This is a genomic window from Lysinibacillus sp. NPDC093197, from assembly GCF_044754025.1.
GTDB lineage: Bacteria > Bacillota > Bacilli > Bacillales_A > Planococcaceae > Lysinibacillus.
Genome location: NZ_JBIVOH010000003.1, coordinates 57,672 through 173,014, shown reverse-complemented (window position 1 = coordinate 173,014; position 115,343 = coordinate 57,672). Strand labels below are relative to the sequence as shown.

The following is a 115,343-nucleotide window of genomic DNA, read 5'->3' as shown; positions in this document are numbered from 1 at the left end:
GATGTAGTACAGGAAGCATTGGAATTAGGGGCAATTCGTTACTTTACTAAGCCATTTGATATTTTTGAAGTACGTGATGCAGTAAATAAAACATTAAACACATAAAAAAACAGGCAGTGGCAAACACCGCCTGTTTTTTACATATGCTCGAATAGTTGATGCTGATGATAATTTTCACTGCGTTGCTCTCCGCTATCGGTGCAAAAATATAAGCACCTGAAATTTCTTTTATAATTAGAAGAGGCATCTGCCGCTGCGTTTGCACTACGCTTTCGATGCAGAAAATATAAGCACCTGAAATTTCTTTTCAGGTGCTTTTGAAAAAAGGGCACCTGTCGCTGCGTTGCTCTCCGCTATCGGTGCTAAAATATAAGCACCTGAAATTTCTTTTATATTAGAAGAGGCATCTGCCGCTGCGTTTGCACTACGCTTTCGATGCAGAAAATATAAGCACCTGAAATTTCTTTTCAGGTGCTTTTGATAAAAGGGCACCTGTCGCTGCGTGGCTCTCCGCTATCGGTGCTAAAATATAAGCACCTGAAATTTCTTTTCAGGTGCTTATATTTTTGCTATGATTAAATAGCACATTTATGTATAAAGAATAGTCCTAAAAGGAGGATTTTTAGTATGGCATTAGTATCTATGAAAGAGATGTTAATTAAAGCAAAGGCAGAAGGTTATGCAGTTGGTCAATTCAACATCAACAACCTTGAATGGACACAAGCAATTTTACAAGCAGCGGAAGAAGAGAAATCACCTGTAATCCTTGGCGTATCTGAAGGCGCAGGTAAATATATGGGTGGATTTATCTCAGTAGTACACATGGTAAAAGGATTAATGGAATCTTATGGTATTACAGTTCCAGTTGCTATTCATCTTGACCATGGTTCTAGCTTTGAAAAGTGTAAAGAAGCGATTGATGCAGGATTTACTTCTGTTATGATTGATGCTTCACACCATCCTTTCGAAGAAAATATCGCGACTACTTCAAAAGTAGTTGAATATGCACATGCCAAAGGTGTCTCTGTAGAAGCTGAGCTTGGAACAGTTGGTGGGGACGAGGATGGCGTAATTGGTGGTATTATGTACGCTGACCCAGAAGAATGCCGTAAAATGGTTGAATTAACAGATATTGATTGCCTAGCACCAGCACTTGGCTCTGTACATGGTCCTTACAAAGGAGAACCAAACTTAGGCTTTAAGGAAATGGAGGAAATCTCAAACTTAGCAGATCTTCCTTTAGTATTACATGGTGGTACAGGTATTCCAACAAAAGATATTCAACGCTCAATTTCATTAGGTACTGCTAAAATTAACGTTAATACTGAAAATCAAATCGCAGCTACAAAAGTGATTCGTGAAATTCTTGACAATGATAAAGATGTTTACGATCCTCGTAAATTCTTAGCGCCAGCTCGTGAAGCGATTAAAACAACAGTTGTCGGTAAAATCCGTGAATTTGGAAGTGCACAAAAAGCATAATTTAGCTTCTTATATTGTACAAAAGCAAAGATGAATACACATAATAAGAGAAGTGTTGATGCTAGCAATCGACCTTCTCTTGTTTTTGACATAATAACTTTTTTGAAAAAAATTAAAAATATAAACAAATACGGTTTAGGAGGAAATATTATGAAATTCTTTATTGATACAGCAAACTTTGACGAAATTAAAGAAGCACACGCATGGGGTATTTTATCGGGTGTTACGACAAATCCATCATTAGTTGCAAAAGAGGAAAACGTTTCTTTTCATGATCGACTACGTGAAATTGCAGAGCTTGTAGATGGCTCAGTAAGTGGAGAGGTAATTGCATTAGATGCTGAAGGAATGATTAAAGAAGGTCTAGAATTAGCTGCGATTGCACCGAATATCACAGTTAAATTACCGATGACACCAGCTGGCTTAGAGGCTTGCCGCTTCTTTGCAAACAAAGGCATTAAAACAAACGTAACACTAATTTTTAGTGCAAACCAAGCATTAATGGCTGCGCGTGCGGGTGCTACATATGTATCACCATTTATCGGACGTTTAGATGATATTGGTCTAAATGGTGTAGAGCTTATTGAAACAATTTCAGATATTTTTACAATCCATAACATTGAAACGCAAATTATTGCAGCATCAATTCGTCACCCTCAACACGTAACGGCGGCAGCACTTGCGGGCGCTCATATTTCAACAACTCCTTTTAAAGTGTTAAAACAACTTTTCCACCATCCATTAACGGAAAAAGGAATTGAAGGATTTTTAGCGGATTGGAATAAGCGAAAAGGTGAATAATAAGATTATAAAGTGAGTCAAATGCTAAAATTACTTTCCAATCATGAGGGAGAACGCAAAATGGATGTTTATAAAATTACAGGCGAAAATCGTCTAAAAGGTACAATTAAAGTTAGTGGTGCAAAAAATAGTGCAGTCGCCTTAATACCAGCATCAATTTTGGCGAACTCTCCAGTGACAATTGGAGGGATTCCAGAAATTTCAGATGCTTGGACTTTAAAAGCCTTGTTAGAAGAGATCGGTGGAGAAGTACAATTTGAGAATGGCAAAATGATTATTGATCCTTCCGAAATGCTTGCACTACCTTTGCCAAATGGTAATGTAAAAAAACTCCGTGCCTCTTATTATTTAATGGGGGCGATGCTTGGTCGCTTCAAAAAGGCTGTCATTGGCTTGCCAGGTGGTTGCTTCTTAGGACCGCGTCCGATTGATCAACACATTAAAGGCTTTGAGGCACTTGGTGCTAAAATTACAAACGAGCACGGTGCGATTTATTTACGTGCAGAAGAATTAATTGGTGCCAAAATTTATTTAGATGTCGCAAGTGTTGGCGCTACAATCAATATTATGTTGGCAGCAGTACGTGCAAAGGGTCGTACGGTTATTGAAAATGCAGCAAAAGAACCTGAAATAATCGACGTAGCAACACTTCTTACAAATATGGGTGCCAATATTAAAGGTGCTGGTACAAGTGTAATTCGTATCGAAGGTGTTGATGAGCTGCACGGTACGGAGCATACAATTATTCCTGACCGTATTGAAGCTGCAACTTTTATGATTATGGCAGCAGCAGTTGGCGATGGCATTACGATAGACAATGTAATTCCGCTACATTTAGAGGCAATTACTGCAAAACTTCGTGAAATGGGCGTCAAGATTGATATAGGTGAGGAAAGCATTTTTGTTCCAAAAACAGACCTATCTACATTGCAAGCAGTTGATGTTAAGACGATTGTGTATCCTGGATTCCCTACAGATATTCAGCAACCACTTTCTGTGTTAATGACACAGGCATTTGGCTCCTCAAAAATTACAGATACGATCTATTCGGCTCGGTTTAAACATATTGATGAGCTACGTCGTATGAATGCCAACGCACGTGTAGAAGGGAATACAGCGATAATTACCGGTCAAAGTAAATTACATGGCTCAAGCGTAACTGCAACAGACCTTCGCGCGGGTGCAGCATTAGTATTAGCTGGACTATTAGCAGAAGGTGAAACTGAAATTCACGATATCTATCATATTGAACGTGGCTATAGCTCACTTATTGAAAAATTACGTGACTTAGGCGCAGATATTCGACGTGAAACAATTATGGTCAGTGTTGCAGAGGCAAAGGAATAATGTGAGCTAAAAGTTTCGAGCCAATTATGTTACAATAAAAGTAATTTGAATGTTTCGGCACAATGAAACATGCCGATAACGGGAGGCAAAACAACAATGGAACGTAGTTTATCGATGGAAGTAGTACGAGTAACAGAGGCAGCAGCAATCGCATCCGGGAAATGGATGGGTCGCGGTTTGAAAATTGAGGCAGATGATGCAGCAACGACAGCAATGCGCTCAATGTTCGATACGATTCCAATGCATGCTACAGTAGTTATTGGGGAAGGTGAAATGGACGAAGCGCCAATGCTTTATATCGGTGAAGAACTTGGCCTTCGTAATGGCGGTCCTCAAGTAGACATAGCAGTCGATCCTTTAGAAGGTACAAATATAGTAGCAAAAGGTACAAACGGTGCAATGACTGTATTAGCAATTGCTGATAAGGGTAATCTGTTAAATGCACCAGATATGTATATGGAGAAAATCGCTGTAGGGCCAGAAGCTGCAGGAAAAGTTGATATTAATGCCTCTGTTACTTATAATTTATTACAAGTAGCAAAAGCAAAAAATAAAGATATTTCTGATGTAGTAGCTACTCTATTAGATCGCCCTCGCCATCAAGCAATAGTAGATGAGATTCGTGAAGCGGGAGCACGTATTAAATTTATTCAAGATGGAGATGTAGGTGCTGCTATTAACACAGCATTCGATGAAACAGGCATCGACATTATGTTTGGAATGGGCGGCGCACCAGAAGGTGTTATTTCAGCTGTTGCATTAAAATGCCTAGGCGGAGACTTCCAGGCCAAATTAGTGCCAGAAGACGAAGATCAGTTAGAACGCTGTAAAAAAATGGGCGTAGATGTAGAAAAAGTTCTTTACTTAGATGACTTAGTAAAAGGTGACGATGCAATTTTTGCAGCAACTGCAGTTACAGATTGTGAGCTTTTAAAAGGTGTTCAGTACAAAGGAGCTTACGCATTAACACATTCAGTTGTTATGCGAGCGAAAACAGGTACTGTACGATTTGTAGAAGGTCGTCACGCGCTTGATAAAAAACCTAGCTATTAATAATATTTTCTTCTAAAATATACCTAGTGCAACTTATTTGCACTAGGTACCTTCTTCTTCATTAAATCCATCCATAGTTTTACTTAAAACTTCTATGTTTACCCCAATACATGCATTATATTTTGAAAAAGACTGGAGTTGTGCATATGTCTGCATTGACAATCGCTCAATTAGAAAACATGACGTTAAAAGAGCTTTACGCCCTCGCACGCCAATACAAAATTTCGTATTATAGCAAACTAACGAAAAAGGAATTAATTTTTGCTATTTTGAAAACGCGTTCAGAGCAAGAGGGTTATTTCTTTATGGAAGGGGTACTTGAAATTGTTTCGCAAGAGGGCTTCGGCTTCCTTCGTCCAATAAATTACTCACCGAGTAAAGAAGATATTTATATTTCAGCTTCTCAAATTCGTCGTTTCGATCTTCGTAATGGGGATAAGGTGTCTGGCAAAGTACGCCCACCTAAAGAAAATGAACGTTACTATGGCTTACTACAGGTTGATGCTGTAAATGGTGAAGACCCTGAAGTAGCAAAAGAACGTGTTCACTTCCCAGCATTAACGCCGTTATATCCTGATCGTCAAATTAAGCTTGAAACAACACAGAGCAATCTATCAACACGAATTATGGATTTAGTAGCACCAGTAGGATTTGGTCAACGTGGTTTAATCGTCGCGCCTCCAAAAGCCGGTAAAACATCTTTACTTAAAGAAATTGCCAATGCCATTACAACGAATCACCCTGAGGCAGAGTTAATCGTCTTACTTATTGATGAGCGCCCTGAGGAAGTAACGGACATTGAGCGTTCTGTTAATGCGGATGTCGTGAGTTCTACGTTCGATGAAGTACCAGAAAATCATGTTAAGGTAGCGGAAATCGTGTTAGAACGAGCTCGCCGTTTAGTAGAACATAAACGTGACGTTATTATTTTAATGGACTCTATTACGCGTCTTGCACGTGCGTATAACTTAGTTATTCCACCGAGCGGTCGTACGCTTTCAGGTGGTATTGACCCTGCTGCCTTCCATAGACCAAAACGATTCTTCGGTTCTGCTCGTAATATCGAAGAAGGTGGTAGCTTAACAATTTTAGCTACAGCTTTAGTAGATACTGGATCACGTATGGATGAAGTAATCTATGAGGAATTTAAAGGGACTGGTAACTTAGAGTTGCACTTAGATCGACAACTAGCAGAGCGTCGTATTTTCCCTGCGCTTGATATTCGTCGTTCAGGTACACGTAAGGAAGAATTACTCCTTGAACCAGAACAACTTGAAAAACTATGGGCAATTCGCAAAACATTTTCAGATGCACCAGATTTTGCAGAGCGTTTCTTGAAAAAAATACGCACAACAAAATCAAACGAAGAATTTTTCGAAAAGTTAAATGAAGATATGAAAAAGGCCACTAAAGGTAAAGGGCTACTTTAAAAATGCAGACACCATTGACTAGTAATAGTTAATGGTGTTTTCGTTTTGATTACTGCCGTTAATTTCCCCCATGAGAGGTGCCAGGCACTCAAACAATTTTACTAGTTGATTGGAGCGGAGGCGGACGACTCTTGCGGGAACGCACAAAACGTAAGCCGCAACAGACCGCGCGTAGCGATTTTTGCGGCTTACGGTGTGCCCGCGGAAAGCGTCCGCCCGTAGCGGAAATTAACGAAGCAAGTTTATCCCTACTCTGACACCATTAACTAATAATAGTAATTGGTGTTTTTTTCTTGCGCTCTAAAAAGTATAATGAAATTGATAATCATTATCAACATAATGATGGTATGTCTTATTAGTTGAGGAGAACGCAATGAATTATGATGCCTACATGCTTCTATGGGAAAATGCACATATCAAGGTAAAACACATTGAATATGTATTTAACAACGAGGTGCAAAAAAAAGAAGTAATGAATTACAGTTCGTTATTAATCATCACAGTTGGTGAAGCAGAAATTATTATTGGAAATAATCCTTATCATGTGCAACAATTTAGCATTTTTCATATTGGAAAGTCCCAAACACTACATATAAAATCAAAAAAGCCTTTGAATTATTTTTTAATTCACTATAAAGGCGACGTCATTTATGTTGATGCATTTATGCAACATTTACAAATGCAATATCAACCTTTTCAAACAGAGTTCTCATGTGTACCTGCTAATCCTATTGTGATACAAAAGTTGTTGCACGACATGTTTAACAAGTGGCAGACAGGTTCTATTCATGAGCATGTATTTGTAAAAGCATCCTTTTATGAGCTCATTTATCGTGTGTTTCAAGAGCTTGCTGAAGGGCAAGGTAAACCACATGAAATGGATAAGGTAGAATTAGCACGTTTATTTTTAGAAGAACATATTCATGAGCCGTTATCAATACAAACGCTAGCAGATTCACTTCAAATTAGTACACGACATTTATTACGCATTTTTAAAGCTCGTTATGGAATAGGGCCACAAATTTATTTGCAGCAACTCAAAATTAAACGCGCAAAACAATATTTAATGGCCAATCAATATGACATTAAAGAAATTGCTATTTCTCTTGGATATGAGGATGAATACTATTTTAGTCGAGCCTTTAAAAAGGAGACAAGTATGGCGCCAACTATTTTTAGGCTGAAATATACAGCCGCTATGTCCGAAATTGCTATTACAAATGAGAATCATTTTCAATACAATAAGAATCAGCTCGAGCAAGCAAAACGATTTAAGATTGGGGAAAATGAAGTCATGATGAAAAAAATGCTTAAACATATAAAGACGCCCTTTTTGCTAAGTTTGTTAGTTTTACTAGCTGCATGTGGTGAGGATACAAAACAACCAGCTGAAAATAATGATAGTGTACCTAAAACAGAAGAAGCAGAGACTAAAACTATTACGGACGACAGTGGCCGAGAAGTAGAAATTCCAGTAAAAGCACAGCGAATTGTGACAGACTGGTATATGGGACAAATCCTTGCATTGGATGTTGTGCCAGTAGGAGCAATCACAGCCAATTTAAACTATGCAGCATTTTTAAAACCGTACTATAAAGACGGAGAAATTACGAATATCGGAACAGATGGTAATGCATCATTAGAAAAGATTTTAGAGTTAAAGCCAGATTTAATCATTACATGGAATCCAGAAGATGTTGAAAAATATGAAAAAATTGCACCGACAATCGTTTTTTCTGATACAGCCTATAATTCAGCTACTGATGAGGTCAAAGCAATGGGCGAATTTTTAGGAAGACAGGAAGAAGCAGACGCATTTGTCAAAGATTTTGAAAATCGTGTAACGCAAGCACAACAAAAAATAAATGCGGCTATTCCAGAAGGTGCTACTTTTACGATTTTTGATTTATTTGAAAAAAATGCAACTGTTGTTGGAAATTCCAGTGTGTCAGGAGGACGAGCACTCTATCAAATTCTTGGTGTAAAACCACAAGAAAAAATTCAGGAGCTACTTGATACAAAGGAATCAAATGGCGGTCGCTATGAAATCTCCTATGAAGTAGTCGGTGACTATGTTGGTGATTACGTCTTCGTTATTAATTTCTTTAATAAAGACGGGAAACTCCCTCCAACTTGGACAAATCTTGATGTTATCAAAAATAATAAAACAATTCCTTTAGAAGCGGAATACTATTTTGCTTCCGATCCTTTATCTGGACTACATCAAGCAGAAGATTTAGCTGACAAAATAGTAGAGTATACAAAGTCTCAGGAAAAATAAAAAGTAGAAATGTGGAGAACACATGAGGTGAGCTACCTGATTTGCAATTAGGTAGCTTTCATTTAATAGAGCATAAACAATGCATGTTTACTAGGAGGTACATCCATGTTACTACAACGTTTCTTTACTTATTACAGGCCATATAAAGGATTATTTATATTAGATTTCTCCTGTGCAATTTTAGTTGCCCTAATTGAGCTGGCATTTCCATTAGTTTTAAATAAAGTAATTGATGATATTCTTCCAGATGGTGAATTAAAGTGGATAATGATGGCAAGTGGTTTGCTGCTGTTGTTGTATGTTTTTAATTCAATTTTAGATTTTATTGTTTCATATTGGGGGCATATGCTTGGCATTAATATTGAAACGGATATGAGAAGGGAAGCGTTCAACCATATTCAAAAGCTCTCTTTCCGCTACTTTGATAACAATAAAACAGGCCATCTTGTCTCACGATTAACAAATGATCTAATGGACATCGGTGAGCTTGCACATCATGGTCCAGAAGATATGTTTATTGCAATGATGACGATAATCGGATCTTTTTGCGTCATGTTTTATATTGATCCTACATTTACGCTATTAATCTTTATTCTTGTACCAATTATTCTTTTGCTAACTATTGTTTTTGGCAAGCTTATGTCGAAAGCATTTCATCAAATGTTTAGCGATATTGCAGACTTTAATGCCCGTGTAGAAAATAACGTCAGTGGTATTCGAGTAGTACAAGCATTTACAAATGAAGATCATGAAAAGAACCGCTTCAAAAAGAATAATGAAAAATTCCGAGCAACAAAATTGTTTTCTTATAAGGTGATGGCATGGAATGAAGCACTTTATGGCATATTAACAAAGGTTTTATCATTATTTACGCTATTTGTCGGTGCATACTTTGTTTTAAAGGGCTATTTAACGAATGGTGAATTTATTGCTTTTATTCTTTTATCTGGCATTTTAATTGGACCAATTAACAAAATAAATATGTTTATTGAGAGTTATCCAAAGGGCATGGCTGGTTTTAAACGCTATATTGAATTTTTAGAAACAGCACCAGAAATTGCAGACCGCCCAAAAGCTAAGCTAATAGAGTCTATTGATGGCAATATTACATTTAACCAAGTTTCATTTGGTTATACCGATACAGAACGAACATTAAATAATATTAATCTTACAGTTCAGTCTGGAGAAACAGTAGCGCTTGTTGGTCCATCTGGAGCGGGGAAATCGACCATTTGTAGTTTACTCCCACGCTTTTATGAGGTGAGTGAAGGATCAATAAAAGTTGATGGAATAGATATACGAGATTTTAAGCTTCATTCATTACGCTCACATATCGGCATTGTGCAACAGGATGTTTTTTTATTTGATGGTACGATTCGAGAAAACATTGCATACGGAGATTTACAGGCGAGTGAGGAAGATATTTGGTATGCGGCAAAACGAGCGCAGCTTGAAGAGATGATACAAGCATTACCAGATGGTATGGATACGTTAATTGGTGAACGCGGCGTGAAATTATCAGGTGGACAGAAACAGCGATTATCTATAGCACGTATTTTCTTGAAAAATCCTAAAATTTTAATTTTGGATGAGGCAACATCCGCTTTAGATACAGAAACAGAACAGGCTATTCAGCAAGCTTTACATGAACTTTCCAAAGGACGCACAACGTTAGTCATTGCACACCGCTTGGCGACAATAAAAGATGCAGACCGCATTGTCGTCGTATCGAAAAAAGGAATTATAGAAGAAGGAACACATGAACAATTAATGGCTATAAAAAATGCCTATTACGGTTTGTACACAGCACAATTTGGTTTGCAAATCTAAAAATGAAAGGAAGTTTTGTATGTCAGTATTGGAGATCGAACATGTGGCGATTGGTTACTCCTCGACGCTTATTGTGGATGATTTAAGTGTTGCCATTCCTAAAGGTCAAATCTCAACAATTATTGGCCCAAATGGCTGTGGAAAATCTACTTTATTAAAGGCTGTTGCGCGAGTATTACGAACACAAGATGGTGCTGTTTATTTAGATGGTAAGGCCATTCATCAATTAAAGACAAAAGAAGTGGCAAAAAAGATGGCAATTTTACCTCAGACAGCAAGTGCTCCAGGAGGATTAACTGTTTTTGAATTAATATCATATGGCCGTTTCCCTCATCAAGGAGGGTTCGGTACATTGCGCAAGGAAGACTATGAATATATTCATTGGGCAATTGATGTGACAGGACTAAGAGAGTTTTGCGATCGTCCAATTGAGGCATTGTCAGGTGGTCAACGTCAAAGAGTATGGATTGCGATGGCATTAGCTCAAGGTACGGATATTTTAGTACTGGACGAACCAACAACATATTTAGATTTAGCACATCAGCTAGATATTTTATTATTGCTTGAAAAGCTCAATAGGGAAGAAGGACGAACGATTATTATGGTTTTGCATGATTTAAACCATGCGTCTCGGTTTTCTCACTTTATGATGGCTATGCGAGACGGAAAATTAATCGTAAGTGGCAGCCCTCATGAAGTAATGACAAAGGAGAATTTACAAACAGTATTCAATATCAACGCAGAAATGGCTGTCTGTCCATATAGTAAAAATCCAATTTGTCTATCTTATCAGCTATATAACATGAAAGATTAAGCGGAGGAATGGAAGTTAAGAGGAGGAAGTAGAATGACTGCGTCGACAGGAGTAGAAGGGCTCAGCGATATAGATGAGCTACAGAAACAATCTCACCCAATACGCGGAATAGTAGCTTTGATTTTAGGAGTAATTGCATTAATATTTGCCATTGGCTTTGCTATTTCTTTAGGAGCAGCAGATATTTCATTAAGTACTGTTTGGACGGCAATTACACAATTTTCACCAGAATTAACAACACATCAAATTATTCATGATATTCGTTTACCACGAGTACTTGGAGCAGCGTTAGTAGGTGCAAGCTTTGCAGTTGCTGGTGCGATAATGCAAGGTATGACGCGCAACCCTTTAGCAGACTCCGGGTTATTAGGATTGAATTCTGGAGCGGCATTTATGCTCGCTGTTTGCTTTGCCTTTTTTCCTGGCATGCCCTATATGTTTTTAATTTTATGGTCGTTTGTAGGTGCAGGCCTCGGTGTTGCGATTGTCTATGGTGTGGGCTCCTTGTCTAAAGGGGGCTTATCACCGATGCGTCTAGTTCTTGCTGGCGCTGCTGTTAGTGCTTTACTTGGTGCGCTCGGTGAAGGAATTGCACTTTATTACCGAATTGGACAGGACCTAGCATTTTGGTATGCTGGGGGTGTTTCGGGGACGATGTGGAGTCATCTTCAAATATTGTCGCCATGGATACTAATTGCGATGATAGGTGCGCTTATACTATCCCGCTCTATTACGTTGCTAAGCTTAGGTGAAGAAATTGCGATAGGACTTGGTCAACGAACTGCTGTTGTGCGAGTGTGGGGGATGGTAATTGTTTTAATTTTAGCAGGAGCAGCAGTTTCAGTTGTAGGTGCTGTTGGATTTGTAGGATTAATTGTTCCCCATTTTACGAGATACATAGTTGGACACGATTATCGATGGATTATCTCTTGTTCATTAGTATATGGAGCATTACTCGTAGTACTAGCTGATTTAGTTGCGCGTACTATTAATCCGCCATATGAAACGCCGATTGGTGCATTAATTGCTTTAATTGGGGTTCCGTTCTTTCTTTATTTAGCACGTAAAGGAGGAAAGGAACTGTGAGTAACAATTTTTTAACACAAAATCAGCAAAAGGTTAGAAGAAAAAATTTCCTCATTATAGCTACACTGATTGTTTTAATAGTAATTACCTTTGTAATTAGTATGAATACTGGCGTAATTAAACTGACACCATGGGAAGTAATAAGTACTCTTTTTGGGCAGGGCGATGCGCAACAGCAATTAATATTATTTCAATTTAGGCTTCCTAGAATTGTAATTGGTGTTTTAGTAGGAATGGGTTTAGCTATGGCAGGTGCTGTTTTACAGGGCATTTCAAAAAATGCATTAGCAGATCCAGGTATTTTAGGCATTAATGCGGGTGCTGGGCTAGCTGTAATGCTGTATATTTCCTTTTTTTCAACGACTAAATCAGCACCCGTATATTTACTGCCAGTACTAGCCTTTTTAGGAGCAGGGATAACAGCATTGTTAATTTATACACTGTCTTATAAACGCTATGAAGGTATCACACCAATGCGTTTAATTTTAACGGGAATTGCGGTGGCCGCTGGCATTAGTTCAGCAATGATTGTATTAACACTTCGTCTTACCCCTGAAAATTATCAATTTGTGGCTACATGGCTAGCGGGTAGTATTTGGGGTTCGAATTGGAGGTTTGTCCTATCCTTATTACCATGGTTATTAATTTTACTACCATTTATCTATTCAAAATCTCGAGTTTTAAACATATTAAACTTGGGCGAAATAACATCGATTGGATTAGGTGCTTCTATTGAAAAAGAGCGTCGTTGGTTATTAGCTGCATCAGTTGGATTGGCTGGAGCTAGTGTTTCTGTTAGTGGCGGTATTGGATTTGTTGGATTAATTGCACCACATCTAGCTCGGCAACTTGTGGGAGCAAGCCATCAATTTATGCTTCCTACCGCGGCACTTTTAGGTGGCTTTTTAGTATTATTGGCCGATACGATAGGTCGCTCAATTTTAGAGCCTTCAGAAATACCAGCTGGAATTGTTGTAGCGATTTTTGGGGCACCATATTTTTTATATTTATTAGCGCGATTAAAGGAATAAAATAGATTGTTCATATTGTTAATTGAGAATGAATATCATTGTTCTTAGGGAGAATAGGACATACAAACTTTATTAGTAGAAAAGGGGAGAACGACATGCCAGAAGAATTGTATGATGTAACGATTGTTGGAGGTGGACCAGCAGGATTATATACAGCTTTTTATAGCGGGATGCGCGATTTAAAAACGAAAATTATAGAGTTTAGCTCTCAACTAGGTGGACGCATGCTTATTTATCCTGAAAAAATGATTTGGGACGTTGGTGGAGTAAAGCCTATATTAGGTGAGGAGTTAATTCAACAACTTATCCAACAGGCAAAAACGTTTGATCCAACAATTGTTTTAAATCAAAAGATAGAAAAATTAGAAAAACAGAGTGATGGAACATTTATTTTAACGTCAGCATCAGGAGAGAAGCATTATTCTAAAGCAATAATATTAGCAGTTGGTTATGGTGTACTTTCAATGCAAAAGCTTGAAATAGAAGGAGCAGACCGCTACGAAGTAACGAATTTACATTATACTGTGCAAGAATTAGACATTTTCCGCAACAAACATATACTTATTTCAGGTGGTGGCAATTCCGCAGTGGATTGGGCGAATGAGCTAGAATCTATCGCTGCTAGTGTAACAATTGTCCATCGTCGTGATGAATTTGGTGGTCATGAAAAAAATGTCTTACGTATGCGAGAATCCTCTGTCAATGTTAAAACACCATACGAAGTGGTGCAATTACATAGTGATGGTGATGTAATACAGTATGTGTCAATTATGAATAAAGAAACAGATGAAATGGAACGAGTGCAAGTAGATGCGGTTGTTGTTAATCATGGCTTAAAATGTGATTATGGAGCTCTTGAGGAATGGGGATTAGAAATTCAAGATGGAGTAGCTATCGTCAATGAGAAGCGTGAAACCAATATAGAAGGTATCTACGGAGCAGGTGATTTTATTGATCATCCTAGTAAAGTAAGATTAATTGCAGGTGCGTTTACGGATGGCATTTTAGCGTTAAATAGTGCAAAATTATTTTTAGAGCCAGATGCACCAAAAGTGGCGTATGTATCATCACATAATATTCGATTTAAAGAGCGCAATAAACAAATAGGATTAGTAGATAACGATTATCGCGAAGTTCGTGGTTAAAAATTGTAATATAGTTTTTCAATATTTATTGCTTGAAAAAAATAAAATAACTATGCTATACTTCAAAAGTATGCAACGTGTACATATGTAGCCGACATATTCGGGCTATGTAAGGTACAGTTCGATAATACTCTGTTCCAGATGGTTCAGGGCGAGAGGAGAAAACGAATATGAAACAAGGAATTCATCCAGACTACAAAGAAGCAACAGTAACTTGCTCTTGTGGTAACACTTTCAAAACTGGTTCAGTTAAAGAAAACATCGTTGTCGAGTTCTGCAACGAATGTCACCCATTCTACACTGGCCGTCAAAAATTCGCGTCTGCTGATGGTCGCGTAGATCGTTTCAACAAAAAATACGGTCTTAAAAACTAATGTTAGTTTAATACCTGCCAAGCATGTGCTTGGCAGGTATTTTTTTCAGTATATAAAAAGTGCATGCGTTCATTGCGTCTCGACGCATTTGTATCTTTCACAACGTTGCACGTAACGTTCAATATAAAACAAAGACCGGATTTTGAAATGTGCTTAAGCTAGCGCTAGCGCAAATCCATTCGATACTGACAATAGGTTCGGTATAAAGATTAACACTATGGTGCAAGCGTTTAAGCTAATTGCTAAAATAATTCCTTTCAAAATCCATAATTGCAAATAGAGAGGGAGAAGATACAATGGCACAGCTATACTATAAACATGGCGCGATGAATAGTGGCAAATCAATTGAAATTTTAAAAGTAGCACATAACTATGAAGAACAGCAAAAGCCTGTCATGATGTTTACATCTGGGCTAGATACACGAGATGAGGTAGGTTTTGTTTCAAGTCGAGTAGGATTACGACAAGAAGCCATTCCAATTTATGAGGATACGGATATTTTTGAACTTGTAAAAAACAATGTTGTAAAACCATACTGTGTTCTTGTAGATGAAGTGCAGTTTTTAAAAAAGGCACATGTGCTACAATTAGCTAATATTGTCGACCAACTAGACATCCCTGTCATGGGCTTTGGCCTGAAGAATGATTTCCAAAATGAATTATTTGAAGGTAGTCAGTACATGCTTACATATGCAGATAAAATTGAAGAAATGAAAACGATTTGCTGGTTCTGTCATAAAAAAGCAACAATGAATTTGCGTGTCGATGAAAATGGCAAACCTGTGTATACAGGCGATCAAATAAAAATTGGCGGTAATGATTCTTACTATCCTGTTTGCCGCAAATGCCACGCACATCCACCACTTTGAATTAGCTTTAATCGGAAAATGGCTTGATGATATTAAGCAATCTTCCGAAGAAAATGTAGCATACATGCGGAATTTTCCTTATACTAAGTAGTGGAAATAATGCATGACTATTACGCCTAAACAAATCCTTAGTCAGACTCTATTGTAGGCGGAATGATTAGTGAATAGAGTAAAAAATACGTCTCGCTGTCTTTAATGGAGGCGGATTCCTACTGGATATAGATAAATGAACTAAATAGAGGTGAAGCCCATGTTTGATAGACTACAAGCAGTAGAAGATCGTTATGAAAGGCTAAATGAGCTTTTAAGTGATCCGGATATTGTAAACGACAGTAAAAAATTACGTGAATATTCAAAGGAACAATCGGATATTCAGGAAACAGTTGACGCTTATCGTGAATATAAAAGCGTGAAAGAGCAACTAGTTGATACACGTGAAATGTTAGATAACGAAAAAGATCCTGACATGCACGAGATGGTAAAGGAAGAATTCAACTCGTTAAAAGCACAGCAAGAAGAGCTGGAAGAACGTCTACGTGTTTTATTAATTCCAAAAGACCCGAATGATAATAAAAACGTAATTATGGAGATTCGTGGAGCAGCTGGCGGTGATGAGGCGAATATTTTCGCAGGAGATTTATTCCGTATGTATTCTCGTTATGCGGAGACACAAGGCTGGAAAATCGATATTATGGAAGCAACGCCTAACCCAATGGGCGGCTACAAAGAAGTAATTTTTATGATTAACGGGCAAGGCGCGTATTCAAAATTCAAATTTGAAAACGGTGCGCACCGCGTACAACGTGTACCAGCAACAGAATCACAAGGACGAATTCATACTTCAACAGCGACAGTTGCATGCTTACCTGAAGTAGAAGAGGTAGATGTTGAAATTCATGAAAAAGATATCCGTGTAGATACTTTTGCGTCATCAGGTGCAGGTGGGCAATCGGTAAATACTACGATGTCTGCTGTACGTATGACCCACTTACCAACAGGTGTTGTTGTATCGATGCAGGATGAACGTTCACAAATTAAAAACCGTGAAAAAGCGATGAAAATTCTTCGTGCGCGAGTAGCTGATAAGTATTTACAGGAAGCGCAAAAAGAAATCGACGCAACACGTAAATCAGCAGTAGGTTCAGGCGATCGCTCAGAGCGTATTCGCACATACAATTATCCACAAAACCGCGTGACAGACCATCGTATCGGTTTAACGATTCAAAAGCTTGATCAAATCGTCGAAGGAAGACTGGACGAAATCATTGATACACTAATCTTAGAAGAGCAAGCATCTAAGTTAGAGCGACTTAACGATGACCTATAAAAATGTGATGGAGGCCCTTGATTGGGCTTCTTCTTTTTTAGTGGATAATGGACGTGAAGAAACCGCGGGTCGTATTGTGATGCAACATATACTGGGCACATCGTATTCGGGTGTTATGCTACACTTACAAGATTCGTTAACAGTAGAGCAAAGTCAACAGTTTATAAAACTGATTGAAGAGCATGCTAGTGGACGACCTGTACAGTATTGTATCGGCAGTGAAGAATTTTATGGACGTACATTTATTGTGGATGAATCGGTGCTCATTCCAAGACCTGAAACAGAGGAATTAGTGCTAGCAACAAGCAATCGCATCAATCAATTATTTAATAAGAAAACAATAAAGCTAGCAGATATCGGGACAGGTAGTGGTGCTATTGCTATTTCTATGAAGCTAGAATGTCCTGAGCTAACAGTAGTGGCAACGGATTTATCTGCAGCAGCATTATCAACGGCACAAAAAAATGCACAACTACTTGAGGCAGATATCGATTTTCGTCTAGGTGATTTAACAGCACCCCTCGTTGGAGAAACGTTTGATATTGTTTTATCTAATCCTCCATATATTGCAATGGAAGAAGCGAAGGACATGTCTAGCATCGTACTAGAGCATGAACCGCATAGTGCACTTTTTGCAGAAGAAAATGGGCTTATTTTATATCGCAAATTAGCACAACAGCTCCCAGCACTGATGAATAAACCATCTTTGATCGGTCTTGAAATTGGTTATACACAAGGAGAGCAAGTAGCGAAATTTTTTAAAGAAAGTTTTCCACAAGCTACTGTTACAGTTGAAAAAGATATTAATGGAAAACCTCGTATGGTTTTTTGTGAAATTGATGTATAAAGAATCTCCTTCTTGACAACAATGTTGAGCAAGGAGGGATTTTTATGTTAAACGAATACAAGATTGTTAGATTTCCAAAACTAAATATTGTGCTAGCTTTTGCTAGACTAGTAATTATGGCGATAGCTTTACAACTATGTATTTTATATATTCCATCATTAATAGGTTCTGCAAAGGAAGCTACGAATAATGAACAAGAAAACGATTTTCGTATAAGAGTTATAGCTAATAGCAACACAACAGATGATCAATTAGAAAAAGAACAACTTGTCCAAGATTTAAAACCTTATTTAATACAAGTAGGTTCAACTACAAATGTGGATAATAATAATTTTGTTATATTAAAAGAGAGTATTGAAGCAGAATTAAAAGAAAATTATCCACAATTGCGTACACAAGTGTTACTTGGGGATAATTTATTTCCACCGAAGAGACAAGATGCGATGTTTTATCCACAAAATATGTACCATTCGATTGTCGTGAAAATTGGCGATGCACGTGGTGATAACTGGTGGTGTAGCATTTTCCCGTCTATTTGTAAACCGGAAAAAGAGGAAGAAAAGGCAGAAGAAAAAGAACATGTAACATTCTTTATTTGGGAATGGATAAAAGGATTTTTTGAGTAATTGTGCACAAATTCAGATAACTTATACACAATTATTGATAAGTTATGAACAAAATGTGGATAATTCAGAAAAAAACAACGATTGAAAGAAGGTTTTTCATATGGAAACCGTGTGTAAGATTGTGGATAGTAATGTGAATAGTCAAATAACTTATGCACAAGCTGTGGATATCTTAAATGCTGGAGAGGTTGTGGCATTTCCAACAGAAACGGTTTACGGTTTAGGTGCAGTCGCTACAAATGATGATGCAGTCAGAAAGATATTTAAGGCAAAAGGGCGTCCTTCAGATAATCCACTTATTGTCCACATAGGAACGAAAGAGGAAGTTTATCTTTATATCGAACATATTTCTGAGCTAGCAAAAAAATGTATGGATGCATTTTGGCCAGGTCCTCTTACACTCATTATGCCAGTAAAGCCAAATGTTCTGGCAGAAAGTGTGACAGCTGGATTAAAGACTGTCGGAATTCGTATGCCGGATCATCCAGTTGCACTAGCATTATTACAGCAAATTCAAAAACCACTTGCTGCTCCAAGTGCGAATCGTAGCGGGAAACCAAGCCCAACAGAAGCGATTCATGTAAAAGATGATTTAGAAGGGTACATACCGTATATTTTAGATGGAGGTTCTACAGGAATTGGCTTTGAATCCACTGTGCTAGATGTTACGCATGAACCACCAGTTATATTACGTCCGGGTGGCATTACAAAGGAAATGTTAGAGTCCGTAATAGGTCCGGTTATTCAACCGACTAAAATGGAGCAGACAATGGAAGAAACGCCGAAAGCTCCAGGCATGAAGTATACGCATTATGCTCCTAATGCACCCGTATACTTAATAGACTGTGATGAACAAAAAGTACAGCAAGCCATACAACAACTTCAAGCCCAACATCATAAAGTAGCACTTCTAGCACCAGAGAGCTTTAAGCATATTAACATAGATTATTACTTTTCAATTGGTGAAGCAGGTAGTAAAGAAGAGATGGGAGCGGCACTATATCATGCGTTACGAGCATGTGATAAAACAGAAGCTACCGTTATTCTAGTGACGACGACATCTACAGAAGGTGTAGGCGCTGCTATTATGAACAGACTTGAAAAAGCGGCTGGTGGCAAATGGTATTCACTTTAATTAGTGGATCTATCAGCGATTTTGCACTAAGTATCGGCGATTTCAATGTTCTTATCGGCGTTTCAAGAACTTCTACCGGCGATTCTCCCAAGTTTCCCGGCGAATTAATAAGACTATAATAAAAAACTCATCTATATAAGATGGGTTTTTTTATATGAGTGTTGATATGAGTGCCAGGCACACAAACAATTTTCCATGCTAGCATAACAACGAAGTAAAAATCCACGTAGACTCCTGCGGGGACAGCACAAGTAGTAAGACGAAACAAACCGCGCGCTAGCGAGGGTTGCGGCTTACACTGTGCCCGCGGAAAGCGAAGTGGATTTTTGCGATTTAAAGTGCCAAGCACACAAACAATTTACCATGCTAGCATAACAACGAAGTAAAAATCCACGTAGACTCCTGCGGGACAGCACAAGTAGTAAGACGCAACAAACCGCGCATTAGCGAGGGTTGCGGCTCACACTGTGCCCGAGGAAAGCGAAGTGGGTTTTTACGATATAAAGTGTCAGGCACTCAAACAATTCACAAACAATTCTCTATTAATCATTTAAAAATAGGATTTTATAATATGGAAAATGTCTTATCGTTCATTATGATAATACTGTATTTCCGAGCATAAAATGATAAAATATTAGGAAGCGAAGGAGTGCATTCTTGCAGGGTATTCTTGCAGGTATTTTAACGTCTGTCGATGTCGTCGGTTTATTTGTATTAATTCCAAATGTTAAATATCGATTATTTTTGTCAATGTGGACAGCAACATTACATATGCTTTTTCCACTACTCGGCTTTGAATTAGGAAATTACTTAGTGCGTTTTTTATTAGATTGGGGTCAATGGATTTCCTGTATTCTATTATTTAGCATTGGTCTACATTTACTTTTGTCTTCCAACAAAAATGAGAAAATAACCATTTCACCTGTATTATTAGCTGTGACTGCTAGCCTAGATACCTTTTCAGTAAGTGTTTCTTTTGGTATGCTTAACTTAGAAAAAACAATTTTTATTATTAGTGCTGGAATGAGTGCTTTCATTTGCGCATATGGGGCTTTAGTTATAGCACGCAGAAGTCAGGTTTTTTTTGGAAACAAAATTCAAATTATTGCAGGATTTGTTTTTATCATTATGAGTATTTTAGCGCTCCGAAAATAATAAGGAAGGTGATAAGTGTGAATATATTATTTGTTTGTACCGGAAATACTTGTCGCAGTCCGATGGCAGAGGTTATTTTAAAGCATAAGCAAATCAACAATGTTCAGGTTCGTTCTGCTGGTATTTATGCAATGCCGAACGCTGAAATGTCAGCACATGCGCAGCAAGTTTTAAATGAAGCGAATATGACACATCAACATTCAGCAATACAATTATCTATGGCTGAAATAGAGTGGGCCGATTTAATTTTAACAATGACGACAGCGCACAGAGATACTATTATCGCTTACTACCCGAACACAGAAAAAAAAGTTTTTACACTGAAAGAATATGCGAACGAAGGAAGTTTAGAGAATGTTGTAGACCCTTACGGCGGAAATAAAGCTATTTATGAAGAAACATTTACAGAACTAGAGAAATTAGTAGAACAGTTAGTTAAAATACTTGAGAAGAATTGAGGGGCACTATGAAAAAACAGTTTGGCTTACGACTTAAACTAGTATTATTTGTAAGTATTCTTGCACTGATCACGTATAGTATCAGCTTTGTATTCATTGAATTTATACAACCTACTTTTTTCCCGGAAATTAATCGTAAGCTATTTGAAGTGATTACTTATTTATTAGGGATTATATGGTCAGGTATTTTAGCGGCAATTTTCAGCGTTATTTTAATCAAGCCGTTACAGCGACTTGAATACTCTGCTACACGCGTTGCAGAAGGAAAAATTGGAGAGGATGTAGTGATGCCAAAAACGAATGATGAGATTCGTTCAGTGGCAGTTGCATTCCAACAAATGGTGTTAAATTTACGCCACATGGTAGAAAGTATCGATCAAAACTTTCAACAAACAAATCAATCGATTATCAAGTTATCCGATGAAACCGCTGTTGCGACAAAGAAAGCAGACGGTATTGCGGTGACGGTAAAACATATTTCCGCAGGAGCAGAAGCTTCAGCTACAGCAGTACAAGATACAGCAGAGGCGATTGAAGATGTGCGCACATTAGCAACAGAAGTGAATACTAGAGCGGAACAGTCAGCAGTACAATCGAAAGAGATTTTACATAATTTAACTAATACAACAAAAGCGATTGAAACGTTAGTCAATAGCATTCAACAAATTGCAGCTGGCAACAACGAAGCACTAGAAAGTATTCGTACATTAGAAGACAATGCTGGACAAGTTGAGCGTATCATTAGTTTAGTAGGTGATATTGCGGCACAAACAAATTTACTAGCATTAAATGCATCTATCGAAGCTGCCCGTGCAGGAGAACATGGCAAAGGCTTTGCGGTTGTGGCAGAAGAGGTTCGTGGCTTGGCCGATGAAAGTGCAAAGGCTGTACAAGGAATTACGACTCTTATTCAATCAATGCAACATAATGTTGAAGTTGTTGTGAAACAAATGAATCAACAAGTATCATTTGCGACTAAAGAGGCAGCGCGTGTTTCTGAAACTACGACTGCGGTTGAAGGGATGTCATCAAGTGTCCATGAAATGGCAAACGCGATTGTAGAGATTTCTTCATTAATTGAAAAACAAATGCACAATATTGAAACAACTGCTCGACAATCACAAGAAGTAGCAGCCATTGCTCAAGAAACATCGGCTGGTGCACAAGAAGTGAGCAGTGCAACAGAAGAGCAAGCACATGCAATTGAACAAGTAGAACAACTTGCACAAGACTTGAAAAAACAATCCGAAGCGTTGCATAAAATGATTCTACAATTTGATAGAGAAGCATAGTAAGAAAAAGCATTTAAATAATACATGTAAATGACAGACTGTGGACAGCCTTAAAAAAGAGCTTGTCCACAGTTTTTTCTATGGATTGACCAAATACTCGTTGACAGGAAGCTTGAACGTTATTAACAGGAACAAATGAAAAAATATTGAAATAGTATGTCCACTGTAGTTGAAAAGGTAGAAAAACTTCAGAAGAGGGAATATTACAACAAAAGACCATTATCCGAATTTATTAACAGGATATTCACATTATCCACAGAAATAGTACTTAAAAATGAACGTTTTTCAATCTAAATACAAGAAATGTTCGTCTTTTAGGAGAAATCAGCATAAAATTGCAACAAAAATCATGTTATTCTTGAAAGAGAAGTGGTAAACTAATGTTGACTATATTTCGAAATGAGGGAACCCAGTGAGAATAGCAATTTCTTCTGATCACGGAGGCAATAATTTACGTCGTGAGATTATGCAACTGTTAGATGAGCTTAATATTAGCTACGAAGATTTTGGTCCACAATCTGCGGATTCAGTAGACTATCCTGATTATGCAAAGCCAGTTTCTGAAGGTGTTGCTAACGGGGAATTTGATAAAGGCATTTTAATTTGTGGCACAGGGATTGGCATGTCCATCGCTGCGAACAAAGTAAAAGGCATTCGTTGTGCATTAGTGCATGATGTATTTAGTGCAAAGGCAACACGTTGCCATAATGATTCAAATATTTTAGCGATGGGTGAGCGCGTAATTGGTCCAGGCCTAGCACGTGAAATCGCGCAAACATGGCTTGAAACTGATTTTGAAGGCGGGCGTCATACACGCCGCGTAGAAAAAATCGCTGAATTAGAACAGTAATACAAGAACGTCTTCAGCCGTTAACGCAAAAACAAATAGGTGGTGACAGTCTTGCACTGTCACTTTTACCTTAGCTTGACGCCTAACGTAAATAGAAGACATCAAAATAAGGGGCTGAGCTTAATGGTTGTGCAACAAATACAAACGCAATTGACTCAGTTACTCAGTGAATTCGAAGAGCAAGTAGTACTGCGACCAAAGACTATTTTTGTCGTAGGTTGCTCTACGTCTGAAGTGATTGGTCAGAAAATTGGCACAGCAGGTGCACTTGAAACAGCAGAAGCAATTTTTGCGCCATTGCAGGCATTTGCAAAGAAACATCAATTATTTTTAGCATTCCAAGGCTGTGAGCATATAAATCGAGCTATTACGATGGAAGCTTCAGTTGCAGAACAGTTGGGCTATGAACCTGTGGCTGTTATTCCTGTTCGCACTGCGGGTGGATCGATGTCAGCGTATGCTTATACAAAATTGGAAAGCCCGGTAGTTGTAGAGGCAATACGTGCACATGCAGGTATTGATATAGGCCAAACGTTAATTGGTATGCATTTAAAAGAAGTAGCTGTTCCAGTTCGTACATCAGTGCGATCAGTAGGAGAAGCAGTTGTCACAGTAGCAACAACACGTCCAAAACTAATTGGTGGCGAACGTGCTGTATATAAATAACACTACTTCTGTTGTCAGAGGTACATGTAAATAACGATTATACTTAGGAGGCTTTTTCAAACATGGCATACGAAAAATTAGCAGTACAAGACAAAGCAGTATTAGATGGGATTTTAGCTGAGAAAAAACGTCAACAAGCGAATATCGAGTTAATTGCATCTGAAAACTTTGTATCTGAAGCAGTAATGGAAGCACAAGGTTCAGTTCTTACTAACAAATATGCTGAAGGTTATCCTGGAAAACGTTACTATGGTGGCTGTGAACACGTAGACGTAGTAGAAGATATTGCACGTGATCGTGTGAAAGAACTTTTCGGTGCAGAATATGCTAACGTACAACCGCACTCTGGTGCACAAGCAAACATGGCTGTATACCATACAATTTTACAACCAGGTGACACAGTTCTAGGAATGAACCTTTCACATGGTGGTCACTTAACACATGGTTCTCCTGTAAACTTCTCAGGTATCCTTTATAATTTCGTAGAGTATGGTGTAACAGAAGATACACATGTAATCGACTATGAAGACGTTCGTCAAAAAGCGTTAGCACACAAACCAAAACTAATTGTAGCTGGTGCATCTGCATACCCACGTGAAATTGACTTCTCAAAATTCCGTGAAATCGCAGACGAAGTAGGAGCTTACTTTATGGTGGATATGGCGCACATCGCTGGGCTAGTAGCTGCTGGAGAGCACCAATCACCAGTTCCTTACGCTGATTTTGTTACATCTACAACACATAAAACATTACGTGGACCACGTGGTGGTTTAATTCTTGCGTCAAAAGAATGGGAGCAAAAATTAAATAAATCTGTCTTCCCAGGTATCCAAGGTGGACCATTAATGCATGTTATCGCTGCAAAAGCTGTAGCATTTGGCGAAGCTTTACAACCTGATTTCAAAGACTACGCAAAACAAATTAAAGCAAATGCACGTGCTTTAGCAGAAGTGTTAATCGAAGAGGGTGTAGAAATCGTATCTAACGGTACGGATAATCACTTATTACTTTTAAACGTAAAATCTCTTGGCTTAACTGGTAAAGTAGCAGAGCACGCGCTTGATGAAGTAGGAATTACAACTAACAAAAATACAATTCCTTACGATACAGAATCTCCATTTGTTACTTCTGGTATTCGTATTGGTACACCTGCAGTTACATCACGTGGCTTTAAAGAAGAAGACATGAAAGAAGTAGGCGCTATTATCGCAGCTGTACTTAAAAACCCAGAAGATGAAGCGGTAAAAGCAGATGCAAAAGATCGTGTTAAAGTTTTAACTGATAAACATCCATTATACGCATAATTAGTATTGTTTAATTATAGGCTGTGTCTTAAGTGTGTTGTTCACTTTAGGCACAGCCTTTAGTTTTTAATTTGATTTAGCCCAATTTTTGGTTCACTACTATAGAAAGCTATGAAATGAAGCCGAAAGAAGATTTTCGAGCAAGCACGAAAAAATACGGAAGTGTAATTGATAGATTAAACTGCAAAACTATTTTTTTTGCTAACAAAAAAATAAATTTATCTTATTTTTGTATTTTTTTACATAAATATAAGATGAAAGGTTATATTATATTGAATAAGGACAATTGATGTCCCAAAGAAGGAATGTTTTTTATAAAAGTGACAATTTATTGAATTTTTATGTACAATATAAAGGGGTAGAATTGATGGATATAGACGGGAGGGGTTGGATGGTTACTAAATCTATGGACGTACAAAAAAATATTTTATTAACTACAATTCGTAACTTAGGTGAACAATCTAAAGAAAGCTATGTTATTTTGGATGCTAAAACTAATTTCATAGTGGAATGTAATAATTCTTTTTGCACGCTTACAAATGCAATACGTTCACAGATTTTAGAAACAGATTATTTTGCGATGCTTTCAAGTGAGTTACCGACGACAATGCTTGAAAAAATAAAAGAGAACATACATAGTGGAGCAATGGTGACAGAAAAGTTGCACCATCATCGCTTCGAACAGCCACCATTTTGGGCAGAAATGCAAACCCTTCCTTTTCAAAATAATGATAATGAAACATTATTTGTGTTAATAATCGTGAAGGATATTACGTATTATCATACTGAAGATTTTATAGCGGAATTAGAGAAAACCGTTTATGAGGCAATTGAAAAGGACTATCCATTTTATAAAAAAATGGACACTATTTGTAGCAAAATAGATCAATTTTTCATGCCATATGTGTTTAGCTCGGTTCTTATCAAAATAGATTCAAATTATTTGCAAGTTTTTACTTCTAATAGTGCTCACCAACATGTACCTCAGCTTTTCGAGATGAATGACTTCTATAGAAAGGTGATGCAACAGGAAACACCGATAATAGCAAATAAACTAGAAGAGGTTGCTATTCCAATAGAATTTAAAAACTTTGCTAGTCTAACAAATAATCACTCGGGATGGTTTGTACCTATTCGCAATCAAAAGCAACAAGCGATCGGACTTTTTGCAATTTTTTCTCAATATCCGGGTGAAAGTGTGTTTTTTAACAATGTGTTTCAGAAAATTGGAGCGCTCGTTGCATTAGCGTATTCGTATGCGAAAACACAGAAAAAAATATGGGATTTAGCTTATAAAGATATTACGACTGGCTTGCCAAATCGACATAGCTTTTTAAATAAGATAGAAAAGGAAGAACAACGAGGGCGAATAGGTTTTATTAAAATCATAAAACCAAGTGAATTTCATCAAGTCGTTGAATTATATGGCCGAGAAGCGGGGGATGAATTATTAAGACAAATTGCTAGACGTCTTCAAGAACAAAAGAAGGATTTGAATGAGTATATTGCTAGATTCACAAGTTCTAGTCTTATTATTTCACAAGTGACACCCAATGAAGACTTAAACGATTATGAGGTTCGCATAAAAGAATTAACACGCCAGCCGTTTATTATAAATGGTAAGCATATTTATATTACTTTAAAAACTGGCATATCTTCCTTTGATAAAGATATTAAAATTGCAGATGCAATCAGATTTGCAGATAATGCTTTATCTTATGCTGCCAACAAACCAGGAACGCATATGGAGATATTTACGAAGGAACGCAATGATTTACTAGAGCAACAGATGACTGTTTTAAATCATTTATCACAAGCGCTTAAAAACAAAGAGATTTCTGTAAATCTACAACCAAAAGTAGATTTACGAACAGGTGAAATTCAAAGTATTGAAGCGCTAGCTCGTTGGCATTCACCGGTTCTCGGCTTTGTATCACCAGCGATGTTTATACCAGTTGCCGAAAATGCAGGGAAGGTTCGTGAAATCGACATACAAATTTTAGAAATTGTTCTCGCTTGGCTAGCGGAGCGTCAACAATTGGGGAAGAAGTTAGTGGAGGTTGCGGTTAATATATCGCCTGATCACTTTTACTACCCTCATTTTGTTAAGGATATCCGGCAATTAGTTGAAAAATATATGATTAATCCAAGTAATATTATTTTAGAGGTAACAGAAAATATTGGCTTAGTTGATTTTCAAACTGCATTCGCCATTATTCAAGAATTAAAGAGCTATGGCTTTAAAACATCGGTGGATGATTTTGGAACAGGTTTTTCTTCACTTAGTTATTTACAAAGATTACCGTTCACTGAGTTGAAAATTGATCGTAGCTTTATAAATGATATAAATGATGCAGCAACATTAGCAATTGTCCGATCAATCATTCAGCTTGCATTAAATTTAGGTATGACATCTGTTGCAGAGGGAATCGAAAATGAGGAACAGGTAGAGATATTACGTGCGCTTGGTTGTAAAGTCGGACAAGGTTACTTCTATTATAAACCGATGGCGATTGAGCAACTTGATTCTATACTTGATGTATAATTTGCTTCTACATGTAGCAAACACTCTGGAAAAGGGGATATCTCGAATTTATTTTTGAGACAACTCCTGTTTTCTGTTATACTAGTTGAGATAAAAATGAAATCCGAACGGTTAGGAGAGAACCCCTTTGAGCAAAGTATACGTATTTGATCATCCACTAATCCAACACAAGTTAACTTATATTCGTGATAAAAATACAGGAACTAAAGAATTTCGTGAGCTAGTTGATGAGGTCGCAACATTAATGGCATTCGAAATTACGCGAGAAATGCCTGTAGAAGAAATTGAAATTGAAACACCAGTAACAATCGCGAAAACAAAAGTTCTTTCTGGGAAAAAACTTGCAATTGTACCGATTTTACGTGCAGGCATCGGCATGGTTGACGGCGTATTAAAACTAATTCCAGCTGCGAAAGTTGGTCATATTGGTCTTTATCGTGACCCTGAAACATTAAAACCTGTTGAGTACTATGCAAAACTTCCAGCAGATGTGGAAGAACGCGATTTCATTATTGTAGACCCAATGCTTGCTACGGGTGGTTCAGCAGTGGAAGCTATCAATTCACTGAAAAAACGCGGTGCGAAAAGCATTAAATTTATGTGTTTAATTGCTGCGCCAGAGGGTGTAAAAGTAATTCAAGATGAACATCCAGATGTGGACATCTATATTGCTGCACTTGACGAAAAGTTAAATGACCATGGTTACATTGTTCCAGGTCTAGGTGATGCTGGAGACCGCTTATTCGGTACGAAATAAAAAGTGGAGTTATTGCTTAAAGAGCGATAACGTTTTTCCTATAGCAACTTTATAGCATTTGAAAGCGTCCTTCATTATTGAAGGACGTTTCATAGTATGTTTAGGCAATTAAGTCTCTCTTCTTAGTAATGAATGTGGACCATTGCACTTGATATACAATACAACCAAAGGACGGTGCAAATCGTTTTGACGAAAAAATGGAAAGTGATGACGATTTTCGGTACGAGACCAGAGGCGATAAAAATGGCCCCGCTTGTATTGGAATTGCAAAAACATCCCGAGCAAGTGGAATCAATCGTGACTGTAACAGCACAACATCGCCAAATGCTTGACCAAGTATTAGAAACATTTAAAATTACACCAGACTACGATTTAAATATAATGAAGGATCGTCAAACTCTAATTGATGTGACAACGAATGCATTACAAGGTTTAGATAAAGTCATGAAAGAAGCGCAACCTGATATTGTCTTAGTGCATGGTGATACTGCTACAACATTCATTGCAAGCTTAGCAGCGTTTTATAATCAAATTGCCATTGGTCATGTTGAAGCAGGTCTTCGAACATGGAATAAGTATTCACCTTACCCAGAGGAAATGAATCGTCAGCTGACAGGTGTCATGGCTGATTTGCACTTTGCCCCAACAGAAGTATCAAAGAAAAATCTTTTAGATGAAAATAAAAACGCAGATACTATTTTTGTCACAGGCAATACAGCTATTGATGCATTAGCTACAACGGTGAGTGAGCATTATACACATCCTGTGTTAGAAAAAATAGCAAACGATCGAATGATACTATTAACAGCACATCGTCGTGAAAATCTAGGCGAGCCGATGCGTCATATGTTCCGAGCAATTACTCGATTGTTAGCGGAGCACGAAGATGTTCAAGTTGTCTACCCTGTGCATATGAACCCGGCTGTGCGAGAAATTGCCATTGAAATATTAGGCGATAATGATCGCGTGCATTTAATTGAACCTCTTGAAGTTTTTGATTTCCATAACTTCGCTGCGAATTCGTACATGATCTTAACTGACTCTGGTGGTGTTCAAGAAGAAGCGCCATCATTAGGAAAGCCAGTTCTTGTACTTCGTGATACGACAGAGCGTCCGGAAGGAATTGCTGCTGGAACTTTGAAACTAGCAGGAACAGAAGAGGAAACAATTTATTCTCTTGCAAAAGAATTGCTAGAGGATAAAGAGGCGTATGAAGCAATGGCAAAAGCCTCAAATCCTTATGGAGATGGTCATGCTTCACAGCGTATCGTAGAAGCTCTCTTGAATTTTTTGCAAAAAAGCAAGTAATACACCATTTTTAATTTTAAAAATAAGTAAAAAGAACTAAAATTTAATGTGTAGCTAATTTACGAGCAAATTTCTGTCGTAAATTAGCTTTTTTTTGCATTATTCCAAAAAAAAAATTGTAATCTATGAAAGTTCATACACAAATTTGTCAACAATTTGACAAGAGTATAGTAGCTGTGAAGTTTTTCTCCTTTACTAATTGACTTCAAATATCACCTATTGTATGCTTACAAAGGGTAAGAATGATAAGGGTTTCTAATCGTTGATAGACGTTGAAACACTTGTTATATCAAGTTTCTACTAAATTGACAGTTCAAACCATCACTGTCGATTTGCAACGTTTTGTGCGTTTCGGTTTAACACCGAATCAGTAAGGGGTGTAAGGCATTATTAGGAATTTACACCTGTAATTTCATTCAAATGACTCTCCCATTACTATTCCGCTGTGAGTAGTGTTTTTCACTGCTCTTTTCTGATTTCACAAAGTGGTAAGCAAACGTTTTCTTTACTCGAAAAAATGATTCAGGAGACTACAAACCAATGCTAGATTTGCATCACATTTTTGCTGTGCAGAAGAGAGCGTTATTTTTTTTGCTCGCACTTTGCGCATTAGGCTGGGGCTTTACGTCCTTTCAAACAGTTTTTGCGGGCATCGCAATCGGTGCATTTTTTGGTACGTATAATTTTTGGATTTTAGTTCGCCGTATGGAGAAGTTTGATCGTTCCATTAGTGAAGGGAAGAAAATAGGTTCACTTGGTACAGCACTGCGTTTTGGATCAGGTGTAGCGGCAGTCGCTATAGCCATTTCGTTGCCAAACTATTTTCACTTGATTAGCACGGTCATAGGGCTAATGATTCCGTACGTAGTTCTCTTTGTCGAGAGAATTGTATCTCATGTAAGGAACCACTAATTGTGCTTTATTAGAAAGAGAGGTGAAAAATAACAATGAATCATGAAGCTCCGTTAGTAACCATAGGTTTTTTAACATTTAACTTATCTACAGTTATGATGTTACTAGTTGCAGCAATAGTCGTATTTTTAATCGCTGTTATCTCTACTAGAAACTTAAAGTTAAAACCGACTGGTATGCAAAACTTTATGGAATGGATTATGGATTTCGTAAAGAATATCATCAAAAGCAACATGGACTGGAAAACTGGTGGACGATTCCACATTCTAGGTATCACACTTATTATGTTTATCGCAGTATCTAACTTATTAGGTCTTCCATTCTCTATCGTCTATGACCATCAACTTTGGTGGAAATCACCAACAGCTGACCCAACGGTTACAATGACTCTTGCAACAATGATTTTAGTATTATCTCAATACTATGGTATCAAAATGAAGGGTACAGGCCATTATGTTGGTACATTCTTCAAACCAATGTCATTTATGTTCCCGCTAAAAATTATTGAAGAGTTTGCGAACACTTTAACATTAGGTCTGCGTCTTTACGGTAACATTTATGCAGGTGAAATTTTACTTGCATTAATCGCAAGTTTAGCAATATCAGGTCCGATCGGGTTCGTAGGTGCAATTGTTCCTATGATGGCATGGCAAGGTTTCTCTATTTTCATCGGCTTTATCCAAGCCTTTATCTTCACAATGTTAACAATGGTTTACATGGCTCATAAAGTGAGCGATGACCATTAATATAAAGCATAAAATTTATGCTTGAACCAAAAAAACAAACAATTCCAAGGAGGAAATTTTAAAATGACAGGTTCATTAGGTTTATTAGCAGCAGCAATCGCAATCGGTTTAGGTGCACTTGGTGCAGGTATTGGTAACGGTCTTATCGTATCAAAAACAGTTGAAGGTATCGCTCGCCAACCAGAAGCTCGTGGCGTTCTTCAAACTACTATGTTCATCGGGGTTGCATTAGTTGAAGCATTACCGATCATCGCAGTAGTAGTAGCATTCATCGTAATGAACAAATAATTCAGTTGTATACTGAATTTTACTAGTGGCGAAGCAGGATTCACCAGATGAAACTTCGCCCTTCATTTTGGAACAGATAAAAGCTATGTGCAAATATAGCTTTTTAAAATAGGTAAGTTTTTAAGTATTACAAACTAATATGTTGAAGTTAAAGCTCTTGAAGGGAGTGAAACAATCGTGTTTTTAGACAATCTTGTACTAGGTGCAGGTGGAGGATTCAATGGTGGAGATGTCATCTCAACATTAGTCATCTTCTTAGTATTAATGCTTCTACTTAAAAAGTTCGCTTGGGGTCCATTAATGGGCATTATGCAACAACGTGAAGAATTAGTAGCTAGTGAGATCGAAGCAGCTGAAAAAGCTCGCAAAGATTCGCACAAATTTTTAGAAGAACAAAAAAGTCTTCTTAAAGAAGCTCGTACGGAAGCACAATCGATTGTTGAGGGTGCTAAGAAGCAAGGCGAAATGCAAAAAGAAGAAATTCTTACAGCAGCTCGCAATGAAGCTAACCGCTTAAAAGAATCGGCTTTACGTGAAATCGAGTCTGAAAAAGAAAAGGCTATCGCAGCTGTACGTGATGAAGTCGTTTCATTATCTGTACTTGCAGCATCTAAAGTCCTTAGCAAAGAGATTTCTGAGGCAGACAACCGTGCTCTAATTGAAGAGACGATTGCGAAGGCAGGGGAAGCTCAATGAGTAATTCAACTGTAGCAAAGCGTTACGCTCAAGCTCTATTTGAAATTGCGCAACAAAAAAATATTCTTGCAGAAGTTGGGGCAGACTTAAACGAGTTAACAAAAGTTGTTACAGAATCTCCAGATTTTTTAACACTTTTAAACGCGCCTAAGTTCTCTATTGAACGCAAGAAGCAAATGGTAGCTGAAATCTTTGCAAGTGCAACGCCAGAAGTTTTACACACAGTTCAACTACTTGTTGAGAAGAAACGTGTAAACGAAGTGAAGCTAATTGCTAATGCATATGCTGAGCTTGCTGCACAGGCACAAGGTTCTGCAGATGCAACTGTATTCTCAACTCGTGAACTTTCTGCTGAAGAAAGCGCTAAAATTTCTGCAGCATTCAGTAAACTTGTTGGGAAACAATCGTTAAACATTACAAACGAAATCGATCCTTCATTATTAGGTGGTATTCGTGTTCAAATCGGTAACCATATTTATGATAGCTCAGTAGTGAACAAGCTTGAGCGTCTAAAACGTGAATTAATCGGTTAATAATTTAGAAATGTGAGAGGTGACATACATGGGCATCAAGGCTGAAGAAATCAGCAGTCTGATTAAACAACAGATTGAGAATTATGAATCTGAACTTAAAGTAAGCGAAGTTGGTACAGTTATCCGTATTGGTGACGGTATCGCTCTTGCTCATGGCCTCGACAACGCCATGGCTGGAGAGCTTCTAGAGTTCTCTAACGGTGTTATGGGTATGGCTCAAAACCTAGAAGAAGGTAACGTTGGTATCGTTATTTTAGGTCCATACACAGACATCAAAGAAGGCGATGAAGTTCGTCGTACAGGTCGTATTATGGAAGTACCAGTTGGTGAAGAACTAATTGGCCGTGTTGTAAACCCACTAGGTCAACCAGTGGATGGACAAGGTCCAATCAACACAACTAAATCTCGTCCAATCGAAAGCCCAGCTTTCGGTGTAATGGCTCGTAAATCAGTACACGAACCACTACAAACTGGTATCAAAGCGATTGACGCACTTGTACCAATCGGTCGTGGTCAACGTGAATTAATCATTGGTGACCGCCAAGTTGGTAAAACATCTGTAGCAATCGATACAATCCTTAACCAAAATGACCAAAACATGATCTGTATCTATGTTGCAATTGGTCAAAAAGAATCTACTGTACGTGGTGTAGTAGAAACTTTCCGTAAACATGGCGCTTTAGATTACACAATCGTTGTGACAGCTTCAGCTTCTCAACCAGCTCCATTATTATTCTTAGCACCATTCGCTGGTGTATCTATGGCAGAGGAATTCATGTTACAAGGTAAACACGTATTAATCGTGTATGATGATCTTTCTAAACAAGCATCAGCTTACCGTGAACTTTCACTTCTTCTTCGCCGTCCTCCAGGTCGTGAAGCATACCCTGGTGACGTTTTCTACTTACACAGCCGCTTATTAGAACGTGCTGCGAAGTTAAATGAAACATATCAAAATGGTTCAATCACAGCTCTTCCATTCGTTGAGACACAAGCTGGGGATATCTCTGCATACATCCCAACTAACGTTATCTCAATCACTGATGGACAAATTTTCTTACAATCTGACTTATTCAACTCAGGTGTACGTCCAGCGATTAACGCCGGTCTTTCTGTATCACGTGTAGGTGGATCTGCTCAAATTAAAGCGATGAAAAAAGTTGCGGGTACACTACGTCTTGACTTAGCTGCATTCCGTGAGCTTGAATCTTTCGCTCAATTCGGTTCAGATTTAGATAAAATCACACTTGCTAAACTTGAGCGTGGTAAACGTACGGTTGAAGTTCTTAAACAAGACCTAAACAAACCACTTAAAGTTGAAAAACAAGTTGCGATCCTTTATGCATTAACTAAAGGTCATTTAGATGATATTCCAGTTCAAGATATCGTTCGTTTTGAATCTGAATTCTTAAGCTGGTTAGATACAAACCACACAAACGTTTTAGATCATGTTCGTACTACTAAAGAACTTGCTCCTGACGCGGAATACGTAGCAGCTTTAACTGCATTCAAAAAAACTTTCGCTAAATCAGAATAAGCAAGAAAAATAGTCGCTTGATTAAAAAACAAAAGGTGGTGAAATACCAGTGGTAAACTTACGCGAAATAAAAGGTCGTATTAATTCAACAAAGAGTACGAAACAAATTACGAAAGCGATGCAGATGGTTTCTTCTTCAAAGTTACGTCGTGCAGAGCAAAATGCTAAAGCTTACGTTCCTTACATGGAAAAAATTCAGGACGTAGTAGGCGCTATCGCTTCAGGTACAAAAGACAGTGGACATCCAATGTTAACTGCACGTCCTGTTAAGAAAACAGCTTACTTAGTCATTGGTTCTGACCGTGGTCTTGCAGGTGCTTACAACTCAAGTATCCTTCGTCAAGTGCAACGTACAATCAACGAGCGTCATAAATCAAAAGACGAATACGTGATTTTAGCAGTAGGTCGTGTTGTTCGTGATTACTTTGTGAAACGTGATCATAATGTTATTAGCAGTGTAGTTGCTCTTCCTGACCAACCAACATTCGCTGATATTAAAGAAATCGCTCGTAATGCTGTTGGTATGTTCATTGACGGTACGTATGATGAACTTTATATGTACTACAATCACTTTGTTAGCGCTATCGCTAATGAAGTGACAGAGAAAAAACTTCTTCCATTAACTGATATTGCAACTGTAAGCAGTAAAGCTTCTTATGAATTCGAACCATCTGGTGAAGCAATTCTTGAAGTATTACTTCCACAATATGCGGAAAGCCTAGTTTACGGCGCATTATTAGACGGAAAAGCAAGTGAACATGCTTCTCGTATGACTGCTATGAAAAATGCAACTGATAACGCATCTGATCTTATCGGAGATCTTTCATTGCAATATAACCGTGCACGTCAAGCAGCAATTACACAAGAAATTACAGAAATCGTTGGTGGGGCTGCAGCCTTAGAATAGGCTTCAGCTCACCAATGTCGTATAAGAATACGATAGGAGGGTACACAGTAATGAATAAAGGACATGTTATTCAAGTAATGGGTCCGGTTGTTGACGTAAAATTCAACAATGGCCAATTACCAGCAATCTATAACTCATTAACAGTTAAGATTGAACGTCCTAATGAAGAACCAACAACTCTTGCATTAGAAGTTGCACTTCATTTAGGTGATGATTCTGTTCGTACAATTGCAATGTCATCTACTGATGGCTTACAACGTGGAGCAGAAGTAACAGACTCAGGAAAAGCTATCTCAGTACCAGTTGGTGAAGTGACTCTTGGTCGTGTATTCAACGTATTAGGAGAAGTAATCGACTTAGGTGAAGAAATTCCAGCTGATGCTCGTCGTGATTCAATTCACCGCGAAGCACCAACTTTCGATGAGCTTTCAACTTCAGTTGAAATCCTTGAAACAGGTATCAAAGTAGTAGACTTATTAGCACCATACATCAAAGGTGGTAAAATCGGTCTATTCGGTGGTGCCGGTGTAGGTAAAACTGTATTAATCCAAGAATTAATCAATAACATTGCACAAGAGCACTCAGGTATCTCTGTATTCGCTGGTGTAGGTGAGCGTACTCGTGAAGGGAACGACTTATTCTTCGAGATGAGCGATTCAGGCGTTATCAAGCAAACAGCGATGGTATTCGGTCAAATGAACGAGCCACCAGGTGCACGTATGCGTGTAGCTTTAACTGGTCTTACAATGGCAGAATACTTCCGTGATGAGCAAGGTGCAGACGTACTTTTATTCATCGACAATATCTTCCGTTTCACACAAGCAGGTTCTGAGGTTTCTGCCCTATTAGGTCGTATGCCTTCTGCGGTAGGTTACCAACCAACACTTGCAACTGAAATGGGTAAATTACAAGAACGTATCACATCTACTAACAAAGGATCTGTAACTTCTATTCAAGCGATCTATGTACCAGCCGATGACTATACTGACCCGGCTCCAGCTACAACTTTCGCCCACTTAGATGCAACTACTAACCTTGAGCGTAAATTATCTGAAATGGGTATCTACCCTGCGGTTGACCCATTAGCTTCGACTTCTCGTGCATTATCACCAGAAATCGTAGGCGCTGAGCACTACGCAGTAGCAACTGGCGTACAACGTACAATCCAACGTTACCGTGAATTACAAGATATCATTGCTATCTTAGGTATGGATGAGTTATCTGATGAAGATAAACAAACAGTTGAACGTGCTCGTCGTATTCAATTCTTCTTATCTCAAAACTTCCACGTTGCGGAACAATTCACTGGTCAAAAAGGTTCTTACGTTCCTGTTAAAGAAACGGTTCGTTCATTCAAGGAAATCCTTGATGGTAAACACGATCACCTACCAGAAGATGCTTTCCGTTTAGTTGGATCTATTGAAGAAGTAGTTGAAAAAGCGAAAAGCATGGGCGTAGAGGTTTAATACTAGGGACGAGGAGGAAAAAATATGAAGACAGTTACAGTCAATATTGTCACTCCCGACGGCCCAGTATACGATTCTGAAGTATCAATGGTAATCGCGAAAACAACTTCAGGTGAGATCGGTGTTCTTGCTGGCCATATTCCAATGGTTGCTCCACTTGCAATTGGTGCAGTGAAGCTGAAAAAAGAAGACGGTTCAACAGAAGTTGTAGCTGTAAGCGGTGGTTTCATTGAAGTTCGTCCAGAAAAGATCTCAATTTTAGCACCTTCTGCTGAAATTGCTGAAAACATCGATGTTCAACGTGCTAAAGAAGCCGTTAAACGCGCTGAAGGACGAATTCAAAGCAAACAAGATAACATTGATTTCAAACGTGCTGACCTAGCATTAAAACGTGCGTTGAATCGTATCAACGTTCATGAGGGTAATATCTAATTCAATTTTTAACGGGCAGATTCAATATCTGCCCGTTTTTTAAATGGAGGAACACGATGTGGAAATTTATGAAGCAGTAGGGCAAGAAGCTTTAATGGGGATTCTATCGCATCTATTTTTTATTGCTATCACATTTTACGCTTTGCAGGCCTTCATGCTAGAAAAACTATTTAAGAAAAATAAAGTTTTTCAAATACAGTTGATTTATATTTTGCTAAGCATTGCGATAGGCACAGCAGTTTCTAATTTCTTTCTTCAAATTTCAGGTTGGTCTGGAAAACTTCCGTACTTATTTTAAATTTAGCGAAGTTAACATAATATGTAGACGGAAGCATAATTTTATAGGTACATATTTCGAAGGGCTCCATAAGATAACTTATGTGGTCCTTTGAAATATGTACAAAAGAGGTTTAACAATCCATATAAACGGATATATTTTAGTCACGAACTTTCGTTATGTATAAGAGAATTACATTTTTTTCCGTGTTATTGGTCATTCACAAAAAAAAAAATAATGCGTACAATAAATAAATAGCAAAATATCAATAAATGCATTAAAATAGTGATTTGGACGCTTGAACGAGCGTGTGAAAAGTTGTACTATAAAGTTGTTTGTTTACTGATTATGACATTATACATCTTTTTTTAAAATAAATTTTCGATAGGTTAAGAGATTGAATTCGGAGGGACGTAGGGTGGATAAAATTATAGTGACTGGCGGCCAAAAGCTACAGGGAAAAGTTCGTGTAGAGGGCGCAAAAAATGCAGTGTTACCAATCCTGGCAGCAGCTTTACTTGCTTCAAAAGGAGAAAATGTAATTAAAGAAGTCCCTAACTTAGCAGATGTTTATACCATAAATGAAGTACTTAAAAGTCTAAACGCTGATGTTACATATATACCAGAAGACAATATAGTATATATAGACGCAACAAAGGATCTTTCAAGTGAAGCTCAATTTGAATTTGTGAGTAAAATGCGTGCATCTATTTTAGTGATGGGTTCTTTACTTGCTCGAAATGGCTTTGCACGTGTAGCTTTACCTGGTGGTTGTGCAATCGGTTCACGACCAATAGAATTACATTTAAAAGGCTTTGAGGCAATGGGCGCAAAAATTTCATTTGGGCACGGATATGTGGAAGCGAAGGTAGAGGGTCGTTTACAAGGTGCGAATGTGTATTTGGATTTCCCAAGTGTTGGAGCTACAGAAAATATTATGACGGCTGCATCTTTAGCAAAAGGAACGACTGTCATTGAAAATGCAGCAAAAGAACCAGAAATTGTAGATCTTGCTAACTTCATTAATAGTATGGGTGGGCGTGTTATCGGTGCAGGTACGAATACGATTCGTATAGAAGGCGTTGACACATTATATGGAATAGAACATCATATTATTCCAGACCGTATTGAGGCAGGTACATTTATGGTAGCCGCAGCGATAACAAAAGGTGATGTAACGATAGAAAACGCTGTGCCAGAGCATATGACGGCTTTAATAGCTAAAATGCGAGAAATGGGCGTTGAAATTACAGAGCTAGATGAAGGTATACGCGTACATGTACCGCAAACATTAAAAGCCGTGGATATTAAAACAATGCCGCATCCAGGATTCCCAACGGATATGCAATCACAAATGATGGCCTTAATGTTAACTGCTGAAGGTACGAGTATTATTACTGAAACTGTTTTTGAAAACCGTTTTATGCACGTAGAAGAGTTTCGTCGCATGAATGCAGGAGCAAAAATTGAAGGCCGCTCTGTCTTTATCGAAGGGCCAGTAGACCTACAGGGAGCTGAGGTTATGGCAACAGATTTACGAGCTGCCGCTGCACTAATTTTAGCTGGTCTTGTGTCAGAGGGTATTACGAGAGTTACAAAGCTTCACCATTTAGATCGTGGTTATGTAGACTTTCATGGGAAATTAGCGTCACTTGGCGCTAATATTGAACGTGTAACAACGATGGAAGTTGTACAAAAGGAAAAAGCTTCATTGGAATTACCAACAAACTAATGATATTGAAATCTCTTTGCTTATAATAAGCAAAGAGATTTTTTGTTGTTAAATCAAAATCTACTCTTCAAAACAAGATAATAAGTCTTTTACGTTTAGTAGAACGCTCATATATTAAAGAGTTCTCGCATATTATTCCATATGAAAAAATGGATAATGAGTATTGGTGTTATTTGTTTAATTGGCGCATTATATATGCTTCCTTTAGCATTCAGTGAGAGACGAACGGAAGACAATTTTAACAATTCTCCACAAACGACGGAAAAAGCCTGTGAAATATTCATAGAAGTGGAGGGACAACAGGAAAAAATTCCTTTAGAAACGTATATAGTGGGTGTAGTTGCTGCAGAAATGCCCGTTTCTTTTAATAAAGAAGCTTTAAAAGCACAAGCAATTGCAGCAAGGACATATGCTCTGAAAACGACAAATTACGGCAAGAATACCATTGCACCTACAGTTGCAAGGCAAGTTTACTATAATAAGGAACAAAGAAAAGCAAATTGGACTAGCAATTTCCCGGGAAATGAAAAGAAAATTGTCGAAGCCATTACAGAAACACAAGGACAAGTACTTCTATATGATAATGAATTAATAACAGCAATGTTTCATTCAACGAGTAATGGGAAAACGGAAAGTGCTTATGGCTACAGCGGTAATGACTTACCATATTTACAAAGCGTTACGAGTATGTCCGATCAAGCATCTCCAAAGTTTGCAACAATAGAACAATGGACGCTAGCCGAATGGAATGCCTTGTGGCCGGTTAAATGGCAGGCGACAGACTTTGGCCGTATACAATTGTTCCTTAATGATTCAGGACGTGTTGAACGGTTACAGATGGGGAAAAACGTCTGGTCAGGTAGAGAGGTTAGAACACTCTTACAATTACCGTCAACAGATTTTAAGATTTCATATAGTAGAGATACTGGAAAAGTTCAAGTAGCAACGAAGGGATATGGTCACGGAGTTGGTATGAGTCAGTATGGTGCAAATGCGATGGCAGGTGAAGGAAAGACCGCCTCAGAAATTTTACACTATTATTATCAAGAAGTTGAGATAAAAAAAATAGATGCATGTTTAAAATAGCTTCTAGTTGTTCACACTGCAACTAGAGGTGATGAAAATGAGAGAGGATAAAAATAGTAAAACTTCTCAAAATGAAAAAGGACAATTGCAGAAAAAACCTTGGTTTTGGCCGGTAGTATACGGTGGGGGTGCGTTAGTGTTAGCAGGTTTGTTATTTGGTTACAATAGTCTCGTATCAAAAGAAGAGGCGCCATTACCAGATTTAGCACAGGTAGACCCAGGTCCAGTAGTTGAAACAAATGCACGAACAGAAAACATGAAGTATCCATTCAAAGAAGCTGACTTTAGTAAAGTACAAGTTTCACAGGAATTTTATGAGTTAGAAGCCAATGAAGAGTCACGTGAGAATGCTTTAATGGTATTCAATCAAACTTTTACAACTTCATCAGGCATTTCTCTTTCTATGAATGGAGAGGAATTTGAAGTAGTTGCTGCGTTGAGTGGTAAAGTACTAGAAGTAAAACTAGATGCATTCACAGGCAATAAAATCGTTCTAGAGCATGCAAATGGTATGCAAACACATTACAGCTCTGTGAAGGATATTGTCGTAAAAGAAGGCGATGAAGTTACACAAGGTCAGGCACTTGGAAAAGCGACTGACAATGAGTGGAATCAAGCAGCTGGCGTTCATATGCATTTTGAAGTACTAGAAAACGGGAAATATATCAATCCTAAAAAATTACTAGCATTTTAAAAAAATCAGCATTTTAACGAGAAAGTGCCAAACGTGTTCTGAATAGCTTTGTCCTCACATAAGGTGAAGAAATGCGCAGACGTGCATCTGATGCCAAAGCCATTTTGTGAAATTGTGTGGAAAGGACGAAGAACGTGCACGAGCACATTCGGAAGCGCTGCATACGCCTCGGTGAATTATTGATTGAGACGCGTGAAACTGTGCGTGTCCTCGCGAAAATGACAGGTTACTCAAAAAGTACGGTGCATAAAGATTTAACAGAGCGATTACCAACAATTCATGAAGGATTAGCTGATCAAGTGAAAGAGATTCTCGCCTACCATAAAGCCGTACGTCATATTCGTGGAGGAGAGGCAACGAAAAACAAGTGGAAAGAAAGAGCGAGTCAATAATGATTCGTTCTTTTTTTGTACTTTGCTACTTGTGTACATATAATTGTAGGAAAACAAGCGGAATAACTAAATTTAGGTGAAATTACCAATGGGGTGTGATAAAATATTCTAGATAAATAGACAATAGGAACGTTATGTAGTTTGAACTGGCGGGAAGGAGAAATTTAAAATGTTTTCGAAGGATATAGGCATTGACTTAGGAACTGCGAACGTATTAATTCACGTAAAAGGTAAAGGAATCGTCCTTAATGAACCTTCAGTGGTAGCAATAGATAAAAAGACAAACAAAGTTTTAGCTGTAGGAGAAGAAGCTCGTCAAATGGTGGGTCGCACGCCCGGTAATATAACTGCAATTCGGCCATTACGCGATGGAGTGATTGCAGATTTTGATGTTACTGAAGCGATGCTTAGACATTTCATCAATAAATTAAATTTAAAAGGATTTTTATCTAAACCACGTATCTTGATTTGCTGTCCTACAAATATTACAAGTGTAGAGCAAAAAGCTATTCGCGAAGCCGCTGAAAAATCTGGTGGTAAAAAAGTATATTTAGAGGAAGAGCCGAAAGTTGCGGCAATCGGTGCAGGTATGGATATTTTCCAACCAAGCGGCAATATGGTAGTTGATATCGGTGGCGGAACTACAGATATTGCAGTACTTTCAATGGGTGACATTGTAACAAGTGAGTCTATTAAGGTAGCGGGCGACGTTTTTGATAATGATATTTTGCAATATATTAAAAAGGAATATAAATTGCTAATTGGTGAGCGTACAGCAGAAGCAATCAAAATGACAATCGGCACAGTTTTCAAAGGTGGACGTAGCGATTCAATGGATATTCGCGGTCGTGATATGGTAACAGGCTTACCTCGTACAATTACGATCCATTCTGAGGAAATTGAACGTGCATTACATGAATCGGTAGCAATGATCGTACAATCGGCTAAAAACGTGTTGGAAAAAACACCGCCTGAGCTATCAGCTGATATTATTGATCGCGGTGTAATTATTACTGGTGGTGGCGCATTGCTACACGGTATGGACCAACTGTTAATTGAAGAGTTAAAAGTACCAGTCTTTATTGCTGAATATCCAATGGACTGTGTGGCAATTGGCACTGGCATTATGCTAGAAAATATTGATCGTGTTCCAGCATCCCTATAAAAATACAATGAGGTGATTCCTTTGTTCAAAGGGTTTTATACAGTAGCAACAGGTATGATAGCACAACAAAGACGAACAGAATTACTGACAAACAACTTATCAAATGCAAGTACACCTGGATTTAAAGCTGATCAATCTACAATTCGTTCATTTCCAGATATGCTAATGTCGAGCGTAGGTAAAACAAATGCACCTGCCAATCAGCAATCCGGCTCGCAGTATATGAGCCAAGTTGGTGCATTAAATACAGGAATTTATATGCAAGAAACATTGCCAAATTACATACAAGGTCAAATCTACAGCACTGATTTAACGACAGATATGGCCCTTATTGATGGATACTTACCGCAAAATGAAGATGGTGTTACTGGCTCAATTTTCTTCCGTCTGGCACATCCAGACGGTGGAGAAGCCTATACACGTAACGGGAATTTTACATTAGATGGTCAAGGCTATTTAGTCAATGCGCAAGGTCTTTACGTATTATCAGACAGTGGACAACGCATCCAGCTACCAAATGATGATTTCCGTCTTGATCAGGATGGTACAATTTTTGTAAATAACCAGCAAGTAGCGCGTGTAGGTGTATCATTTGCTGCCAATCCGAACATGCTAGTTAAACAAGACAATGGCTTAATTCGTACAGAAAATGGAGACGCTTTACCTACTGCTTACGGTGCGAATGGCGTATCGTTTACATTAGGTCAAAATTATTTAGAGCGCTCAAACGTAGACTCTGGTCGCACAATGACAGACTTAATGACAGCGTATCGAGCTTTCGAAGCAAATCAAAAAGTGTTACAGGCTTATGATCGAAGTATGGAAAAGGCTGTTAACGAAATCGGCAAACTATAATAAGCGAACAGGAGGCGTTTTCCCATGCTACGAACAATGATTACGGCAACGAATACAATGGGCCAATTGCAAAATAAACTAGATACAATTAGTAATAACATCGCTAATAGTGGTACGCATGGCTATAAGACACAGCAAGCTACTTTCAATGAACTAATGTATCAGCAATTTAATACTGATAAACAGGACCCTACTGTGCGCCAATCACCAGTAGGTATACGCTATGGCTCTGGCGCAATGCTTGGCCAAGTTCAAACAAATCATAAGCAAGGTTCCCTTCAAACAACAGATCGTGACCTTGATTTTGCTTTTACAAAGCCAAAACAATATTTCAACATTTTAATGCCAGATGGTGAAAATGGTACAAAAACAGTGTATACTCGTCAAGGTGACTTTTATTTATCACCTTTAAATAATGGGACGGTAATGCTTGTTAATACAGATGGCTATCCAGTAGCTGATGCAAATGGACAGCCTATAACATTACCTGATAACGTAAAAGGATTCGCTGTTCGCGATGGAGGCTCGTTAGAAGCAACATATCCAAATGGAGATATTATTCGTACGGATTTAGCTGTAACAGAATTCCAAAAGCCACAGCTAATGGAGCATGTATCTGGCACATATTTAGGCTTACCAAATAACTTAGCAGAGCTAGGATTTACACAAGCTGAAGTTGTAACAGATTTACAAGGCGCAAATCGTCAGCAAATCGGCATGCAAAATGGTACACTCGAATTATCGAATGTAAACTTGTCGAAGGAAATGACAGATTTAATTGAAACACAACGTGCTTATCAATTTAATGCAAGAGCCGTAACACTAGCTGACCAAATGCTAGGGCTAATTAATGGCATAAGATAAGTTACGTTTGAGTAAGTAATGAAGGGGTACAATATCTATGACAAACGATTCACGTCGACGTTCTGTGCCGACACAAAAAACCGATACGCCACCAGAAGAGAAGGGACGTCGCTCAAATGGAGAGCAACGCGAGGTTCGATGGGTGCAAATACGGCTGATTCCGATTTGGTTACGTGTTGTACTTGTTATTGTTTTAATCATTGTTGCCGCTATTTTAGGTACGATGGTCGGCTACAGTGTGATTGGTCAAGGAAAAGCAATGGATGTCTTTAATTTAGAAACATGGCGGCATATATTTGACATAATGAATGGTAAAGAATAATAATATTCTTTACCATACTTTGTGTTATCACATAAAAAGGTTTAATACTGCAATCTGTATATCAAATGCGCGCGCTTTTGGATTAGAACAAAGGCGAATTGTATTTGAGACCTTCATTCTGTTGTCCGAGCTGGCTCGTTGCTTGCTAAATGGAGAGGATTCGGAATTGGAGGTTTAGTACGTATTTTATGTAAAAAGCCAACTTACATACTTAAGAGGGGGAAAAGAAATGTTAACAGCAGAACAAATTCAAGCAATTTTACCACACCGTTATCCTTTTTTATTCGTAGATCGTATTGTGGAATTAGAGGAAGGCAAGCGTGCGGTAGGTTTCAAAAATGTATCAATTAATGAGGATTTCTTTAATGGACATTTTCCAGGATATCCAGTTATGCCAGGTGTTCTAATTGTTGAAGCATTAGCACAAGTTGGTGGTGTAGCTTTATTAAAATCTGAGCAATATCAAGGACGTTTAGTGTTTTTAACGGGCATTGATAATGCACGCTTTAAGCGTCAAGTAGTACCAGGCGATCAGCTTCGATTAGAAGTGGAATTCATTAAATTGCGCGGTTCTATGGGTAAAGGACACGGAATTGCGACTGTTGATGGCGAGCTTGTTTGTGAGGCAGATATTTTATTTGCAATAGGGCCAGAACAACCAAAACAGCCTTAATTTGCAATTATAGGCTAAAAGTTATAAAATAATCTTGTCGAATAGTGTTCTTATTGTCAATTTTTTTTGACAGATATTAGTATAGTTTTAATAATACGATGGAATTGTATTGAAATACATGAGATTTTAGGTTTTTTAAAAAGTAGGAGGATTATATAGATGTATAAGGAATTGTCTTCAGGTGTTAAAATTAGCATTACGCGTTCGATTTCAACATCTTTCGAATCATACTTAGCAAGTATTGGTTGGGAAGAAGAGCGCTTTTCTATGGAAGACTTCATTGCTAGCTGGCAGTCTTATTTTCAGGAAAATGCCGCTTGGATCGAAAAAATCCCAGCCGATGTTTTGATGAGTACTGAATTCCATGAAGAAATGGCAAAAAAAATCGATGAAGTAATTGCAAAAATTTTAAATGAAGAACCAACCGCTAAACAGATTGAAACAATTGATGCTTTACAAAAAGAGTTAGGTACAAACTATTCTTATAATTGTAAAGCAGAAGCAGCTTATATTGAGCAGTTGCTAAAAGAAAAACAAAAATAGTTTTTGTACAAAAAATCGGATAGTTCCCTCCTTTCCCGGGCAATCTATGTAGGATCACAAATGCACAAGTTGTATTTGATGACATAGTACTCAAGAAAGGAGGTTTTTTAATATGTGGAAAATGTCATTTTTAACCATCATTCTTGCTACAGTATTCCTTGGAGGTTGTAACTGGGGTAACAATGCGGCTAATGAAACCCCAATGGAAAATGTGAAGAACGACGTTCGAAAAGGTGTTAACGATGTTGAAGATGTTGTAGATCCAAATAAGAACCATGATGTCTATGATCGCAACGTAAACAACAACACTCGTGGCACTGTGAACGAAGGTAGAGTAAACGAAGGCACAGTAAATGAAAACACTGTAATGCCTGAAGCGACTACACCAGGATCAAATGCGGATGTAAATGGCTCAAATGGCTATGATAACGTTCCTAATGCAAATGGTGTAAACGGTGTTGAAAGAAACAACAATGCTGTTAATGAACGTAATACCATGACTACTCCATAAATACAAAAAGTGATTCCGTCAATCGGAATCACTTTTTTATATTGAGCTGGGTGAATCCTGCTGTGCGAAAGGTAGGTGATGGATTCCACGGAAGTTAGGAGTGATTCCACGAAAGCGAGGTTTAATTCGCGGAGCAGAGGAATGATTCCGCGGAGCAGAGGTGTGATTCAGCGAAAGAAGAGTGTGATTCCGCGGAGCATAGGTAGAATTCCGCGAAAAAGAGGTGTGATTCCGCGGAGCAGAGGAAGAATTCCGCGAAAGCGAGGAGTGATTCCGCGAAAGAGAGGTGTAATTCCGCGGAGCAGAGGTATGATTCCGCGAAAATGAGGAGTGATTCCGCGGAGCAGAGGTATAATTCCGCGAAAGCGAGGAGTGATTCCGCGAAAGCGAGGAGTGTGATACCGCGGAACAGAGGAAGAATCCCCCGAATCACGCAACAAGCAGTCCTCAAAAAAATCTTATGCGGAAGTCCGCATAAGATTTGATCAAAAGAACTGCTTCATATATTCTGTTAAATTTTCAGGGAGATGGTAAACGCGATTTTTAGTCGTACCGATACTAGGAAAATTAAATTTTCGCAATAAGCGATTTGCTGCATCACTTGATTCAATGCCGAAGAATTTGCGCAATTGACTATTGGTTATAGTCCGATTCACAAGCAATTGATAATCTTGTAGTGCTTCTGCAAATATCTCCTTGCTTGTATGTTGGCATACAGAACATTTCCAAATGCCACGATAATAAAACATTTGATTTTTGTATTTGCATTTTGGACAAAGTACTCCATGGCGAAAGCGCGAGGAATCTATGCGAGTTAATAATTCTTGTGGTTGATGTTGAGCTCGAATTAGTTGCACAAAACGGGTTAGTTGCTCATCCGTTAATATTGGTTTGGGGTGTTTTTTATAAAGACTTTGAATATGACTCTGCAGTCCGGATACATGGAAAATAGGAACTGTATTCGGATGATTTTCAATGATAGCGGATGGATTAGAAAAAATAACTGCGCCTTCTATAGGGAGATAATAATTTTTAGATATAATTTTAATGAATTGAATATGCCGTTGGATTTGAGTAATAGCATTTGGAAAGCCTTCAACTGTTCCATCAGGTTTTGTCCGAGTGCATTGATATGTAATGCCATCGAAATCTAGCTTTCCACTTATATTCTTTATTTCCACAACTAACATGAAATGATTACAAATAAAGAGTGTATCGAGTTGATGAGTATGCTTAGCTGCATTCGCAAGCACAATATTATGCAATACAAAAAAAGTATTTGGACATATTATTTCATACCATTCTTTATCGACTCTTTGTTCACCGGCGAAACCAGCATCGAGCCTCCGAAATTGTTCAATAAAATAGCTAGCCTCAGGATCTCGCTCCCGTAACCGTTTCAATAAAGCTTCGAGCCATAATAATTTTAACGGTTTCTTACGAATGACAAAATTCATTTGAGTTCACCCCTTTTTTACACCATATTTTATTCAAAAATGACAACTTGTCCAGCATAAAAAAACGATACGTTATACAACGCATCGCTAAAATTAATCATTTTTAAGTTTTGGTCGTTCTTTCATACCTTTTGAGAAGCGGTCTAGTAACTCTACTTGCGAAACACCTTCTGTTAGGAGATCAGCGAGTAATTGTTCAGCGTATTTTGAACGCTTAATTTTTAAAGTCCCTTTTAATAGCACAGAGATATGCTCGCCAATTTCTTGCACAGTATGAACGACAACTCGAAAAGGCGCTGGTTCATTATCTGGAAATGAAATAACTGCTCGCACATTAAATACTGTAGCATTCGCTAATAACTCATCAAAAATCGGTCGATATTGTCGATCGATAAACAGTTCAAGAATCCACGATTGATGGCTGTTTTCCTGGTTAATAATAATGCCATCGACTAAAGGAAATGCTTGCATGCCCTCTTGAGTGACAAGGTCAAAGGAAAGCATTTTAAATGTTTTCATTATGTATCCTCCTAAGTCGGTCATTCATTTTAGTATAACATAATCAATTACAGCTTGTTGCTGATGAGTCTGGTACTTCAATTCTCCATTAAATATGCAAAATTTAATTTTTGTGGAAAGTACTATTTTACTTACAGCCATCAAGACTCTACTCGAAAAAAACCAAAGATACAATAAATAAACGGATAAAAAAACGATTTTTCGGATTGAATAACGCCTTAAATATTAAAAATCGACTTTTGCCAATATGGACTGCCATCTTGTAAGATGAGAGCAATTAAAAGCAAAGGAGGTGAATTGATGAACCAAGGCGGACTGGTTGGAAGACTTACGAAGGATCCTGTGTTAAGACAACTATCTAGAAATCGGGTGCAATCTCATTTTTCCCTCGCCATTAATCGCAATTACAAAAACAGTCGTGGGGAAGTAGAAACTGACTTTATACTTTGTACAGTATGGGGAAAGCTGGCAGAGCATATCGTTAGATTTTGCGGAAAAGGCTCATTGATTGGGATTAATGGCCGAATTCAGTCCAGATCATTTATGAATGAAGAAAGCACAAAAATTTATATTACTGAAGTGGTTGTAGAAGATGTCCGCTTTTATAGGCTGAAGCCGCCAGATAGTGACGGGAGCAAAGTACCACCATCTTCATCCGTCAATCAGGAGATTCTTAAGGATTTTGTATTACCAGAGAAAGAGTTGCAATTACCAGTAGTATAACCGACTATCGCAATACATACGGAGCAATGCTAAAACATTTTCTAAATTCGCCATTCTCCTATAAGAATGCTAAGCACTTGCGCCGTAATATATTAATTAGAAGGGATTGATGTGTTATTTAAATAATACTTGTCATTGCTGAAGACCGCACAGCAATGGACATTTCACACAACTAAATATTAGAAGTAAGTAGGAAAGAAGAAAAACATTGTTCACTGAAATGTTGCTAATGAAAAGAGCGCCAAGAACGTTAAGCTCTTGGCGCATTTTTAAGATAAATTATAATCCAGTGACATTAGATCACGAAGTTCATCATCATCTAGCTCTGTTAACCACTGGCTCGATTGAATGAGTTCCTCTGATAATGCAGATTTCTGTGCCAGCATTTTATCAATTTTTTCCTCAATCGTCCCTATAGTCACAAACTTATGCACCTGCACAAATTGTGTTTGCCCAATTCGGTAGGCACGGTCTGTTGCTTGATTTTCAACAGCAGGGTTCCACCAACGATCGGCATGCAATACATGGTTTGCAGCAGTTAAGTTTAACCCTGTTCCTCCTGCCTTTAATGAGAGAATGAATATAGGGAATTCACCCGCCTGAAAAGCCTCTACTAAACGGTCACGTTGCTGTTTAGGCATAGCACCGGTTAAAAATGGTGCATCAACATTATAAATTTCGCTGAAACAATGCTGTAGTAATTGTCCCATTCCAATATATTGTGTGAAAATAAGACATTGTTCACCATTGTCCACAATTTCCGCTGCCATGTTTACAATACGCTCTAGCTTGACGGAACGTGTAAGCATCGTTGAAGCATCCTCGAAAGGTTCCTTTAAATAAAGTGCAGGGTGATTACATAATTGCTTTAATTTACTAAGCATCTTTAAAACGCGGCCTTTCTTTTGAAAGCCAGTTAGTTGCTCTAGCTGATCAAGCGTTTCTAAAATATAACCTTCATACAGTGACGCTTGTTCTGCGGTTAATGCGCAATAGGCATGTGACTCTTGCTTATCAGGTAAATTAAGCTGTAAATTCGGATCTCGCTTTGTACGACGAAGTAAAAACGGTTGAATTTTCGCGCGTAGCTTTTGCTTATGTGACTCTGATTCATCGCGTTCAATTGGTAATATAAATTCTTCGTTAAAGCGTCCAAAGCTTCCTAAATAACCTTTATGAATAAAATCAAAAATAGCCCAAAGCTCCGATAATCGATTTTCAACAGGTGTCCCTGTTAGAGCTATATGGTGGCTACCATGTAATTTTCGTATCGAACGAGATTGTAATGTCTGCATATTTTTTATATTTTGTGCCTCGTCTAGTACAACAGTTGCCCAATTAATTTCTTGTAAAAATTCTGCATCCTGTGACACTGTACCATAAGTAGATAAAATAACATGCGGTTTTTCTTGTTCGATAAGTCTTACAAATGCATCTTCTTTCGTTCGATTTGCTTGATAATGCGTATGCACGACCAACGATGGAGCAAAGCGGGCAAGCTCTTTTTGCCAGTTACCAAGTACTGAAGTCGGACAAATAATAATGGTTGGCTCTTTGGCATCCGTTGTTTCATAGACATGCAGTAAATAACAAATAAGTTGCACGGTTTTGCCAAGTCCCATGTCATCAGCTAGACAGGCTCCAAAACCTTGTTCGCGCATAAAGATAAGCCATTCAAATCCTTCTTGCTGATAGGGACGTAAGCTAGCATTTAATGAAAGGGGCACTGGTACTGGTGGAAGACCTTTCTTTTCCTGAAGCTGCTCCATATAAGATTTTAAAGATTGCTGTAACTCAAAGGCGAAAAGCGGATCGTCACGCATTGCATCATCGGCATCTTCTTCTTCCTCAGGCACAGATAAATCTTCAGGTAGCTCGCGGAATAAAAGCTCACGAACAGTCCAACTTTCATCTTCAGCCTGTTGCATTAAAGCACGCATTTCTTGCATCCAATTGGCATCCACTCGGAACCATTCTGTACCAATGCGAATGAATTCTCGTTTTTCATCGACAAGCTTTTTAAATTGCTCGGCTGATATCGATTCACCATTCATTGAAAATTGCCATTTAAACGTCAAAATATCATCAAGCCCAGCTACTTTTTTCGTTGATATATTGCCTGTGCTAACACGTACGCGAATTTTTGATTGTTTTAAATCTTTTAGCCACGCTGGTAGCACAACATCAAAACCGAGTGCCTGTAACCTTGCTAAGTCTTCACGTAAAAATTTGCGAACTTCTAAATCGTCTAGCGTAACATGAATAAAGACATCAGGTTGTAAATCTTCAATTGATAGCAGCTCCACAATCTGTGTTTGTTGTTGTTCAATATCAAGCGCAAATGCTTGCCATTTAGTCGGTAATGCATCTGCTAATGGTAATAATTTTTTACGAACAGCGGGTGTCCAGTAATTTTTTGTTGAAACAGTACTTAAAACAGTTTCCAAAAGCCAAACTTCCGAATCTTCCTCAGGCTCACTTAAACGTAGAGAAACAGTAACAGCGCCAGCTTGGCGATCCTGTTCTAAAGGCCAGCCACCACGTTCGAAAAATGGGAGTAGCTTAGGCACATCAGACACAAGTAATCCAGCGTGAGCGAGTTTTTGTTGCACGGCTATTTCAAGTAATTCAGTATCTTCACCTTCTATAGAAAATGACAGTGAAGAAAAATCATCTGCAATTACTGCATGGGACCAAAGTGAAGGTTCCTGCCAGTATTGCTGTAATTTTTGTGCTTGTTCTATCATCGTACTACTTTCAGCATTAATCCCTTGCCAATGGATAAATGGGTGACTGTAGCGCGAAGAAAAGATATCGAGTAATTCGGCAGTAGAAATATCGATGGAAAGCTCTGTACGATTGGTCATTAAGCCATAAGTATTTGCCTCATAGGTGAAAAATAATGAAGAAATAAGTGTCTCTACCTCTATTGCGGTACCACTTGCAGTAAAGCCCTGCACCGTATAATTGCCATTCTGAGCTGATTCAATGCGTAGCTGTAGTCTTTTCGTAAACGGAGAGGGAGCATTTAATGTCATCATACTAAGTTTCCTTTCTCAATCTCTTCCTGTAGTGCACGAAGTCTTTTATATTCTGCACGGATTGTTTGCATGTATGTTTCAAAATAAGCAACTTTTCCTGCTCGTTTTGCTGCGCTTCGCATACTTTTCCATATACGTACAGCTTGCTTATAATTCATACGTGATTTTTGTGTAATCTCTGCCATCGCATAGACATGATACAAAGGTAATACTGCTGCAGGAGCTATGTGTAATACATCCTTTAGACCACACATTTCCAAATAAGAAAATGAGGAAACATTTAACTGATGTAACGCCGCCCATTCACGGTAGCGTTCTTTTCGAATAAGGAAGAAAGAATATGGCTGTAATCCGTATACACCGAACGCACTATATAACGTAGTTTCTTCCTCCTCGGTCAATTGTATATCTTCATATAAAAGTTGGAATTGTCGCACGTATTGCGCTCGCTGTACGACGGGCACAGTTTCTTGTAAAAAAGCTTCAGCAAATGGGAGCATAGCACGCAAAATTAATGCTTGTGAATGTGACTCGCCAGCTCGCTTTGCAAAAGTAGCTAATTCGAACAAGTCTTGCATCTGTGGTAAGGCAACGTGTGCAATGCTTTCCTGTAATAATTGTTCTTTTTGTAATAGCACATAAAATATAAGCTTTAATGATTGTAAAGAAATCTCGGGTGACAGATTGTCGAGGTTGCTAATAAGTATAAGCTCCTGTTCGCGTCTAGGCTTCTCATAAAAAAGCACTGCCCACAGCAGCATGTAGATTTGCAGTCGATTAGCAAACAGCCCTTCGCGTTCAAGTAAAAAGTTTCGGACGATTAGCTGAAGTGCATCATAAAATGGATCGGTTGCAAAAAGCCGAGAGCGATTCGTTAATTCTGTCAGTATACTTTCAAATGATTGCAAACTTTGGTCGATAAAGTATTTCATATAGGGTGAATCTAATGAATGCCCCTGTGTATTGTTTAAATGACGCCAAATCACATTAAAAATGGACAGCTCTATAAATAGTTTATAGATAGGCTGCCACTCACGTTCAAATGGCATATGTTTGCGTAGTCGCTCCAATGCATCAGAACGAATTGCCGAAAGTCCGTAGCCTTCTAAAATGCGACCAGACGGTAACAGACGTTTCATTACTTCATCGACCATCAACTGCCAGCTTTCAGGACTACGTTCATCAGCCAATGATTTTAACTGCACTGATTTTTGGGAACGCCAAGCACTAGACCAGTTTTGTACCGAATCAAAGTACTGATAGAGAGCAAGTAGTGCGCCAACCTGATGTCGACACCATTTTTGTTGGGGACAGTTACAGCTTAAAGTCCCGTGAGCAAAATCAATTTCTACAGTTGCAGGTCTCACATCCTGTACGCTTGCATATAATATAGAACTTGCTCCATTAAAACGATCAAATACGATAGATTTGTTACGTACAGAAAAAACTGCACGACGCATAAGTTCCTCGTCTTCGCTAGAGGACGGATGTAAATCCTGCTCAGCTTCTTTTAATTTAGCAAGTATAAATTGTTGATATTCCTTAGCTAGTTGCGAAATAGACAAAGCCATAACCTCACTCCTCTCAATTGCATTGGCCAATGACTTTAGCTTTAATTTGGATGACAAAAAATGTCATACGTAGTATTAAGGAAAAAAGACTGTCTTTCCATTATACGATTAAAATGCGGACATGATAAGCTGAATGATCAGAAAGAAAAAATTTGAACATAAGATGGTTAACAAGTACGTTTATTTGTGTTAAAATCTGAATAATCAGATAATGAGGAGGGATGAAGGATGATGCAGGTTCAGTACATGAAGCCGTTCTACACGAAAATTTCTGGAGATAAATTGCGTCTCGTATTTGCTTATCAATATTTCTCAATATTAAAAGAGAATGAGATTTTTCATTTCATTCCAATTGAAGGGAAAGAAATGATTATCAACTTGCATACACAACAAATCGAAAATTTATCTGAGGTATTTGTTTTCCAAAAAGGGAATCGTTTTATTCGATTACCACTTTATCAACTACTACTCATTACAAATGTTCATGAACATTTAACGCCAATTCTTGAAAGCGCTACACCAAAGCCACAGTTACCCCTTGTCTCTTCCGCAACTGTTGGTGAGATAGATCAGCTTATTACAGAAATTGAGCAAAGAAATATTGATTATTTAATAGATCAAGCGTTATTAGATTACAATGAAGCGCTCTTTTTTGAGCTATTACATCAAAAGAGCACACAATTCGGAGGTTAACAAAAATTGAATACTAGGTACAGCAAATGAGCACCCACTTTTCATGAAGAAGAAGCGGGTGCTTTAACAGTTTAATTGAAAAAGTTTTAATCGTTCCACCTTCAATTATTTGGATTTATTACCAATAGTACTTAAAAGCAATTGGCTGACACCGATATAAATAAAAATACTGTTCGCAAGGGGGTGGGGAGATGCTAGGAAAGTGGTCTGCTACGGGAATGTCGATATTAAATAATATGAATAACCATTATAGTGCAATGAGCAAGGCGATGTTGCGAATTTCTTCGGGCTATCGCATTAATAGTGCAGCCGATGATCCGGCGGGTCTTGCGATATCTGAAAAAATGCGTGCGCAAATCCGCGGATTGAATATGGCATCGAAAAATATTCAAGATGGAATTTCACTTGTGCAAACAGCTGAAGGTGCGCTTAATGAAACGCATGCAATGATACAAAGAATGCGAGAGCTAGCAGTAGAAGCGTCCAATGATACACTAACCGATAGTGATCGTCAGCAACTCGATAAGGAATTTCAAGAGCTAAAAAAAGAAATTCAGCGCCTTTCAAAAGATACCGAGTTTAATACGAAAACATTACTGAATGGTGATTATTCGACGAATGGCCTTAAAATTCAAGCAGGAGCAAATGCGGGTCAAAGCATTGAGTTGTTCATTAATGATATGGGAGCTGCGGCACTCGGTTTAGACGACACTACTTCTATTGCAACACGGGATGATGCAAACAAGGCAATTTCAACGATGGACGAGGCATTAAAGCGAGTATCATCTGAACGTTCACGACTAGGTGCATATCAAAATCGACTCGAACATGCATATAATGCTAACATGAATACAGCAGAAAACTTAACCGCTGCGGAATCACGAATTCGCGATGCTGATATTGCGAAGGAAATGATGAATATGGTGAAATCACAAATTTTGCTACAAGCAAGCCAATATGTACTGGCACTTCACATGCAACAGGCACAATCAATTTTAAAATTGCTAGAAAGCGGAACAATAAGGAATCCCAGATACTAATGGCGATTCCTTATTGTTTTTTGTTTTAGATGGAATCGCCGATAGAAGTTGGTGAATCGCCGGTAACCCGGAAGAAATCGCCGATAAACCATTTGATTTAACAAGTTTAGTACCTGTAAACCACAGTAAATTTTTAATTTCCAACACCCTATTTTTCTACAACTTTTATGCTGTTATAGTAAAAAGAAAAGGAGTGAAGTTATTGATTGTTAAACCTTTTGCGCCATCATCGCTGACATTGGGATTGCAAGCGCTTGTTCGACGATTGCATCCTTCACATCCACAGTTCACAACCTTACAGCAGGAGCTGAAAAATAAGGAAGCGGGCGATTTTGCAGAACATTATATTTTGAAAGAGCTAGAAAAGTTACCACAGCTCAGTGACTGTCACATCTTCCACAATGTTATGCTTCCTACGGTACTCCCCATGCAAATCGACATTTTAGTCATTACATCAAGCGGTGTTATTATATTAGAAATTAAAAATATACGTGGTACTGTCCATTTCAAAAATGACCCGCGCCAGTTAATTCGTACTTTAGATACAGGAGAAATTCAAGTTTTTACGCATCCTGAAATTCAACTGGAACAGTATATTCAGGCAATGCACCATGTTCTTAACAAGCATGACATTATGATACCGATATATGGAGCAATTGTTTTTCCTTTTAATAATGTAGAAATACATCGTGAGGGTGAAGGGCTACCGATAGTAATGGGAAGAGAACTCCCAATGTATTTGCATAAGTTATTAGCGAAAAATAAGGGGATAGCTACGACTGAAATAACAAACATTATTTTGTCACAATTACAACACAGAAAGCCTTATCCGCTTTGCCGATATTATCAAATTGATCCTAATGCTTTACAAAGAGGCGTTTTTTGCGAAAATTGTGGGCACTTTGGGATGGAAAAGCTGAAAAGAACTTGGTTATGTCAGAGATGCCAGCACCGATGTACTGATGCACATGTACAAGCACTAAAAGATTATTACATGCTTGTTGGAGATACGATAACGAACAGGGACTGTCGTGAGTTTTTGAAAATTGATAGTGAGTATATCGCTAAACGATTATTGCAAAAATCGTTGCCAACACGATGTAACACAGGCAAATATACGAAGTACTACTTGTCTAGCTTGTTGGAATCGCCGATAAGAGTCTCGAAATCGCCGGTAAACCAGTATAAATCGCCGATAGAAGTCGATGAATCGCCGATAACCCGGAAGAAACCGCCGATAGAAGCCCGCGAATCGCCGATAAACCAATCCAATCACTTCCAAAAAGCTACGATAAACCCAACAAAATGTAAAAAGCACACAGAAAATACTGCAAAATAACAAATTGATTCACACTTTCCCTTGAAAGATGTATACTATAATGCAGAACAAAAATGTGAAAATGCATTTTATTGACCATATAAAAATTTACTACTCGTTTTTGAAACGGAAGGAAGAATAGAGAATGACGAAATCAATTTGTGTCGTTGGACTTGGCTATATCGGATTACCAACGGCTGTAATGTTTGCCAACCACGGCATAAAAGTACATGGGGTAGACGTAAACCCAGCAGCAGTAAAAAGTATTCAAGAAAAAAAACTTCATATTGAAGAAAACGGTTTACAAGAACGCCTAAATAAAGCAGTAGATGAAGGATTCTTAACAGCGTCAACAACACCACAAGAAGCAGATGTTTTCATTGTGGCTGTACCATCGCCAATTAACCCTGACAATACAGCGAATTTAGAATATGTACGTCAAGCAACGGCATCAATTGTGCCTTATGTGAAAAAAGGAAATTTAGTAATTCTTGAATCGACAGTACCACCGAAAACAGTAGAGCACATTATGCTACCTGAGCTAATCAAAGCAAACTTAGAGTTCGGCGTTGATTTATTTGTAGCACATTCACCAGAGCGCGTAATTCCTGGTCGAATTTTTGAAGAATTAGTGAACAACGACCGTATCGTTGGTGGAATTGATGAAAAATCTTCTCAAATGACAAAAGAGCTTTACCAAACATTTGTAAATGGCACAATCCACTTAACTGATGCAACAACAGCTGAATTAGTAAAAGTAATGGAAAACACATACCGTGATGTCAATATTGCTTTTGCTAATGAGCTTGCAAAAATGGCTGAAAAATTAGACGTAAACATTTGGGAAGCCATTAAATTTGCTAACTATCACCCACGTGTGAATGTACATTTCCCAGGTCCTGGTGTAGGTGGACATTGTATCGCAGTAGACCCATGGTTCCTAGTTGAGCTAGGTGGCGAACAAGCACAAATTATTCATATGTCACGTAATACAAATGACAGCATGCCAAGATTTACAGCACAAAAAACACAAGCCATTTTAAATGAAAACAAAATCGCAGGTGGCAAAGTAGCTGTGCTTGGACTAGCCTTCAAAGGAAACGTTGATGATATGCGTGAAAGTCCATCAACAATCGTAATTGATGAGCTACAAAATTTAGGCTTAGAAGTGATTTCTTATGATCCACACATTAAAGAAAACAAACATGCAACACAAACACAAAGCTTAGAAGAAGCAACAAAAGATGCAGATATCATTGTCGTGCTAACAGATCACAATGAGTTCAAAGCATATAATGCTACGGATATTACTGTAAAAACAAAAATCGTCTTTGATACGAAAAACTGCTTAAACCGTGAAAAATGGCAAGAGGCTGGCTTCCAGTTCCACTTACTAGGGGATGCGAAAAACCGATGAAAGAAACAGTACTTGGCATCAACGTCAATACGGAAGGCTACGATGAATTAATGGATATGGCATTTGAGCGCATTGAAAACAAACAAAAAGCGCTCGTCGTTGCTATTAATCCAGAAAAAATTATCAAGGCAAAAGAAGACCCAGCACTAAAGAAGCTATTAAATGAAGCAGAATTTCAAATTCCAGATGGTATTGGTGTTATTCTTGCTTCGAAAATTCAAAAAGGGCAAATTCGTGAACGTGTTACAGGCGTCGATATGATGATGAAGCTTTGTGAAGAAGCGGCAAAACGAAGCAAGCCAATCTTCCTTTATGGAGGCAAACCTGGTGTTGCCGATGCAGCAAAAGCAAAGCTAGAATCGCTATTTCCTTCTATTAAAATAGTCGGCGTACAGGACGGCTATGAAAAGGACGAACAAAAGGTCATCGATCGTATTAATGAAACCCAACCGGATTTATTATTTGTCGCGATGGGAAGTCCAAAACAGGAAAATTGGATTAACACTAATCGAGACCGATTGCACCCAACGATTTATCAAGGTGTTGGTGGATCGTTCGATGTGCTGGCAGGTACAGTAAAACGTGCTCCGGAAATTTTCCAGAAGTTTGGTCTTGAATGGTTTTACCGATTAATGAAAGAACCTAAGCGCATCAAGCGTCAGATCGCACTACCACTTTTCTTATTAGAAGTGGCAAGGCAAAAACGTCAATAATTTTTAAAAATTGGTATTGTCGTTTTAAATTGAAAGTGTTAGACTGTAGGTGTATAGGAATTTCCTCTATGAAATAAATAGAATTCCCTGCAAGGAAACAACGGTTGGTAGCCCAAGCGAAAAAAGCTCAAGCATTTATATGCTTGAGCTTTTTTCGTTTTATGAAATAACTTAATTATCCAATATTTTATATCATTCTAGAAAATATGAACAATAGAATGGTAGAAAATTAGATTTTGTTGGAAAAGTTGCATATTTTCACTTGAAAAAAACCGCCTAATAGCCGACAATGGTAAAAGAGAGTTCGATGTCCACTATTTTCCGGAAGTGAATTAGTAATTTTCCCAAAATATGATTGACAACTTTTAGGGATACAACTATACTTTTATGTGTAGTTGTTTATTTACTACATAACTATGTAGTAGAGACATAATTTTTTAACTTAGAGGAGGAAATTTTTCTATGGCTAACCAACCAAAGAAATACAAAAAATTCGTAGCTACGGCTGCAACGGCTACTTTAGTAGCTTCTGCTATCGTACCAGTGGCTTCTGCAGCAGGATTCTCAGATGTAGCAGGTAACGACCACGAGGTAGCAATCAACGCACTTGCTGATGCAGGTATCATCAATGGATACGCTGACGGCTCATTCAAACCAAACCAAACAATTAACCGCGGTCAAGTGGTTAAATTATTAGGTCGTTATTTAGAAGCACAAGGCCAAGAAATTCCAGCTGACTGGAATTCAAAACAACGCTTCAACGATCTACCAACAACAGCTGAAGCTGAATTAGTTAAATATGCTGCACTTGCTAAAGATGCAGGCGTATTCAACGGTTCAAACGGCAACTTAAACGCTGCTCAAACTATGCAACGTCAACAAATGGCAGTAGTTTTAGTACGTGCTATTAAAGAAATCGCTGGCGTAGACTTAGTTGCTGACTACAAAAAAGCTGGTTTCGTAACTGAAATCTCTGACCTAGAAAAAGCTTACTCTGCTGAACAACGCAATGCTATCGTTGCTTTAGAATACGCTGGTATCACTAACGTATCTAACTTCAACCCAGGTAACAGCGTAACTCGCGGACAATTCGCTTCATTCTTATACCGCACAATCGAAAACGTTATTAACACTCCTGAAGCTGGTGTTGCTGCAGTTAAAGCTGTAAACAACACTACTGTTGAAGTAACATTCGACGAAGAAGTGGACAACGTACAAGCTCTTAACTTCTTAATCTCTGATCTTGAAGTTAAAAACGCTGCTGTTAAATTAACAAACAAAAAAGTTGTTGTTTTAACAACTGCTGCTCAAACAGCTGACAAAGAGTACACTGTATCTCTTGGCGAAGACAAAATCGGTACATTCAAAGGTATCGCTGCTGTAGTTCCTACTAAAGTTGATTTAGTAGAAAAATCAGTACAAGGTAAACTTGGCCAACAAGTAACACTTAAAGCACAAGTAACTGTTGCTGAAGGTCAATCTAAAGCTGGTGTCCCAGTAACTTTCTTCATCCCAGGTTCTTCTAATGGCGTGAAAACTCCAGTAACAGTTGAAGCTGTAACTAACGACGAAGGTATCGCTTCTTATACTTACACTCGTTATGCTGCAACGAACGACACTGTAACTGTATACGCTAACGGTGACCGTTCTAAATTCTCAACTGGTTATGTATTCTGGGCAGTTGACCAAACTTTAGAAATCACTGAAGTTACTACTGGCAACACTATCAACAATGGTGCTAACAAAACTTACAAAGTAACTTACAAACACCCAGAAACTGGTAAACCAGTATCGGGTAAAGTACTTAACGTATCAGTTAAAGAAAACATTGACGTAACTGTTGATAAATTACAAAACGTTACAGTTAATGGTCTTGCTGTAGTTCAAACTAGCGATAACAACACACGTGCTGCACAAATCACAACTGATTCTAAAGGTGAAGCTACATTCACAGTTTCAGGTTCTAACGCTGAAGTAACACCAGTAGTATTTGAAGCGACTCCAGTTACAACTACTAATGCAAATGGTACAGTTACTACAACTGGATACACTCAAAAATACACTGCTGATACATTACAAGCATCTGCTGCAAAAGTAACATTTGGTGCAATTCAAGCTGCTTACACACTTGAAGTAACTCGTGATGGTGGCGAAGTTGCGGCTACTGGTGTTGAAAATGGCCGTAAATATAACTTAGTAGTGAAAGATAAAGATGGTAAATTAGCTGCGAACGAAACAGTAAACGTTGCATTTAACGAAGATATTGATGGAGTAATTTCAACAGTTACTACTGCACAATTCGTAAAAGTAGAAAACGGTAAACAAGTTGGTTATAACGGTAAAAAAATCACTGTTAAAACAAACTCTAAAGGTGAAGCAAGCTTCGTAATTTCAGCTGATGCTGTAAACACTTACGCTACACCAATCGCTTGGATTGACATTAACAACCAAAGCGCTACAGATGCAAACTTAGACAAAGGTGAACCATCTGCTGTTGCACCAATTTCATACTTCCAAGCACCATATTTAGATGGTTCTAAATTAGTATCTTATGATGGTAATGATGAAACTGATGAATTTGATGGTAACTCTACTGCAACATTTAAAGTACAACTTACAAACCAAAGTGGTAAAGTAGTTACTGCATCTGGTTATAAAACTGAAAATGTTTCTTACACTGTTTACAACACTGGTGCAGAAAATGTAGTAGTTGACGGAGTAACAATCGCTCCTAACCGCGTTCATACATTAGTTGCTAAAACTGGTGAAATTAAAGTTACTTCTGAAAAAGGCTTATCTACTTCTGTAAAAGTTCTTGCTACTGGTGTGGCTAAAGAAATTAACGGAAACAAAGAATTCGCATTCACTTCTAAAGAAGCAACTGCAAAATTCACTGCTGCTAAAGAAGTTCCAAGTTCATTCACTGGATTTGTTACAGTATTCAATTCAGCAGACTCAGGTACTGACAGCAACTCTATCTGGTTTGACGGTAAAAACCCTGTTAAATATGCTGGAGTAAGTGGTAAAACATTCAAATACTTCGGTGCAAACGGTAATGAAGTATTTGGAGAAGCAGCATGGGAAGCTTTATTAAATAGCTATGTTGGTCATGATGTAAGAGTATCTTATAATGTTGATGGAGATACAATTTCATTCAAAATCATTACAGTATCAGTAGCAACTCCAACTACTGGTTTACAAAAATATGCAGGAACACCTGCAGCAAATAATCCACCAGTTGCTAAAGTTGTTGGAGACCAAACAATTGCTATTAATGCAACTCCTGTAGAATTTACAGCTTCACAACTTGCTTCAGATGTAGATGGTGATACATTAACTATTTTATCTGCTTATGCAGACAATGCTACAATTGCAACTGCAGCTGTTGCTTCTGGTGGTGCAAAATTCACATTAACTCCAGGAACTAATGTGGGTACAACAACTGTAAATGCTGTTGTTGCTGATTCTAAAGGTGCAACTGTTACTACTACATTCAAATTAACTGTAACAGCGGCTTCTTACACAACAGTTATTGGTAACCCTGCTAGAGGTTATGTAGCTCCAAAAGTATCAACTGCTACTCTAACTGCTCCAAGTGTAACTGCACCTGGAAACATTACAGTTTCAATCGATGGAGGAGTAACTACAACTTTAGTTACTTTAGCTGACAACGCTTCTGCAGCTGATATTGCCGGAGCAATTAATACTCAAGCTGGAACATCAGTAACTGCAACTGTAGATGGCGCTGATGTAGTATTAAAATCTAAAGCTGAAGGTGCAAAAATTACTACTGCTCTTGGAACTGCAACTGGTACTGGTTTAGCTACAACAGGTACTGATGGTGCTGCAGTAACAGCTCAATACTCATTCAAAGTAGACTCTGCTCCAGCGACAGCTACTAAATTTAAAGTGGCAGTTGGTGCGAACTTCTACGAGTATACATCACCTGGTTCTCCACAAACTGCTGCACAATTAGCAACTGCAATTGCAGCAGAATTAGCGACACAAGTAACTGCTAATAATGCAAACGCTAAAGCATTCGATGCTAAATATAAAGTAACTGAAGTAAATGGCGTAATTACAATCGAACAAAAAACAGCAGCAGCTTCAACTGATCAATTAGCTGTTACAGCAACAGTTGTTACTCCTTAATAAAACTAAACGAAACGTTACTTTATAAACTAGCTTGCTAGTGAAATAAGTGGATTTAGACCCTATAGGAAGAACTTTAATTAGTTTGGCTCTATGGGGTCTTCTTCTAACTATCGTGCTTGTATTCATCAGGGTAGTTCTGATGCGTGGGAAACAGTTCCGTTTGCTCACGAGCCTAATCCTCCTGCATCCAATGCGAGTGTCTATCCGCTCAAAGGGATGAAGTCAGGTGAAGTCGTACTTAGGTGAAATTCCTAAGGCGGGGCTCTTTAAAAAATGACTATGGCTAGGACAACGAATCCATGTAGGCTGTATGTGTCGATTATGCGTGCGAAATTGCTAGGGGTTCATGTATAATTCTGTCATCTGTAATGATGATTGGGTCATCTGTATATAATTTGGAACTGTTAAACGGATGATGTGCATATTGTATAGTGGGAGCCTAAGGTCATTAAAAAGAGGGAACAAGTCGATGGAACGTTTGAAGTCTTTTCGGAAGAGGTTCGGTAGAAAACCTGTGAAACTGAAAAGATGGCAGCAGGTTCATAGTAGTGTCGATTGCTAGCCGTTTGGACTTGTATGGTAACATATGAGAAGGGTAAAACTAGCAGGAGCGAAGGAACCTAGTCAGTAGTAGTTCAATAAGAAACTTATTTCCCCAAAAAATTTGTTTCTTACAATCAGTAATTTCATAGGAGTAATCACATATATGTGGTTACTCCTTTTTTTAAGTTATAAATACTGAATAGTCAGACTATTATTGACAGCACGCCGTATGCGGTGAAAGCCGCTTGTCCGGTGTAGGCTCGAATCGAAAGCCATTGTACGTGGTATAAGACGAGAATAGCGCAACCACTTTCAATGTAAATAATGCACTATCATTGTCTACAGCAATCTCAACTGTTAAAGATGGAGACACTATTAAATTAACAGCTTCTTTCTCTACTAGCCCCATCACTATTAGTAAATTAGCACACCTAAATTTAAATGGTTATACATTGATAGGTGATGTAACAATCTCTAGCAATACAGCAGGAACGCTAAATATCTCTGCAGGAAATATTGTTGGTAATTTAACAGTAAATACTGCTAATGCTACGGTAAACAATGCTGCAACTGTTACTGGAACTATCACAATCAATAATGTAAGTGGAAACACATGGAATGAGAATGTATCAGGGAATAACTTAATATTCAATGATCCAGATGCAGGTACAAAACTTGTATTAGGCGCAACTGCACGTGTGGCAAGTATTACATTAAATAGACCTGCTGTAGTAACCATTCCTACTGCTGCTTCTATTGGGGCATTAATAGTAAATACCGCAGGATCAACAGTAAATAATGCTGGAGCGATTACCGAAGTAGAAAAAAATGCGGATGTTGTAATTAACGGAAATGCACCTGAAACGGTTAAGCCAGGTCCGGGTGTTGTTACATCGGTAGGAACTCAAGCCGAATTAGAAAGTGCTCTAAACAATACAGCAGTTCACAACATTAAATTCACTAAAAATATTGAAACTTCATCACAAATTCTTGTAAAACAAGCAAATCAAAAGATTGATGGTGGAAACTTTCAGTTAATTGCTAAGCAAGGTATGACTTACACAAATCCAAACAAATCAGTGTTAACGGTTCTAGATGCAACAGGTGTTTCAATTTCAAACCTTACTGTAGACGCATCGGCTGTAAATACTGCCAACAAGTGGGATGGGCTCTACGCTCTTCAAGTGTATAATGCAACTGGCGTCAACCTTGATGGTGTCACAGTTAAAAATGCAGATGCAGGGTTGCTAGTGAATGGTTCACAAGTGAAGGTCAATGCCATTACGACATCTGGTAACGAATTTGGGGGTATTGAAGTATCACAAGGAAAAGATGTTACTTCATCTTCTACATTAACTGTTGCTGGAAACAGTACACATACGAATGAAAATATCTACATTTGGACAGTTGGTAATAATGCAACTGTAGTAGATGCTACGAACCAATATAAATTCGCTAAAGATATTAGACCAGGCAAAGAGTTATATACAAATTATATTCTTGCTTCAGAAAATAGAGATATACCTTTTACATTAATAGAGGCGCCAAAGAGTTTTACAAGTAAAACACTAACAAATCTAGATTTTTCTACTGTACAAGCAACACAAGCACAACTAGTTAGTAAACCCGTTACAGTAGGTGATTTTACTGGTAGTAAAAAAGATTTTACGATTCGTGTGCAAAAAGGAGCACGAGTGGATGATATTCCTGTAACTGTTTCTTGGAAGTTATCAACTGATTTCTCAAAAGGATTAGCGATGGGAAGTGTAGTAGAAAGTGCAATTCAACAATTTTATGTTGATAAAGACATGGCGAATGGCGATTCACAATATACGGAGTTAATGTCTCGCCCAGTAATGGCGACAGGGAATTATGAAAATGACCAATTTTATATAGGGACATTTTCTACAGGTTCTCAGGCATCAATTACATTACTAGGAAACGATTGGGCGTATTTCTTTGATAATAATCAAGCGCATGGAACAGATGTCGATACATCTAAAAATCGTACATTTACAATTAGTGATGAAACAAATACAGTAACAATTAATTTGGCTTCTAATTTTGCGACGATTGATGACTTAGTAAAATATATAAATAATCGTCTGAAAAATGCAGATGTAAAAGCAAATGCAGAAAAAGTAGGTACTGCACAATTTAAAATTACATGTACATCAAATCAAGGAAACTTAATAATTGATGGTTTAAACAAAAATGATTTCTTTGAATAAATATTAATATATTCAGTGCCTAAGTAAATATATTTACATTAATAGATAATGATAGTTTAAGCCCTAACATCTACTACAGATGTTAGGGCTTTTTATAACTAACATATTTAGTAGCAAATGTTCAATGTAGGATGTTTGACAACATTATATAAGTGCTAGTTGGAGGTAGCGAAAAAGCGAAATCGTTACCTACTTATTATTTAGGAAAAGTGAAGCTACAGTTAACAATTGCACTATTTTTACATAATCATGTATTACTAAAAATAGTATAAATTTACAACTAATAAATATTTTTTAAATAGTGCATTAACACTAATATGGTTTCATATATATGTACTGGGGAAATAAGTTTTACTACTATTGATGGCACGCCGTATGCGATGAAAGTCGCTTGTACGGTGTAGGCCCAAACCGAAAGCCAGATAGAGAGATAGAGAGATGGTATAAGGTGGGAATAGCAAAGGTAATTTTAATTTGTCGTTAATGCATTCTAACGACACTCATGCGAATTTAACTAATATTGCTAGAAAGGTGACAGCAGTCAAGGAGGTTAGAGCGAAAAAACCAAATGCATTACTAGTTGATGCGGGAGATGTATTTTCTGGATCTTTATACTTCAATGAATTTAAAGGACAAGCTGATTTGGCGTTTATGAACTTAATGGGTTATGACGTGATGACATTTGGTAACCATGAGTTTGATTTAGGCTCAAGTCCACAAGGGCATCAAGCGTTAGTAGATTTCATTAAAGGCGCTCAATTCCCATTTGTTTCAGCTAACGTTGATTTTTCTAAAGATAATAAATTTACTGGGCTGTTCTCAGATTTAATTTCAAGTGATCCGAAAAACGGCAAAATTTACAATGGGATTATTAAAGAAATTAACGGAGAAAAAGTAGGTATTTTTGGTTTAACTACTGCTGAGACAAAAGATATTTCTTCTCCTGGTAGTATCGCGTTTGAAAACTATATTGAAGAAGCTGAAAAAGCAGTTAAAGCTTTTGAGGATAAAGGCGTTAATAAAATCATTGCCCTAACGCATATCGGGTACGACGATAATCCTGCATATGATAACGACCTTATATTAGCGAAATCAGTAGCAGGCATCGATGTGATTGTCGGCGGTCATAGCCATACGCAACTTGATAAACCTGTTGTAGTCGATAAGAATATGGGTGGACAAGCGAAAGATAAGACAATTATTGTACAAGCGTATCAATACAATGATTACTTAGGGACATTGGATGTTACCTTTAACCCACAAGGTGTAGTCATTGCACATAATGGGGCTTTATTAAAAGTGGCAGATTATGCAGAGGATACAAATGCTGTGGCGACATTAAAACCATTTAAAGATCAAGTTGATGCGGTTTCTAAATCTGAAACAGGTGCAACTGCAACAGTAGCGCTGGAAAATCCACGTGATAATGGAGATACGGCAAAGCCGAGTGTTCGTAAAAATGAAACGCCGTTAGGGAATGTTATTACAGATGGCATGCTTGCAAAAGCGAAACAATACAATAAAGATGTGATTATGGCGCTACAAAATGGCGGAGGTATCCGTACAGCAATTAATCAAGGTCCAATAACGGTAGGTGAAGTTATTTCCGTTCTACCATTTGGTAATACATTAGCAACGGTGACTTTAACTGGAGCGGAATTAAAACAAACACTTGAAAAAAGTGTGAGCCTATATCCACTTGAAAATGGTGGTTTCCTTCATGTTTCAGGTGCAAAGGTAGAATTTGATTCTTCTAAACCAGCAGGGCAACGTATTGTCAAAATCACTTACAAAGATGCTCAAAATAACGATATTGCAATTCAGGATAATGAAACGTATACAATCGCTACAAATGCATTTACTGCAAAAGGCGGAGATGGCTTTGATGTTTTGAAAAAGGCATATGAAGATGGACGCGTAACGGATTTAGGTTTATCGGACTGGGAAAATCTCGCTGAGCATTTAAAATCTTTAGTGAATGTCAATCCGAAAGTTGAAGGTAGAATCGTAGACGTCGCTAATAGTCAACAGCCTGAAAAAGTTGATGGAGCTGATTTCTCTGGAACTGCTGGACAACCTAAAGTTTACGAAGGAAATGTAACAGTAAGTATCTCAAATATTGCTTCTTTAGCAAATGCAGTTGTGAAAGGGAATTTAATTTTAACTGGTACTGTGCCTGCGCAATTCTCATTTAACAATCTAAAAGTCGGAGGCGATCTTGATCTTTCACAATTAACGGGAGACCTATTTAATTTTGATGGGGTCGATGTTACAGGAGATACAATTCTATAAGTATTGCAAAGCCTTCTCCTAGTGGGATGGAGGCTTTGTATTTTAATGTTAACTACACTCGTTTGTCCATATTGAAAGGGGAACTTTTTGGATGTATAAAAAGAACTGGAGAAAGCCAATACATGCTTTTTTAGCGACAAGTCTAATTGCGAGCGCTGTTGTTCCTACAGCAGCACCCTTAAATGCCAAAGCCGCTACGTTAGCAACAGATTTAATAATTTCAGAATACATTGAAGGCAGCAGTTTTAATAAGGCGATTGAAATCTATAATGGTACTGGTGCAACAATCGATTTAGCAAATTATACGTTAGAGATGCATACAAATGGCGTAGCAACTGCTGATAAAACAGTGGCGTTATCAGGAACATTAGAACATGGAGCTACGTATGTGGTGCATCATAAAGACGCAAATGTAGCTATTAAGCAAGTTGGAAATCTAGAAAATTCGACTGTTATTAATTTCAATGGAGACGATCCAGTCGTATTAAGAAAAAATGGGGCAATAATTGATTCTATTGGGCAAGCAATTGGAGCTAAAATAAATTTTGGTGTGGATGTCACATTAGTTCGTAAAAGCTCAGTCACATCTGGAGATACAATCATTGACGATGCATTCAATCCTAGCGAGTGGGATGCATACCCTAAGGATGACTTTACACATATAGGCAGTCATTCTATGGACGGCGGAGAAGTAGGGCCGATTGTTAAGGTAGGTGCAGTAACAGCTTCTACACCTTCAGGAACGGTAGCGACTGGTACTGCAATTGCATTAGCTTCAGCAACGGAAGGCGCATCGATTTATTACACAACGGATGGTACAGACCCGACTTCAGAAAGCACTTTATATTCGCAACCAATTGTTATTGATAAAACAACAACAATAAAAGCAATTGCTGTAGCAGAGGGATTAGATAATAGTGATGTACAAACTTTCAATTATACAGTAGTTGGACAAGAAGATATTCTTTCTATCGCTGATGCAAGAGCAAAAGCTAACGGAACATCAGTAACAATCAAAGGTGTTGTGGCAGGGAAACTGAAAAATACAATCTCTGTGCAAGATGCAACTGGAGGTATTGCAGTTCGTCCGACTAGCTTAAATGCGAATGTTGGTGATGAAGTAACGCTCAAAGGTACGTTAGCTGATTACAGAGGTTTATTGCAATTAGATAGTGCTCAACTCATCGATAAAGTAGCAGGCGTTGGTGAACCAACTGCAAAACTGGTAACAGGAGCAGAGGTAAAGGAAGCCAATGAATCAAAACTTATTACTGTAAAAAATGTCACGCTTACAAATGTTCAAGAAGGAAGCGGCTGGGCAAACTTCACAGCTAGTGATGGTAGCAATTTCTTAGTACGAGATGAAACAGCTACGCTTGGTTTAACTGTAGGCACAACATATGAATCGATTACAGGTATTGTGCAACAGTTCGATAATGATTACCAACTGATTCCTCGTTCTGCATCGGATATTGTAGTGGATAGTACAGCGTTAAAGCCTGCCATTGCATCTCCTGGAAGTGGGACATTTGTGAATAAAACAGCAGTTACTTTATCTACATCGACAGCAAATGCAGAAATCTACTTCACAGTAGATGGCTCAGATCCAACTGTAGGTGGTACGAAATATACAACGCCAATCGAGATTACTCAAAATACAACATTAAAAACAGTTGTAAAAGCGAGTGATGGGAAATTTAGTGAAATTATGACCTATGACTATACTATTACAGATGCCTTGCAGATTCATAATATTCAAGGAGAGGGGCATACTTCTCCGTTTGCGGGTAAAACAGTTGAAGGTATTCAAGGAATCGTGACGTATTCATTTGCTTTAAACGGTAGTACGTATTATACGATTCAAACGCCTGATGAATTGGCGGATAATAATCCAAATACATCTGAAGCTATCTTACTTTATAGTGGGAAAAATGCTTGGCCGATTCAAGTAGGTGATTTAGTATCTGTAACAGGTAAAGTAGATGAATTTGCGTACGATGGCTATAGTGATGCCAACCAAACAGATTTAAAAACAACGCAAATCAATGTTCGTAATGATCAAGGTGGCAAAGTAGAAAAAATAAAGAGTAGCGTAGCATTACCGAAAGCCATTCAAATTGATAAATTAAAAATGTCATTTAGCAAAATTGATAGTGACAATCTTCAAATATTCAACCCGACAATTGATGCTATTGATTTTTGGGAAAGTATTGAAGGTATGCGTGTAGAAGTAGGCGATGTCAAAGCTGTCTCTCCACAAGAACATGGGGATTTAGTGACGGTTTTAGAAAGTGAACCAACGAATACACTTCATGGTGGCGTCTTGTATGAGGAAGGAAAGACAAATCCAAATCGTATTCAATTCAGATTAGAACCAAATGGAACAGCTCGTGATTTCGAAGTTGCTACAGGTGATAAGTTTAAGGGACCTATTACGGGTATCGTTGGCTACTCTTATCAAAACTTTAAAATCTATGTGCCATTAGATGAGATGAAACAAGCACATGTAAAAGGGACTGCAAAACCTGAGACAACAAAGATTGTTAAAGCGGATGATAAGTTAACAATTGCATCTTATAACTTAGAAAACTTCTCGAATAATAAAACGTCGACATCAGATGATAAAGCACGTAAATTAGCACGCGCAATCGGTGTCGATATGAAAACGCCGGACATTGTTGGGGTTACGGAAGTACAAGATAATAACGGCGAATCGACTGGTGATTCTAAAGCAGATCAAAGTTATAAACGATTGATTGATGCCATTAAAGCTGCAAGTGGCGTTGAGTATAAGTATGTCAATATTGATCCGGTGAATAATGCAGACGGTGGTGCACCTAACGCAAATATTCGTGTTGGATTCCTTTACAATCCAGAAAGAGTGAAGTTGAAGGAAGGTATCCCAGCAGGCGATGCGACTACTGCCGTTAGTTATCAAAACGGTAAATTAACGCTAAATCCAGGTCGAATTGATCCTACGAATGAAGCATTTAATAGTAGCCGTAAACCGTTAGCTGCACAATTTGAATTCCAAGGTGAAGATGTGGTCGTTATCGCTAACCACTGGAATTCTAAATCTGGTGACACGCCATTATTCGGAGCAAAACAGCCACCGGTTTATGGAAGTGAAGTGCAACGTAAAAAAATCGCAACGATTGTAAATAACTTTGTTAAAGACATTAAATCAAAAAATGCAGATGCAAACATTGTATCTTTAGGTGATTTTAACGACTATCAATTTGCTGAAGCTCTTAAGATTCATGAAGGTGCTGAGATGACAAATATGATTAATAAAGCGGAAGACGCTGATCGTTACACGTATTTATATCAAGGGAATTCGCAAGTATTAGATCATATTTTAGTTTCTAATAACCTTAAAGACAAAACAATCATTGATATTCTTCATATTAATGCTGACTTTACAGATATGGCAGGACGTGCAAGTGACCATGACCCAGTAATGGTGCAAATTGACTTGAAAAAAGGTTCTACTGTTGAACCGATTGAAGCTGAGATCACTTATAATTTAACAAACTTTAAAACAAACAAATTAACAATCACAAAGCCTAGTGTGGCATTACATTTAGATGCTAAATCAGTTATTTCTGAAGGCGTATTCCTGAAAGGGAACTATACTGAGCTTCACGGTGAGGGCTTTAAAACGACAAATGTTATCATCAATCCAGATCAAGCAGGTGCCATTGTTGACTTAAAAGGCAATACCTTTAAAAAGATCACGATTGACGGTAAAAATGTAAGTGAAATTAGAGGCGCCGACAATATCGACTTAAAATTGATTGAACTGAAGAATGGTGCAACGCTTGAACAAATTAAATTTACGAATTCTAAAGGGGATCCCATTGTGGATCCTTCTTTACCTTCTGAAAACAAGCAACCAATCATTAAAAAACCTTTTACAAATAAAACAGTAGGTGTAGGAACGGCAATTACAATTGATTTAACGGAACATTTCGCTGATCCGGATAATGACACACTTACGTTTACAGCTACAAAAGGTACTGTAAACGGAAAAATATTAACGCTGAATTTAGAAGAAGGTAGTCACATTGTTGGCGTTACGGCATCCGATGGCAAGAAAAGTATCACTACCAACTTTAGTGTTACAGTAAACGCTAACGACTATTATGCAGCTGCCTATGACAAAGAAGGTCAAGCGCTAAAAAAAGCACTTCACGATATCATTTCTAAACAAAAGGTACTTTCATATGATGATGCTTGGGAGGCATTAAGATATACAGATGAAGATCCAAATAATTTAAATAATGTACTGTTATTTTACTCTGGGAAATCAAGCCCTAAATCAAACAATGGTGGTAAAGTAGGAAACTGGAACAGAGAGCATACGTGGGCAAAATCACATGGTAATTTTGGAACGAGCAATGGACCAGGAACAGATATTCATCATTTACGCCCTACAGATGTTTCAGTGAATAGCTCGAGAGGAAATTTAGATTTTGACAATGGTGGCAGTCCAGTGTCGGGTTGTAACGGTTGCTTGAAAGATTCGGATTCATTCGAGCCGCCTAATAATGTAAAAGGTGATGTAGCACGTATCTTATTTTATATGGCAACTCGTTATGAGCCAGGCGATAAAGTTGACCTTGAATTAAATGAAAAAGTTAATAATGGGACAGCTCCTAATCATGGTAAACTTTCTGTCCTTTTACAATGGCATCTACAAGATCCCGTAGATGAATTTGAAAAACGAAGAAACGACAGAATCTACGAAGTTCAAGGTAATCGCAATCCATTTATCGACCACCCGGAATGGGTAGAAACGATTTATGGTAAAAAAACGGCATTACAGATGGCAAATTAATCAGAATAATATATTGGTAGCCCACTTCAATTGGATGTGAAGTGGGCTTTTAGTTTTTTAGGGCAAGTACCTGACTGTTATATGGATGAAAAATTATAAATCCAAATCTTTTGGAAGATATGGAGAGACTCAAATTTTTTCATATTTGCTATCCTAAACGAAAACATTTGGAAATGAGTTAAAAAGCTTGCTGTAGTAGATGCCAAGTACGACCATTGCATTAATCGACATTCTATGACATGCTTAATAGAGATATAAAGTACTAGGAGAATGTTGTAGTGATTAAAGAGTGGGATTTACTACGTGTGGTGGCATGTCTATCCATTTTACTATTGCATACATCATCGTGGGTTATTATGGAGGTTGGATCAGAGCCAGAGCAACCGTTGTATTTGTTTTTACGAATTGCGCTTTGCTATGCAACACCGACGTTTATTGTGTTATCCATTTTAATATTGTCGAATCGTTATCGTGAAAAGCTACCGACTAATTTTTGGTCGAGTCGCATTCAATATATTTTTGTGCCTTTTTTAGTGTGGGCTTTTTTAGATGCGTTATTGGTTGAGTCAATTTACCAGAAGGGCTTGCTATGGGACAAGTATTATCACAATGTTGTGTCTGGCGAGTTTGTTGGCTGGTTTGTCGTAGTCATTATGCAGCTGTATATGGTGATTGGGCTGATGAAGCGTTTCAAGTGGTCAATTGCGTGGTTTTTACCCATTAGTGTATTGATTACACTTGTGCATCATGCAATCATTTTATTGCCGTATCCAATATTTGAGGACAATGTGATGGTTATACGCTTACTGTTTACGGGTTGGCTCGGTTATTTTGCTGTAGCATATGCGATAGGTGTTTATTATGAACAATTAGCCGTGCTGGCAAAGAAGTATCGCGGAGCGACCGTTGTTTTTGTCATACTATCTGCGCTGTTCTTATATATTCGTGTGCAACTTGGTTACATAGATGTACACTCGAGACGGCTCGATTTAGTGCCACTTGTCGTAAGTGTTGTACTTTGTGTGATTGCTTGGGGACAGTTAATACCATCGACGAAAGTTGTACGGATAATTAGTCAATATGCATTTATGATTTACCTCATCCATTGGGAGGTTTTACGCCTATCAACAAGCTGGTTCGTGGCGCATTTTGATAGCACACTGACGCGTGTTCCACTGCTTATGCTGTGGACGCTTGTTATTTGTATTGGGCTGACAAAGCTACTGTCATACCTACCATTTAGTCAATGGATTGTCGGAAAACTAAAGAAACGATAAAAGCAGTGATTTCTATAGTAGAAATCACTGCTTTTTGGTTTGTAGAGGAGTGAAACGCCGGTAGCTTCGAGTAAATCGCCTGTAGACTCGAGTAAATCGCCTGTAGACTCGAGTAAATCGCCGGTAGACCTGAGTGAAACGCCGGTAGCCTTGAGCGAATCGCCGGTAGCCCCGAGCGAATCGCCGATAAACCCGAGGGAATCGCCGGTAGACTCAAGTGAAACGCCGGTAGCCTCGAGAGAAACGCCGACAACCCTGCGCGAATCGCCACTAAACTTGAGTGAAACGCCAACAACCCTGTGAGAAACGCCACTAAACCTTGAACAAGCACTAAAACATTATTGAATACGCAAAATCGGTTTAATTGCCTCGCCGTTTTTTGATGCTAAAAATGCTTCATTGATTTGGTCAAAATCGTAGAATTTCACCAATTTATCGAATGGGAATTGGCCAGCTTTATAGTAGTCCACTAATTGAGGGATAAATACATTTGGTACTGAATCACCTTCAATGACACCCATCATTGTTTTACCTTCAGCCATGATATCATTGTGCACATCGATAGTCATTTCTGGTGTTACACCAACTACTGCTGCAACGCCTAGTGGACGTAGCGCTTGTAAACATTGGCGAACTACTGGAGGAACGCCTGTTGTATCGACTGCGTATTTTGTACCGCCATTTGTTAATTGTTTAATTTCTTTTACCACATCTACTTTTGTTCCGTTAAATGTATGTGTTGCACCTAGCTCTTTTGCTAAATCTAAGCGTGAATCGTGTACATCGACAGCAATAATTGTTTTACAGCCTACAATTTTTGCAGCCATAATCGCACTTAAACCTACAGCGCCAGCACCATAAATAGCAATTGTTGAGCCGAACTCTGGTTTGATTTTATTTAAAACAGTACCTGCACCTGTTTGTATACCACAGCCTAAAGGTCCGAGTAATGCTAAATCCACATCTTTATCTACTTTGACAACATTACGTTCATGCGAGATGGCATAAGTACCGAACGAAGATTGACCGAAAAATGTTGAAAGTGGCTGGCCATCTTTAGATAAACGATGTGTGTAATCATCATGTGTACCGCCAAAGTTTAAATCGTTGAATGTTTCACAAACTGTTGGGTGACCTGTTAAACAGTTATCACAATGTCCACAATGCGCAAATGAAAGCACAACATGATCACCTTTTTCTAAACGAGTTACACCTTCACCGACTTCTTCAATAATTCCTGCTCCTTCATGTCCAAGCACAGCAGGTAGTGGGGCGATTGCGGCATCACGTGCAACAGCATCTGTATGGCAAACACCTGTACTAACAATTTTCACTAACACTTCATTCGCTTTTGGACCTGCTAGTTCTACTTCTTCAATAATAAAATCTTGCCCTTGACCAGGTGTAACTGCTGCTTTAATTTTCATAAATACTCCTCCGTTTAGTATAGATTATTGAAATTCGCTATCATTGTAATCGTTTGCAAATATCGCTACAATATATTCAAATCTATATCTATATTCATTATGATTCATAAGGGGAAATACTATGCAGTTTTTACAGTTACAATACTTTTTAGCTGTGGCAAGGACGGAGCATATGTCTCAATCTGCACTTTCTTTAAATATTACACAGTCATCATTAAGCAAAACGATTGCCAAATTAGAAGATGAAGTAGGTGTCCCTTTATTCAATCGAGATGGGAAGAAAATTCGTTTGAATCGTTATGGAAAGTATTATGCGCAGGAAGTAGAGAAAGCATTAAAAATCTTACAAGAGGCACATGAAGAAGTACTAGAAATGGCTGATATAGAGGAAGATCGTGTATCTATTAGTGTGATGAGCTCGACAATCTTACCGCCCATATTTAGAAGTTTCTATGATCGTAGACCGAATATTCGAATTCAGCAATCCATTCTCCCCGATTCAGTAGCAAAGGAACGTCTAATTAGTGGGGAAATTGAGTTATGTGTTTCCAATACACCGATTACAGGAACTGATATTGAATGGCTTCCTGTTTTAAAGGAACGATTAGATTTGATTGTTCCTAAAAATCATAGACTTGCACAATTTGATGAAATTGATTTACTAGAAGCAAAAGACGAACGTTTTATAGGATACAAATCTGGTTTAGAATCTATTAGCATGTTTGAGAAATGCTGTTTACAAGCGGGGTTTACACCAAACATAGTATTTGAAGGAACGGAAATGTCGATTGTTTTACAACTTGTTAATGAAGGACAAGGGATTACATTTTATCCGCAGTATTCATTTTTAGGTGAACAACTAGCGAATACTAAAATCATTCGCTTGAAAAATAGCCACTGCTATCAAATGGTAGGTTTCGCTTGGTTAAAAAACAAAAAGTATTCATATGTATCAAAGCAATTCCGTCAACATATGATTCAAGCTTTTATAGATATTAATAATAAAAATTATAGATAAGAAAAAGCCGAATAAAGTATTCGGCTTTTCTTAATTTATATATTCGATAGAACTCGGAGTATCGCCGGTAAACTGGAGGAAATCGCCGATAGAACTTGGAGCATCGCCGGTAGCCCGACAGGAATCGCCGATAGAACTCCATGAATCGCCGGTAACCCAGCAGCAATCGCCGCTAGAAATGAGCGAGTCGAACAATGAAGCTTATTCCGGCATTAGTTTTAGATTGCGATCGTTATAGGCAAGGACGACATAATCTGGTTGCATGTTTTGTAAGTATGAAATGATGTCCTTATCCAAATAACGTAAGTCTAAAATTGTTACGGTTTTAAAGTGACTTGCTACGTGAAATTGGATGGTGTTAAAGTATGAATCTTTAATGACGACGAGATGTTTGTCGCTGTCATAGTTTTGGTTGACGAGAGTAAGCTCAGCGAAGTCGCGACTGTATGCTTCAGCGTAGTTCACGACTGCATCGGGACTCATCTGTTTTGCGCGACCGTATACTGCTTCGTATGGTGCAGTGACCCCACCTTCAATCGTACCGTCGTAAATAGTAAATTGCGTTGCGAACGAAGCGGGCTCGTTGTAGCAAATTTTTTCATTATTATCGACGGTCATATACAGTATTTTATTCCAAGAGCCGGCGAATTTATTTGGTAAGCAAACTGTATTGGCCTCATCAAATGGAATTGTTGGTATCTTCTCGCCAAGTCGTTTGCTTAGTGTATTGATAAGTGCTTCGTAGCCAGAGTATGCACCTTGTATTGTCCAGTGATGATCTGTTTTAAAGAAGTTGCGCTCTGCAGAAAAGTCGTCCTGCATTTCATCATATAGACGAATATTGTCTACACCAGCAGCTGTAACAAGTTCGTGCAGTTTGGTGTTGTTGGCAATACCAGCATCTTCAGGCATAAAGCTTGGACTTGGCTCACGAGAGTAGGTTGCCTTAGCTGGTAGTGAGTAAAATGTAAACGGAATATTTTTTTCGGCTAGCCCTTCGCTTAAACGTTTTAAATCGGAGGCAAAGGAAGCTAGCTCTTCTTCAGTTTTTGCTGCGGCTGGTTTAGAAATGATCCAGCCGCTTTTATCATCTACTGCGTACTTATCATTTAAATAAGTTTTGCCCACAACACGTTGAAAGTTAACATAATTGCGCATCCATGTATCTCGAGCAGGAAATTGATCGGAAATATAAGATTCTACCTGTTTGGACCATTGTCCTGAGAAGATTTCCTGTGGACTTGGCGTGATGTTGGCAGATTCTAATGGTCGGTTTTCCATCTCTGATTGTGGACGATCCACTGTTAATACATGCACGACAAAACCACCGAAAATGATGCAAAAAAATGTAATTGGTAAAAGTAACGTTTGTATTTTTCGCATGATGTCCCACCTAAAATCTAAAGTAAATGAATGGATTATGTGTTGCGTTTACTAAAAACATCGTGATAAATAACAAAAGAGCGCCATAGTAAATTGTTTGCGTAATGCGTAGCCCCCAGTCAAATGATAGGGAAGCGGTAGCTTTTTGTTCGCTCCAATCTTGATAAAGTTTATAGATTGGCATTGCAAATATAATAGCGATAACAAAGTAAATAGCATAATCCTTCGTCAGTAAAATCGTTTCATAGTTATACAATGCTGCGTCTGATAACCCAAATAATGTTTTGATAAATGCAAATGCATATGTAAAGTCATTCGCTCTAAAGAAAACCCAGCCAATCATGACAATAATAAGAATATACATATGTCGGACTACACGTGGAATACGTTCCAACCATTTCAACAATACCCATTTTTCCAAGCAAATTAATATCCCGTAGTAAAAGCCCCATGCCATAAAGGTCCAGCTTGCACCATGCCAAAAACCAGTTAGTGTCCAGACAACAAGTAAATTACGATATAACTTCCATTCGTGGCTAACGCGACTTCCACCAAGTGGGAAGTAGACATAGTCTCTAAACCAACTGCTGAGTGAGATGTGCCAGCGACGCCAGAAGTCTGTAACAGATTGAGCTATATATGGATAGTTAAAGTTCTCTTCAAATTTAAAGCCAAAAATACGTGCTAACCCAATTGCCATATCACTATAGCCTGAGAAGTCGAAGTAGATTTGTAGGGAGTACGCTAAAATTCCAATCCATGCAGTACCAGTTGTTAAGTCCCCACCAGATAAGCTAAATACGTGATCGGCTACTTCACCCATTGGATTTGCGATAAGTACCTTTTTCGCTAAGCCTTGTACAAAGCGACGCGTCCCAATCATCCAATCGTCTGCTGTAGAGATACGTTTTTTTATTTGCTCAGCTACCGATTGATAGCGAACGATAGGGCCTGCAACGAGCTGTGGAAATAATGTAATGAAAAGTGATAAATCCAAAAAGTTGCGTTGTGCCTTTACGTCCTTGCGATAAACATCGATAACATAGCTAAGTGCTTGGAACGTGTAAAATGAAATGCCGATTGGCAGTGGAACAGCCTGCCATTCAATTGGCTGTGCCAAATAATTGTTAACAATGTCCACGAAAAAGCCAGCGTATTTGTAATAGCCTAAGATGGCTAAATTACTAACAATGACTAACCAAAGGAGTGTTTTTCTCTTAGACTGTGAAACTGTATTTTCGATGACAATGCCTAGCACATAGTTGAGTACGATAGACAGCATCATTAAAAGCACATATTTCGGTTCACCCCAAGCGTAAAAGAACAAACTAGCCAACAGTAAAATCGTATTGCATAGCATCTTCGGAGAGATGAAGTACACAATAATTACTAATGGCAAAAAGACATATAAAAAAATAAGACTACTAAATACCATTTCTGTCAAATCCCCATCTCTGTAAATGATAGAACTTAGCGAATTGCCGAGGTCGCTGTTAAAACCTTGAAGATGCCGGTACCGTGAGCAGAATCGCTAAAAGAAAGTCGTGAATCGACGATAGCCCCAAGTGAGTCGCAAATAGAACTGTGGGAGCCCCCGATAGCCCCTAAGTAAATTGCTTGTAAACCCAGTCATACCGCTGATTGAAGCCCATTATTTCTTAATAGAATATAGTGACTATCGCTAGATTCTGGTTTCCATAAAATCTTAATCCAATTTTCCAAGGGAATTAATGAATAAATTACCTATATTATTGTAACGTAAATTCATGATTTGTTCACTATTCCTTTAAGTGAGAAAATTGTCTTAGCTAAAAATATATGGAAGGGAAAAAGTCTCGATACCCATGGGTAAAATGGTATATTTTCCGCATAAAAGCAACGCTTGTCTACTAATTGTTGGATGGTAAAACACTATATAAAAAACTAAAATATGTATGTATAACCAATGATGTATTACTGTTACCACATCTTTCATTCCAGATATTTCACATAGATATGTATGTTCTACTTCTCTTATAATAGAATCGTAGTCATAAAAGTGGCTAATTTATCTAGGAGGTTTTTAGACATGAAACAAAAATATAGCAAATGGGTTGTCGGCGCAGCATCAGCAGCTCTAGTAGCATCAGCAATCGTACCAGTAGCAAGCGCAGCAAGCTTTTCTGATATTGAAACAAGTGATCACAAGGACGCTATCTTAGCATTAGCGGACGCTAAAATCGTAGGAGGTTACACTGACGGTACATTCAAACCGAACGCAGTGGTAACACGCGGTAACGTAGCAAAATTCTTAGGTAAATGGTTAGTTTCTGAAAAATATGAAATTCCAGCTGATTACAAAACAGAAGCTCGTTTCACTGACCTTCCAACTTCAGCTCCAGACCAAGAATTACTACAATATGCAGCACTTGTTAAAGATGCAGGCGTATTCAAAGGTTCTAACAACCAATTAATGTACACAAACAACATGAACCGTGAACAAATGGCAGTAGTATTAGTACGTGCTATCAACACTGTTTATGGTGTAGATTTAGTAGCAGATTACAAAGAATCTGACTTCAAATCTGCTATCACAGATTTAGACAAAACTACAGCTACAGAAAACCGTGAAGCAATTATCGCTTTAGAATATGCTGGACTTACAAACGTTAAAGCGTTCAACCCTAAAAACTCTTTAACTCGTGGTCAATTCGCATCATTCTTACACCGTACAATCACAAACGTTGGTGAAGCAGTTTTAACTGTTAAAGAAGCTAAAGTTGTTGACGCAACTACATTAGAAGTAACTCTTTCTGATGACACTAAACACACTGTAAAATTAGAAACTCCACTTGTAGAAAACAAAGAAACTAAAGTAGAGTTCGAAATTGACGGTAAAACTTATTCAGCTGTAGTTACATATGAAGTAACTGAAGTTAAATTAGAATCAGTAAAAGCTGTTAACGCTAAAACAATCGAAGTACAATTCAACAAAGCAGTAGAAGATACTACTAAAGCTAAAGTTGAATTACTACGTGGTACTTTCAAACAAAACGTAACTCTAGTTTGGTCTGAAGACAAAAAATCAGTTCAATTAGTAGGAGCTACAAACTTCCAAGCAGCTGATTACACTGTAAACATTGCTGGTTTAACTGAAAATGTATTAACTAGCACAGTTAAAATCGAAGCTCAAAAAGTAACTTCAATTGAAGTTTTAGACGAAGTAGCTGTAGTTGACAAAGCAGTTAAAGCTGACGGCACTTTCGATGCTGGTACAACTGCAACTGTTGGTTATGTAGTTAAAGACCAATATGGTACAGATATTACAAAAACAACTTCTTTAAAAACAAATGATAATGCTAATACAACTGTTGTTGCTGATTCAGCTAAAGGTGTAATTAAATTATCAGGTGCTGTTGTAGAAGGTAAAAAAATCGGTGATATCGTACCAGTAGTATTATTCGATGCTGCTACAGGTACTTCAGTTTCTAAAACTGTAAAATTATCTGCTGAATCTACAGTTTCTTCTATTGAAGTAGCTGGTGTTTATAACGCTAAAGGTGAAGAAGTAGCTTTAAATGATTCTTCTAAAGCTTCTGATGCTTATATCGTATTAAACCTTAAAGATCAATATGGTAAAGAAATTACTGATGCTGCTAAAGCAACAGGTTTAGTTATCACAAACACAAACACTACAAACTTAACAATTGCTAACACTGTTTCTAAAGTGAAAATTGGCGATAAAGATAAATTAGTAGTTGCATTATCTTCAATCTTAAAAGCTGGCGACACTGATGTGTTATTAATTTCAACAACTAACGGTCAAACAGCTAAATATACTGTTAAAGTTGCAGAAACTTCTACAACTAATGCAATCTCTGTTTCTCAACCAGAAATCGCTGTTGCTGAAGAATCTACATTAATCCCATTAACAGTTACTGATAAAGAAGGCAACGTAATCACTAACAAAAAAGTATTAGCTGATGCTAACAAAGGTATTAAAGTTGGCGGTACTACAGTTGCTGAATCAGCTCTTGAAGTGAAAGATGGTCAAGTTTACTACAAAACTACATTCAACACTGCTGGAACACAAGCATTAGTATTCCAAACTTCAACTTACAAAGTTGCTACTATTACTGTAGATGTTAAAGCTAAAGCAGTTCCAACTGTAGTTCGTGGACTTAAAACTCCTTTAGTACTTTCAACTGCTCAAGCTCCAGTAACAATTACAGCTAAAGATCACTTAATCATCGAAGACCAATATGGTCGTGAAATGAAAAACTCTGCTGAACCTGTAACAGTTACATTAGTTGGAACTTCTGACGTAGTTTCTGTAAGTGGTAATCAAGTAACAGCTCTTAAAAACGGAACTGCAACATTAAATGTGGCACTTACAACTCCAAATGGCACAATTGATTCTGCTGTTGAAGTAAAAGTACAAGTTACTGATGGTACTGAATACAACGGTTATGAAATTGCTGAAATTGGTAAAACTAAAGTAGCAACAGACAAAAACATCACTATTAACGGTTTACTAAACGGTGGTAAAGTTGCTCTTGAAGCGAACGAATATACTGCAACAGTAACTGGCGGTAAATTAGCTGCACCTCAAGATGTAACTACTGGTAAAGTAAACATTGCTGATACAGCTTTAAACACTGATTCAGCAACACCAGCTAACAAAATTGACACAGAATTCACATTAAAAGTAACAATTAATGCAACTGGTCAAGTGTTAGAACAAAAATTCGTTGTTTCTGCTGACGCTGAAAAAACACAAGATTTCTTCTTCACAGCATCTGCTGCATCAGTTAATTTAGCTGATTACAACGCTGCTAAAGCTATTACAGAAGCTACATTAGTATCTGGTTCAACTGTAGCAAACTTAAAATCTACAGGTGATGCACCAGTAGTAGTAAACGTTGCAACTGTTGACCAATATGGTAACAAAGCAATTTCTGCACTTGTAGCAGAAACAGTTACAATCGTACCTGAAAAAGTAACAGATGTTAAAATTTCTGGTAACGGTACTGCAGCTGCAACAGCTACATTAAATGCAGATGTTAAAGAAGCTAAAGTAACTTTAAAAATTAAAGTTGGTAACGCAACAAAAGAATTAAAAGTAACAATCGTTGCTGCATCTTAATAAATAGCGTAAAGCTATAAACTAGTTTACTAGTAACTAGCCTTGTGATTAGATGAAACTTTTTGTTTCATCATGGTCACAAGGCTTTTTTGATGGAGAGAAATCCCTGTAAATGAAGCAATACCTCTAGCATTGGGGTATTGCTATTTATAGTAAGTACAGCATCAAAATACATAACTATAGAAGAATATGAAACTTTTACTATTACCTCCACGTATTATCAAGTATGATAGATAAAATGTTTAGGGGGATGAGCGGATGAAGCGTAACAGTTTATTTCAAGGAGCAATCGTTGCGGCATTAGCAACAAGTGCCATTGTCGTGGTACCGACAGCGCAGGCAGCAGAAGGTTTTAGCGATGTTGATCTGTCGAAAGAATATGGAGCAGCGGTAAAAGATTTAGCAGCAAGAGGTATTATCAATGGATATTCAGATGGTACATTCAAGCCATTTGCTGATGTTACGCGTGGACAAGTTGCGAAAATTTTAGCTAACTTATTAGCGTTAGATACGCAAAACGTGATAGATCCACACTTTACGGATGTTCAGCAAAGTGATGAATACTATGGCGCAATTGCTGCTTTAGCTAATGAAGGAATTACGTCGGGCTTTGCGAACGGTAGCTTCGGTGTGAATCAAGCTATTACTCGCGAACAGTTAGCGAGTATGTTAACGTCTGCCTACCAATTAGTCAATAATGCAGAAGATTGGACACTGCCATTTACAGATGTTGTGAAATACTCCGATGCGTATTATGCAATTGGACCTTTGTTTGAACAAAACATTACAAAGGGGATTACAGCGACTACATTTGGTTTAAAAGAAACAGTGAAGCGTTCGCAGCTCGCATTGTTTATTCAACGCATAGAGGCGATGCAAGCGAATCGAGTTTTACAGAAATTTTCTGCAAGCGAACTTGGTGCAAGTCAACTTGATGCCTACTCTTATGACAATATTGCGACTGATGGTGAGCATGAATTTTTCAAAATTCACCAAACAACGAATGGTGTAACAGTAGAGGCATTGCGAGAAGGCTCGGGCTACTTCGTGTTAATTGGTTACAATATGGATAAGGAAGAAAACTATGAGGTCGTCGAGACACAAAAATATAAGATTGTTGTTACAGAAGTAGACGGCAAACTCCAGCTCAATTGCCAGCAAACGGATGAAATAACACCTGGTGTAGCACTCCTTTTTGAGGAAGAGTTAGGTTTTAATCCGGCTCACATTCAGCTAACAACTGCAAACGGTTATGAGGTAAGTGATAAAGTCTATGTGTATCAACCATTTAATTTTGATGGTTGGGAGGAAGAAAGCATTCCGAAAGGCGGCAATTACGAGTTAAGGCTACTGCAGGCAGGAGATTATATTGCGACATTATCTGATGGTAAAGGTCAATCTGTACGCGTCGGCATTCGTGCTGAAACGGATGGTTTTGATATGTATACTTCTGCAGCTGTTGAAATAAGTAGCGAATTCATTCCAACAAGTGAAATAGGCTTTACGGTTAAGGATGTTAACATCGAGCAATATACAGGAGCAACGATTGATCACAAAATTGTTGAGGTTGAAAATTCAGCAGATGGTGTAACAATTAAAAGAGTTGGAAAAGGAGAGGCCCTTTTTGCCATTCGCCTAAACGGCACAAATGGTGAGAAACTTTACGTACACGGCATGATGTACGAAGTAAGTGGTATAGCATCTATGTACTACGAGCTAGCAACGCAACAAGATATGGAAAATTCATGGTGAACCGCCGATAGACTGCCGGAAACCGCCGATAAAACAACTGGAATCGCCGATAGACTATGGTGAATCGCCGATAGAACCTTTGAAATCGCCGATTAAATCCAGAAAATCGCCGTTACCCTAGGTAAATGGAGCTCTCTTATGTGATAATAAGTCAATTGTCGTTGACTTTTGCATCATATAAGAGGGCTTTTCTGATTTCATGCCCACGTAAAACCTTCATTACTGTAACAAATCAAGTGAAATATGAATAATGATATAACTATGACCATTGTTCCTAATTCACTTTAGTACAAAATAAATTGTTAGCATTATGTTTTCCTAAAGGATCTAATGAAGGAGGATTACATGAAACCTCATATTTTAATTGCCAGCCCTGTGCGACAAAAACCATATATTTTGGCGTATTTTTTAACTTCACTGCAATCGTTAAATCAAGATGAACTTGTAGTGGATTTTTTATTTATAGATGATAATGACGATAAACAATCGACAGAACTTTTAGCGTCATTTCAATCAAAAAACGAGCGTGTAAAAATTATTAAAAATGATCAACAAAATGATATTTATATGAAAGATGATAAAACACATTATTGGACAGATTCATTAATAGAAAAAGTGGCAAAAATGAAAGACTCTATTATAGAGCATGCTATTGAATTCAACTATGATGGATTATTCCTTATCGACTCAGATTTAATGCTGTATCCGAATACACTACAAAATTTATGGAATGAACAAAAAGACATCATTTCAAATGTTTTCTGGACCGAATGGCAAAAGGATATAGAAGCATTACCTCAAGTTTGGATGATGGATGAATACACATTATATGAAATAAAAAATGGAGAAAAATTGGAACCAATAGAGATCGCAAATAGAACTGCTGCTTTCATAAAGCAATTAAAAGTACCAGGGGTATATGAAGTGGGCGGGTTGGGTGCATGCACATTAATAAGTCGAAAAGCACTTTTAAAAGGCGTTCGTTTTAAACAGATGAAGAACTTATCTTTTTGGGGCGAAGATCGACATTTTTGCATAAGAGCAGCTGCATTGGATTTACAGTTATTTGTAGATACACGTTTTCCTGCATTTCATATTTATCGAGATTCCGACTTACTAGGTGCACAAAAATTTAATAATGAAATCCTCACTGAAAAAAAGGAAAAAGCAACAGTTAGCTTATGTATGATAGTCAAAAATGAAGAACAAGTTTTAGCACGTTGTTTATCTTCCGTTCAAGGACTTGTTGATGAAATCATCATTGTAGATACTGGTTCATCAGATAAAACGAAAGAAATCGCAAGGCAATACACAAATAATATTTATGATTTTGAATGGATAGACGACTTTTCAAAAGCACGTAATTTTTCATTTAGCAAAGCAACAAAAGACTATATTTTATGGTTAGATGCAGATGATATTTTACAGGAAAGCGAAAGACTACATTTTTCGAGCTTAACAAAAGAACTAAGCTCTAAAGAAGTGGACAGTGTAATGATGGATTATCATTTAGCATTCAATCATAATGGGGAGCCGACATACAGCCTTAAAAGAAACAGACTAGTAAAACGTTCGTGCAATTTTACTTGGGTTGGAGCAGTCCATGAATACTTATCTGTTCATGGCAATATAATACAGCGTAATATAGCGATTACTCATCGTAAAGAGAAAGCATATACAGACCGAAATATAAAAATCTATAAACAAAGAGAAGAGCAGGGAATGGAATTTTCGGCGCGTGATTTATTTTACTATGGAAATGAATTAAAAGATCACGCCATGTACGAAGAAGCGGTAGAAAAATATAATCAATTTTTATTAACAAAACAAGGTTGGATAGAAGATGAAATAGCAGCTTGCTTGAAGGTAGCGGAATGTTATGAAATGCTACATGCTCCTGATAAACAATTGCAATATTTATTTAAAACATTGTCATATAGCCTGCCTCGTCCAGAATGTTGTTGTCGCTTAGGTGCAAGGTTTTTAGTAGATGAGCAATATGATCAAGCTATCTATTGGTATGAGCAAGCAATAATAGTAAAAAACCAACCGAAGCAAGGAAATTTAATCGACCATGCAGCTTGGACTTGGCTACCGTATGTTCAATTAGCTGTCTGTTATGAGCGATTAGGACAATATCAAAAAGCTCAAGAATATAAAGAACTAGCACTACAATACAATGCTACAAAATAAGAAGTGCGTAGGAGTCGCAAAATTGTTTGAGTGCCTGGCACTTCGTATAGATACTTTCCATTAGGCTTTCCGCGGGCACAGTGTAAGCCGCAACCTTCACTGTCGTTCGTTTGTTGATGCTTACAACTTGTGCTGTTCCCGCAGGAGTCTACGTGGATTTAATATAGTAAATTGTTTGAGTGCCTGGCACTTCTCGTGGACACTTCAAGCGACAAAAAAGGTAACAAGAGTGAACACCTCTTGTTACCTTTTTAGGTTGAAGCTAGGTCTGGCTAGCTTCCTTAATTTTGTTTTAGAAAATAATGTATTTGACGTAGTCTTTCCAGCCAATTTCTTTGAAGTTTTGCCATTCTATTTTTTTAACAGGCATTGAGCAGAAGGAGCGTGCTAAAATGTTGCGTTGTTCATTAGCTAAAATCGGTGTGCCTTCATCGAAGTAACTTGTGAAAATCGTTGAATTTGCAGTTGAAAAGTCAACGTCAATATCTTCAAGGCGGATTTTTCCGTTTTCATCGATAATATATACGCTCTTGGCACCTTTTGCTTTTTTAACCCAAGAAGACTTTACTTTATAAGCATCGAGCGATTCGTTAACAACAATTGAAGCTTGACCGACTGTTGAAAATGGAATATTTTCTAACACATCGTCCTGCTGTAACGTTACTTCATAATTAGTTGGTTTCGGCAGTTTCGCCGATTTTGCTAATTCATTTGCCCATGTAGAGTCATGATTTGTTGCGATCATCTGTTTTTCAAGTACTACACCAGATAAATCATCTTTAAAATGTTGTAAATCAAAATTTACCGTTTGTCCCGCTAAAACCTTTTGCCATTCATCCTCCGATAAGTAAGCAAGCAATGCTTTTTCAGTTGAATAAATTTCAAATGTCACCGTACCAGCTTCTTCGATAATGTTGGAAATAACGCCATCAACAGGGCTAATTACTCCTTGCCGTGCTTGGATTTGTGCAATTTGAGCATCCATTACGGAAATTTGACGTGTCGCTTCCGCAATATGACGGTTTAAAATAGCGACAGCTGTTGATGGTGAATTTTGTTGGCCTAATTCTAATTTAACTGTGACATTTAATTTATCACTAATTTGGTCTGTATTGATTGAACTTTTCGGATTCGTTTTGTCTCCGAATTCAGATTCTACTTGTGATAAAGCAGATTCTAAATCACTCAATTCGGTTTCATATGCATCCCGTTCAGCTTCTAACTTCGTTAATTCATCGTCGACTTCCTCAGTTTTATAGGTAGCTAGAAGATCGGTTGCTTTAATATCCTGCCCACGCTTTACGTTTACAGCTGATAAAGTTTTTGCATCTGCAGAAATTGTATACGTTTCTGCTGGCGCAACAATTGCATCCTTTTTCACCGTTTCTACACGGTCACCAGCGGTAGCTCGTTGAAATTCATCAACAAAATAGGAACGCGCTACTTTACTATTATCCTTGAAAACGAAGAAGGCATTCACGCCAACTAATAGCGCTATCACGATGATACTAAGGCTTGTCCAAGGTCTGGATTTAATAATACGCATCATCCTAACCCCCTTGTAATCCATTCTTGTAGTGGTAACACGCTAATCATTCCAACAATAACAGCCATTATTACCTGGAGTACGATAATTTTTGCTAATAGTACTTTACGATCTGACGCTTCCTCCCATTTTGAAAGGAAAGTAAAGTGCACAATAATCGTCAGCACAGTAGTTACCGTTAACTGATTAATAATGAATAACACAACATCCTTATCCAATACTTGCTGTATAACAGGGGCAAGTGAAAAGAAGGAGAACGATGTAGAATAGCCAACTGCATAGAACACTGCAAATAAAATGGCCTTTTCAATAAGCAAAAATGCTACCACGTATAACTGCACTTTTTGAATCCATTTGTAAGGAATGTCCGTTAATAGATGTAATATATATGTAACGCCATAATAGTGGAAGCAAAAATAAATGATTCCCCAGACAATGGCTCCGACCATTGATAGCAAACGGGCTGTATAGTATTCATCCTGGTGATTCATTGCAAATAAAGATGTTAAGTTTTCAGTGCCCATACCCCAAAACTCGCGTATCACAAAAAGGAGCAAAAAGAGTATGAAAACCGTGAATGATCGTTTTTTATAGCCCCTTATTTCTCCTGACTCAATAGCCTGTGTAAAGTTCGTGGGGTGCGTTAAGCTATGCCAAAACTTGTAGTGATAAAACATATCTAGCTCCCTTTCTAGTAAATTAAATATTAAAGATGTAGTATACACCTAGTTACTGGTAAATGACATAGTATAAATGCTAGTTTTTTTAAGGAATTTTCTCGATATGGTGGGACTTTCATTAGGCTCAATTCCATATAATCGATGCGGGATAAATGCGTCTAATACAATTATATAGTATCCTAACAATAACTTCCTTTAAAAAGTCTATTCTATCTAAAAATAGCAATTATCTGTAAGTTAGTAAAGGAAGTACGTGAGTTTACTAGATTAGCTTGAAATCAAGTTACAAATACCGATACTTAAGATAGTAGATTCGCGATAAATGATACATATCTATGTTCCTATATAACGTAATAAGAAAGGATGAGCAAGTTGAAGAAACCTTTAAAAGTGGGTGTCCTAACAAGCCTTTTATTAACACCGACTGCACTTGCAAATGCGCAAGAAGCACAACCACAAACAGGATCACAAACTGAGCAAATAGCTTATGTGAATACCGTAGCTGCAACTGATTCGAGAAGTAAAACAATTGAACAATTCGGTAAGCTTTCAGAAACATCAACAGCAAATGACATGGTCATTGCAGACGGAGATGTAAAAGTATTAAGCACTACTGATTTCAATGAAAATGAACGAGCATTTATTGAAGCGAAGTATGATTATGTAGTTGCACAACGAGAGTTCGTTAAGAAATTAACTGATATTGGTAAAAGTATCAATGCATTATCTTATACAAGTAAAACATTTATAGCGGATGTTGCAAAAGTTCAGAAAGACTATGAAACATTTTTAGGATCAGATTCAAATGCCAATTCCTATCTTGCTGTTCAACAAGATTTTAAGGACGCCGTGAATACAGCATTAGAAGCTGAGGATGCAAAGGGCATTGTATCGGCTGTTCGTGGTACCTCTCTACAATATGGCTATGACGAGTCCGAGCGTAACAATTATTTTAAAAAGAACGGTGCAGATATCGCAAAGCTTGTAAAAATGAATGACGATGCAACTGCGGCGAAAGTAACAACTGCTAAATTAGATGCTTTTGTTAGCGTACTAGAAAATACGTCATCAACTTCTACTCAAATCGCTGAAGCAGCAACTGAAGTAACGACAAGTTACAGCACACTGACTGCTGATCAAAAGAAAATTATTACTGCCTATAATCCAAACAATACAACAGCTACGCCATATAAAAAATATACAGATGTGTTAACGAACTTATCATCAGCAGATAAGATTGTCGCAAGTATTACGCAACTGATAGCAAAAAAACCAGAAGATTTCCCAACGGCTGCAAGCTTTATTAGTGCTGTAACAGCGATAGAAACAGCATACAATAATTTAAAGGATGCAGATACAAAGCGCTTAGTATCAAATTACAATGACCTTCAGCCATATCAAGCAGCAGTTAATGTTTCCAAGCAAATTACTGCGTTACGTATTTCCAACACGGATGCGTATCGTACTTCAGTAACGGCGGCAAAAGCGGAATACGATCAGCTAACTAAAAAAGATTTTGTGAAAAATGTGACTGATTTACAATTGGCTGAAGCTAATATTGCAGCTGCAAAAGTAATTGAAACACTTATTTCTGACATTGCTACAGCGCCAGATGTAATCACGAAAATCGAAGAAGCACGTGCAGCCTATAATACGCCTGTAGCACCCGATGGTCAAAAAATCGATGCAGCTAGTGTTAAAAAAATCGTTAACAATTTGGCAGAGTTAACGAGCTGGGAAAGTTCAAATAAAGCAGTGTTAAATGTCATCACGCTTGTTGAAAAACTAGATCCAGCAGCGAAGGATTATACAAAAAAGGCAAAGGCAGCTAACACAGCATATTTAAAATTGGATACATCAAAGCGTGAGTTCGTAAAAAGCTATAAAGCTAATAAATTAAAAGACCAAGTAGATGCGATGAGCCTCATCGATCCTATATTGGCTTTAAATACTTCACGAAAAGATTTCAAAGAAACCGTTGCAGCCTTGAAAGCAGAATATAATAAACTATCACCTGAAGCACAAAAATTAGTAACGAACTATCCAGCTCTATTAACAGCAGAAAGTTACATCACTACAGCTCAACAGTTTGATGATAAAGTAATAGCGTTAGCTAATGAATCAGATGCTACATTTGTCGCAAAAGTAGTGGAGTTGTCTGCAGAATATAAAGCCATGGACAAAAATGCGAAAAAATTAGTGACGCAATATAAAACATTAACAACGTACGAGAAAAACAATGCCAATGTTGTGAAAGTTATTAATTTAATCGCTGCTTTAAATCCAACGAATAAAGACTATACGAAAAAGGTAGTAGCAGCTCGTAAAGCTTTTAATGCATTAGATACAGCATCCCAAAAGCGTGTGACAAACTATGAACAGTTAACAGCTGTTGAAGATGTTGCATCTTTAATTGGCTTAATAGAAACATTGAAGCCAACGAGTAAAACATTTTTAAACGATTTAAAAACTGCTCGTGCAAATTATGACGCACTGCCTCAAGAAAAACAGCAAGCAATCATCAACTATGAAAAGCTTGTGACAGCAGAAACAGAGCTAACTTCTGCGAGTACAGTCATTGCTTTAATCGATGCGGCAGTTCCTGGAGAAGAAAATTATTTAACGAAATTAATGAATGCCCGTGTTGCTTATGACAAATTAACAACAGGACAAAAAAAGCTTGTCTCAAACGTAAAGTTATTAACGGATCGTGAAAAACAAGTAAAACCAATTTTAAACGTTATGGTGCAAATAGATAACTTAGACCCAAGCTCAAATAGCTTTGTTAGTAAAGTCAATGCAGCACAAAAAGCGTATGAAAAATTGACAAAAGACCAAAAGGCGTATGTCAGCAATATGGCAACGCTACAAAGCTACGAACCGTTAGCAAAGGTTATAGAATTAATTGGCAAGCTAAAAGCTTCGAGTAAAACATTCCATAATGATACTGTACAAGCCCGCGCATTATATGATGCACTAAGTAAGGACATGCAGCAGTATGTTACAAACTATAAGCAGTTACAAGCTGCTGAAACAAGTATTTTAGGTGCAGGGAATGTTCAACGTATGATTGAGGAATTACCATATATTGAGCCACATCAATATGTAAAACGCATTGAGGAAATTCGTGCAGCCTATAATGCATTACCTAAAGAGCAACAAATGGCAGTCGAAAATTATAAAGCATTACAAGATCAAGAAAAAATTATTAAGCCAGTTATTAGCGTTATCAATGAGATTGATAAGCTGATGACATCGAAAAATATGGACAGTCAATATCAAAAGATTTTAAAGGCGTATGATAATTTAAACGCTACACAACGCAAATACGTTTATAATGAGCAGTTGCTTCTGTCATTAGATAATGTCATTAAAGTGTACAAGAGTATTGCGGCTTTAAAACCAAGCGATAAAATGTACTTTGGTATGATTGAGTCAGTACGTAAAGATTACGATAGTTTAAATACAACAGATAAACAAAGAGTATCGAATTATTCAATCTTACTAGAAGCAGAGAAAAACATGAGCGAAGTGAAAAAAGTTGTGGAGCTTATCGCTAGTCTTTCTCCAACATCAAGCACGTATATCCAAGATGTAGCGAACGCAGTAGCAGCATATAAGGCACTAGACTCCAAAGTAAGAGGACAGGTTATCAACTATGATAAGTTGAAAAATGCTGAAAAAGATATAGCTGCAGTTCTCAAAGTAGTAGATGCTATTGCAGAACTAGATCCTGATGCAAAGACATTTGAAAAGAAAGTGATTGCTGCACAAAAACTATATAGTTCACTATCACTGGAACAACAAGATTTAGTTTATAACTATCGTATTTTACAAGAGCATATAAAGGAATTAGGGCTGTAATAAAGAATGAAGAGAGGGTATGTCCCTCTTTTCGTTATTTTTTTATAGAGGTCAATCAATGTAAAAAGGGGCGAAGGACAATGGAAATAAAGCAAAAATACGCATGGGCGTTTGCTACGGCTTTAGTTGTGGCACCTTGTGTTGCAGTCATCCCTACTCAAGCAGCTGCAATGCCATTTGTAGATATTAAAAAAAGCGATAGCGAGATGGAGCTATATAATGCAGTTAGCGAACTGTATAGCAAAGGAATCGTATTTGGTACAACGTCTACAACGTTTAGCCCTTATCAACAATTAACACGTGGAGAAGCAGCTTATTTTTTAGCGCAAGCACTTCATTTACAAACGAGCAATGTTGATAATCCTGGCTTTAGTGATGTCCCAACTTCACATCAATATTATGGACCAATTGCAGCGCTTGCAGCTAATGGTATTATCCAAAAAGGGACCCACTATAATCCAAATGCTTCAATTAAACGTAGTCAAATGGCAAAAATGTTGACATTGGGCTTTCATTTAAAACAAGCGACATCATTAACTGCTCCCTTTACAGATTTTACAAAGGATGCTGAAACCAATCATTATATTCAAACGTTATTAGATTATGGGATTACACAAGGTACAAGCTCTACGACATTCTCACCATATACGGATGTTCGACGTGGTCAAATGGCTTTATTCCTTTATCGCATATTACAAAAAAATGACGATGACTTATACATTATTGGAGTTGAATAGAAAGACCAACATCACTCTTAGGAAAGCAAAATCTTTAGAGTGATTTTTTTAAAATCTTTGTAGGAAAAAACAGGTAATAATGGTATGTTTATATATAAGGCTTATGGGTAAAGAAAATCAATTATCCGATTCTCGATAAGAAGCCGGAACTTTAAAAAAACGCACGCCATACATATAAATAGGAGGTAGCTATGTTAAAAAAAGTATCTAGTATTGTCGGAATGTCGCTTATTTTGCTGGCTACTCCATTTGCCTTACCTCTACCAAATAGCTCAGACGTTGCATTAGCGGCAGAGACGGCAAAGGATGTTTCGCCTTCACATTGGGCGAGAAGCTCGATTCAGCATATGTTAGATAAGCAATATATGACAACGTATCAGGATGGTACGTTTAAGCCAGAGCAAGCGATTACAAGAGCGGAGGCAGCAGCTGCCATTGCCCGTTCTATGCAATTGAAGATGAATGTGCCTGCTAAGACTAAATTTGTAGATTTACCAGCAGATCATCCTTATTATAAGGAGATTTGTGCGCTAGTAGAATTAGGGATATTGCAAAATGGTGATTGCTTTAACCCAGATGCTCCTTTGAAGCGCATGCAAATCGCTAAAATGTTAACGCTCGCATATAAAATTGAGGTAGATTCTCAAAATAATAGTAAGTTTAGTGATATTAATGAAGGCCATTGGGCGAAAGACTATATTGAGTCACTTGCAGATGTCGGTATTATTAAAGGGGTCAACGCGAAACAATTTGCACCTAATCTATTAGTAACACGTGCGCAATTTGCCTCCTTAGTGGAACGAAGCTTGGACTTTACAACGACGCTAACAAATTATGAAATAGCCTATGACTATTTATCAAAAACTTATATTCCGACAAAAAACTACTCAGCGACAATGGCTAACGATGTGTTAAATTTAGTTAACATCGAAAGACAAAAAAGAAAGCTCCCGTTGCTTACCTATGATGGAGCTTTAACACAAGTCGCCGTTATTAAGGCACAGGATATGGTGAATCGACATTATTTTGAGCACGAATCACCTTACTACGGCATGCCCTGGGATTTAGCTACTTTATTCGATTATCCATATACTAGTTTAGGAGAAAATATAGGTAGAAATATTCCAAGCCCTGAGGCGGCTGTTAAAGCATGGATGGCATCGCCATCTCATCGAGAAAATATTTTGCGAGAACATTATACAAATACAGGGGTAGCGATTGCAGTAGACAGCAAAGGAATTTACTATTGGGTCCAGCTATTTTCTAGTCAATGACTTGTGAATGGGTAATCGTCTGAGGTAAAACAAAAGACCACACTATGTGGCTACTAAACGAAGCTCTACCAAAAATGGTAGGGCTTTTCTATTGTACAAGGAGTGGGGTGAATATATCTATGAAATTTAATAAAACATATATTGATAACTTCTTTAACAATATCAATGATTATAATTCAATGGCTGAATTGTTTATTATTGCATCTGGTGAATTAAAAGAACAAAGCAACTTGCCTGATTGGTATGTTGAATTAAGAGAGATGATAAATTGGCAATCACAGTCCAATAGGTCGGGAGTTTGGACATATTATGAAATAGTAAATGATTCTTCAGCTGCCACACTTATAGATATACTGAAAGCAAAAGAAGAAAATGAAATCCTTACTATGTATATGATGGGGATAAATAAATATAGAGATGAAACCCTAATGGAGCATATTGATAAATGGATTTGGGAAAATGAAGAGAGGATTTACCGATATGTCACTGACGTATTTATAAGCAATAAAGATTGGTTTTATTATATCTAACTCACAAAGAATATGTTAATCGAACTTCTACAGAAAGTGAAAATCGCAAAGTACTTCACAAATGTGGGAGTTATATTTTTTCCACATCATTACCCCTCTAATTCAAAATTAAAATAACTATTTCTGATAATATTCGACTTCGAATGTCTGTATTTGTTGAACGATTTTTAAAGGAACGGACCTTTTTTTGCTGAATGTATGTATATATTAGAGATGAATGTCATGTCTAAAATAGCCGTATTAAGCGTTCCCACCAGTGAATGTAGAATTATAAAGTTAAGGATATTTTCGTGTAAAATTCCACTGACTCAATTTACTTCTGAGAGGGTGATGTTATGTTAAATGGTGAAAAGTTAGTACAATCTATAATTATTTTATATGGAGACTTGTTACAAGTGGAAGTAGCTTATTTTACTGCGAAAGGTAAAATTTTAGCAACGGATGAATATAGAAAAAGAAAAGGAGAGCAAGTACATTTACCCTTTTTCCAAAAGTACTATTCTGAGCCATTTCAATACGTGCAGAGACCTGGAAAAATGAAAACATGTTCTGGGTGTAGGTTCCAAAATAATTGTCCTTCCAAAGTAGAAATACTGATGAACTTAGTGAAAGATGATCGGCATTTTGGGTATTTAACATTTGTAAGTTTTACAGATGAAGGTGAAAAGAAATTATCTACTGAACAAAAGAAATATCAATACTGGTTAGCTCGTTTAGGTGAAATTGTTATTAATGTTCTAAATAATGAGGGATCTTATTTATTATTTGAAACAAAAAACGGATTTGATACAAAATATGTACTCGGGGATGCACCTTATTTTCAATTTATTAAAACAAAGCTAAACAGCATTGCGAATAGTTCATCGTCAATTGTCATCACGGGAGAAACGGGGACTGGAAAAAGTTTGTTAGCTAATCATATTCATTCAAACAGTATTACGCATAAAGGGAAATTTGTAGAGTTAAACTGTGCTAGTATTCCAGAAACTTTATTTGAAAGTGAATTATTTGGCTATGAAGAAGGGGCATTTACTGGCGCTAGAAGAAAAGGAAAACAAGGATATTTTGAGATTGCAGATAAAGGTACGTTATTCCTTGATGAAATTACAGAATTACCATTGCACCTTCAAGCTAAACTATTATCGGTTTTACAGAATGGTCTTATTTATAGAGTGGGAGCAATTGAACCTAGAAAGGTAAACGTAAGAATTATTGCTGCAACAAATAGACCTTTAGAGGAAATGGTGAAAAGAGGAGAGTTTCGTGCAGATTTATACTATCGATTAAATGTTATTCCTTTAACTTTGCCACCATTAAAAGAAAGAAAAGGTGAAATGGAGTACTTAATTTTTACGTTACTAGAAAAGATTCAACATAAAACAGGTAAATATATTAAAGATTTTACAGACGAATTTTTAGCTGAATTGAATGCTTATTATTGGCCAGGCAACATACGAGAATTAGAAAATGTTTTAGAATACAGTATGGTAATGGAAGATTCTTTACAATTAACGAAAGATAGTTTACCAAGCTATATTATTGAATATAATAGAATGCAAAATACTCACATCAGACCGCCTAAACTGTTAAGAAATATGGAAATGGAATTAATTAACCAAAAACTTTCTGAATACGGAAATGATGCTGCAGGTAAGGAACGTCTTGCAGAAGAGTTAGGCATCAGTACAAGGACTCTTTATAGAAAATTAAAAAGTAATTAAGAGGGCAGTTGATTTCCGCTACGGGCGGGCGCTTTCCTCATGCGCATGTTGTGCTATTCCCGCAGGAGTCGCCGTGGATTTTTCCTTGGCAAGTGAAATTGTTTGAGTGCCTGGCACTCAGTACTTTGTAAGTCACAAATAATCTAAAGCAAATGGGATATATGTAAGAATCATTCTTTGATTTTGTGTATATACTATGTATACACAAAAGAGAGGAGGCTTGTTATAATGGATGAAACACCGAAGAAGCCTGCATCGCCCAATAAACCGTCATTGAACAACAACAATGAACGTATCTATGACCAAAGTCTAACGAACAAAAGCGACCCACCAAAGGATGATAAAATGACAACACATAAATTAGATAAATTTATAGTAGGTAATGAATTAGCCGTGCGAACAGTAACTTCATCAGTGCAAAAATGGGGTAATAGCCTTGCTGTTAGAATCCCAAAAGACATGGCAGAAAATAAAGCATTCGAGCAGGGAACAGCGGTTGAAATTATTGAAACAGTCGATGGTTTAAAAATAGTACTCAAGAAGAAAAAAATAGAGTATCAACTTGCTGACTTATTAAGCCAATGTAAACCGGAAAACTGCCATGAAACAATAGACTTCGGTGTAGCTGGGAAGGAACTGATTTAATGAGCACCGTTCCAGACAAAGGAGATTTAGTTTTTCTAGATTTCAATCCCCAAACAGGGCACGAACAGGCAGGCAGCCGTCCGGGTATCGTACTATCACCAAAAGCATTTAATGAAATAACTGGATTCGCTACTATTTGTCCAATTACAAATACAAAAAAAGGATGGGGATTTGAAGTAGAGATTCCTGAAAACCAAGTTTTTACGGGCGTAATTTTAACTGACCAATTGAAAAATCTCGATTGGAAAGCTCGGAAATTATCTGTTCGTGGTCAAGCACCTATTGAAGTAGTAGAGGAATGTATGGCAAAAATTAAAGCATTCCTTTACTAGTAGCCTGTCGCGTACAGGCTTTTTTTTTGTTTAAAAATCAACATACAACAATTGAAGTAGGGCAATGAAACAAGCTTGCTATTATAGCTAGGTTTGTTATGTTCCTTATAAATAAGAAGAAACCCAATTTTGAAAGTAAATAAATAAGTAGTAAATTCTTACATATTACATATCCCTCAATTATTAATTCATAGCCTCTTGGTATTTTTGGAATACACTTATATTATTGAAAGTTTATCATTCTATGTGATGTATGGTGTAGTCCGTATGTCTGCTGATAAGCACAGCAATATTTTGGTGCTTGTGGCCTCCCCCTTCCTGAGCGGCACTATATAAGAAAGAAGACAAACTAGGAAAAGCATGTAGTGAGCCGTCTTTCAATATTTTGTTCGTTTCCATATTCTACTTCTAAACAGACATTCCTCTAAATTTGAAGTTTCGTGCAGATTCCCTTTGTAAACGCCTTCCTTAATTATCAACTCAATAATAATTCAAATATTATGACAAAAACGGCATTTGAAATGACAGCTGTGTCAAAAAATAATGATTTATTATTTATGAATCTCGTATTATCAGCTTTTTAAAGTTGGCATGATTTTTGCATTATATAAATCGAGAAACAAAAAAGGGGGTACATTTATTTGCTAGATTACTTTGAATTAGGTGGGAAGATTGCAGTAGTAACAGGGGGAGCTTCAGGAATAGGTCTTGCAACCGCTAAATTACTAAGTGAGGTGGGGACTAAAACGATCATTCTTGATATCGATCAGCAGAAGGGCAAGGAAACAGAAGAAACACTGCGGGCTGAGGGCTTAAATATTGAGTTTGTAAAGTGTGATGTAACGAACTCGCAAGATTGCCAGCGTGTGGCGGAGTTAATAGAAGAAAAGCATGGAAAAGTCGATGTGCTCTTTAATAATGCAGGCATTATTCGTAGAAAAACAGTGGTGGACTTAGAAGAATCGGATTGGGATGCGGTAATTAATGTTTCTTTAAAAGGCGTTTATCTTCTTTCAAAATATTTAATTCCCCTTATGCGAAACCATGGCGGCGGCAGCAGTATTATCAATACCGGATCTGGTTGGGGATTAAAAGGTGGAGACAAAGCTGCATCTTACTGCGCTGCGAAAGCAGGGGTTGTAAATTTAACAAAAGCTATGGCTATCGACCATGGATCAGAGAACATTCGTGTAAATTGTATTTGCCCTGGAGATACAGATACGCCGCTACTTCGAGGTGAGGCAAAACAATTAAATATAGAAGAATCTAGTTTTCTTCGTAGTTCAGCGGTTGATAGACCATTGGCAAGGTTGGGAACACCTGAAGATATTGCGAAGGGGGTACTATTCCTTGCAAGTGGTTTATCCGCTTGGGTTACAGGAACTACATTAACCGTTGATGGTGGCGGCTTAGCATAAAAAATTATAGGAGGTATTTTATATGAGTAAAAAAGTTCATCCATACATTCCAAATATGGTACCTGAAGTAAAACAAGAAATGTTAGACGAAATTGGTGTGCATTCTATTAAAGAACTCTATTCTTGCATTCCTGACGACTTACAGTATAAAGGAACAATGAATATCCCGAAAGCATTGAATGAATTGGAGCTACGACGACATATTGAAGGGCTATTAAATAAAAATATAAGCACTAATGAATATCTTAACTTTTTAGGGGCTGGTTGTTGGCAACATTTTATTCCGGCAGTATGTGATGAGGTGAATCAAAGAGCTGAATTTTTAACTGCTTATGCGGGTGAACCATACGAAGATCATGGACGTTTCCAAGCTTTATTTGAATACCAAAGTCTTATGGCAGAACTTGTCGATATGGAAGTAGTGAATGTGCCAACATTTGATTGGGCACAGGCTGCAGCTACTTCGATTCGTATGGCTAGTCGTATTACTAAACGTACTAAAGTTTTACTTGCTAGTACAGTTTCACCTGAGAGAAAAAAGATTATTACAAACTATGGAACACCTCAATTAGCATTTGAAGATGTACATTTTAATCTTAATACAGGATTAATGGATTTAGCAGATTTAGAAAGAAAATTATCTAATGATGTTGCGGCGATCTATTTCGAAAATCCATCCTATTTAGGATTTATTGAATCACAAGGGCAAGAGATTTCAAATCTTGCAAAAAAATACGGAGCAATAATCGTAGTTGGGGTTGATCCAATTTCACTTGGAATACTGGCACCACCAAGTCAATATGGAGCTGATATTGTATGTGGAGACCTTCAACCACTAGGAATGCATATGAATTTTAGTGGAGGGCAGGCAGGTTTTATTGCGACACATAATGATCCGAAATTCGTAAATGAATACCCATCACGATTATTTGGCATTATTCCGACTGTAAAACAAGGAGAGTATGGTTTTGGTGATATTGCATATGACCGTACATCTTTTGCAGATAGAGAAAACGGTAAAGAATCTGTCGGTACGCAAACAGCTCTATGGGGCATTACAGCAGGTGTTTATTTATCGTTAATGGGACCAAACGGGATGTACGAATTAGGTCAAGCAATTATGCAAAATAGTCAGTACGCAGTAATGCAACTTAATAAAATTCAGAACATTAGAGGTTCGAGAATTACATCGCCATTTTTCAAGGAATTTATTATCGACTTTAATGATACAGGCTTAACTGTCGAAGAAATCAATGCACAATTATTAGAGCACAAGATTTTTGGAGGGAAGGACCTTTCGAAAGAGTTTCCTCAATATGGTCAGTCGGCACTTTGTTGTGTAACTGAAGTGCATACGAAAGAAGATATCGACAAACTAGTAAGTGTTTTATCAAAAATTGTGACGAAATAATGAGGTAGAAAGGAGAGCATTAGCATGTTAAAAATTCAAAGACAGTCTGTCAATATAGATTTTCATCAAGCCAAGTGGAATGAGCCTATAATTTTCGAGCTACATCAACCAGGTGAAGTTGGAGTGGAAGTACCGCAAGCTTCACAAGAAGTTGTAGATGTAGTGGGTGATGGCGTTTCAGTTCTACCGAAAAATATAAAGCGAGCAAGTAAGCCGAACTTACCAGAAATCGGCCAAGCCCGTGTATTACGCCATTATGTTCGTCTTTCACAAGAAACATTAGGGTCGGATTTTAATGTAGAAATTGGTCAAGGCACTTGTACGATGAAGTACATTCCGAAAATTAACGAGTTACTAATTCGTAATTCTAAAATAATGGAACTACATCCTCTGCAAGATGTTAGTACTGTTCAAGGAATGTTAGAAATCATTCATAATATGGATTTAGCAATGCGTGACATTTCAGGTATGGATGCATTCTCGTTCCAACCGAGTGGTGGCACACAAGCACTATTTGCGATGGCATCGATTATACGTAAGTATTTTGAAGTTAAAGGTGAGGCAGATCAACGTAATGAAATTATTACAACCATTTTCTCTCATCCATCTCAAGCAGCAACGGCAGTTGTAAAGGGATATAAAATTATTACTTTACATCCAGACGAAAATGGATTCCCTAATATTGAAAAGTTAAAAGAAGTTGTATCCGAACGAACAGCTGGCTTTGTTGTAGCTAACCCAGAAGATACGGGAATTTACAATTCAAAAATTAAAGAATTTACAAAGATTGTACATGATGCAGGTGGTATTTGTTACTACGATCAAGCGAATGCAAATGGTTTATTAGGCATTACACGTGCTAAAGAGGCAGGCTTCGATATGTGTTTCTTTAATTTACACAAAACATTCGCAGCGCCACATATGTGTGGGGGACCAGCTACAGGTGCATTAGGCGTAACAGCGGAATTAAAACCGTATTTACCTGGACCGATTGTCGAAAAAAGTGGTGATCAATATGTATTAAATGATCAATTAGAGCATTCAATTGGGAAAGTACGCGCTTTCCACGGCGTTGCACAAACTATTTTACGTTCTTATGCATGGATTCGAGCATTAGGACAAGAAGGACTTAAAGCAGTGGCAGAAACTGCTGTGCTAAATAATAACTATTTATACAGTAAAGTATCGAAAATTCGTGGCGCAAGTGTACCTTATGTACAAGGGCAACGACTGGAACAGGTTCGTTATAGTTGGGAGCAGTTGGAGAAGGAAACAGGTGTCACAACAGAGGATGTACAGCGTCGTATGACAGACTTTGGTTTACATTACTGGACAAGTCATCATCCATACATTGTGCCACAACCATTCACACTAGAACCAACAGAATCCTACTCTAAAGCAGATTTAGATGAATATATCCAGGCACTTGAACAAATTTCAAAGGAAGCATATGAAAATCCAGAGGTAGTGAAAAATGCACCGCAAAATAGTACCATTCATCAATTAATCGAAGCAGATTATTTAGATAATCCCGCAAAATGGTGTACTTCATGGCGGGTATATCAAGAAAAGGTGAAAAATGAAGCGGAATTAACAAGTTATAACCGCTAGGGGGTATTTTGATGACAACAAGGCATAGTAGTTTAAAAAAGAAGAGAGTAGTCATTACAGGAGGAGCAAGTGGTATAGGATTAGCTACAGCACAACGCTTTGTAGAAGAAGGTTCTGTCGTCGCTATTTTAGATATTAATGAAGAAAGTATTGAAAAGTCTATAAAAGAAAACAAAGGAATTGCCAAAGGATATGTAGTGGATGTTAGTAACCCTGCAAGTGTAAACGCTGTCTTTAAAAAAATTAAAGAGGATTTAGGGGGAGTGGACGTTTTTATTGCAAATGCAGGGATTAGCGTTCGCTCTAAATTCCTTGATATTAATCCAGAACAATGGAATAAAGTTTTAAACATTAATTTAAATGGTGTGTTTTATACATCTCAAGCCGCTGCAAAAATCATGGTTGAACAGGGGAAAGGCGTTATACTCATGACTGCCTCTACAAATGGTGTTACGGGACATCCATTCTATGCAGACTATAACGCTTCAAAAGCAGGCGTTAATCTTTTAGCAAAAACGATGGCATTAGAATTGGCTCCAATCATTCGAGTGAACACAATATGTCCAGGGTATGTATTAACACCGATGCAAATGGCTGAGTATACTCCTGAAATGTTAGAGGTTGTAAATGAAGGTATTCCTTTAAAACGGCATGCAGATCCAAAAGAAATAGGGGCGTTGTATGCCTTCCTTGCTTCAGATGAATCTGCTTATATTACAGGGCAAACAATTGCCATTGATGGTGGAGAATTAGCTTAATCATAAAACGAGGGGGATTGGTATTTTATGAAGAAAAGTCTATTCTATTTTTTATTGGTGTTAGTTGCTTCATTGATGGTTGCGTGTTCAGAAAAAGATTCGAATGTACAAATTGAAACAGCTGCAAGTAGTGAAGGAGAAACGAAAGCAGGAGAAGAAAATAGCACAACATCAGATATGAAATTAGTGAATGATGGAAAGTTAACTTTTGCAATGAGTGGCTTACTAAAGCCATTAAATTATAAGGAAAATGAAAAATTAGTTGGTTTTGATGTAGAAATTGGCAATGAAATTGCAAAGAGAATTGGCCTTGAACCAAACCCTGTTACAAATCCATGGGAAACGATCCTCCAAGGGTTACGAGGAGAGAAATATGATGCAATTATAGGGAGTATGACAGCTACTGAGGAGAGAGCAAAACAGGTTGATTTCTCAGATCCATATTATATTTCGGGCGCCACAGTATTTATTTCAAGTAAAAATAAAGAAATCAAATCGTTAGATGACTTAAAGGGAAAGACAATCGGTGTTATGCAAGCTAGTACTTATGTTGAAGATGCAAAAAAATATACAGATAAAATTAAAGAATTTCCTAGTGAGATATATGCATTACAAGACCTTCCTCCAGGACGTTTAGACGCAGTAATTACAGATAAAATAGTAGGGATTTCCGCGATGAAAGAATCAGGTTTAGAAATTCAAACAGTAGGAGAAGAAATTAAAAGAGAAGAAATTGCAGTAGCTATTAAAAAGGACAATCAAGTGTTATTAGAAGCAATTAATAAAGCAATTGCAGATATGGTTGCAGACGGAACGTATAAAGACATAAGTACAAAATGGTTTGGCAAAGATCTATTAGAGTAATCCAATCCTAAATTATTTTACCTAGTATTATAGATTAATTCTAGGTAAAATAATTTGAATATTCCAAAAACATTAATCTTCTATACCAATACACTTAAAGAGGTTAGGTGATTTATATGGAGTTTTTAACGAATATAGCATCGATATTCCAAAAACATGGCATTGAATTTTTAAAAGCAACTATTTTGACAGTTGAGTTAACAGTAGTTTCTTTATTAATTGCTTGTGTTATTGGTCTAATTTTTGCCTTCTTCAAAGTTTCGAATATCAAGATATTAGAGAAGATAGCAAACGCTTATATTTTTATTATTCGGGGTATGCCACTTATCGTACAACTTATGTTCCTATACTACGGTATTTCTAGTATTTTTGTTCTTTCCGATTTTGCAGCAGGTGCTATTGCACTTGGTATTCATTCTGGTGCCTATATTGCAGAAATCTTTCGAGGATCGATTCAATCAATCGATAAAGGACAAATGGAAGCTGGCCGCTCATTAGGTATGACGTATTTTAAAACAATGAGACGAATTATTTTACCACAGAGCTTTAAGCGAGCTATACCTTCATTGGCTAATCAATTCATTATTGGATTAAAAGACTCTTCTTTAGTAGCCTATATCGCCGTTTCAGAATTATTTAACCATGCATTATCTGCCCAAGCGTATAACTACATGCCTTTAGAAACCTACTTTGTCGTAGGCGTATATTACTTGATTTTAGTTCTAATATTCACACTGTTGTTCAATAAACTGGAAAGCAGAATGGATGTTGGAAAGGAGAAAAAGCATGATAAAGTTGAAGTCGCTTTCTAAATCATTTGGTAAATTAAAAGTTTTAAAAGACATTAACCTTGAGATTAATAAATCAGAAGTAGTTGTTTTAATTGGAGCAAGTGGTTCGGGAAAAAGTACGTTGTTACGTTGTATGAATTTTTTAGAGTTATTAGATGAGGGTACTATAAGTATTAACGATGAGATTATTGATATCGAAAAAACAAACTTAAATAAAGTCAGAGAAAATATGGGTATGGTATTTCAACACTTCAATTTATTTCCGCATTTAAGCGTTTTACAAAACATAACTGAAGCACCCATACAGGTGAAAAAGCAAAGTAAAGAGGAAGCGAATAAAAAAGCAATGGAGTTATTAACGAGAGTTGGGCTTGCTGATAAAGCTAACTACTATCCTGAACAGTTATCTGGAGGACAAAAGCAACGGGTTGCTATTGCAAGAGCACTTGCGATGAACCCAAACGTTATGCTGTTTGATGAACCAACATCGGCGCTAGATCCTGAATTAGTTGGCGAAGTATTAGAAACAATGAAAAGTTTAGCAAGAGATGGTATGACAATGGTCATTGTAACGCATGAAATGGGCTTTGCAAGAGAGGTTGCGGATAGAGTAATTATGTTAGCTGATGGAAAAATAATTGAAGAAGGCCCTCCTTCAGAATTTTTTAAAACGCCGAAGGAAGAGAGAACAGCGAAGTTTTTACAGCAAGTTTTATAATCATTCACTTAAGTTAGGGGTTGTTATTTATGTTGAAAACGTATGAAGAAGTATTAAAAGTGACAAATGATCTTGTAAATATTGAAAGTATCGTAAATACCGAAGGCGAAATTGATATTTCAAAATCACTTGCTAAAACAATTGCTAACCTTCCTTACTTTCAAAAAAATCCAGACTATGTGTTTACTTCACAAACGGTCGATGATGAGATTGAGCGATATAACGTATTTGCTTTTGTAAGAGGGACAAAAGAAAGTAGCGCTAAAACAGTCGTATTAATGGGCCATACCGATACGGTTGGAATAGATGATTATAATAGCTTGAAAGAGAAAGCATGTTTTCCGAATCATCTTCAAGAAGCATTAAAAAACGAAAAGGTTCCTCCGTTAGTTAAGGCGCATTTAGAATCCAATGAATGGTTATTTGGCAGAGGAACATTAGATATGAAAAGCGGTGTGGCAAGTAATTACTATCTATTAAAGTATTATTCAGAGCATCCTGAAGAATTAAAAGGAAATATTGTATTTTTTGCTGAGTGTGATGAGGAAGATAGCTCGCACGGGGTATTGTCAGGTTTAAATGATTTGAAAAAACTGAGAGAAGCGTATGGATTTGAATATGAGGCGTTAATAAATTCTGATTTTGTAGCGCCTAGGTATGAAGGCGATGAAAATAGATATATTTATAAAGGTAGCGTCGGGAAGCTACTTCCTTCATTTTATATAACCGGAGCTGAAAGTCATGTGGGATCTAGCTTTGAAGGACTTGATCCTAACTATATCGCAGCAGAGTTAACTAGACAAATTGCATATAATCCTGAGCTATGTGATAAATCTTTAGGCGAAACGCCTATGCCACCAGTAACGTTGAAGCAAACAGATTTTAAAGAAACGTATACTGTTCAAACAGCACTTGCTTCATATGTATATTATAATTTCTTTGTTCAATCATGGTCGCCTAAAGATGTTCTTGAAAAGCTAAAAAATCAAGCAGAAATTGCCTTTAATAATGTAGTTAATAATATAAATAGTCACTATAAGAGATATTGTGAAATTAGTGAACAGGAATATACAAAATTGCCTTGGGAAACGAGGGTGGTATTTTATGAAGAACTAGAGCAATCAATTATTTCACAATCTGGTGAACGTTATAAAGAGCATATGAAGAAATTTAAAGAAGACTTACTAGAAAATAAAGAATTAGATGTACGTATGTTTTCTGCGAGAGTCGTAGAAGAAACATGGAAATGGGCAAAGGATAAGAGCCCTGCTATTATTATTTTTTATTCCTCACTTTATTCACCACGCGTAGAGGTGACTGGAAAAGATCAAAAAGAAAAAAATCTACTAATAGCTTTAGATCATGCTATCGAAAAAGTTCAACCACATTATAATAAGCCAATTGTACAAAGAAATTATTTTCCTTATATTTGTGACATGAGCTGTGTAGCGATAAATGACGATGAAGATAGCATTCAATCCGTTATTAACAATAATCCAAGTTGGGGAACAAAACATTTTGTCGATTATAATACTATTAGGGATTTAAATATTCCAGCAATTAATATTGGACCGTATGGTTATGATGCACATAACAGATACGAAAGAACTGAATTAAAATATACAATGGAAATTATGCCTAATATAACGAAACATGTAATAGATAAGCTACTTGATTAATGTCTACAGTTATAACCGTTGATATTGCATTTAGAAGAGCCCTAAGACTATAGACAAACTCGAACAATTTCAAGTTTGTCTATAGTCTTATTAAATTGTGTGAAAATTGTTTGAGTGCCTGGCACATAAAGGTTGTGATTTTGAAGATTATTTATTCTATATACCATAGGAATAGGGGGGATGAAGAATGACTATCTGCTTCTAAAAGAAATTGTGTAAATAATCTATGTTAACGAGTAAGAGTAAAACGTTAAAATAATTATTAGATGGGGAAACTAGGTTAAGTACAAATAGTTTATTTTTGAAAAAAAGAACGTACACTCTTTTTTTTTACCTAAAATAAGAACATATGCTCTATTTATTATTAGGAAGTGAATGTATGCTTCTTACAAAGGAGTGCTTTGAGTGTTGGAAAATAAATGGGATGAAGATAGAATTGAAAAATTTGAATGTGAAAATCGACAGCTATTAAAAAATGATTTGGTAATTTCCTTTTTGAAAATACCAACTAACAAAGAAAAGTACATGGAAACAATATCAAACCCTACTCCCGAGAATATGAAAGAATTAGATATATTATTTAAACATTTCTATTTCAAAATCCGCTTTATTTCTCATATTTCTTCAACTCTAAAGTTTAATTCAATTAATTTCGACAAAAGATTGAGGCTTATACAATCCAGATTTTCTCTTACTTTAGATGCCACCATTAATACTAGTGAAGGACAAGGAACATTTCTCGATTTAGTAGCGGACGAACAAGCAGAAGACCATTTTAGTGGGATAATTTTAAATGATGATTTACATGAATATGTAATAAACCCAATATTGCATGATGCATTAAATTCGTTGACTAAAAAGCAAAAGGAGATCATTAGTCTAGCTTATGCAGAAGGATTAAGCGATACGGAAATTGGACGAAGATTAAATAAAACGCAGCAAGCTGTCTCTAAAACCCATAAGAAAGCTTTGGAAAATATGCTGATTTACATTGAAAGGCAAAAGAAGAATGGGGAAAAAAGGGGGATTTCTGATGATAACTGAACCAACTGATTGGATTATGATAATCGGAAATTTTGGCTTTCCGATTGCAATAACAGTATATCTATTTATTAGATTTGAAAAGAAATTAGAAAACCTTGAACTAAGTATTCATAAGTTATCGGAACGTATTAAAAATTCAAGAAGGGACTGAAGGGAGATGTCACAAGAATTAATTGCCCTAGTAAAAAAATCGAAACATGACGATAAAGCTTTATTAACTGTAATAAATTATTTTGAGCCTATCTTGAAACAGTGCCTTTATCAAACGCATCCACATTTTAGAGAGGATTTACGTCAGGATTTACTTATTAAACTCATCCATACTATAAGAAAATATGATGTCAATTCCGTCCCAGGATTCTGGGATTTGAAGAAACGATATAATGGCCAATAAAATTAGGATGATTACAATTAGTTCTAAAGCGGTCAAATGGGTAAAAATTTTTGATCGTTTTAGTTCTAAACAGTTGTATGCATCTTCAATAAATAAAATCGTGGTGGTATAGCCAAGTGGTAATGAACCAGTTTGTCCTCGGTTTAAATCCGAGTGTCCTCTAAAATTGTTGAAAATTGTTTGAGTGCCTGGCACTTTAAAGTACGCTCTATTGTAACAAAGCGTGGCTAATATTACAGGAATGTTACAAAAAGCCGGAATACCCATTAATTAATACCCATATTTTAGCGTTGGTAAACCACAAAACGTTGGTATATCAGCTTTTTTTTTACTTTCAAAACCGTTACACAATTGAAAAATTAAAATACCATCATTTGTGATAGTCTATGTATAGGCAAAAAAGTTCCTTGAGAGGGGTATAACAAACTTATGAAGAAAAAATGGTTATTACCGATTTTTGCATCTTTTATGTTATTTTCAACAATTCAAATAGATAACGCTGAAGCGGCAACTGCAAATGAAGTTACTGAAACAGCGACGAAATATTTAGGTATTCCTTATGCTTATGGTGGTACAACTACTAGTGGATTAGATTGCTCTGGCTTTACTTCTAAAGTCTTCAATGATTTAGGCATTAAATTGAACCGTACATCAAGCTCACAATATCAGCAAGGTACAGCGGTTGCGAAGAGTGACCTAAAAATTGGCGACTTACTTTTCTTTAACACGAGTGGTAGTGGTATCTCACATGTAGCGATATACATAGGTGATGGTAAAATGATTCACTCTCAAACAGGTAAAGGTGTTAGCTATTCTAGTGTAAACGATCCATATTATTGGAGTTCTCGTTACGTTGGTGCAAAACGCGTAGCGGATTTTGACGCTGAACAACAAGCTGAAGTGACAAAAGTAGCGACTGCTGAAGTTAAGGACGCTGCAATTGACTTTACAGTATATGCTTCACGTGCAGAAGTTGCTGTACAAATAGCAAAAGCTTTAAACTTAGATACATCAGATAAAAATACATCATTTGCTGACGTAAAACCTACTTATGCACATGCTGGTGCAATTGCTGCAGTAGCGAAGTTAGGTATTTTTACAGGTGATGATCACGGCAAATTTAATCCTTCTTCTCCAATGACTCGTGCACAAATTGCAAAAGTTTTAGTAGTAGCTTTTGGTCTTGAGCATAAAGGTGATGTGGTGACATTTGCAGATGTTCCTGAAAATTATTGGGCAACAGAATATATTTCAATACTAGCATCAAACGGTATTACAGCAGGTAAAGATAACGGTAATTTCGGTTATGATGAAATGTTAAAAATTTCTCAACTTGAAACATTTATCGAGCGTGCTAAGCAAGTGAATAAGTAATCAATTTCTACTTCGCTTCGGACAAGGGCTACGTTTGAAGTGAAGCAATGCATGGAAGTTCTTTTAAATAATGTATAAATGGGGAGAGTTTGCACTTGCAGGCTCTCTTCTTTTTATGAATCCATATGAAATGGGGTGATATAAAAAAATGTCGAATAGTTACAATCTATGATAGTTTTATATGTGAATTTTTGTTAAAATGGACACAATAACACGAGAACATGAAGGGAGGAAATAAGACATTGTACTTTAAAAAAATCAGTCTTATATTATGCGTCTTATTCATTTCAGCTTCTATGTTTACGATACATAGTGCAAATGCAAGTGGTGGTTTTGAAGATGTTACCCCAAAGCATGAAGCTTATGAAGAGATCAATTATTTAATTAGTTTAGGTGTTATAAAAGGGTATACGGAAAATGGTAAAACGTATTATAAGCCTTATAATAGCGTAACGCGCGGACAAGTTGCAAAAATGGCTGTCGTTGCTTCTGGCAACAAACCATTAGTTGTCAATAAATCTAACTTTTCAGATGTAACGGTTGGTACCGAGCTTTCGGGTTACGTTGAACGTGCCATACAGTTAGGTTACTTTAAAACAAATACAACTGGACAGTTTTTACCGAACAAGCCTTTAACTCGTGATGAAATGAGTTATGTATTAACAAAGGCATTTAAGCTTGATGCAAGTGAATACGAAAATATGGATTCTCCCTTTGTTGATGTAGGTATTACACATCCTTACGTTCAATATGTAAATACGATTTACTATAATGGTATTACAAAGGGAAGCGGTCAAAATTATAATCCAAATAGCCAAGTGACACGTGCGCAGTTCGCATTATTTGTTGCTCGTGCAAAAAGTGAAAAATATCGTTTAGAGCTACCTGTAAAAGGTGTTACTGTTCCAGATACAACACAGGTTATTGGTTTAATTCAAGTGACAACAGATGGCTTGAATATTCGTAAATCAAAAGACTCGGTATCTAGTTCGAACATAGTAGGTACAGTCGATAAAGGTGGAAAACTATCAGTCTATGCAGTTGAAGGTGACTGGTTAAAAGTAACATATAAAGGTGCATTTGCTTATATTTATAAAACGTACGCACAGTTTTTAGATGCGGACGGTAATGCATTAGGGAATATTCAAAAAGAAGTTAAAACAACACAAGGTATCAATCTCTACGTGAAGGCTAGTTCGTCTTCTAAAACAATTTCAACAATTAATAGTAATGTCAAACTGCCTGTCTACAAAACGGTTAATGGCTACTATTTAACAGTTGTAAATGGCTTGCCAGGATATATTGTTGCAAATAGCACAGAGGATGTGGAAGTAGAACAACCTTCAAAACCAGATCCAACTCCTCCGCCAGTTGCAGGAGACTTACTAGGTCGTGCAACTGTTGGTAGTCTAAATGTGCGCAAAGAAGCGAACTCAACTTCTACAGTATTAGGTAAATTAAATAAGGGCGACTATGTGCATGTTAATAGCATTAGTGGCTATTGGGCTCAAATTACTTTTGATGGCCAAACTGGCTATGTGCATAAATCTTATTTAAAACTATTAAACCAAAGTGGTAATGCACTGAAAAATCGTATTATCATTCTTGACCCTGGTCATGGTGGTAAAGATCCTGGAGCTGTAGTAGGTTCCAATTCAGAAAAGGCTATTACTTTAAAAGTTAGCACACTTGTAAAACAGAAACTTGAAGCAGCTGGAGCAAAAGTGTTAATGACACGAACAGGTGACACATATCCTTCGTTGCAAGACCGTGTTGACTTTACCGATGCAAATTATGGCGAAATCTTTGTTAGTATACATGTCAACTCAGCAACTAGCACCTCTGCACAAGGTACTGAAACATATTATGCTGTGACAACTGGAGATATGTATCAAGAAGATATAGATCTAGCTACTTTTGTAAATAACCAAATTGTTAATAACTTAAACATGAAAAATCGCGGTGTTAAAGAGCAACAATATTATGTTATTCGCAACACATTAATTCCAGCGATTCTAGTAGAGCTAGGTTTCCTTACAAATAGTGAAGACCGCGGCAAAATGACAGATGATCAATATATCGAATTATTTGCTGAAGCTATTTATAAAGGGATTTCACAATACTACGCTAAACAATAAAAATAAAGAGCTACATCGTTTCTATTTAGAACGACGTAGCTCTTTTTTTATTGGATGAAAAGTGAGATTCCAGATAATCTATTAGCGCCATCCAAAAGTTATTTAGCGTTCGCGTGAAGTGTGCGATTAACAAATTGGGCAAAGTTTTGACGAGTTACCGTGTTGTTTGGTTTAAATGTTTGATCTGCATAGCCTGTAGTAATATCTAGTGCATAGAGAGCCTGGATATCTTTAAAATAGACATGAGATGTAGGGACATCGATGAATGTATGTTTAGTATAGCCTTGAAGCTTAAAGCCCTTTACAAGTGCATGTGCCATTGCGGCACGCGTCATCGGTTGATGGGCGTTAATTTTGCCATCTTCTAAAGAAATTATTCCAAAGCGAACGCCTGTGGCTAGGACTGTATAGCCATAATCACCAGCTTTCATATCGCTGGCGTTCAAGGTAGCTGAGCTTGAAGGGGTGATACCAAGTGCACGTAATACCATTTCAGTAGCTTGTATTCGTGTGAGTGTGCCTTGAGGGTTGAATTTGCCATTACTCCCTTTCACAACACCTAATGCATGTAAGTTTTTCATATCATAATAAGCACCGTTTGTTGCTAATATATCTTGAAAGAATGGGGCAACCTCAATAGAAGCCTTGTTGGAACCTTTTGTACGTGTGAGCGTTTTAATTTCTGCAATGGTTGCAAATTTTTCGTCAACATTTTTACGATCATCGCGACCTTCTATGAAGGAAGTACGTATCGTATATGTTCCGGCGGCTAAATTTCCGGGCATGAAAATTTGATATTTTTCCGAGTGGGTACTAATATCTTTGCGGTCAGCATTAGTTGTTGTCGCATCGGCAGCAAGACCTGGTAAATAACGATCATGCCCTTTACCGACAACCTGATCGTTCGCATCAAGAATCTCTACTTTTAATGTACCACGAGCTGGCACATTGCCATTGTTCTTTACCGTTACTGTGGAGTAGAAGACGAATTTACCAGACGGCGCTACATAACTTTGCACACTGTCAGAGTATAGCGAAAGATTATAGCGACGTGGCACATCACCATTGTGATTTTCGGCAACCCAACGTAAAGCGTGCTTCATAAATACTTGAGCGTCTAAGTCGCCTTGTGTTGTAGAGTAAGCAACACCGTTTTCGTTATCTTGCCAATTTGCTTTGGCATTAATAGTAATGTAATCATAAATTTTGAATCCGATTTGTACGACTCTACCTTTGCCGTATTGAATGGCATGTGCTGCTCCAAATTCATTTTTCTTCATTGTTTGTGGCTTGTCAGTATAATCGTAATTCGAGAAATATAATAGCGGTGAGGCGGAGCCACCTTGCCAAGGTTTAATGATTTCAACCCACTCTTGATCAGATTTTGTAAGATTTAATTTGCTTTTGCCGAGCTCATTAATCGCGTTTTGAATAATTGGATGTACTGAATTACTATTGCTAATTGTTGCGTTACCCAATACTATATCGTCGATAAAGCGTGAGTTGAAAACTTCTGATAGGTTATCCCACTCCATGACCCAAGAGTCGACATCATAGATTAATGGGGAGAGATCCATTTGACCAGCCTTTGGAAATTTTGCGGATTCGTTACGAGCTGTTTGGAACGCAAAAATAGCACCGCCACCGTTGCGTACGTACATTTTGACATTTTCGCGTTGTAGATGATTCATCATGACCGTATAAGGAAAGACGATTGCATCATATTGGCTTAAACTTTCTAAACTATTTAAGTCCTTTTCGTAAATTTTCTCTACATTGAAGCCCTGTTGCTGATATAAAAGGAAAGCTTTTAGCTCCTTGTTGTATGTAGAGCTATAATCGACCTTTGGAGATACTGTTTGTCCCTCATATGTACCACCAGGGTGTGTGGAGTTGGCATATTTCTCACTACTTTCAGAGAAAACGATGCCGATTCTTTGAGTTGTAGCTTGGGCTTGTGTCGGTAATAGGAATACAACAAGCGTACAAGCACAGACAGTAATTAGTGAAATGAATATCTTCAATAAATCCACATCCTTGTTTTGTTTTTTTCTCAAAAATGGTATTACTTATTTTCATCATACACCCAAATAATGACTGAATCGTAGAGATTTAGGTGAAAATGAAATTTTTGAGCTTTTTTATGTAAAATCCATAGAATACTTTCTATAAGTCTATCCGTATTTATGATATAATAACCTTTGTTTTTGTAGGGAAAACTAAAGAATGTAATAGTGAACAACAACTATTGATTCATGATAGAGGAGGGCAATAACATCTATTTAGATGTATTACATGTATGAATAAACTGAAGCAAGTTTTCACAAAGGTCAATAAGATTGATACGTTTTCACCGTATTTCTTTTTACCTTTTATATTAGTGCTATATTTCTTTACAAGTCTATTCGATTTCCATCGATTTGAATTATTTAATGTACGAGTATCAATTTTGCCAGCGGTACTAGTAGCACTTATTTGCTATTATATCGGTGTTTATATTATTGATAAATTACAATGGACAATCCCATCATTCGGGTTATCGTTCTTGGGAAAATATGTTATTCACATTGTTGTGTTACTAACAATAATCGGTTTAGCTTCTTATTTAATGATGATTTTTGGTGGAGGTTTAGGAATTTCTG

Annotated in this window: 93 protein-coding genes and 1 pseudogene (2 of these 94 cut by a window edge); 84 read left to right on the top strand and 10 right to left on the bottom strand. The window is 37.4% G+C overall.

The genetic code is table 11. From position 1 onward, the window contains the following. From ACIP9G_RS10855 to ACIP9G_RS10620, 48 genes are all read left to right on the top strand, one after another. Window positions 1–105 carry the 3' end of a response regulator gene (locus tag ACIP9G_RS10855; protein WP_340821005.1) on the top strand. The gene continues 255 nt to the left of window position 1, outside the view, so only the last 105 of its 360 coding nucleotides appear in the window; the start codon falls outside the window, past its left edge; the stop codon is at window positions 103–105. Window positions 106–627: 522 nt separating this feature from the next. Further along, entirely contained in the window at window positions 628–1,482 is an 855-nt protein-coding gene (locus ACIP9G_RS10850) for a class II fructose-bisphosphate aldolase (protein ID WP_340821004.1), read from the top strand. Between the two features lie 150 nt (window positions 1,483–1,632). After that, window positions 1,633–2,283: a fructose-6-phosphate aldolase gene (gene fsa / locus ACIP9G_RS10845; protein ID WP_340821003.1), complete on the top strand. Its 651-nt coding sequence runs from the start codon at window positions 1,633–1,635 to the stop codon at window positions 2,281–2,283. A 60-nt stretch (window positions 2,284–2,343) separates the two neighbouring features. Beyond that, window positions 2,344–3,630, top strand: coding sequence for a UDP-N-acetylglucosamine 1-carboxyvinyltransferase (locus ACIP9G_RS10840; RefSeq protein ID WP_340821002.1), 1,287 nt, complete (start codon window positions 2,344–2,346; stop codon window positions 3,628–3,630). Between the two features lie 96 nt (window positions 3,631–3,726). Further along, complete coding sequence (gene glpX / locus ACIP9G_RS10835) at window positions 3,727–4,683, top strand: class II fructose-bisphosphatase (RefSeq protein ID WP_340821001.1); 957 nt, start codon at window positions 3,727–3,729, stop codon at window positions 4,681–4,683. Between the two features lie 146 nt (window positions 4,684–4,829). Continuing rightward, window positions 4,830–6,113: a transcription termination factor Rho gene (gene rho, locus ACIP9G_RS10830; RefSeq protein ID WP_340821000.1), complete on the top strand. Its 1,284-nt coding sequence runs from the start codon at window positions 4,830–4,832 to the stop codon at window positions 6,111–6,113. 373 nt (window positions 6,114–6,486) lie between these two features. Continuing rightward, a complete protein-coding gene (locus tag ACIP9G_RS10825) occupies window positions 6,487–8,394 on the top strand; it encodes an AraC family transcriptional regulator (RefSeq protein ID WP_401019218.1) in 1,908 nt (635 codons plus the stop codon). 105 nt (window positions 8,395–8,499) lie between these two features. After that, window positions 8,500–10,224: an ABC transporter ATP-binding protein gene (locus tag ACIP9G_RS10820; protein ID WP_401019217.1), complete on the top strand. Its 1,725-nt coding sequence runs from the start codon at window positions 8,500–8,502 to the stop codon at window positions 10,222–10,224. Between the two features lie 19 nt (window positions 10,225–10,243). Continuing rightward, window positions 10,244–11,038, top strand: coding sequence for an ABC transporter ATP-binding protein (locus tag ACIP9G_RS10815; RefSeq protein ID WP_340820997.1), 795 nt, complete (start codon window positions 10,244–10,246; stop codon window positions 11,036–11,038). Between the two features lie 33 nt (window positions 11,039–11,071). Next, window positions 11,072–12,124 (top strand): FecCD family ABC transporter permease, encoded by a 1,053-nt coding sequence (locus tag ACIP9G_RS10810; protein WP_340820996.1) that lies wholly within the window; start codon window positions 11,072–11,074, stop codon window positions 12,122–12,124. Continuing rightward, entirely contained in the window at window positions 12,121–13,155 is a 1,035-nt protein-coding gene (locus ACIP9G_RS10805) for a FecCD family ABC transporter permease (RefSeq protein WP_401019214.1), read from the top strand. The genes ACIP9G_RS10810 and ACIP9G_RS10805 overlap by 4 nt, the downstream gene beginning before the upstream one ends. A 95-nt stretch (window positions 13,156–13,250) precedes the next feature. Beyond that, entirely contained in the window at window positions 13,251–14,300 is a 1,050-nt protein-coding gene (locus ACIP9G_RS10800; RefSeq protein ID WP_340820994.1) for an NAD(P)/FAD-dependent oxidoreductase, read from the top strand. Window positions 14,301–14,470: 170 nt separating this feature from the next. Then, a complete protein-coding gene (gene rpmE, locus ACIP9G_RS10795) occupies window positions 14,471–14,674 on the top strand; it encodes a 50S ribosomal protein L31 (RefSeq protein WP_004269457.1) in 204 nt (67 codons plus the stop codon). A gap of 296 nt (window positions 14,675–14,970) precedes the next feature. Continuing rightward, window positions 14,971–15,543, top strand: coding sequence for a thymidine kinase (locus tag ACIP9G_RS10790; protein ID WP_401019213.1), 573 nt, complete (start codon window positions 14,971–14,973; stop codon window positions 15,541–15,543). Window positions 15,544–15,793: 250 nt separating this feature from the next. Next, window positions 15,794–16,870 (top strand): peptide chain release factor 1, encoded by a 1,077-nt coding sequence (gene prfA / locus ACIP9G_RS10785; RefSeq protein ID WP_340820992.1) that lies wholly within the window; start codon window positions 15,794–15,796, stop codon window positions 16,868–16,870. After that, on the top strand, window positions 16,860–17,717 hold the full coding sequence (gene prmC, locus ACIP9G_RS10780) for a peptide chain release factor N(5)-glutamine methyltransferase (RefSeq protein ID WP_401019212.1): 858 nt from the start codon (window positions 16,860–16,862) through the stop codon (window positions 17,715–17,717). The genes prfA and prmC overlap by 11 nt, the downstream gene beginning before the upstream one ends. A 44-nt stretch (window positions 17,718–17,761) precedes the next feature. Then, complete coding sequence (locus ACIP9G_RS10775) at window positions 17,762–18,343, top strand: stage II sporulation protein R (protein WP_401019210.1); 582 nt, start codon at window positions 17,762–17,764, stop codon at window positions 18,341–18,343. Between the two features lie 100 nt (window positions 18,344–18,443). Beyond that, window positions 18,444–19,478, top strand: coding sequence for an L-threonylcarbamoyladenylate synthase (locus ACIP9G_RS10770; RefSeq protein ID WP_401019209.1), 1,035 nt, complete (start codon window positions 18,444–18,446; stop codon window positions 19,476–19,478). A 657-nt stretch (window positions 19,479–20,135) separates the two neighbouring features. After that, on the top strand, window positions 20,136–20,633 hold the full coding sequence (locus tag ACIP9G_RS10765; RefSeq protein WP_340820988.1) for a manganese efflux pump MntP: 498 nt from the start codon (window positions 20,136–20,138) through the stop codon (window positions 20,631–20,633). 17 nt (window positions 20,634–20,650) lie between these two features. Further along, window positions 20,651–21,091, top strand: coding sequence for a low molecular weight protein arginine phosphatase (locus ACIP9G_RS10760; protein WP_401019208.1), 441 nt, complete (start codon window positions 20,651–20,653; stop codon window positions 21,089–21,091). 8 nt (window positions 21,092–21,099) lie between these two features. Continuing rightward, window positions 21,100–22,383, top strand: a complete 1,284-nt coding sequence (locus ACIP9G_RS10755; RefSeq protein ID WP_340820986.1) for a methyl-accepting chemotaxis protein — start codon at window positions 21,100–21,102, stop codon at window positions 22,381–22,383. Between the two features lie 412 nt (window positions 22,384–22,795). Then, complete coding sequence (gene rpiB, locus ACIP9G_RS10750; protein ID WP_173478613.1) at window positions 22,796–23,233, top strand: ribose 5-phosphate isomerase B; 438 nt, start codon at window positions 22,796–22,798, stop codon at window positions 23,231–23,233. Window positions 23,234–23,356: 123 nt separating this feature from the next. Continuing rightward, window positions 23,357–23,899, top strand: a complete 543-nt coding sequence (locus ACIP9G_RS10745; RefSeq protein WP_340820985.1) for a TIGR01440 family protein — start codon at window positions 23,357–23,359, stop codon at window positions 23,897–23,899. 62 nt (window positions 23,900–23,961) lie between these two features. Further along, window positions 23,962–25,203: a serine hydroxymethyltransferase gene (gene glyA, locus ACIP9G_RS10740; RefSeq protein ID WP_401010746.1), complete on the top strand. Its 1,242-nt coding sequence runs from the start codon at window positions 23,962–23,964 to the stop codon at window positions 25,201–25,203. A gap of 391 nt (window positions 25,204–25,594) precedes the next feature. Further along, window positions 25,595–27,748 (top strand): EAL domain-containing protein, encoded by a 2,154-nt coding sequence (locus tag ACIP9G_RS10735; RefSeq protein ID WP_401019207.1) that lies wholly within the window; start codon window positions 25,595–25,597, stop codon window positions 27,746–27,748. 127 nt (window positions 27,749–27,875) lie between these two features. Beyond that, window positions 27,876–28,505, top strand: coding sequence for a uracil phosphoribosyltransferase (gene upp / locus ACIP9G_RS10730; RefSeq protein ID WP_173478609.1), 630 nt, complete (start codon window positions 27,876–27,878; stop codon window positions 28,503–28,505). Window positions 28,506–28,691: 186 nt separating this feature from the next. After that, window positions 28,692–29,813, top strand: coding sequence for a non-hydrolyzing UDP-N-acetylglucosamine 2-epimerase (gene wecB, locus ACIP9G_RS10725; RefSeq protein ID WP_401019206.1), 1,122 nt, complete (start codon window positions 28,692–28,694; stop codon window positions 29,811–29,813). A 540-nt stretch (window positions 29,814–30,353) separates the two neighbouring features. After that, window positions 30,354–30,725 carry an ATP synthase subunit I gene (locus ACIP9G_RS10720; RefSeq protein WP_139860289.1) on the top strand — a complete coding sequence of 124 codons (372 nt, stop codon included), beginning with the start codon at window positions 30,354–30,356 and terminating at the stop codon, window positions 30,723–30,725. A gap of 35 nt (window positions 30,726–30,760) precedes the next feature. Then, window positions 30,761–31,471, top strand: a complete 711-nt coding sequence (gene atpB, locus ACIP9G_RS10715; RefSeq protein ID WP_340820981.1) for a F0F1 ATP synthase subunit A — start codon at window positions 30,761–30,763, stop codon at window positions 31,469–31,471. 63 nt (window positions 31,472–31,534) lie between these two features. Next, entirely contained in the window at window positions 31,535–31,759 is a 225-nt protein-coding gene (gene atpE / locus ACIP9G_RS10710; RefSeq protein WP_004269474.1) for a F0F1 ATP synthase subunit C, read from the top strand. Window positions 31,760–31,936: 177 nt separating this feature from the next. Next, the gene (gene atpF / locus ACIP9G_RS10705; protein ID WP_340820980.1) at window positions 31,937–32,455 is read left to right on the top strand and encodes a F0F1 ATP synthase subunit B; all 519 of its coding nucleotides are present in this window, start codon (window positions 31,937–31,939) and stop codon (window positions 32,453–32,455) included. Continuing rightward, window positions 32,452–32,988, top strand: coding sequence for a F0F1 ATP synthase subunit delta (locus tag ACIP9G_RS10700; RefSeq protein WP_340820979.1), 537 nt, complete (start codon window positions 32,452–32,454; stop codon window positions 32,986–32,988). Before atpF ends, ACIP9G_RS10700 begins: the two co-directional genes overlap by 4 nt. 28 nt (window positions 32,989–33,016) lie before the next feature. Then, window positions 33,017–34,525, top strand: a complete 1,509-nt coding sequence (gene atpA, locus ACIP9G_RS10695; protein WP_173478606.1) for a F0F1 ATP synthase subunit alpha — start codon at window positions 33,017–33,019, stop codon at window positions 34,523–34,525. Between the two features lie 49 nt (window positions 34,526–34,574). Next, on the top strand, window positions 34,575–35,432 hold the full coding sequence (gene atpG / locus ACIP9G_RS10690; RefSeq protein WP_340820977.1) for an ATP synthase F1 subunit gamma: 858 nt from the start codon (window positions 34,575–34,577) through the stop codon (window positions 35,430–35,432). Window positions 35,433–35,482: 50 nt separating this feature from the next. Next, the gene (gene atpD, locus ACIP9G_RS10685) at window positions 35,483–36,898 is read left to right on the top strand and encodes a F0F1 ATP synthase subunit beta (RefSeq protein ID WP_340820976.1); all 1,416 of its coding nucleotides are present in this window, start codon (window positions 35,483–35,485) and stop codon (window positions 36,896–36,898) included. A gap of 24 nt (window positions 36,899–36,922) precedes the next feature. Next, window positions 36,923–37,330: a F0F1 ATP synthase subunit epsilon gene (locus ACIP9G_RS10680; protein ID WP_340820975.1), complete on the top strand. Its 408-nt coding sequence runs from the start codon at window positions 36,923–36,925 to the stop codon at window positions 37,328–37,330. Between the two features lie 58 nt (window positions 37,331–37,388). Beyond that, window positions 37,389–37,628 (top strand): DUF1146 family protein, encoded by a 240-nt coding sequence (locus ACIP9G_RS10675; protein ID WP_340820974.1) that lies wholly within the window; start codon window positions 37,389–37,391, stop codon window positions 37,626–37,628. 397 nt (window positions 37,629–38,025) lie between these two features. Further along, entirely contained in the window at window positions 38,026–39,339 is a 1,314-nt protein-coding gene (murA, locus tag ACIP9G_RS10670; protein WP_340820973.1) for a UDP-N-acetylglucosamine 1-carboxyvinyltransferase, read from the top strand. Window positions 39,340–39,480: 141 nt separating this feature from the next. After that, window positions 39,481–40,425, top strand: a complete 945-nt coding sequence (gene spoIID, locus ACIP9G_RS10665; protein WP_401019205.1) for a stage II sporulation protein D — start codon at window positions 39,481–39,483, stop codon at window positions 40,423–40,425. 37 nt (window positions 40,426–40,462) lie between these two features. Beyond that, window positions 40,463–41,119 (top strand): peptidoglycan DD-metalloendopeptidase family protein, encoded by a 657-nt coding sequence (locus tag ACIP9G_RS10660; protein ID WP_340820971.1) that lies wholly within the window; start codon window positions 40,463–40,465, stop codon window positions 41,117–41,119. A 134-nt stretch (window positions 41,120–41,253) separates the two neighbouring features. Next, window positions 41,254–41,511, top strand: a complete 258-nt coding sequence (locus ACIP9G_RS10655) for a sporulation transcriptional regulator SpoIIID (RefSeq protein WP_340820970.1) — start codon at window positions 41,254–41,256, stop codon at window positions 41,509–41,511. A 169-nt stretch (window positions 41,512–41,680) separates the two neighbouring features. Beyond that, window positions 41,681–42,676 (top strand): rod shape-determining protein, encoded by a 996-nt coding sequence (gene mreB, locus ACIP9G_RS10650; protein WP_340820969.1) that lies wholly within the window; start codon window positions 41,681–41,683, stop codon window positions 42,674–42,676. Between the two features lie 21 nt (window positions 42,677–42,697). Continuing rightward, on the top strand, window positions 42,698–43,531 hold the full coding sequence (locus ACIP9G_RS10645; RefSeq protein ID WP_340820968.1) for a flagellar hook-basal body protein: 834 nt from the start codon (window positions 42,698–42,700) through the stop codon (window positions 43,529–43,531). Between the two features lie 24 nt (window positions 43,532–43,555). Beyond that, complete coding sequence (locus ACIP9G_RS10640) at window positions 43,556–44,395, top strand: flagellar hook-basal body protein (RefSeq protein ID WP_340820967.1); 840 nt, start codon at window positions 43,556–43,558, stop codon at window positions 44,393–44,395. A 37-nt stretch (window positions 44,396–44,432) separates the two neighbouring features. Continuing rightward, on the top strand, window positions 44,433–44,717 hold the full coding sequence (locus tag ACIP9G_RS10635; protein ID WP_340820966.1) for a DNA-directed RNA polymerase subunit beta: 285 nt from the start codon (window positions 44,433–44,435) through the stop codon (window positions 44,715–44,717). A 229-nt stretch (window positions 44,718–44,946) separates the two neighbouring features. Continuing rightward, complete coding sequence (fabZ, locus tag ACIP9G_RS10630) at window positions 44,947–45,390, top strand: 3-hydroxyacyl-ACP dehydratase FabZ (RefSeq protein ID WP_340820965.1); 444 nt, start codon at window positions 44,947–44,949, stop codon at window positions 45,388–45,390. A 159-nt stretch (window positions 45,391–45,549) separates the two neighbouring features. Continuing rightward, window positions 45,550–45,933: a hypothetical protein gene (locus ACIP9G_RS10625; RefSeq protein WP_340820964.1), complete on the top strand. Its 384-nt coding sequence runs from the start codon at window positions 45,550–45,552 to the stop codon at window positions 45,931–45,933. A gap of 112 nt (window positions 45,934–46,045) precedes the next feature. After that, window positions 46,046–46,444, top strand: a complete 399-nt coding sequence (locus ACIP9G_RS10620; protein ID WP_401019204.1) for a hypothetical protein — start codon at window positions 46,046–46,048, stop codon at window positions 46,442–46,444. A gap of 485 nt (window positions 46,445–46,929) precedes the next feature. Here ACIP9G_RS10620 and ACIP9G_RS10615 read toward each other — a convergent pair whose 3' ends face one another. Together ACIP9G_RS10615 and ACIP9G_RS10610 are read right to left on the bottom strand one after the other, a co-directional pair. Beyond that, the gene (locus ACIP9G_RS10615) at window positions 46,930–47,901 is read right to left on the bottom strand and encodes a nuclease-related domain-containing protein (protein ID WP_401019203.1); all 972 of its coding nucleotides are present in this window, start codon (window positions 47,899–47,901) and stop codon (window positions 46,930–46,932) included. A gap of 93 nt (window positions 47,902–47,994) precedes the next feature. Continuing rightward, window positions 47,995–48,420, bottom strand: coding sequence for a YwpF family protein (locus tag ACIP9G_RS10610; protein ID WP_340820960.1), 426 nt, complete (start codon window positions 48,418–48,420; stop codon window positions 47,995–47,997). Between the two features lie 300 nt (window positions 48,421–48,720). Here ACIP9G_RS10610 and ACIP9G_RS10605 point away from each other — a divergent pair, with 300 nt between their 5' ends. Continuing rightward, entirely contained in the window at window positions 48,721–49,143 is a 423-nt protein-coding gene (locus tag ACIP9G_RS10605) for a single-stranded DNA-binding protein (RefSeq protein ID WP_401019202.1), read from the top strand. Window positions 49,144–49,412: 269 nt separating this feature from the next. Here the strand turns inward: ACIP9G_RS10605 and ACIP9G_RS10600 are convergent, their stop codons facing one another. Together ACIP9G_RS10600 and ACIP9G_RS10595 are read right to left on the bottom strand one after the other, a co-directional pair. Further along, window positions 49,413–52,184: a DEAD/DEAH box helicase gene (locus ACIP9G_RS10600; protein ID WP_401019200.1), complete on the bottom strand. Its 2,772-nt coding sequence runs from the start codon at window positions 52,182–52,184 to the stop codon at window positions 49,413–49,415. Beyond that, window positions 52,181–53,755 (bottom strand): hypothetical protein, encoded by a 1,575-nt coding sequence (locus tag ACIP9G_RS10595; protein WP_401019199.1) that lies wholly within the window; start codon window positions 53,753–53,755, stop codon window positions 52,181–52,183. Before ACIP9G_RS10595 ends, ACIP9G_RS10600 begins: the two co-directional genes overlap by 4 nt. 228 nt (window positions 53,756–53,983) lie before the next feature. Between ACIP9G_RS10595 and ACIP9G_RS10590 the strand changes: the two genes are divergently transcribed. From ACIP9G_RS10590 to ACIP9G_RS10545, 10 genes and pseudogenes are all read left to right on the top strand, one after another. Further along, complete coding sequence (locus ACIP9G_RS10590; protein WP_340820956.1) at window positions 53,984–54,448, top strand: transcriptional regulator; 465 nt, start codon at window positions 53,984–53,986, stop codon at window positions 54,446–54,448. A 191-nt stretch (window positions 54,449–54,639) separates the two neighbouring features. After that, the gene (locus ACIP9G_RS10585; protein WP_401019197.1) at window positions 54,640–55,488 is read left to right on the top strand and encodes a flagellin N-terminal helical domain-containing protein; all 849 of its coding nucleotides are present in this window, start codon (window positions 54,640–54,642) and stop codon (window positions 55,486–55,488) included. Between the two features lie 202 nt (window positions 55,489–55,690). Then, window positions 55,691–56,827, top strand: a complete 1,137-nt coding sequence (locus ACIP9G_RS10580; RefSeq protein ID WP_401019195.1) for a nuclease-related domain-containing protein — start codon at window positions 55,691–55,693, stop codon at window positions 56,825–56,827. A gap of 124 nt (window positions 56,828–56,951) precedes the next feature. Continuing rightward, window positions 56,952–58,223 (top strand): nucleotide sugar dehydrogenase, encoded by a 1,272-nt coding sequence (locus tag ACIP9G_RS10575; RefSeq protein WP_401019193.1) that lies wholly within the window; start codon window positions 56,952–56,954, stop codon window positions 58,221–58,223. Continuing rightward, window positions 58,220–58,936 (top strand): WecB/TagA/CpsF family glycosyltransferase, encoded by a 717-nt coding sequence (locus ACIP9G_RS10570; protein ID WP_401019191.1) that lies wholly within the window; start codon window positions 58,220–58,222, stop codon window positions 58,934–58,936. Before ACIP9G_RS10575 ends, ACIP9G_RS10570 begins: the two co-directional genes overlap by 4 nt. Window positions 58,937–59,398: 462 nt before the next feature. Next, window positions 59,399–63,088 (top strand): S-layer homology domain-containing protein, encoded by a 3,690-nt coding sequence (locus ACIP9G_RS10565; protein WP_401019190.1) that lies wholly within the window; start codon window positions 59,399–59,401, stop codon window positions 63,086–63,088. 881 nt (window positions 63,089–63,969) lie between these two features. Beyond that, a complete protein-coding gene (locus ACIP9G_RS10560) occupies window positions 63,970–65,865 on the top strand; it encodes an autotransporter outer membrane beta-barrel domain-containing protein (protein WP_401019188.1) in 1,896 nt (631 codons plus the stop codon). A gap of 465 nt (window positions 65,866–66,330) precedes the next feature. Next, window positions 66,331–68,157 (top strand): annotated as a pseudogene (locus ACIP9G_RS10555) (bifunctional metallophosphatase/5'-nucleotidase); the annotation flags it as partial. A gap of 91 nt (window positions 68,158–68,248) precedes the next feature. Next, window positions 68,249–72,997, top strand: coding sequence for an endonuclease (locus ACIP9G_RS10550; RefSeq protein WP_401019187.1), 4,749 nt, complete (start codon window positions 68,249–68,251; stop codon window positions 72,995–72,997). A gap of 278 nt (window positions 72,998–73,275) precedes the next feature. Beyond that, window positions 73,276–74,274, top strand: coding sequence for an acyltransferase family protein (locus tag ACIP9G_RS10545; RefSeq protein WP_401019185.1), 999 nt, complete (start codon window positions 73,276–73,278; stop codon window positions 74,272–74,274). 338 nt (window positions 74,275–74,612) lie between these two features. On the opposite strand, the gene ACIP9G_RS10540 is transcribed toward ACIP9G_RS10545, so the two are convergent. Continuing rightward, the gene (locus tag ACIP9G_RS10540; RefSeq protein WP_401019184.1) at window positions 74,613–75,701 is read right to left on the bottom strand and encodes an NAD(P)-dependent alcohol dehydrogenase; all 1,089 of its coding nucleotides are present in this window, start codon (window positions 75,699–75,701) and stop codon (window positions 74,613–74,615) included. A 121-nt stretch (window positions 75,702–75,822) separates the two neighbouring features. Between ACIP9G_RS10540 and ACIP9G_RS10535 the strand changes: the two genes are divergently transcribed. Continuing rightward, the gene (locus tag ACIP9G_RS10535) at window positions 75,823–76,719 is read left to right on the top strand and encodes a LysR family transcriptional regulator (protein WP_401019182.1); all 897 of its coding nucleotides are present in this window, start codon (window positions 75,823–75,825) and stop codon (window positions 76,717–76,719) included. Window positions 76,720–76,920: 201 nt separating this feature from the next. On the opposite strand, the gene ACIP9G_RS10530 is transcribed toward ACIP9G_RS10535, so the two are convergent. Both ACIP9G_RS10530 and ACIP9G_RS10525 read right to left on the bottom strand, forming a co-directional pair. Then, the gene (locus ACIP9G_RS10530) at window positions 76,921–78,102 is read right to left on the bottom strand and encodes an alginate O-acetyltransferase AlgX-related protein (RefSeq protein WP_401019180.1); all 1,182 of its coding nucleotides are present in this window, start codon (window positions 78,100–78,102) and stop codon (window positions 76,921–76,923) included. A 10-nt stretch (window positions 78,103–78,112) separates the two neighbouring features. After that, window positions 78,113–79,537, bottom strand: coding sequence for an MBOAT family O-acyltransferase (locus ACIP9G_RS10525; protein ID WP_401019637.1), 1,425 nt, complete (start codon window positions 79,535–79,537; stop codon window positions 78,113–78,115). A gap of 633 nt (window positions 79,538–80,170) precedes the next feature. Between ACIP9G_RS10525 and ACIP9G_RS10520 the strand changes: the two genes are divergently transcribed. The 3 genes from ACIP9G_RS10520 (at window position 80,171) to ACIP9G_RS10510 (ending at window position 87,172) form a co-directional block, all read left to right on the top strand. Then, the gene (locus tag ACIP9G_RS10520; protein WP_401019178.1) at window positions 80,171–83,227 is read left to right on the top strand and encodes an S-layer homology domain-containing protein; all 3,057 of its coding nucleotides are present in this window, start codon (window positions 80,171–80,173) and stop codon (window positions 83,225–83,227) included. A gap of 258 nt (window positions 83,228–83,485) precedes the next feature. After that, the gene (locus ACIP9G_RS10515; protein WP_401019177.1) at window positions 83,486–84,979 is read left to right on the top strand and encodes an S-layer homology domain-containing protein; all 1,494 of its coding nucleotides are present in this window, start codon (window positions 83,486–83,488) and stop codon (window positions 84,977–84,979) included. Between the two features lie 345 nt (window positions 84,980–85,324). Further along, window positions 85,325–87,172, top strand: a complete 1,848-nt coding sequence (locus ACIP9G_RS10510) for a tetratricopeptide repeat-containing glycosyltransferase family 2 protein (RefSeq protein ID WP_401019175.1) — start codon at window positions 85,325–85,327, stop codon at window positions 87,170–87,172. A gap of 292 nt (window positions 87,173–87,464) precedes the next feature. Here ACIP9G_RS10510 and ACIP9G_RS10505 read toward each other — a convergent pair whose 3' ends face one another. Both ACIP9G_RS10505 and ACIP9G_RS10500 read right to left on the bottom strand, forming a co-directional pair. Then, entirely contained in the window at window positions 87,465–88,721 is a 1,257-nt protein-coding gene (locus ACIP9G_RS10505; RefSeq protein WP_340820936.1) for an efflux RND transporter periplasmic adaptor subunit, read from the bottom strand. After that, window positions 88,718–89,242 (bottom strand): hypothetical protein, encoded by a 525-nt coding sequence (locus ACIP9G_RS10500; RefSeq protein WP_401019173.1) that lies wholly within the window; start codon window positions 89,240–89,242, stop codon window positions 88,718–88,720. The genes ACIP9G_RS10505 and ACIP9G_RS10500 overlap by 4 nt, the downstream gene beginning before the upstream one ends. A 528-nt stretch (window positions 89,243–89,770) precedes the next feature. Between ACIP9G_RS10500 and ACIP9G_RS10495 the strand changes: the two genes are divergently transcribed. The 20 genes from ACIP9G_RS10495 (at window position 89,771) to ACIP9G_RS10400 (ending at window position 112,701) form a co-directional block, all read left to right on the top strand. Next, window positions 89,771–93,262, top strand: coding sequence for a hypothetical protein (locus tag ACIP9G_RS10495; RefSeq protein ID WP_401019172.1), 3,492 nt, complete (start codon window positions 89,771–89,773; stop codon window positions 93,260–93,262). 80 nt (window positions 93,263–93,342) lie between these two features. Continuing rightward, window positions 93,343–93,999 carry an S-layer homology domain-containing protein gene (locus tag ACIP9G_RS10490; RefSeq protein WP_340820933.1) on the top strand — a complete coding sequence of 219 codons (657 nt, stop codon included), beginning with the start codon at window positions 93,343–93,345 and terminating at the stop codon, window positions 93,997–93,999. A gap of 191 nt (window positions 94,000–94,190) precedes the next feature. Next, a complete protein-coding gene (locus ACIP9G_RS10485) occupies window positions 94,191–95,273 on the top strand; it encodes a CAP and S-layer homology domain-containing protein (RefSeq protein ID WP_401019171.1) in 1,083 nt (360 codons plus the stop codon). Window positions 95,274–95,392: 119 nt separating this feature from the next. Next, on the top strand, window positions 95,393–95,803 hold the full coding sequence (locus tag ACIP9G_RS10480; RefSeq protein ID WP_401019170.1) for a hypothetical protein: 411 nt from the start codon (window positions 95,393–95,395) through the stop codon (window positions 95,801–95,803). 335 nt (window positions 95,804–96,138) lie between these two features. Continuing rightward, entirely contained in the window at window positions 96,139–97,524 is a 1,386-nt protein-coding gene (locus ACIP9G_RS10475) for a sigma-54 interaction domain-containing protein (RefSeq protein ID WP_401019168.1), read from the top strand. A gap of 228 nt (window positions 97,525–97,752) precedes the next feature. Beyond that, complete coding sequence (locus tag ACIP9G_RS10470) at window positions 97,753–98,169, top strand: AbrB/MazE/SpoVT family DNA-binding domain-containing protein (RefSeq protein WP_340820929.1); 417 nt, start codon at window positions 97,753–97,755, stop codon at window positions 98,167–98,169. Then, window positions 98,169–98,501: a type II toxin-antitoxin system PemK/MazF family toxin gene (locus ACIP9G_RS10465; protein ID WP_340820928.1), complete on the top strand. Its 333-nt coding sequence runs from the start codon at window positions 98,169–98,171 to the stop codon at window positions 98,499–98,501. The genes ACIP9G_RS10470 and ACIP9G_RS10465 overlap by 1 nt, the downstream gene beginning before the upstream one ends. A gap of 641 nt (window positions 98,502–99,142) precedes the next feature. Then, window positions 99,143–99,919, top strand: a complete 777-nt coding sequence (locus tag ACIP9G_RS10460) for an SDR family NAD(P)-dependent oxidoreductase (protein WP_340820927.1) — start codon at window positions 99,143–99,145, stop codon at window positions 99,917–99,919. 22 nt (window positions 99,920–99,941) lie between these two features. Next, window positions 99,942–101,330 carry an aminomethyl-transferring glycine dehydrogenase subunit GcvPA gene (gene gcvPA / locus ACIP9G_RS10455; RefSeq protein ID WP_340820926.1) on the top strand — a complete coding sequence of 463 codons (1,389 nt, stop codon included), beginning with the start codon at window positions 99,942–99,944 and terminating at the stop codon, window positions 101,328–101,330. A 24-nt stretch (window positions 101,331–101,354) separates the two neighbouring features. Next, a complete protein-coding gene (gene gcvPB, locus ACIP9G_RS10450) occupies window positions 101,355–102,941 on the top strand; it encodes an aminomethyl-transferring glycine dehydrogenase subunit GcvPB (RefSeq protein ID WP_401019166.1) in 1,587 nt (528 codons plus the stop codon). Between the two features lie 11 nt (window positions 102,942–102,952). Continuing rightward, the gene (locus ACIP9G_RS10445) at window positions 102,953–103,699 is read left to right on the top strand and encodes an SDR family NAD(P)-dependent oxidoreductase (protein ID WP_340820924.1); all 747 of its coding nucleotides are present in this window, start codon (window positions 102,953–102,955) and stop codon (window positions 103,697–103,699) included. 27 nt (window positions 103,700–103,726) lie between these two features. Beyond that, a complete protein-coding gene (locus ACIP9G_RS10440) occupies window positions 103,727–104,563 on the top strand; it encodes a transporter substrate-binding domain-containing protein (RefSeq protein WP_401019164.1) in 837 nt (278 codons plus the stop codon). Window positions 104,564–104,679: 116 nt separating this feature from the next. Beyond that, window positions 104,680–105,375 carry an amino acid ABC transporter permease gene (locus ACIP9G_RS10435; RefSeq protein WP_340820922.1) on the top strand — a complete coding sequence of 232 codons (696 nt, stop codon included), beginning with the start codon at window positions 104,680–104,682 and terminating at the stop codon, window positions 105,373–105,375. Beyond that, window positions 105,350–106,072, top strand: coding sequence for an amino acid ABC transporter ATP-binding protein (locus tag ACIP9G_RS10430; protein WP_340820921.1), 723 nt, complete (start codon window positions 105,350–105,352; stop codon window positions 106,070–106,072). The genes ACIP9G_RS10435 and ACIP9G_RS10430 overlap by 26 nt, the downstream gene beginning before the upstream one ends. Window positions 106,073–106,101: 29 nt before the next feature. Then, on the top strand, window positions 106,102–107,751 hold the full coding sequence (locus ACIP9G_RS10425; RefSeq protein WP_401019161.1) for a M20/M25/M40 family metallo-hydrolase: 1,650 nt from the start codon (window positions 106,102–106,104) through the stop codon (window positions 107,749–107,751). A gap of 405 nt (window positions 107,752–108,156) precedes the next feature. Continuing rightward, on the top strand, window positions 108,157–108,795 hold the full coding sequence (locus ACIP9G_RS10420; RefSeq protein WP_401019159.1) for a sigma-70 family RNA polymerase sigma factor: 639 nt from the start codon (window positions 108,157–108,159) through the stop codon (window positions 108,793–108,795). Continuing rightward, complete coding sequence (locus ACIP9G_RS10415; protein WP_340820918.1) at window positions 108,785–108,946, top strand: YvrJ family protein; 162 nt, start codon at window positions 108,785–108,787, stop codon at window positions 108,944–108,946. Before ACIP9G_RS10420 ends, ACIP9G_RS10415 begins: the two co-directional genes overlap by 11 nt. 6 nt (window positions 108,947–108,952) lie before the next feature. After that, complete coding sequence (locus tag ACIP9G_RS10410; protein ID WP_340820917.1) at window positions 108,953–109,189, top strand: helix-turn-helix domain-containing protein; 237 nt, start codon at window positions 108,953–108,955, stop codon at window positions 109,187–109,189. 429 nt (window positions 109,190–109,618) lie between these two features. Next, on the top strand, window positions 109,619–110,563 hold the full coding sequence (locus ACIP9G_RS10405) for a C40 family peptidase (RefSeq protein WP_401019157.1): 945 nt from the start codon (window positions 109,619–109,621) through the stop codon (window positions 110,561–110,563). Window positions 110,564–110,805: 242 nt separating this feature from the next. Further along, window positions 110,806–112,701 carry an N-acetylmuramoyl-L-alanine amidase gene (locus tag ACIP9G_RS10400; RefSeq protein ID WP_401019155.1) on the top strand — a complete coding sequence of 632 codons (1,896 nt, stop codon included), beginning with the start codon at window positions 110,806–110,808 and terminating at the stop codon, window positions 112,699–112,701. 98 nt (window positions 112,702–112,799) lie between these two features. Here ACIP9G_RS10400 and ACIP9G_RS10395 read toward each other — a convergent pair whose 3' ends face one another. After that, the gene (locus tag ACIP9G_RS10395; protein WP_401019154.1) at window positions 112,800–114,725 is read right to left on the bottom strand and encodes an S-layer homology domain-containing protein; all 1,926 of its coding nucleotides are present in this window, start codon (window positions 114,723–114,725) and stop codon (window positions 112,800–112,802) included. A gap of 275 nt (window positions 114,726–115,000) precedes the next feature. Between ACIP9G_RS10395 and ACIP9G_RS10390 the strand changes: the two genes are divergently transcribed. Further along, window positions 115,001–115,343: the beginning of an oligosaccharide repeat unit polymerase gene (locus ACIP9G_RS10390; protein WP_401019152.1), read on the top strand. It continues 938 nt past the right edge of the window; the window shows 343 of its 1,281 coding nt (coding positions 1–343); its start codon is at window positions 115,001–115,003; the stop codon falls past the right edge of the window.

Bases quoted from the DNA above. Each gene is read 5' to 3' on its own strand.
- ACIP9G_RS10415 (WP_340820918.1), top strand. From the start codon at position 108,785: ATGATAACTGAACCAACTGATTGGATTATGATAATCGGAAATTTTGGC.
- ACIP9G_RS10540 (WP_401019184.1), bottom strand. From the start codon at position 75,701: ATGAAAATTAAAGCAGCAGTTACACCTGGTCAAGGGCAAGATTTTATT.
- ACIP9G_RS10425 (WP_401019161.1), top strand. From the start codon at position 106,102: ATGTTGAAAACGTATGAAGAAGTATTAAAAGTGACAAATGATCTTGTA.
- ACIP9G_RS10470 (WP_340820929.1), top strand. From the start codon at position 97,753: ATGGATGAAACACCGAAGAAGCCTGCATCGCCCAATAAACCGTCATTG.
- ACIP9G_RS10430 (WP_340820921.1), top strand. From the start codon at position 105,350: ATGATAAAGTTGAAGTCGCTTTCTAAATCATTTGGTAAATTAAAAGTT.
- ACIP9G_RS10625 (WP_340820964.1), top strand. From the start codon at position 45,550: ATGTATAAGGAATTGTCTTCAGGTGTTAAAATTAGCATTACGCGTTCG.
- atpA (WP_173478606.1), top strand. From the start codon at position 33,017: ATGGGCATCAAGGCTGAAGAAATCAGCAGTCTGATTAAACAACAGATT.
- ACIP9G_RS10770 (WP_401019209.1), top strand. From the start codon at position 18,444: ATGGAAACCGTGTGTAAGATTGTGGATAGTAATGTGAATAGTCAAATA.
- spoIID (WP_401019205.1), top strand. From the start codon at position 39,481: ATGAAAAAATGGATAATGAGTATTGGTGTTATTTGTTTAATTGGCGCA.
- ACIP9G_RS10745 (WP_340820985.1), top strand. From the start codon at position 23,357: ATGGTTGTGCAACAAATACAAACGCAATTGACTCAGTTACTCAGTGAA.
- ACIP9G_RS10640 (WP_340820967.1), top strand. From the start codon at position 43,556: ATGCTACGAACAATGATTACGGCAACGAATACAATGGGCCAATTGCAA.
- ACIP9G_RS10520 (WP_401019178.1), top strand. From the start codon at position 80,171: ATGAAACAAAAATATAGCAAATGGGTTGTCGGCGCAGCATCAGCAGCT.
- ACIP9G_RS10755 (WP_340820986.1), top strand. From the start codon at position 21,100: ATGAAAAAACAGTTTGGCTTACGACTTAAACTAGTATTATTTGTAAGT.
- ACIP9G_RS10530 (WP_401019180.1), bottom strand. From the start codon at position 78,102: ATGCGAAAAATACAAACGTTACTTTTACCAATTACATTTTTTTGCATC.
- atpD (WP_340820976.1), top strand. From the start codon at position 35,483: ATGAATAAAGGACATGTTATTCAAGTAATGGGTCCGGTTGTTGACGTA.
- ACIP9G_RS10410 (WP_340820917.1), top strand. From the start codon at position 108,953: ATGTCACAAGAATTAATTGCCCTAGTAAAAAAATCGAAACATGACGAT.
- ACIP9G_RS10445 (WP_340820924.1), top strand. From the start codon at position 102,953: ATGACAACAAGGCATAGTAGTTTAAAAAAGAAGAGAGTAGTCATTACA.
- ACIP9G_RS10535 (WP_401019182.1), top strand. From the start codon at position 75,823: ATGCAGTTTTTACAGTTACAATACTTTTTAGCTGTGGCAAGGACGGAG.
- fsa (WP_340821003.1), top strand. From the start codon at position 1,633: ATGAAATTCTTTATTGATACAGCAAACTTTGACGAAATTAAAGAAGCA.
- ACIP9G_RS10435 (WP_340820922.1), top strand. From the start codon at position 104,680: ATGGAGTTTTTAACGAATATAGCATCGATATTCCAAAAACATGGCATT.
- ACIP9G_RS10700 (WP_340820979.1), top strand. From the start codon at position 32,452: ATGAGTAATTCAACTGTAGCAAAGCGTTACGCTCAAGCTCTATTTGAA.
- ACIP9G_RS10790 (WP_401019213.1), top strand. From the start codon at position 14,971: ATGGCACAGCTATACTATAAACATGGCGCGATGAATAGTGGCAAATCA.
- ACIP9G_RS10585 (WP_401019197.1), top strand. From the start codon at position 54,640: ATGCTAGGAAAGTGGTCTGCTACGGGAATGTCGATATTAAATAATATG.
- ACIP9G_RS10490 (WP_340820933.1), top strand. From the start codon at position 93,343: ATGGAAATAAAGCAAAAATACGCATGGGCGTTTGCTACGGCTTTAGTT.
- rho (WP_340821000.1), top strand. From the start codon at position 4,830: ATGTCTGCATTGACAATCGCTCAATTAGAAAACATGACGTTAAAAGAG.
- ACIP9G_RS10825 (WP_401019218.1), top strand. From the start codon at position 6,487: ATGAATTATGATGCCTACATGCTTCTATGGGAAAATGCACATATCAAG.
- ACIP9G_RS10500 (WP_401019173.1), bottom strand. From the start codon at position 89,242: ATGGGCACTGAAAACTTAACATCTTTATTTGCAATGAATCACCAGGAT.
- ACIP9G_RS10440 (WP_401019164.1), top strand. From the start codon at position 103,727: ATGAAGAAAAGTCTATTCTATTTTTTATTGGTGTTAGTTGCTTCATTG.
- gcvPB (WP_401019166.1), top strand. From the start codon at position 101,355: ATGTTAAAAATTCAAAGACAGTCTGTCAATATAGATTTTCATCAAGCC.
- ACIP9G_RS10570 (WP_401019191.1), top strand. From the start codon at position 58,220: ATGAAAGAAACAGTACTTGGCATCAACGTCAATACGGAAGGCTACGAT.
- glyA (WP_401010746.1), top strand. From the start codon at position 23,962: ATGGCATACGAAAAATTAGCAGTACAAGACAAAGCAGTATTAGATGGG.
- ACIP9G_RS10800 (WP_340820994.1), top strand. From the start codon at position 13,251: ATGCCAGAAGAATTGTATGATGTAACGATTGTTGGAGGTGGACCAGCA.
- ACIP9G_RS10610 (WP_340820960.1), bottom strand. From the start codon at position 48,420: ATGAAAACATTTAAAATGCTTTCCTTTGACCTTGTCACTCAAGAGGGC.
- ACIP9G_RS10775 (WP_401019210.1), top strand. From the start codon at position 17,762: ATGTTAAACGAATACAAGATTGTTAGATTTCCAAAACTAAATATTGTG.
- ACIP9G_RS10480 (WP_401019170.1), top strand. From the start codon at position 95,393: ATGAAATTTAATAAAACATATATTGATAACTTCTTTAACAATATCAAT.
- ACIP9G_RS10735 (WP_401019207.1), top strand. From the start codon at position 25,595: ATGGTTACTAAATCTATGGACGTACAAAAAAATATTTTATTAACTACA.
- ACIP9G_RS10840 (WP_340821002.1), top strand. From the start codon at position 2,344: ATGGATGTTTATAAAATTACAGGCGAAAATCGTCTAAAAGGTACAATT.
- ACIP9G_RS10720 (WP_139860289.1), top strand. From the start codon at position 30,354: ATGCTAGATTTGCATCACATTTTTGCTGTGCAGAAGAGAGCGTTATTT.
- mreB (WP_340820969.1), top strand. From the start codon at position 41,681: ATGTTTTCGAAGGATATAGGCATTGACTTAGGAACTGCGAACGTATTA.
- ACIP9G_RS10620 (WP_401019204.1), top strand. From the start codon at position 46,046: ATGTGGAAAATGTCATTTTTAACCATCATTCTTGCTACAGTATTCCTT.
- glpX (WP_340821001.1), top strand. From the start codon at position 3,727: ATGGAACGTAGTTTATCGATGGAAGTAGTACGAGTAACAGAGGCAGCA.
- ACIP9G_RS10485 (WP_401019171.1), top strand. From the start codon at position 94,191: ATGTTAAAAAAAGTATCTAGTATTGTCGGAATGTCGCTTATTTTGCTG.
- ACIP9G_RS10595 (WP_401019199.1), bottom strand. From the start codon at position 53,755: ATGGCTTTGTCTATTTCGCAACTAGCTAAGGAATATCAACAATTTATA.
- ACIP9G_RS10615 (WP_401019203.1), bottom strand. From the start codon at position 47,901: ATGAATTTTGTCATTCGTAAGAAACCGTTAAAATTATTATGGCTCGAA.
- ACIP9G_RS10815 (WP_340820997.1), top strand. From the start codon at position 10,244: ATGTCAGTATTGGAGATCGAACATGTGGCGATTGGTTACTCCTCGACG.
- ACIP9G_RS10515 (WP_401019177.1), top strand. From the start codon at position 83,486: ATGAAGCGTAACAGTTTATTTCAAGGAGCAATCGTTGCGGCATTAGCA.
- ACIP9G_RS10465 (WP_340820928.1), top strand. From the start codon at position 98,169: ATGAGCACCGTTCCAGACAAAGGAGATTTAGTTTTTCTAGATTTCAAT.
- ACIP9G_RS10525 (WP_401019637.1), bottom strand. From the start codon at position 79,537: ATGGTATTTAGTAGTCTTATTTTTTTATATGTCTTTTTGCCATTAGTA.
- ACIP9G_RS10590 (WP_340820956.1), top strand. From the start codon at position 53,984: ATGATGCAGGTTCAGTACATGAAGCCGTTCTACACGAAAATTTCTGGA.
- prfA (WP_340820992.1), top strand. From the start codon at position 15,794: ATGTTTGATAGACTACAAGCAGTAGAAGATCGTTATGAAAGGCTAAAT.
- ACIP9G_RS10510 (WP_401019175.1), top strand. From the start codon at position 85,325: ATGAAACCTCATATTTTAATTGCCAGCCCTGTGCGACAAAAACCATAT.
- ACIP9G_RS10575 (WP_401019193.1), top strand. From the start codon at position 56,952: ATGACGAAATCAATTTGTGTCGTTGGACTTGGCTATATCGGATTACCA.
- ACIP9G_RS10820 (WP_401019217.1), top strand. From the start codon at position 8,500: ATGTTACTACAACGTTTCTTTACTTATTACAGGCCATATAAAGGATTA.
- ACIP9G_RS10505 (WP_340820936.1), bottom strand. From the start codon at position 88,721: ATGATGCGTATTATTAAATCCAGACCTTGGACAAGCCTTAGTATCATC.
- ACIP9G_RS10565 (WP_401019190.1), top strand. From the start codon at position 59,399: ATGGCTAACCAACCAAAGAAATACAAAAAATTCGTAGCTACGGCTGCA.
- atpB (WP_340820981.1), top strand. From the start codon at position 30,761: ATGAATCATGAAGCTCCGTTAGTAACCATAGGTTTTTTAACATTTAAC.
- ACIP9G_RS10660 (WP_340820971.1), top strand. From the start codon at position 40,463: ATGAGAGAGGATAAAAATAGTAAAACTTCTCAAAATGAAAAAGGACAA.
- gcvPA (WP_340820926.1), top strand. From the start codon at position 99,942: ATGAGTAAAAAAGTTCATCCATACATTCCAAATATGGTACCTGAAGTA.
- ACIP9G_RS10600 (WP_401019200.1), bottom strand. From the start codon at position 52,184: ATGATGACATTAAATGCTCCCTCTCCGTTTACGAAAAGACTACAGCTA.
- ACIP9G_RS10635 (WP_340820966.1), top strand. From the start codon at position 44,433: ATGACAAACGATTCACGTCGACGTTCTGTGCCGACACAAAAAACCGAT.
- rpmE (WP_004269457.1), top strand. From the start codon at position 14,471: ATGAAACAAGGAATTCATCCAGACTACAAAGAAGCAACAGTAACTTGC.
- ACIP9G_RS10810 (WP_340820996.1), top strand. From the start codon at position 11,072: ATGACTGCGTCGACAGGAGTAGAAGGGCTCAGCGATATAGATGAGCTA.
- ACIP9G_RS10405 (WP_401019157.1), top strand. From the start codon at position 109,619: ATGAAGAAAAAATGGTTATTACCGATTTTTGCATCTTTTATGTTATTT.
- ACIP9G_RS10850 (WP_340821004.1), top strand. From the start codon at position 628: ATGGCATTAGTATCTATGAAAGAGATGTTAATTAAAGCAAAGGCAGAA.
- ACIP9G_RS10475 (WP_401019168.1), top strand. From the start codon at position 96,139: ATGTTAAATGGTGAAAAGTTAGTACAATCTATAATTATTTTATATGGA.
- prmC (WP_401019212.1), top strand. From the start codon at position 16,860: ATGACCTATAAAAATGTGATGGAGGCCCTTGATTGGGCTTCTTCTTTT.
- atpE (WP_004269474.1), top strand. From the start codon at position 31,535: ATGACAGGTTCATTAGGTTTATTAGCAGCAGCAATCGCAATCGGTTTA.
- ACIP9G_RS10550 (WP_401019187.1), top strand. From the start codon at position 68,249: ATGTATAAAAAGAACTGGAGAAAGCCAATACATGCTTTTTTAGCGACA.
- fabZ (WP_340820965.1), top strand. From the start codon at position 44,947: ATGTTAACAGCAGAACAAATTCAAGCAATTTTACCACACCGTTATCCT.
- ACIP9G_RS10680 (WP_340820975.1), top strand. From the start codon at position 36,923: ATGAAGACAGTTACAGTCAATATTGTCACTCCCGACGGCCCAGTATAC.
- ACIP9G_RS10605 (WP_401019202.1), top strand. From the start codon at position 48,721: ATGAACCAAGGCGGACTGGTTGGAAGACTTACGAAGGATCCTGTGTTA.